The following is a 113,809-nucleotide window of genomic DNA, read 5'->3' as shown; positions in this document are numbered from 1 at the left end:
CTGATCGCCTTGGGTCAGGCAGCCGGGTTCTCGCTCGATGAAGTGGCGAGCATGCTGGTCGATTTGCAGGTGAATCGCGAAATGTTGGTGGCCAAGGCTGACGATATCGATGCACGGATCACGCGCTTGCAGGCCATGAGCAAGGGGCTGCGCCATGCGGCGGCGTGTCCAGAGCAGGACCATCTGGCGTGTCCGAAATTTCAGCGACTGATGAAACTGTCGGCTACTGGCGTGCTGGCTGTTGAGCGCAGTCGGATGCGGACCTAGACGTTAGGGATGCCGTCGTTTGAACCGGCCACCTCGCAGGCAAACTTGCGAAAAGTCAGACACGATCAGCCACCTACCACGCAGGCAAGTGATGACAATTCTTCGCAAGGAGGCGGCGAAAACACTATCAGGGCAAGGAGGCGGAGCGTTTTCCGACCCCTGAAATGGAGGCGGCCCCACCAGCCACACCCCGGCACTCGATGTCCCCGCCTTGGCTGCTCCCTTCCGGGCCTGACCAGGTACGCATGCAAGCATGCTCGGGAATCAATGCGGGCCTTATGGGGCAAGGGTTTCAGGCTGATGAGGTAGTTCGCCATTTGCTCGTGTAGATAGTCAGCACGGTCACTCAAAACTTGGGGTGTAGCCAGCACTGTCACACTTTGCTGTAACACTTTGGTGCCACACCCATGGCCTATCTGATCCGACGCAAAGCCGTCTACTACCTGAATTTTAAGCTGCCGAAACACCTCTTTCCGAAGTGTCACACTTTGCGTTTGAGCCTGAACATTAGGCACCGGCAGAGCGCACTGTTCCTCGCCGCATCAATCGTTCAAAGGCTACATGGCCACCTCAGCGAGCAACCGCTAACAGACCTTCAGACGCTTCGTGCGTTATGTTCGCAGTGGCGGAACTCAGCCCCCATACCAACCATCTCGATATCACCACGGGCGACCTCGACGGCTCCAGTGCAGGCCGGACACGATACCCCTACCCTCGCCGCCCTATCGAAGCTCTATATAGAAGAAGGGAAACGCGGCGGCACATGGCGGCAGGTCAGTGCGGATGAAGTCGAGCGTGCGTTGTCAGACCTGTTCGAGCTGATGGGTGACATGCCTGCCCTAGCCTTCGATGGCTATCAAGCACCCCTGCTTAAAGAACGGCTCAGCCGCTGCCCCCAGTATTTCGGCCTACGCTCCGAGTTCAGGGGCAAGACCTTAAAAAAGGTAGTGGAGTCGGGCTGCACCTACTGCCCAGTTGTCGTGCATCGAATCGACCGTCTCACACGCGACCATGCTCACTTCGTCACCTTGCAGAAGAAATACACCTTCATCGAGGCAGAAGACGTACATAGCAGCGGCCTGCTGCGGAACATCAAGTCATTACTCGCTGAAGAAGAGCTGATGAAAATCCGTTCCCGTACAAAAGCTGGCTTGGCCGAGCTGGAGAAGCTTGCCGCCAGTGGTGATGCTGAAGCTCAGGAAAAGATCGCCCGTCGTGACGCCAGCCGTGCGAAAGCGTGGGCAGTTGGCAACGGTGCCGCTGTAAGGGCTAAGCAGGTGAATGCAGACAGTCGGGCTGATGCTATCGCTCACCACATCAAGGCGTGCTTGTACGATGGTTGTATTTCCCTCTTTCAGCTATCGCTCAGTGTCTCAACTCAAAGGGTGTGACGACGGCTCGGGGCAGTGCATTTCAACCTATGACTGTATCCCGCCTGATGGCTCGCCTTGGACTGTCCTTCGCAACTAGCGGCTGAGAGTGCGCCCTACTAACCCACGGAAAGCGTTTATGGCAACGTTAGCGGGCAGGCCCAGCTGGCACGATATTCTGATTTCATATCTGCTAGGACTACTGCGTAAGCCCAACGCATTAAGCACCTTTCCACGCCCAGTCGCCCAGGCCGAGCTTGGCTAATCCCCCACAGGATATATCCGCCTCGGATCGATAACGATACCCGACTGCGCGTTAAGGCTGGTTTAGGAAGTGATGGGAAGGCGGAATTGATATGCACCCGCAGCAGTGACGTGTAAGCCTTTTAACTGATACAGGCCAGGTGCCACTTCCGTCGTCCTGCTCATCGATGTAACATAGGCAAATGCAAAATTCCGTCTTAAAAATTAACAACAAGCTTTATCATTCAGGAAGAATCCATGTTTGATGATTATGATTTCAAAGGCACTTCCACAAGAATCAGCCTTAAGTTTGTACAAATAAAAGACGAACCAATGTACCCTTGGGAAATCGCAAGCTTCCTGAACAAGCTCAATACAGCGTACTACAAATTCGAATTACTTAACTCTATTTGTTCAGCTCTCGCTCACGGAATTCTTCCAGAACACATCTTCATTTTCGATCACTCCCTCCCTCTTTACAAGCAATACTCTGAAATGAACTTACTTTCAGAGCCTAACGCAGCCAAAACTTTTTACCCTATCGGGATGCCAATCCCACTAATCCCGAGCAAGTATGTTTACGACTTAAATTGCTTCTACCAAGCATTTCAGCGGATAAATTCAACCCTAAAATCAAATCACGTCCAGCCATTCAGAAGAACAACTGTGGCCTCGGCCTTCGAAGTACTCCAATCGGATGGATTAGAGGCTGCTGAACAGCACATTATCGAGCTTGCAAAAGGCAGAGCTGCGCTCAGCTATGAAAATGCGATGAAAAGGGGAGAAAAAAGAAAAGAAGTTGACCCTGCTGCATTCGAAAATTCCCTAGAGAAGTACCGAAAAAGCAAAGCCACGCTTTTTTCTGATCTGGACATCATTACAAACCTGAGTGATGAAGAGAAGGAGGCTATTCTTTCTCCAGAGCACAAGAGCGATCGCAGGATCAAAAAACGACTTTCTGAATTCTTCACCACCTTTGACGCTACTACCCGCCCCTTAGTTTGTGCAAGAGTTGGAAACAACTACATTCGAGTTCTTGGCAGATCGCTAGTTAACAAACGAGAGCAAACCGGATTAGAGCTCAAAGAAGCAAAAAGAAACAGTCCCCTTGGCGCTTTCATCGAAGGTGGCCTTGCTTTGTATCAGACTATCAACCAAGAGCGTCGAGCCAAAGAACTTCACGAACTAGATTTAAAAAGAAAAGAGGAAGAAATCAAACTCGTACAAGCACAAATTCGCGGACAAGAATTAATCAATCTAGAAACAGAAATAAAAATCTCTGAATCCCTCAACGATGCCAAATCGAAAACAGATCTATCAGCAATTCAAAACATTCCAGACTCGCCAATGAGGCGACAAATCGCAAAAGCTTATAGCATCGAACACGCCAATGCCGGAAGGGTTATTACAGAACAAGGTATGTATTTGGACAGGGGGAGCGTAACAATTAGTACTAACGCTTGACCCCCAAAAAATGGAATTCAAGGAAAAAACGCGATGGACCATGAACCTGTTCATCACCTTGCAGCTCATGACTCGACTAACTGCAGAAGCTGACCAAGTCTGCATTCGATGTGGATTAGATCTTCAGTGCTGCCGGTGAGCTGAAGTATGTGAGGCAGATCAAGAAAGAGGTGGCCTGGTAGTTCAGTCAGCTGAGAGACGACTTCGTAAGTTTTTCGCTACGCGTGTGTACGACTGGCAAGTGCAAATCACCAAGAGAGAATGGGGAAAACGCCACATGAGCGGACTGCAGGGCGGCGAAGATTCGCGTAACCGGAGAGAGGTATTGGAGAGGCGAGATGACGAAGCTAGAATGCCAACACAGTGCACCACCTAGGTGTACCTAAACGCTGTCACACTTCGAGATTTTTGAGCGAAAAATCCTTGTATAATCAAGGACTCATAGGATGGAGGCGGCCCCACCAGCCACACCCCGGCACTCGATGTCCCCGCCTTGGCTGCTCCCTTCCGGGCCTGACCAGGTAAACGGGTAATCAATGCGGGGGGACCGATGGGGCCACCACTACGCTGCTCGCCGTGTGACGAGCCGCGCCATTGTACCGGTCTGAGGCGAAGTTACAACCTCTGCCTCAAGAAAAAACCATCATTTCTCAATGACTTGTCCCGTCGGGCGATTAGACGGCGATGCCCTGCTCGGCCAAGAAGGCGATAAACGTGTCTTCATCCAGCACCTTGACCCCCAGTTCGCTGGCCTTGGCCAGCTTGGAGCCGGCACCTGGGCCTGCGACAACGCAGTGGGTCTTGCCGGAGACCGAACCGGCGACCTTGGCCCCGAGGCTTTCCAGCTTGTCCTTGGCGATGTCGCGACTCATGCGCTCCAGGCTGCCGGTGAGCACCCAGGTCTGGCCGGCCAGGGGCAGCCCTTCGACCACTTTCTTCTCGCTGGCCCAGTGCATGCCAAATGCCTGCAACTGCGCTTCGATAGCACGCGCCAACTGTTGATTGGCCTCGCTCTTGAAGAACTCGCGCACGGCATCGGCCTGCTTGCTATTGAGGGCTTGGCGCAGATCGATGCCATCGGCTTCGATGATCTGGTCCAGGCTACCGAGCTTGGCCACCAGCTTTTCAGCGCCGGTCGGGCCAACCGAGGCGATATCGAGCTTGGCGATCATCCCGGCCAAGGTGGTGCTGGCGGCGAACTCCGCGGCCAGCTCGCCCTCTTCCTGCAACTGCATGCCACTGGCGAGCAACTGCTGGATGACGTCGCGGTTGTGCTGGTCTTCGAAGAAGTTGTGGATCTCGTGGGCGACTTCCAGGCCGATGTCGGGCAGATAGGTCAGCACCTGCGGCAACGCCTGCTGTACGCGCGCCAGACTACCCAGTGAGCGCGCCAGGACCTTGGCAGTCTCCTCGCCGACATCAGGAATGCCAAGGGCGTAGATGAAGCGCGCCAGGCTCGGCCGTTTACTGTTCTCAATCGCTTCGAGCAGTTTGTTGCTGGACACCTCGGCAAACCCTTCAAGCTCGACAATTTGCTCGAACTTGAGGCTGTACAGGTCGGCTGGCGAGCGGATCAGGCCTTCGTCGACCAGTTGCTCGACGCTCTTCTCGCCCAAGCCATCGATATCCATGGCGCGGCGCGAAACATAGTGAATGATCGCCTGCTTGAGCTGCGCAGCACAGGCCAGGCGGCCGACGCAGCGATACACCGCGCCTTCGCTGGTGGTTTCCTTGCCCTTGCTGCGCTTGATCAGCTGGGTGCGCTCGACCTGCGAGCCACACACCGGGCATTGGCTGGGCACCTGCACCGGGCGAGTATCCTTGGGGCGGCGCTCGAGCACCACCTGCATCACCTGGGGGATCACGTCGCCGGCCCGGCGAATGATCACCGTGTCACCGATGCGCAGGCCCAGGCGGGCGATTTCGTCCATGTTGTGCAAGGTCGCGTTGGACACCGTCACGCCGGCCACCTTCACCGGCTTCAAGCGCGCGACGGGCGTGACCGCACCGGTACGGCCGACCTGGAACTCGACATCGAGCACTTCGGTAAGCTCTTCCATGGCCGGGAACTTGTGGGCGATCGCCCAACGCGGCTCGCGGGCGCGAAAGCCCAGCTCACGCTGGGAGGCCAGGTTGTTGACCTTGAACACCACGCCATCGATCTCATAGGGCAGATCATTGCGCCGAGCGCCGATGTCGCGGTAGTAGGCCAGGCACTCTTCGATGCCTGCGGCGTGCTTGAGCTCGCGACTGATCGGCAGGCCCCAGGCCTTGAGCTGTTCAAGAATGCCGATATGGCTGTCGCCGATAGTTTCCGACACTTGGCCCAGGCCATAGCAGCAGAACTCCAGCGGGCGGCTGGCGGTAATTTTCGAATCCAGCTGACGCAGGCTGCCAGCGGCAGCATTGCGTGGGTTGGCGAAGGTCTTGCCGCCGCTTTCGGCTTGCGCGGCATTGAGCCGGTCGAAGCCGGCCTTGCTCATGAACACTTCACCACGCACCTCCAGCACCGCCGGCCAACCACTGCCCTGCAGCTTGAGCGGGATGTTGCGCACAGTCCGCACGTTGGCACTGATGTCTTCACCGGTGCTGCCATCGCCACGGGTAGCGCCCTGCACCAACTGGCCATCGCGGTACAGCAGGCTGACCGCCAGGCCATCGAGCTTGGGCTCGCAGCTGTAGTCGACCGCGCCTGGCTGATCGAGACCTTCCACGACCCGCCGATCGAATTCGCGCAGGTCGCTTTCCTCGAAGGCGTTACCCAGGCTGAGCATGGGGATCTCATGACGCACCTGGCTGAATGCCGCCAGCGCCGCACCGCCGACACGCTGGGTTGGCGAGTCGGGGGTTACCAGGTGCGGGTGCTCGGCTTCCAGCGCCTTGAGCTCATTGAACAAGCGGTCGTATTCGGCGTCCGGAACGCTGGGTTCATCGAGCACGTAATAGCGGTAGTTGTGCTGATCGAGCTCGGCACGCAGTTCATGGATTCGGGATTCGGCGTTCATGGTCATCTTCTCTTGCAAAGCAAAAGAGCAGCCCCGGGGCTGCTCTTGCGCTTGAATCATTCGCGGGCGGGATCGAGGCAGGATCCGCCCGCTCGGGTGTTACAGCTTTGAGCGATCAGCGCTTCTGGGTCAGCGCGCGGCGCTCGAACTCGACGATGCGCTGGCGGTAGTGCTCGATGGTCTGCGCGGTCAGCACGCTGCGCTGATCGTCCTTGAGCTCGCCATTGAGCTCATGGGCCAGCTTGCGCGCTGCGGCAACCATCACATCGAAGGCTTGCTTGGGATGACGTGGGCCTGGCAGACCGAGGAAGAAGCTCACCGCCCGGGTGCTGAAATGGTCGATGTCATCCAGGTCGAAGATACCCGGCTTGACCGCGTTGGCCATCGAGAAGAGTACTTCGCCGTGGCCAGCCATGCTTTCGTGGCGGTGGAAAATGTCCATCTCGCCGAAGCGCAGACCGCTCTCGAGAATGTTCTGCAGCAGGGCTGGGCCCTTGAAGCCGCCTTCATCACGGGAGATGACGCTGATCACCAGCACTTCTTCAGCCGGCGGCAACTCTTTGACCGAGCTGGTGCTGGACGAAGAGCCACTGCTGCGGCTGTTCTCGGCGGCGTAGTCATCGTCGGCCTCGGCGAACAGGTCGGGTTCACGCGAGTCGGCCGCCAGGTTCAGGTCGCCCTGCTGTGGCTCGCTATGGGCACGTTTGCCGCGCTTGGCCGCCTTGGCCGGTTTGGCTTCGCGCTCACGCTCGCGTTCGCGCACCGGGGCGCTCATCGAAGGCAGGTCGGTTTCGTCCAGCTCGGGCTCTTTGTGCTGGCCTTCGAGCACGCGTGCAGGGCCGAGCACCTCGGCGCCGCCCTCTTCATCGGGCAGGTTGGAGTAGCTGCGATCCAGACGGAATTTCAACTTGCCCTTGCCGCCACGCATGCGTCGCCAGCCGTCGAAAAGAATACCGGCGATGACAATGATGCCGATGACGATCAGCCACTCGCGCAGACCGATTTCCATGTAATCCCGTGCCTCTATAAAAAATATGCTTGAAAACAAAGGGTTCAAAGCCCTTTAACACGTGGCGCCAACTCTATGTTCTGACAGGCGTTTTACCCACGCAAAATACACGTGACATTAAGCTAGCACGACCAAAGGCAACTTTACACCGTCTGTCGCACATGACAGGGGGTTTTCCCTACAGAAAACGCCCTATCTTCGCTCATCAGGTATCAACCATGGCCATTGCTTCCTCCACATCAACTGCAACAAGACGTGAACAGCCCGGTTCGTGCATGGTCACCCCCATCAGTTGATCGGCCATTTCCATGGCAATCTTGTTATGGGTGATGTAGATGAACTGCACGGTCTCGCTCATTTCCTTGACCAGCCGGGCGTACCGCCCGACGTTGGCGTCGTCCAGCGGCGCATCGACTTCATCGAGCATGCAGAACGGTGCCGGGTTGAGTTTGAAGATGGCAAATACCAGCGCCAGGGCGGTCAGGGCTTTTTCGCCGCCGGACAGCAAGTGGATCGTGCTGTTTTTCTTGCCCGGCGGGCGCGCCATGATCGTCACCCCAGTATCGAGTAAATCTTCGCCCGTCAGTTCCAAGTAAGCACTGCCGCCACCGAAAACTTTTGGAAAAAGTGCCTGTAAACCGGCATTTATCTGATCAAAGGTATCCTTGAAGCGATTGCGGGTTTCCTTGTCGATCTTGCGAATGACGTTTTCCAGGGTGTCCAACGCCTCGACCAGATCGGCGTCCTGAGCGTCCAGGTAACGCTTGCGCTCGGACTGCTGCTGGTACTCTTCGATGGCCGCCAGGTTGATCGCCCCCAAGCGCTGGATACGTGCCTCGACCTGCTCGAGCTCCTGCTCGGTGCCCTGCTCGCTGGCGTCGGCTTCGAGGGTGGCGAGCACCCCTTGCAGGTCGAAGCCATCGGCGAGCAACTGCTCCTGCAGGGTGGTGCGGCGCAGTACCAGGCCTTGGGATTCCAGGCGCGACTGCTCAAGCTGGCCGCGCAGCAACTGGGCCTGTTGCTCGGCCTGGGTGCGGCGCTTCTCAGCGTCGCGCAATTGCCGGTCGGCTTCGTCCATGTGCAGGCGCGCCAGACGCATTTCTTCATCGACGCTCATGCGCCGTTCGAGCAGCTCTTCGAGCTTAAGGCGCAATTCCTCTTGCGGCGCCTCGCCCTCCTCCAGGTTCAGGCTCAGTTGCTCTTGGCGCTCACTCAGGCGCGCGGCTTGCTGCTCGAGGCGCTCCAGGGCCTGGTGGGTGGAGTCATGCTGGGCGCGCAACGAGCCCAGGCGCACCGCCAGTTGATGGGCGTGATCCTTGTGCTGGCGCGCTTCCTGGCGGACCCGATCGAGGCCTTCGCGCAAGGTATCGCGACGGGCCATCAACTGCTCGCGCTGCTCGGTGTCCTGGGCCATCAGGTCCAGGGCCTCTTGCAGAATCAGCCGCGCCTCACCCAGCTGCTCATGCTCGATGGCGCGTTGTTCGTTTAGCTCGGTGAGCTCTTCTTCGAGACGGCGGCGGCGCAGTTCCAACTGTTCGGCACGTGCGCGGCCAGCGGACAGGCGGGCCTTGAGCTCACCCTGCTGGCGGTTCTCATCCTGGCTGCGGCGGCGCAATTGCTCGCGCTGCTCTTCCAGCTCGCGCTGTTGCTCGCGCTGCGCCTGGAGCTGCTGCTCCAGCTGTTCGAGCTGGGCCTGCTGCTCCAGCTGCTCCTGGGCCAGGCGCTCGATTTCCTGCCCGCGCGCCAGCACGCCACCTTCGGCCTCGCCGGCGCGGCTGACTCGCAAGAAATGCCGCCCCACCCAGTAGCCATCGCGACTGACCAGGCTCCGCCCTTCGCTTAACCCGGCACGCTGAGCCAGTGCCTGCTCCAGGTTTTCTACCGGACGCACCTGCCCCAGCCATGGGCTCAGGTCAGTGCGCCCCTCGACCTTGTCCAGCAGGCTGCCCGGCAGCCGCGCCGCCTCGCCTTCAGCCAGCAGCAGGCGCAGATCGCCCTGCTCGAGCGCGGCGAAATCAAGCTGGGTGAAGTCATCCACCAGCACCGCTTGCAGGTCGGCGCCCAGCACGGTTTCCACCGCCAGCTCCCAACCCGACTCGACGCGCAGCCCCTCGGCCAGCCGCGGGCGCTGCTCCAGGCCTTGGCCGCGCAGCCAGTCGGCGGCGCCAGCGGCAGGCTCCAGGGCCGCTTGCTGCAAGGCTTCGAGGGACGCCAGGCGACCACCCAGGCGCTGCTGATCGCCCTGCAACTGCTGATGTGCCTGAGTGGTTTGCTGGAGCTGTTCACGCACCCCTTCCAGCCGCTCGATCACCTCCTGCTCGGCCATCTGCAGCTCTTCGAGCAGCAGCTCGCTGCTGGCAACCTGCTCGGTCAGCTCAAGCGTGGCGGCGTCCTGTGGGTCGGCGCCAAGCTGGTCGCGTTCCTCGCCTAACTTGCGCTGGCGCTCAGAGAGTCGCTCCAGGCTGGACTCGAGTTGCTGCAAGCGCGACTGCTGGACCTCGGCCTGCCGCCGCGGTTCGGCCGAGCGGGTATTGAAGCTGTCCCACTGCTCCTGCCAGCCGTGCATGCCCAGCTCGGCTTCTTCCAGGGTGGCGGCGGCCTCCTCGGCGGCGGCCAGGGTCATTTCCTGCTCCGGCTCGAGCATCGCCAGCTCTTCACCGAGGGTGGCCAGCAAGGTGCGGTCGTGGCCCAGGTGCGACTCGGTTTCCAGGCGGGTGCGCTCGGCCTCTTTCAGATCATCCTGCAACTGACGCAGGCGCTGTTGGCCGTGCTGGATGCTCTGCTCGACGCGGGCAATATCACCGGCCACCGAATAAAAACGCCCCTGCACCTGGTTGAAGCGCTCGGACAGCTCATGATGGCCATCACGCAGGCGCTCGATGCTCGCATCGGCATTGCGTTGTTCGGCCACCAGGGCCTCGAAGGCCACTTCCTGATCGCCGATGATGGTTTCACGCTGGCCCACCCGCTGGTCTAGATCGCGCCAGCGCAGGGCCGACAGGCGCGCTTTGAGCTGACGCTCGCTGGCCTTGTACTCGCGGTACTTCTCGGCAGCCTGGGCCTGGCGGTGCAGGCGTTCGAGCTGGCGTTCCAGCTCATCGCGCAGGTCGGTCAGGCGCGCCAGGTTCTCTTGGGTGCGGCGAATGCGCGTCTCGGTCTCGCGGCGGCGCTCCTTGTACTTGGAGATGCCCGCTGCTTCCTCGATGAAGTTGCGCAGTTCTTCAGGCTTGGCCTCGATCAGCTTGGAGATCATGCCCTGCTCGATGATCGAATAGCTGCGCGGGCCCAGGCCGGTGCCAAGGAAAATATCGGTGATGTCACGCCGACGGCACTTGGTGCCGTTGAGGTAGTAGGTATTCTGCGCATCGCGCGTCACTTTGCGCCGGATCGAGATCTCGGCGTAGGCGGCGTATTCGCCGACCAGGGTGTTGTCGCTGTTATCGAACACCAGCTCGATGCTGGCCTGGCTGACCGGCTTGCGGCTGGTCGAGCCATTGAAGATGACGTCGGTCATCGACTCGCCACGCAGGTTTTTCGCCGAGCTTTCGCCCATCACCCAGCGCACTGCATCGATGATGTTGGATTTGCCGCAGCCATTGGGCCCAACCACAGCGGCCATATTGCTGGGGAAATTGACCGTGGTCGGGTCGACGAACGACTTGAACCCGGCCAGGCGAATGCACTTGAGGCGCATCGATCAGGTCCGCGCCAACGCCGCCAGCACCAGCTCGCAGCTGCGCTGGCAGTAGGCGACCAGCACCTCGCGGATGCGCGGCAGATCGCGCGCGACCACAGCCTCGAGCAGGCGCGAGAACAGGTCGAGGTAGTCGAGCATGTTCGCCTGGCGCTGATCCAGGGCCAGGTAATAGGCGCGGCTCATGGCCGGCTGCAGGTTTTCTACGGTTTCTTGCAGGTACGGATTGTCGGCGAACGGATAAGCGGCGCGCATCACGGCAAAGCTTTCGGCGACGAAGGTCTTGATGTCGGTACTGCTGTAGGCCTGCTGCAGGCGCTGCTGAATCGCCAGGAACGGCAGCAGGTCGCTGTCAGTCCGCCATTTCTGCGCGACGGCGTTGCCCAGCAGGATATAGAACTCGCCCATCAGCGCGCACAGGCTGCGCACACTGCGCTCGTCGAGCTTGGTCACATGAGCGCCACGACGCGGCAAGATCGCGACCAGATGGCGACGTTCGAGGATCAATAGCGCTTCGCGCACCGAGCCACGGCTGACGTTCAGGGCCTGGGTGACCTTTTGCTCCTGGATGCGTTCGCCCGGCGCCAGCTCGCCGCGGATGATCCGCTCGGCCAGGTAATGGGCGATCTGCTCGGAGAGGCTGTCCGGCGCCTTGAACGTCATGGTTTTCCTTCAAAATCATTGAACTGGGTACAAGGGGCGGATTGTAGCGCACTTGCCTGGAGGGCGAGCAGAGGGGCGTGGCGGTTTATTCGAGCGGTTATTGCCGATGATGGCACGGTAAGCGCATGAACCAGCCAAGCCAAGCGCCTACCCGCCTCAGTGGTCAGATGAATACTGTACCGCGCAGATACAACGCGCCCTTGCCACTGATGATCACCCGGCCATTACCAGGCACCTGGCAGTGCAATTGGCCCTTGCGCGCGCCACCCTGCTCGCAGCTCAGGCTGCTCTGATCCAGGCGCTCGGCCCAGTATGGCGCCAGCGATGTGTGGGCAGAACCGGTCACCGGGTCTTCATTGACCCCTACGCGCGGCCCGAACCAGCGGGTGACGAAATCAAACCCACGACCCGGCGCAGTCACCGCGATCCCGCGCACGTCAAACCCGGCCAACGCGACGAAGTCCGGCGCCAGGGTCTCGATCAGCGAGGCATCGTCAATCACCACCAGGTAATCGTCTGTGCGATAGACCCCGCGGGCGCGGCTCAAGCCGAGCGCTTCGAGCAAGCCCGATGGCGTCTCGACCGCCACCGGCTGTTTGGCCGGGAAGTCCATCGCCAGCAAGCCATCAGCGCCACGGCTGACGCGCAACTCGCCGCTGCGGGTATTGAACCGCAACACCTCCGCCTGCTCCCCCAGCTGCTCGAACAGCACCCAGGCTGCCGCCAAGGTCGCATGCCCACACAGGTCGACCTCCACCGTCGGGGTGAACCAGCGCAAGTCATAGCCCGCCTGGTTTTTCACGAAATAGGCGGTCTCGGACAGATTGTTCTCTTCGGCAATGCGTTGCAGCAGCTCATCGGGCAGCCAGTTTTCAAGGGGGATCACCGCTGCCGGGTTGCCACCAAAGGGCTGGGCGGAAAACGCATCTACCTGGAAGATCTCAAGTTGCATGCAAAAAGCTCCACGGTCGAAAAACCAAAATGCTCAAGGACGAACCGGGGTCAATACCGGCTCGCCAGCGAAGAATGCCTGCAGGTTACGCAGCACCAGGGCCACGGTATCGCGTGCAGCCTCCGGCGATTGCCCGGCAACGTGAGGCGTCAGCACGGTATTGCCCAGCGCCTTGAGCGCATCGGGCACTGACGGCTCGTCATCGAACACATCCAAGGCAGCGCCCGCGATCGTGCCTTGCTGCAAGGCTTCGACCAGCGCCTGGGTGTCGACCACGCTGGCGCGGGCGATATTGACCAGATAGCCCTCGGCACCCAGCGCCTGAAGCACCTGCGCGTCCACCAGATGGTGGGTGTTGGCACCGCCCGGGGTGGCGACCACCAGAATATCGACCGCCTCGGCCAGGTGTTGCGGGCTGTCGTACCAGCTGTATGCAACGTCTTCACGCGGGGTACGACTGTGGTAGCTGATGGGCATGTCAAAACCCAGCGATGCACGCTTGGCAATCGCCAGCCCCACCGCACCCAAGCCGAGAATCCCTAAGCGCTTGCCCGACACCGAAGGGCTGATGACCCGGTTCCACTCAGCGCGGCGGGTACTGGCATCGGCGCGGGGGATATCGCGCAGCAGTGCCAGCAGCAGGGCCAGGGTGTGGTCGGCGACGGCTGGCGCATTGGCGCCAGCGCCATTGGTCACGGTAATGCCGCGCGCCGCTGCGGCAGGCAAGTCGACCTGCTCGTAGCCCGCGCCGATCACGCAGATGATCTGCAACTTGGGCAGGGCGTCTATTTCAGCGGCGGTCAGGCCCAGTGGCCCGCGGGTAAGGACTGCATCGATCTCGCCGGCATGGCGCACGATGGCGTCGGCGCGCAGTTGTAGCGATGGCGCGCGAATCAGGCGGTAGCCGGCCTGTTCGAGCAATGGCAGGTAATCGTCGACGGTTTCAACCAGTACCAGGACTGTCTTGCTCATGCACCCCTCCGGCTCAATGCGAGGGGGGATTATGCGCGGTTAGTGGTCAGTACAGTCAATTGGAGAATTAGGCGCTGACTGTACTGTATTGGTTAGCAAATTCTAGCAGGCCAATCCCGGCCTCATCGCTGCGACATGCCCCGCGATGAGACCGGGATTGACACCCTATTGGGCGAAGGCGCGCCCCAGGCCTCCGGGCACGCCACTGCTATCGGTCTCCTGCCACGGCCCGTCCGGGCTCAGCGACCAGCTCCAGCCGCCGTCATAGCGGTAGTAGGTGCGCTGACGGTAGAAGGTGTTGGTTTTTTTCTCCAGCACATACACGCCCAGCTTCGGATCCCAGTGGCTGGCGCCGCCCGGTGGCGGTGCGAAGCTGGCCGAGGTGCGCGGCATCGGCTTGGGAATCGCCGCTGGCTTGCTCGGCTGGGTACCCGGCTGACTGCCCGGTAGCGGCTTGACTGCCGGACCTGGACGCGGCGGTACGCTTTCGATCGGTGGCAATGGCTGCTCGACCGGCTCGCGCACCGTACACGCAGACAGACCCAGGGCCAGGGTGATCAGGGTCAAGCGGACGGTGCTGTTCATGGAGGGGTTCTCTTAGCGGTCGGGGCTGTCGATGGTCAGGTGCTGAGTGCCGGCAGTGCGGTTGCTCAGCGGTGCGCTCTGGCCAACCCATTCACCTTGGGTCGGCTGGCCTGCGCGCGAGACGCGTGCAACCAGTTGGACTTCGTTGAAATCGGACAGTTTCATCTGCGGCATCATCGCGTCGGCATCGGACAACTCGACGTCGATTGGCAACTGCGCAATGGTCACCCGCTTGGCCGCGACCGGCATGGGCGGACCATTGCTGGCGCGGGCAAAAATGAACACGGTGTCGCCTGGCTGGACTTTGTCCTTGAGCGCCGCAGCCAGTTCCACCCGCACTTTCAAACGCGCCGCAGGCGCCGCTTGCGCAGGCTTGCCAGCACTAGTGGAAAGTTTCTCGGCGGCGCGATCGATCCCCCCCTGCAACGCCGCTCGTGAGGCATCACCCTCGGGCAATTGCGCCAGCAAGCGCTGCCAATAATCGATAGCCTCCTGATAACGCTCGCCCTCGAACGCAGCGATGCCACGCAGCCCCAGGCTGGTCACTTCTTTTGGATCAGCCTTGAGGGCTTCGTCAGTCAGCGCCTGCACCTGCGCGCTCCACTGCTTATCAGCCGCGAAATACAAGGCTTGCGCCCACTGTCCCAGCAATTCGGGCTGACGGCCTGCCAAGGCTACCGCACGCTCGAAGGTTCGCGCAGCGTCCGCCGGGCGCTGGTCGGCCATATAGGCGCGACCGAGGAAATACAGGCCCTCGGCAGAATCAGGCTGCGCCTGAACCGCGCGCTCCAGACGGCTGGTCATCTCCTGCATGGACTTGGGCGCCTCGGCGAATTCGCGGGTCAGCTCGACCTGCTCGGCAGCGCCAAAATGCAGATACAGCCCCAACCCCATCACCGGCACCAGTACCGCCGCCAGCAGCGGCAGCGCCTTGCCCAGATGGCCCTGGCGCGGCGCTTGGGCCTCTTCGGTATCGGCCAGCAGCTCGCGGGCCGCTTCATCGCGGCCGCTCGCCAGTTGCTCGGCATCGAGCACGCCGGCAGCCTGTTGGGCGGCCAGTTCGGCAACCCGTTCCTGGTACAGGGCCACGTTGAGGGCGGTGCGGTCTTCTTCCTGCTGGCGACGACGGCCACGCAGGATCGGGATCAGTAAAAAACCGAGGGCAGCGAGCAACAGCAGGCCCGCGCTAAGCCAGAATTCAGTCATGGGTATGTTCTTTTTCCAGCAGTTTGGCGAGACGTTCGCGTTGTTCGGCAGACAGCACCTGGGAGCCAGCCGGCACTGGTCGCCGACGCCGACGGACGATCACCGCCAGCACCACGAAGCCACCGACCAGGAGGATCCCCGGGCCGAACCAGAGCAGCCAAGTGCGCCCGTTCAGCGCCGGTTTGTAGCGCACGAAGTCGCCGTAGCGGTCGACCATGAACTCGACGATCTGCTGATTGCTCTTGCCTTCGCCGAGCATGCGGAAGATCTCCCGCCGCAGGTCGGCGGCGATCGGTGCGTTGGAGTCGGCAATGTCCTGGTTCTGGCACTTGGGGCAGCGCAGTTCCTTGGTCAGTTGCTGATAGCGCTCGCGCTCGGCGTCGTCACGAAACTGATAGGTATCGATGGCCGCCCTGGCCACCCCGGCCAGGCCCAAGCCGAGAAAGAGCCCCAGCACAGCGGCTGCCAGCCCCCGCTTCATGGCTTGGCCTCATCGACCAGACCCTGGTACAGCGGTGCCAACTGCTCGCGCCACACCGTGGCATCGACGACGCCGACATGCTTGTAGCGAATGATGCCCTTGGCATCGATCAGGAAGGTCTCCGGCGCGCCATACACGCCCAGGTCCAGCCCGAGGCTGCCCTGCTCATCGCGGATGTCCAGCTGATAGGGGTTGTGGAATTCGGCCAGCCATTTCAGCGCGGCGGCGTTGTCGTCCTTGTAGTTGACGCCATGAATCACCACGCCCTGCTCGGCCAACTGGTTCAGGTACGGGTGCTCGACCTTGCACGATGGGCACCACGTGCCCCACACGTTGACCAGCGCCGGGCGGCCCAGCAGATCAGCCTGGGTCAGGGTTCGCTCACCCTGCACCGAGGCCAGGGAGAACGCCGGGAACGGCTTGCCGATCATTGCCGAAGGCAGTTCATCGGGCTTGAGGAACAGCCCCTTGTAGAGAAACACCGCCATCAGCAGGAACACCGCCAATGGCACGACCATGATCCAACGCTTCATGCAGTTGCTCCAGACACGCCCAGGACATCACGGACCCGGGTCTTGACCTTAACGCGGTAGCGCCGGTCGAAGGCCGCCAGCACGCCGCCCAGGCCGGTCAACAGACCGCCCAGCCAGATCCAGCGAACGTAAGGCTTGATGTGCACCCGCACCGCCCAGGCGCCGTTTTCCAACGGCTCGCCGAGGGCGACATACAGGTCGCGGGTGAAGCCGGCATCGATGCCAGCCTCGGTCATCATCGACTGCTGCACGGTGTACAGGCGCTTCTCGGGATGCAGCACCGAGATCTCCCGGCCATCACGCGAGACCCGCACGGTGCCCTTGTCGGAGATGAAGTTGGGCCCCTCGAAGTGCTTGGCGCCTTCGAACAGGAAGTGATAGCCGCCCAGCTCGACACTCTCGCCCGGCGCCATGCGCAGGTCGCGCTCGGCGCTGTTGTTGCTCGACAGCACCACGCCCAGGGCGCACACCGCCAGGCCCAGGTGCGCCAGGTGCATGCCCCAGTAGCTGCGCGACAGGCCGCGCAGGCCCTTGCCCAGGCCTTTGTGGCGGGTCTTGTCGAGGATGTCGCGCAGCCCGGCCAGAACCACCCAGGCCGCGAGGGCGAAGGTCGCCAGCGCCGGCCAGTCGAAATCGTCGGCGATAAAGCCTGCGAGCGGCGCGAGGATCGCGCTGCCAATCAGTACCGGGGTCAGCATGCTTGCCAGCCACTTGCCGGGAGTGTCTTTCCAGCGCACCAGTACGCCGACGCCAAGCACCACCATCAGCAGCGCCATCAACGGCAGGAACAAGGCATCGAAATACGGCGGGCCGACCGACAGCTTGGCGCCGGTCAGGGCATCGAGCACCAGTGGGTAGAGGGTGCCGAGCAAGATCATCGACGCCGCCACCACCAGCACCAGGTTGTTGGCCAGCAGCAGCGTCTCACGCGACCACAGGGCGAAACCTACGTGGCTCTTGACCACTGGCGCGCGCAGGGCGAACAAGGTCAGCGAGCCGCCGACCACGAACAGCAGGAAGATCAGGATGAACACGCCGCGTGAAGGGTCGGCGGCAAACGCGTGCACTGAGGTCAACACCCCGGAGCGAACCAGGAAGGTGCCCAGCAGGCTCAGCGAGAAGGCGGCAATCGCCAGCAGCACCGTCCAGCTTTTGAACACTCCGCGTTTTTCCGTGACGGCCAGCGAGTGGATCAGCGCCGTGCCGACCAGCCAGGGCATGAACGAGGCGTTTTCGACCGGGTCCCAGAACCACCAACCGCCCCAGCCCAACTCGTAGTAGGCCCACCACGAGCCCAGCGTGATGCCGACGCCGAGAAAGGCCCAGGCGACGATGGTCCACGGCCGCGACCAGCGCGCCCAGGCCGCATCCAGACGGCCGCCGAGCAAGGCGGCGATGGCGAAGGCGAAGGCCACCGAAAACCCGACGTAGCCCATGTAGAGCATCGGCGGATGGACGATCAGACCGAAGTCCTGCAACAAGGGGTTAAGATCGCGACCATCGGTTGGCACCTGCGGCAGCAGGCGCTGGAACGGGTTGGAGGTGATGATCAGGAACGACAGGAAACCGACGCTGATCATGCCCATCACCGCCAGCACCCGGGCCAGCATCACCTGCGGCAACTGGCGCGAGAACACCGATACGGCAAAGGTCCAGCCGCCAAGGATCAACGCCCACAGCAGCAGCGAGCCCTCGTGCGCGCCCCACACTGCGCTGAACTTGTAGTACCAGGGCAAGGCGCTGTTGGAGTTGCTGGCGACATAGGCGACCGAGAAGTTGTCGGTCATGAAGGCGTGGGTCAGGCAGGCGAAGGCAAAGCTGAGAAAGGCGAACTGGCCCCAGGCCGCCGGGCGCGCCAGGCTCATCCACAGGCTGTCGCCGCGCCAGGCGCCGAGCAGCGGCACACTGGCCTGCACTACGGCAAAGCAGATCGCCAGGATCATCGCCAACTGGCCCAATTCAGGGACTACCAAGGCTGCGTTCATGGTTTGCGCTCCACGCCATTTGCCGCCTGGCCGCTTTCCTTGAGGGCTTTGGTGACCTCTGGCGGCATGTATTTCTCATCGTGCTTGGCCAGTACTTCGTCGGCTACCACCTCGCCTTGGGCATTGAGTTTGCCCAGGGCGACGATGCCCTGCCCTTCGCGGAACAGGTCAGGCAGGATGCCGCGGTAGGTGATTGGCACGGACTTGTTGAAGTCGGTGACCACGAAGCGTACGTCCAGCGAGTCGGTCGAGCGCTGTACCGAGCCTTTCTCGACCATGCCGCCAGCGCGGATGCGGGTGTCCTGCGGCGCTTCGCCGTTGGCGATCTGGGTCGGTGTATAGAACAGGTTGATGTTCTGCTGCAGGGCACTCAGGGCGAAGCCAAGGGCGATGCCGACACCGACCAGCAGGCCGAGGATGAGCAACAGGCGTTTCTTGCGCTGCGGATTCACTGGTTGTTCTCCCGGCGCAGACGGCGCGCCTCTTCTTGCAGGTAGCGACGTCGGGCCAGCAGTGGCGCCGCGACATTGAGCGCCAGCACGGCCAGGCAGATGCCGTAGGCCGACCAGACGTACAGGCCATGGTGGCCCATGGCGAGAAAATCGCCGAACGAGGCAAAGCTCATCGCACCGCCCTCTGACCCAGACTGTTCAACACTTCCTCCCTGACCCAACTGGCGCGCGCCTCGCGCTTGAGCACTTCAAGGCGCATGCGCACGAGCAGCACCGCGCCGAAGAAGCAGTAGAAGCCCAGCACCGTCAACAGCAGCGGCAACCACATCTCGACCGGCATGGCGGGCTTTTCGGTGAGGGTGAAGGTCGCGCCCTGATGCAGGGTGTTCCACCACTCCACCGAGTACTTGATGATCGGAATATTGACCACACCGACGATCGCCAGCACCGCGCAGGCCTTGGCCGAGCTGTCACGATTGCTGATCGCCTGGCCCAGCGCAATGATGCCGAAGTACAGGAAAAGCAGAATGAGCATCGACGTAAGGCGGGCGTCCCAGACCCACCAGCTGCCCCAGGTCGGCTTGCCCCAGATCGCCCCGGTCAGCAATGCCACCGCAGTCATCCAGGCGCCAATGGGCGCCGCGCACTGCAGGGCGACATCGGCGATCTTCATCTTCCATACCAGGCCGACGATGCCGGCCACCGCCAGCAGCACGTAGCACGACTGCGCCAGCATGGCAGCAGGCACGTGGATATAGATGATGCGAAAGCTGTTGCCTTGTTGGTAATCCTGCGGGGCGAACGCCAGGCCCCAGGTGATGCCCACCGCCAGCAGCGCGATGGCAGCGATGGTCAGCCACGGCAGCATGCGGCCGCTGATGGCATAGAACCATTTGGGGGAACCGAGCTTATGGAACCACGTCCAGCTTATTTTCATCAGGGTACATCCGGTCTTGTCTGGGCTTTAGGCGTCAATCCGTAGGCCCAGATCTCGTTATTCGCCGACGCTGATCTTCAGGCCGGCCGCGATCGCAAAGGGTGCCAAGGTCACAGCCAGGGCAGTCAGGCTGGCCAGCCACAACAAATGGCCGGTCGCTGGCATATTCTGCAACGCCGCTTGCAAGGCGCCACTGCCCAGGATCAATACTGGGATATACAACGGCAAGATCAGCAACGCCAGCAGCAAACCGCCGCGCTTGAGACCGACCGTCAGCGCCGCGCCCACCGCACCGAGCAAACTCAGTATCGGCGTGCCCAGCAGCAGCGAGGCGAGCAGCACCGGCAGGCAACTCGCTGGCAGGCCAAGCATCAATGCCAGGAGCGGAGCCAACAATACCAGCGCCAGCCCGGAAAAGATCCAGTGCGCCAGCACCTTGGCCAGCACCAGCATCGGCAAGGGATGCGGCGACAGCACCCATTGCTCGAGCGAGCCGTCCTCGAAATCACTGCGAAACAGCCCGTCCAGCGAGAGCAATACCGCCAGCAATGCGGCGACCCAGACCAGCCCCGGCGACAAGGTTTGCAACAATTGTGTCTCAGGGCCGACCGCCAGTGGAAACAGGGCGACCACAATGGCGAAGAACACCAAGGGGTTGGCCAACTCCGCCGGGCGGCGGAACAACAGACGGGCCTCGCGCCGCAACAACAGGACGAATACGCTCATGCCGCCCACTGCCCCACATTCAGTTCACGATAACCGGACGGCTTGCGCTCGAGGCTGTGATGGGTGGTCAACACGACCGTGCCACCGGCCTCGCAGTGCGCGGCCAGATGCGCCTCAAGCTGAGCCACACCCTGTTTATCCAGGGCAGTGAACGGTTCGTCGAGGATCCACAGCGGTGGGCTGTGCAGATACAACCGAGCCAGCGCCACGCGGCGCTGCTGGCCGGCCGACAAGGTGTGACACGGCACATCCTCGAAGCCGCGCAGGCCCACCGCTGCCAGCGCCTGCCAGATCGCCTCGGGGGTGGCGGGCTGGTGCAAGGCGCACAACCAGGCGAGGTTCTCTTCGGCAGTGAGCAGGTCCTTGATGCCAGCGGCATGGCCGATCCACAAGAGGATGCTGGCCAGGGCATGGCGCTGTTCGGTCAACGGCTGGCCATTGAGCAGGATCTGTCCGGCAGTCGGCTGCATCAACCCCGCCAACAGACGCAGCAGACTGGTCTTGCCGCTGCCGTTAGGGCCGCTGACCTGGAGCATGTCGCCAGGGCGCAGCTGAAAATCCAGGTGCTCGAACAGCAGGCGCCAGTCGCGCTCGCAGGCCAGGCCAGTGGCTTGAAGGTCCAGGGTCACGGTTTCGCCTTATTCTGTGTCGGGTCTCGGCCAATATCTCAAGTCACCCCCTGCCCTGCCGTTATAGTGGGCAGTGGCGGGCGGCGCGGGCGGCATTATTACATGCGACGACTCGCTGCCAAGAGGGCTGGCTCCACAGGTTGTATACAATCATGACCGAAATCAATAGTCTCGGCGCACAAACCGCGCTAGGCCCGCAAGCGGCCAAGGCCGCCATGACCGGCGAACTGCTGCGCCTGCTGCAGCCGCAGCCCGGTATCGTGCCGCCTGGGGAAACGGCCAAGGCCGAGGTGATGTCCTTGCGCCAGCTCGGCGTCGACTTCCAGTTGCTGCTGCGCCTGACCCTGGCCAACGGTACCCAGAGCCAAGTTCAGACCACTGCCAGCCAGCCACTGCCACCCGGCACTCAGTTGATGGTCAGCCAGGCTGACGGCAACCGCCTGGCGGTCATGGTGCAGCAGGCCAACGCCAGCAACGTCGCCACCCTCACCCGCCTGGACACCGCACAAATACCGGTGGGCACCCTGCTGCAAGGCAAAGTGCTGACTAACCAGGCGCTGCCGGTCAATGCGGGCGAGGCGGCCAGTTTCCGTTCACTGGTCAGCCTGCTCAACAGCAGCCAGGCCGGCGCCACCTTGAGCATCGAAAGCCCCCGACCACTGGCGGTCGGCAGCCTGCTCAGCGCCTTGGTGCAGAGTGATCAATCTTTGCGTTTCGTACCGCTGAGCGGTCGTCAGGATCAATTGCTGATCTCCCAGCAGCTGGCCTCCCAACAGAGCCGACAGGCATCGCTGCCAGGGCTGTTGAGCGCGCTGCAACAGTTGACCAGCAGCGCTGGTGGCAATGGCGAACTGCGTGCCAGCGCCGAGCGCCTGTTGGCCAGCCTGCCGCAAGCCAGTCAACTGGGCGATGCCAAGGCGGTGGCGCAAGCGCTGAACAACAGCGGCGCATTTCTCGAGGCGAAACTGCTGGGCGGCTTGAGCGCAGGCATCGTGCCCGACCTCAAGGCGCAGTTGGTCAGGCTGGTGGCGCAAGCCTTGCCCGGCGTGCCGGGCAACCCACTACTCAACCCAGCCATTGCCGCCAACACCCTAGCCCAGGTGCTGCCTGGCATGGCACGCAGTGCCTTGGGGATGCTCGACAAGGTCAGCCCGCGACCACAACCGGGTAGTTTTCCGCTGCCCTCGCGCCTGCTGCAAAGCCTTGAGCAGGAGGCCGACCTGCAACAGCTGCTGCGCCTGGCCGCCGCCGCCATCTCGCGCCTGCAAAGCCATGCCCTGTCCAGCTTGCAGCAGACCGGCACGCTGGAAAACGGCAACCTGCAGACCACCTGGCAAACCGAGATCCCCGTGCGTCATGGCCAGGACTTCATCCCCTTGCAGGTCAAACTGCAACGCGAGGAGACGCCGCAGCAGCAAGCCGACCCGCAGCGTGAGCAACGTGATCCACAGCAATCGCTGTGGCGCATCGAGCTGGCATTCGACCTGGCCCCGCTTGGCCCGTTGCAAGTGCAGGCGCAACTGAGCCAAGGCCGGCTGTCCGGCCAGTTGTGGGCGGAGCTACCGCGTACCGCCGAGCTGATCGACAGCCAGCTGGGCCACCTGCGTGAGCGTCTGCTGCAGCGTGGCCTGGATGTAGGGGATCTGGAGTGCCGCCCCGGCATCCCGCCGCAAGGCCCTCGGACCCGACTGGAGCAACGCTGGGTGGACGAAACCGCATGAGCAAGCAACCGCCACGTCAGGCCATCGCCCTGAGCTACGACGGCCAACAAGCGCCCACGCTCAGCGCCAAGGGCGATGACGCCCTGGCCGAAGCGATCCTGGCGATCGCCCGCGAACATGAAGTGCCGATTTATGAGAACGCAGAATTGGTGCGCCTGCTGGCACGCCTGGAGTTGGGCGAGCAGATCCCCGAGGCGCTGTATCTGACCATCGCCGAGATCATTGCCTTTGCTTGGCAGTTGCGCGGCAAGGTGCCGGCAGGGTTCAACGACGAGGCTGTAAACGAACGCGATATCACCGCGCCCCCACTTGGCCTGCCGATGGGACCTTGCAAGCTCTAGCCCCCTCCAGATTGCGCCCGCCCTGAATCAATGGCTCTTGCGGCTCAGCCCCCAGCATGCAGTGCTCAACCTCAGTGAGTGGGTACAGCGTGCTCAAGCCCGGCGCCCCTTGGGCCAGAGCGCCTCGATAGGCCATGGGCAAAGTGGCGACGCAGCGGGTGCACTGCGCCACGCCCGGCGGCTCTATCGCAGCACTATGTACCGCACCGCTTAAAGAGCCTTGGGTGAACCTAACTGCTCCTATTAAGCTGGGTGACCGACATGACCCCATCCCTCATCAACGCTGCCGGCGTACAGTACGTGCGCGCCCATCTGGCAAATTTTCCGCGCCCTGACCGTGAGGCCGCTCAGGCCATACGCGACTGGGCATCGAGCAACGGCCTGGCCTTGGATCCAGACCGGATCGATGTGGTCACCTTGCACTATCGCCCTGATGGCCCACAGGGCTATCAGGCGCTGATCAGGCAGCGCCTGAGCCTGACTCAGGCGGTACTGGGCAACTGGCAAGGCGAATCCAACAACGACGCCATCGGCGCCCTGTTTTCGGCCTCCTGGGCGGGCACCTTGCCCAATGGCCCAATCAAGATCGTCGAGCACCTGCCGCCACTCGGGCCGTTCGATAACAGCGCCGCGTTTGAAGTGTTCAATGGGTTGTTCCGCCGCACCGACCCGATGCGCTACGAGCCCGCCACACAGGTACACATACCCGCGGAAAAATTCCAGCGCTTTATCGAAAAGCTCGATTTCCACTCCCACTACCGCGCGCAGCTCGACCGTTATTGGCAACAACATCTGGACAGTCATCGCCTGTCCAGCAAGCTCAACTGCATTGCTGCCTGCAATAAGCAAGTCAGCGAAGGCAGTCTCAGTGACGCGGCACGAAAGCTGGTCTGGCGTGCCGCGAGGCTGATACCACGAGGACGCAAACTGCGCTTGAGCACATTGTCCGTTTACGGGTATGCCGCAACAGACCTTCTGTTCATCAACGACGGCGAGACCGACCTGAGCCTGCTGTACCTACCCGGCAACAGTTCGCCGTTTCTGGAGTTTGCCAACCAAAACCTGCTCAAGGACTGGTTCGGCGAACAGTGTCAGTCCTCCGCCAAACGTCAAGCGCTCAAACAGTATTTCAACCTCGCCGATGGCCCGGATGGCCTCGACTTCAGTGGCCTTGACACAGCGCTGGCGGGCATGGGCGATTACCCTGCCGTCCATCGACTGTCTTCTGATCGACCAGGTTTTACGACTGACGGACGCTGGTCGCCACGCGACTATGTCAACTACCGACCGGTAAAGTACAACCCACGGCTAACCGGCGATCTGTTCATGGCTGTGACGCTGCGACAACAGCAGCGCAGTTATGCCGATGCCGACTTCATCATCACCAGCAACAGCGAGGTCACCAAGGCCAGATGGCGTAGCTATCTCACCTCTGCGCTCAATCTGCTAATGCCAATGACCTTCGTAATACCTGGCCTGGCCCCGCTGCTCGCGCTCGGTGGCATAGCCCAGCTAGGCCTGGGGTTGGATCAGGCGATCAATGGCAAGACGCAGGAGGCGAAGGCTGATGGCGTCAGCAACATTGCTTACGGTTTGTTCAATGCCACGCCCTTGGCAGTGGCGGGCCTGACCAAAAGTGCCGAGGTATTCCGGCTCAAAACCGATGGCTTTGTCTTGCCGAGCCGAGTCAACGACCAGATAGGCTACCCGCTGAGCCCGAGCGACCCGCCGCGGCTGCCCGAACTGGATGTCGCGCCCTACTTCCACAGCCCCGATCCCACTGCCCCACTGGATGACCTGCCCTCTGGAGCAAGCCCGGTTTCACGCATTCCTCAGTACACAGGCATGGCCGACCGGCTCAGCGCTCTGACGATCATTGAAGGTAACGTCCTAGTCGAGCTGGAGCTGGTCTATGACATGGAGTTCGATCTGTTCATTGAGCAAAGCCGCCTCAATGAGGTCAACGCATCCTACTACCAAGCTACTCCAGGTGAATTCGCCGTCGAGCGCGCTGACCCGCATGCTCGAGCCGTCACAAATCCGATGCGGGTCACCACCCTGCGCAGTCTGGGGATAGACCTACCTATACCGGTAGAGCTGCCTGTGCCACTACGTGGCGAGGCGATTCCCAAGACAATCACCTCGCTCTGGGTCGGAGACAAGGTCATCGGCGCAGAGCTGTTGGAAAACGTTGCCAAGAACGCCAAGCGGCTCAAGGGCGGCGCCTATCAGTACCGGTTGTACCTGTCCCACGCAGACGCTGTCGCGCACACGGAAAACCTGCGTCTACTCAAGAGCAAGGCCCCTGACCTGCAAGTTCATACACTGGAGGAGCAACCTTTCTTCATCTCATTCAAGCAAAGCAAGTATTTCGCTCAGTACCAGGACGCTTTGGATGGCAATGCAGGAGTCGCCACCAACTACCCGTCGGCCTGCGATGTACTGCGCTACCCAATGCTGCACCATGAGGGCGGTTTGTACATGGACCTGGACGACGAGTTACTGGCCGCCAGCAGCAGTCGCTTGGGCTGTATTGGCGCCGGAGCGTGCGTGGCAGAGGCGATCGATGAGGTGGAGCTGGCGACCAGCAAAAACGGCTTGCTGCTTCATCCGGCGATGTCCAATGAAAAACTAGGGATGCACTTTCAGTACAATACCAGCATGATCGGCAGCCACCCAGGCAACCCGACCTTGGTGGCCATTTCTGATGAAATGCACGCACGCTATCAGAGCGAACCGGATTTCTATCGTAGCAAGCCAAGCCTGGCTGAAGACCCAACAGGATTTTATGAGTACGCCAGTCGCTTGAATCGCCTCACCGGGCCGGCCCTGTTCACCGATGTGGTCGACCGATTGCTCCCCGATCTGTACCGACTGCGCCAGCTCAGAAAGCTGTATGGTCTGCCCCGCACCAAAAGCTGGTTGTACGTGAATCTGCAGGCTTGGATGCTCGTTGAAAAAGAGCTATTGCCCCTCAGCCGCTTTGCCAAAGTCGGTGGCCAGCATGCGTGGATCACTACCTGAATGAAAACAGGCGACCCTGGTCGCCTGTTCTGCTCACTCGCCACGGTGCAACTTACTCATCAGTTGCGCCTCGGCTTGGGTCAAGCCGCAGGTTTGAGTCAGCTCCTCGATGCTGGCGCCCATCCCCACCAGCTTGGCCGCCTGGGTAAAGGTCACGTCATTAGGATCGCGCTGCTCCAGCTGCTGCAGCTTGTCTGGCAACGGCGCCACCACCGCACGCAGCTCATGGATCGCCTCCCCCATGCGCACGGTGCCATTCTGGTAGTCGTCCAGGCGCTTGGCCAGGTCCTTGATGCGCTGGTCGCGCAGCGCATCACCTTGAGCCTGCTGGGCGGCCAGCTCGCGCTGGCGCTTGCTGTAGTTGAGAAAAAACCACAGGCTCAGCGCCCACAACAGCGCCAGGAAGATGACAGCAACCTCGAAAATCAACTCAGATGTTCTCCAGCTCGGACCATTCTTCCTCGGTCATCATCTTGTCCAGCTCGACCAGGATCAGCAGCTCGCCATTCTTGTTGCACACGCCCTGGATGAACTTGGCCGACTCTTCGTTACCCACGTTTGGCGCGGTCTCGATCTCCGACTGACGCAGGTACACAACTTCGGCGACGCTATCGACCAGGATGCCGACCACCTGCTTGTCGGCCTCGATGATGACAATACGGGTGTTGTCGGTCACTTCGGTCGGCACCAGGCCAAAGCGCTGGCGAGTGTCGATCACGGTGACCACGTTACCGCGCAGGTTGATGATGCCCAGCACGTAGCTCGGCGCACCCGGAACCGGAGCGATCTCGGTGTAACGCAGGACTTCCTGCACCTGCATGACATTGATGCCATAGGACTCGTTGTCCAGGCGGAAGGTTACCCACTGCAGGATCGGATCTTCGGAACCTTGTGCGGACGACTTTTTCATTCCCCTACCCCTCAAAATCCGCCATCGGCGGTGTGCTCGGTGTGGCCGCGGCAGCAGCGGCCGTCATTTATTAGTGTTTGGCGTGCAGCTGCTTGACGGCGCCGCTGGCGATCAACTCGGCCAGTTCAGCGACATCGAGCAAGGCACACATGTGCTCGATCACCGTGCCGGCCAACCACGGGCGTTGCCCGCGCTGGCTGCGCCACTTGATCTCGTTCGGGTCCAGGCGCAACGAACGGCTGACCTGATGCACCGCCAGCCCCCACTCATAGCCCTGGACAGAAATCACGTACTGCAAGCCCTGGCGAAAGTCATCGCGGTAGCGGTCAGGCATCACCCAGCGCGCGGTATCCAGAACCTTGAGATTGCCCGCCTGGCAGCTGAGGATGCCGAGGAACCAGTCCGGCTGGCCAAACAGTGGCGTCAGCTCCTGGCCGGCCAGGCTATAAATCGACCCCAGGCATACCAGGGGTACCGCCAGGGTCAGCCCGGCGACATCGAACAGCAAGCATTCGAAAGGCTCGGCGGCCCATTGCGGCCGGCCGTCAACCGTCGCTGGCGGCGCTGGAACGTTGGGCGCAGGCAGGTGCACCTCGACCAACGGCGCGACCGGCTCAGGCGCCTGAACTTCGGTCAGCACCGGAATACTGGCTTCGACCACCACCTGGGCCTCGACCACGGTGACCACCGGCTCTGCCACTGGCGCGGCAGGCGCCAGCACCGTGGCGAGCACCTTGGGTTGCGGCTCGGCAAAAGGCCGTGAGGCTGACGTTGGCGCAGGCTCGATCTGACGCTGGGCGTCGCGGGCCTGCTCTTCGCGTACCGCAGCCTCGAAGTCTTCGCTCGACGCCGGCTGTGCAGCGGGCGCCTCGAACGTCTCGGTAGCGTCCTGCAGCAAGCCGTCCAGATAAGACTGCAAGGCCAACTGCGGCTTGCTGGTAATGGGCCGGGCTGAGTTCATCAGGCCACCTGCAGTGCGGATTTGTAAGTGAGCAAGTGCTTGAGCAAGGCGCGATAGGCAACCACCCCGCGGCTCTTGCCGTCGAACTGCGAAGGCGTGACGCCCGCCCGGCTAGCATCGCGCAGACGCGTGTCGACCGGGATATAGCCCTGCCAGACGTTCTCGGCGTAGGTATCGCGCAGCACTTTGAGCGTGCCCAAGGAAGCCTGGGTACGGCGATCGAACAGGGTCGGCACGATCTGGTAGGGCAGCGCCTGCTTGCGCGAGCGGTTGATCATGGCCAGGGTGCCAACCATCCGCTCCAGGCCCTTGACCGCGAGAAACTCGGTCTGCACCGGAATCACCAGTTGCTGACTGGCGGCCAGGGCATTGACCATCAGCACGCCGAGCAAGGGCGGGCTGTCGATCAGGGCGAAGTCGAAATCCTGCCACAGCTGCGCCAGACTCTTGGCGATCACCAGGCCCAGGCCACTCTGTCCTGGCGATTGGCGTTCGAGCACGGCCAGCGCGGTACTCGAAGGCAGCAGGGAAATACGCTCATCACTGGTCGGCAGCAGCAACTGCCCCGGCAGCCCCTCAGGCACCGTGCCCTTGTGCAGGAACAGGTCATAGCAGCTGTGCTCCAGCGCATCGGGGTTGTGCCCGAAATAGCTGGTCATGGAGCCGTGCGGGTCAAGGTCGACCACGACCACGCGCTTGCCCGCCTCGGCCAGCAGCCCGGCCAGAGCGATGGTAGTGGTGGTCTTGCCGACGCCACCTTTTTGATTGGCTACTGCCCAGACTCTCATGGTGCCTTGCTTCCTCCCGGTATGGCCGCCTGCCCTGCCGGGAACGGTGTGAAAATGGGTGACGGGGATTTGACGGGGCTAGCCCCCTCCCGCCGCTGCAGGCGTTGCAGGTGCACTTTGTGTGCCAGCGCGGCGCAATGCCGAATCTGGCGTGGCATTGGCGCTGCCGGTAGCCGTGAGACTACGGCGCACTTCCAGATTGCGCGAAATCACCAGCACCACTCGGCGGTTACGCGCACGCCCTTCGGCGCTGTCATTACTTGCCACCGGCTGGTATTCGCCATAGCCCACCGAGGCCATCCGCCCAGGGTTTACACCATTCATCGCCAGCAGGCGGACGATGCTCGCCGCGCGCGAGGCCGACAGTTCCCAGTTGGTTGGGTACTGGGCAGTTCGGATCGGCATGTTGTCGGTAAAGCCTTCGACATGCACCGGGTTGGCGAACGGCTTGAGGATATTGGCCACCTTCTCGATGATCTCGAAGGCAACGTCGCTGGGCATGGCATCGCCACTGCCGAACAGCAGCGCCGAGTTGAGCTCGACCTCGACCCACAGCTCGTTGCCACGCACGGTCATCTGGTCAGATTTGATCAAGTCGCCAAACGCTTCGCGCACATCGTCGCTGATAGTCTGCAAAGGATCGTTGCTGGTCTGAGCCAGGCCCGCATCGGTCTGCTCGCTGTCCTTGATCAAGGGCTCGGCCGGCCTCACACTCAGCGGCTGCTCATCACCGATCGGGATCGGCTTCATGCTCCGCTCAGGGTCATTGAATACCCCGAGCAGGGCCTGGGAAATGACCTTGTACTTGCCCTCGTTGATCGAAGAGATCGAGTACATGACCACGAAGAAGGCGAACAGCAAGGTGATGAAGTCGGCATATGACACCAGCCAACGCTCGTGATTCTCGTGTTCCTCGGTGTGACGACGGCGACGCATGGCTTACTCCATGAAGCCTTGCAGCTTCAGCTCGATCGAGCGTGGGTTTTCGCCTTCGGCGATCGACAGCAGGCCTTCGAGGAGCATCTCGCGATAGCGCGACTGACGCATGACGATGGCTTTGAGCTTGTTGGCGATCGGCAGCAGGATCAAGTTGGCACTGGCCACGCCATAGATGGTGGCAACGAAGGCCACGGCAATGCCATTGCCCAACTGCGAAGGATCGGCCAGGTTGCCCATCACATGGATCAGGCCCATCACCGCACCGATGATGCCGATGGTCGGCGCGTAGCCGCCCATGCTTTCAAATACCTTGGCGGCCTGGATATCGCGGCCTTCCTGGGTCAGGAAATCGACCTCAAGGATACTGCGGATAGCCTCCGGCTCAGCGCCGTCGACCAGCAACTGCAAGCCCTTGCGCGCATACGGATCAGGTTCGCCATCGGCCACCCCTTCCAGCCCCAGCAAGCCTTCCTTGCGAGCGGTGAGGCTCCAGTTGACTACCCGATCGATACCGCCAGCCAGGTCTACCCGCGGCGGGAAGATGATCCAGCGGACAATCTGCAGGGCACGCTTGAACGACGACAACGGCGCCTGCAACAACGCCGCCGCCAGGGTGCCGCCCAGCACGATCAGCGCCGCCGGGCCATTGAGCAGCGCACCCACGTGGCCACCCTCGAGGAAGTTGCCACCGACGATGGCGACGAAGGCGAGGATCAGGCCAATCAGGCTCAAGACATCCATCAGACGCAGGCCTCGACCAGGTGCTTGCCGATCTCGTCCAGGCTGTACACCGCATCGGCCAGGTTGGCCTTGACGATGGCCATGGGCATGCCATAGATCACGCAGCTGGCTTCATCCTGGGCCCACACGGTGCTGCCGCCTTGCTTGAGCAAACGCGCGCCTTCGCGGCCGTCCGCGCCCATGCCGGTGAGTACCACCGAGAGCACTTTGTCGCCGTAGGACTTGGCAGCCGAGCCAAAGGTGATGTCCACGCAGGGCTTGTAGTTCAGGCGCTCGTCACCCGGCAGGATCTTCACCGTACCACGCCCGTCGACCATCATCTGCTTGCCGCCCGGGGCCAGCAGCGCCAGGCCTGGGCGCAGCACATCACCGTCTTCGGCTTCCTTGACGCTGATCTTGCACAGCTTGTCGAGGCGTTCGGCGAAGGCCTTGGTGAAGGCTGCCGGCATGTGCTGGATCAGCACGATCGGCGCCGGGAAGTTGGCCGGTAGTTGGGTCAGCACCCGCTGCAGGGCCACCGGGCCACCGGTCGAGGTCCCAATCGCCACCAGTTTGTAGGGCTTGCGCTTGGGTGCGGGCGAGTGCGTTGCGGCGGGAGCCGCAGCGCTACGTGCAGGTGCAGGCGCGCTAGCACGCACCGGAGCACTGCTGGCAAAGCTGCTGGAAGGCGCGTGGCTGCTCGAGGCCGGGCTTGCGGCTGGCGCAGGCGCGGCGTAGCTGCCCAAGCGGCGGTTGCTGCGCGAAATGGTGTGGACCTTTTCGCAGAGCATCTGCTTGACCTTGTCAGGGTTGCGCGAGATGTCTTCGAAGTTCTTCGGCAGATAGTCCACCGCCCCGGCATCCAGCGCATCGAGGGTCACCCGGGCGCCTTCATGGGTCAGCGAGGAGAACATCAACACCGGCGTCGGGCAGCGCTGCATAATGTGGCGCACGGCGGTGATGCCGTCCATCATGGGCATTTCATAGTCCATGGTGATCACATCGGGCTTGAGCGACAGCGCCTGGTCGATTGCTTCCTTGCCATTGGTCGCGGTCCCCACGACCTGAATGGTCGGGTCGGCCGAGAGAATTTCCGAGACACGGCGGCGGAAGAAACCGGAATCATCCACCACCAGGACCTTGACTGCCATAAACACTCCATTAGGCGGCGCAACCGCCAGGCTGCGCCACCGAAATCAATAACGCTTGGCGGCGTAACGCTTGAGCATGCTCGGGACGTCGAGGATCAACGCGATGCGGCCGTCGCCAGTGATGGTGGCGCCAGACATACCCGGCGTGCCCTGCAGCATCTTGCCCAACGGCTTGATCACCACCTCTTCCTGGCCGACCAGTTGGTCGACGACGAAGCCAATGCGCTGGGTACCGACCGAGAGGATCACCACATGGCCCTCGCGTTGCTCCTCGTGCACCTGGTCCTGGACCAGCCAGCGCTTGAGGTAGAACAGCGGCAACGCCTTGTCGCGCACGATCACCACTTCCTGACCGTCGACCACATTGGTGCGCGACAGGTCGAGGTGGAAGATCTCGTTGACGTTGACCAGCGGGAAGGCGAACGCCTGGTTGCCCAGCATCACCATCAGGGTCGGCATGATCGCCAAGGTCAGCGGCACCTTGATGACGATCTTCGAGCCCTGGCCCTTGGCCGAGTAGATGTTGATCGAGCCATTGAGCTGGGAAATCTTGGTTTTCACCACGTCCATGCCCACGCCACGGCCAGACACATCGGAGATCTCGGTCTTGGTCGAGAAGCCCGGGGCGAAGATCAGGTTGTAGCAGTCCGACTCGCTCAGGCGATCGGCTGCGTCCTTGTCCATCAAGCCCTTTTCCACCGCCTTGGCGCGCAGGATGTTGGGGTCCATGCCCTTGCCGTCATCGGAGATCGACAGCAGGATATGGTCGCCTTCCTGCTCGGCCGACAGCACCACCTTGCCGGTGCGCGCCTTGCCAGAGGCTTCGCGCTCGTCAGGCATTTCCACGCCATGGTCGACTGCGTTGCGCACCAAGTGCACCAGCGGATCGGCCAGGGCCTCGACCAGGTTCTTGTCGAGGTCGGTTTCTTCACCGACCAGCTCCAGGTTGATTTCTTTCTTGAGCTGGCGGGCCAGGTCACGGACCAAGCGCGGGAAGCGGCCGAAGACCTTCTTGATCGGCTGCATGCGGGTTTTCATCACCGCAGTCTGCAAGTCGGCGGTGACCACATCGAGGTTGGACACAGCCTTGGACATGGCCTCGTCGCCGCTATTGAGGCCCAGGCGCACCAGGCGGTTACGCACCAGCACCAGTTCGCCGACCATGTTCATGATCTCGTCCAGGCGCGCGGTATCGACCCGCACGGTGGTTTCCGCTTCGCTGACGTGCTTCTCGCCAGCCGGGGCCGGGGCACGGGCTGGGGCGGCCGGTTTGGCAGCAGCAGCTGCAGGCGCTGCGGCGGGCGTCGGGGCTGGTTTGGGCGCAGGCGTTGGTGCAGGCTGAGCTTGGGCCTTGGCCGCTACCGGTGCGGCAGCAACGGCAGCCGCTGGGGTTTCGGCAGTGGCCGTGTCGCCAGAGAACTTGCCCTTGCCATGCAACTGGTCGAGCAAGGCTTCGAACTCATGCTCACTGATCTCATCGCCCGACGCCGCAGGCGCGCCAGCAGCGGCAGGCGCCGCCGTGGCTGGCAATGCATCGGCGGCGAAGGTGCCCTTGCCATGCAACTGGTCGAGCAGCGCTTCGAATTCGTCGTCGGTGATTTCATCGCCAACCGGCGCCTCAGCAGCGGCTTCAGCAGCGCTGGCCACGACCTCAGGCGAGAACTGGCCCTTGCCATGCAGCTGATCGAGCAGCGATTCGAACTCGGCGTCGCTGATTTCGTCGCCTTCAGCGCTGGGTGCTTCGCCCTGCAGCTGTTCGGCAGCGGCCGCCTCAGCCTTGACCGCATCGAGCGAGTCGAGCAGTTGCTCGAATTCGGTGTCGGTGATGTCCGGTTCGGCGGCGGGAGCCTGGGCAACCGGCACCTCTTCGACGACCGCGGCAACCGGCTCAGCGGCGCCGGGCTCAGCCAGGCGCGACAAGGCCGCCAGCAGCTCAGGCGTGGCCGGGGTGACTTCGCTACGCTCGCGAACCTGGCCGAACATGCTGTTGACCGTGTCCAGCGCTTCGAGGACCACGTCCATCAGCTCGGCGTCGACCCGACGCTCACCTTTGCGCAGGATGTCGAAGACGTTCTCTGCGATATGGCAGCACTCCACCAGCTCATTGAGCTGAAGGAAGCCGGCGCCCCCTTTTACAGTGTGAAAACCGCGGAAAATTGCATTGAGCAGGTCGGCATCATCCGGTCGGCTTTCCAGCTCGACCAATTGCTCGGACAGTTGCTCAAGAATTTCGCCGGCTTCTACCAGGAAATCCTGAAGGATTTCTTCATCGGCGCCGAAGCTCATTAAACGTGCTCCCTAAAAACCCAGGCTGGACAGCAGATCATCGACATCGTCCTGACCGGACACGACGTCTTCACGCTTATCGGCATGAATCTGCGGACCTTCACCCCGAGTCGGATGTTTTTCTTGATCTTTTTCAGCGCGCAGCTGTTGGTGGTCATGTTCGATACCGGCAAAGCGGTCGACTTGACTGGCCATCAGCACGAGCTTGAGCAGATTGCTTTCTACTTCGGTGACCAAGGCGGTGACGCGCTTGATCACCTGCCCGGTCAGGTCTTGGTAGTCCTGAGCCAGGAGAATGTCGTTCAGATGCCCGGAGACCTTGCGGTTCCCTTCAGCGCTGTGCGTCAGGAAACTGTCGACCCGCTTGACCAACTCGCGAAATTCCGGCGCGGCCACTTCGCGGCGCATGAAGCGCTGCCAGTCAGCGCTCAGCGCCTGAGCTTCGCTGGCCAGATCATTGAGCACTGGGGTGCTCTCTTCGACCAGGTCCATGGTGCGGTTGGCGGCGCCCTCGGTCAGCTTGACCACGTAGGACAAGCGCTCGGTGGCATCGGTGATCTGCGAGACTTCCTCGGCCTGCGGCATGGCCGGGTCGATCTGGAAGCTGACGATCGCGCTGTGCAGCTCGCGGGTGAGTTTGCCGACTTCCTGATACAGGCCGCGGTCGCGCGTCTGGTTAAGCTGATGGATCAGCTGCACCGCGTCGCCAAACCGGCCGCGCTCAAGGCTCTCGACCAGTTCCTGGGCATGCTTCTTCAGGGTCGTTTCGAACTCACCCAGAGACGTGTTGTTTGACTCCATGGCGCCCCCTGGCGTGACTTAGCCGTTCACGCGTTCGAAGATCTTTTCGATCTTTTCTTTGAGCACCTGGGCTGTGAAAGGCTTGACCACATAGCCATTGACACCGGCCTGGGCCGCTTCAATGATCTGGTCGCGCTTGGCTTCGGCAGTGACCATCAACACCGGCATGCCCTTGAGGCGCTCGTCGGCCCGTACCTGGCGCAGCAGGTCGATCCCGCTCATGCCCGGCATGTTCCAGTCGGTCACCAGGAAGTCGAAGTGCTCGCTGTGCAGCATCGGCAGCGCGGTAACGCCGTCATCGGCTTCCTTGACGTTGGTGAAGCCCAGATCACGCAACAGATTCTTGATGATTCGCCGCATCGTCGAGAAGTCGTCAACGATGAGGATTTTCATGTTTTTGTTCAAGTAGACCTCCAAGCAGTCTTAAACGCGCTCGGCCCCCGAGCGCGCATTCAATCAATTCAGTACAACGTGAAAACGACTGCAGCGAACCCCGGTTACCGCGCCCGCCATTCACCCAAGCGACTGCGCAGACGCGCCGCGCACTGGCTGTGCAACTGGCTGACACGCGACTCGCTGACCCCCAGCACCTCACCAATTTCCTTGAGGTTCAGCTCTTCGTCGTAGTACAGCGCCAGCACCAGGCGCTCGCGCTCCGGCAGGTTGGCGATCGCATCGGTCAGCGCGGCCTGGAAGCGCTCGTCTTCAAGGTCACGCGACGGCTCGATCTGGCCGCTGGCTCCATCCTCGTGCAGGCCTTCATGTTCGCCGTCCTGCAACAGGTCGTCGAAACTGAACAGGCGGCTGCCCAGGGTATCGTTCAAAATCCCGTAGTAATCATCGAGACTCAATTGGAGTTCGGCAGCAACCTCGTGATCTTTAGCGTCGCGACCGGTTCTTGCTTCAACGGCGCGCATCGCGTCGCTGACCATGCGGGTGTTGCGGTGCACCGAACGCGGCGCCCAATCGCCCTTGCGCACCTCATCGAGCATGGCGCCACGGATACGGATGCCGGCGTAGGTTTCGAAGCTGGCGCCCTTGCTGGCATCGTATTTGTTGGCCACTTCCAACAGGCCAATCATGCCTGCCTGGATCAGGTCTTCGACCTGCACGTTGGCCGGCAGACGCGCCAGCAGGTGATAAGCGATGCGCTTGACCAGCGGCGCGTAGCGCTCGATCAACTCATACTGGGCATCTTTGGACGCCTTGCTGTACATCTTGAAACCGCTTGCACTCATAGGACGGGTCCCGCGCTGGTGGGCTGCACCAGTCGCTCGACGAAAAACTCCAGGTGCCCACGCGGGTTGGCAGGCAACGGCCAGCTGTCGACCTTCTGCGCAATGGCCTTGAATGCCAATGCACACTTGGACCGTGGGAAGGCCTCATAGACCGCGCGCTGCTTCTGCACCGCCTTGCGCACACACTCGTCGTACGGCACGGCGCCGACGTATTGTAGGGCGACGTCAAGGAAGCGATCCGTGACCTTGGTCAACTTGGCGAACAGGTTGCGCCCTTCCTGCGGGCTCTGCGCCATGTTGGCCAGCACGCGGAAACGATTCATGCCGTAGTCGCGATTGAGCAGCTTGATCAGCGCGTAGGCGTCGGTGATCGACGTAGGCTCATCGCACACCACCAGCAGCACTTCCTGGGCGGCGCGCACGAAGCTCACCACCGAATCGCCGATGCCGGCAGCGGTGTCGATCACCAGCACATCGAGGTTGTCGCCAATCTCGCTGAACGCCTGGATCAGACCGGCGTGCTGCGCGGGCTGCAGGTGGACCATGCTCTGGGTGCCGGAGGCGGCCGGGACGATGCGCACGCCCCCTGGCCCCTGCAGCAGCACATCGCGCAGCTCACAGCGGCCCTCGATAACGTCAGCCAGGGTGCGCTTGGGCGTCAGCCCCAGCAGCACGTCGACATTGGCCAGGCCCAGGTCGGCGTCCAGCAGCATGACGCGACGACCCAGCTCGGCCAACGCCAGGGACAGGTTCACTGAAACGTTAGTCTTGCCGACGCCACCTTTGCCACCGGTCACGGCGATCACCTGTACGGGATGCATGCTACCCATATTTGTTCTTTACCTTGTCTCGCTTGGACCGAGGCCACATGTGGGGCTGTTCTCGAAGCCCTTGATGTAGGTATTTTGCATTACGTTCTCCCTCAACCCGCGCGTTTGCCAGAGTTGTGGTAGAGATCAGCGAACATATCGGCCATGGCCTCTTCGCTGGGGTCTTCCTGCATTTGCACACTGACTGCGCGGCTGACCAACTGGTGCTTGCGCGGCAGGTGCAGGTCGTCAGGAATGCGCGGGCCATCGGTGAGATAGGCAACCGGCAGTTCATGACTGATGGCCAGGCTCAATACTTCGCCGAGGCAGGCCGTTTCATCGAGTTTGGTCAGGATACAACCGGCCAGGCCGCAGCGCTTGTAGCTGTGGTAGGCAGCGGTGAGCACCTGTTTCTGGCTGGTTGTGGCCAGCACCAGGTAATTCTTGGCGGCAATCCCGCGCCCTGCAAGTGTTTCAAGCTGCATGCGCAGTGCCGGGTCGCTGGCTTGCAGGCCAGCGGTATCGATCAGCACCACGCGCTTGCGCAGCAGCGGCTCCAGGGCCTGGGCCAGCGACTCGCCTGGGTCGACATAGGTCACCGACACATTGAGGATCCGCCCAAGGGTCTTGAGCTGCTCCTGGGCGCCGATACGGAAGCTGTCCATGCTCACCAGAGCCAAGTTGCTGGCGCCGTACTTGAGCACGTAACGTGCGGCCAGCTTGGCCAGGGTGGTGGTTTTGCCCATGCCGGCCGGGCCGACCATGGCGATCACCCCGCCCTCCTCGATCGGTTCGATCTCCGGCACATCGATCATCCGCGCCAGGTGCGCCAGGATCATCCGCCAGGCCTGGCGCGGCTCGTCGATCTCGGCCACCAGGTCGAGCAGCTCGCGGGCCAGTGCGCCCGACAAACCGACGCGTTGCAGGCGCCGCCAGAGGTTGGCCTGCATTGGCTTGCTGCCTTGCAACTGGCTCCAGGCCAGCGAGCCAAGCTGCACTTCGAGCAGCTCGCGCAGCCCGGAAAGCTCCGAGCGCATGGCATCGAACAGGCGCGGATCGACTGGCGCCGGCGCGGGTACGGCGGCAGCCGGCGGCACATCGACGTGTGGCTCGATCAACGGCTCGGATGCGGTCAGCGACAGACCCGCGAACAACTGGCGGTTGCCTTCATCGGTATCGTTGCGGCTGCTCAGCTCGGCCTGGGCGGTGGCGATGCGCGACTGGGTCTTGCGCAGCTCATCTTCAAGCTCGGCATTAGGCACGCGCGGGGCCAGCGCGGACAGTTTGTAGTCCAGCGCGGCCGTCAACTCGACACCGCCGGCAATGCGCCGGTTGCCGATGATGGCGGCATCGGCGCCCAGCTCATCACGGACCAGCTTCATGGCCTGACGCATATCGGCGGCGAAAAAACGCTTAACTTGCATAACCCACTACCTCAGCCGTTGGGGCCCACGGTGGCAACGATGGTGACTTGCTTGTTGTCAGGTATTTCCTGATACGCCAAAACATGCAAATTCGGTACAGCCAGCCGACCGAAACGCGACAGCATCGCGCGGATCGGGCCGGCCACCAGCAGGATAGCTGGCTGGCCTTGCATCTCCTGACGCTGGGCCGCTTCGATCAACGAACGTTGAAGCTTCTCGGCCATGCTCGGTTCAAGAAGAACACCATCTTCCTGACCTTGCCCGGCCCTTTGCAGACTATTGAGCAAAATCTGTTCCAACCTTGGCTCCAAGGTGATCACAGGCAGCTCGGACTCAACGCCGACAATGCTTTGCACGATGGCGCGACACAATCCGACGCGCACTGCGGCAACCAGCGCGGCGGTATCTTGACTCTTGCCGGCATTGTTGGCGATTGCCTCGGCGATGCTGCGGATGTCACGCACCGGCACTTGCTCGGAAAGCAGTGCTTGCAGGACCTTGAGCAGCCCCGACAAGGAAATGACGCCCGGCACCAGCTCCTCGGCAAGCTTGGGCGAAGCCTTGGACAGCACCTGCAGCAACTGCTGGACCTCTTCGTGGCCGATCAGCTCATGGCAGTGCTTCTGCAAGATCTGGTTCAAGTGGGTGGCGACCACAGTGCTGGCGTCGACCACGGTGTAGCCCAGCGACTGCGCCTGGGCGCGCTGGGCGATATCGATCCATACCGCTTCCAGGCCGAACGCCGGGTCGCGCGCAGCGATACCATTGAGGGTACCGAAGACCTGGCCAGGGTTGATCGCAAGCTCGCGATCCGGATAGATCTCCGCCTCGGCCAGGATCACCCCCATCAGGGTCAGGCGATAGGCGCTGGGTTGCAGGTCGAGGTTGTCACGGATGTGCACGGTAGGCATGAGGAAACCCAGATCCTGCGAGAGCTTCTTACGCACGCCCTTGATCCGTGCCAGCAACTGCCCGCCCTGGTTACGGTCGACCAGCGGGATCAGCCGGTAACCGACTTCCAGGCCGATCATGTCGATCGGGGTGACGTCGTCCCAGCCCAGCTCCTTGGTTTCCATGGCACGCTGTGGCGACGGCAGCAGGTCTTGCTGACGCTGTACTTCCTCCTGCGCCTTGACCTTGGCCGCCTGCTGCTTGCGCCACACCAGGTAGGCGCCACCGGCACACATCAGGCCAAGGCTGATGAAGGCGACATGCGGCATGCCCGGCACCACGCCCATTACCAGCATGATGCCAGCCGAGACCGCCAATGCCTTGGGCGAGTCGAACATTTGCCGATTGATCAGCTTGCCCATGTCCTCGGAACCCGAGGCACGCGTGACCATGATTGCCGCAGCAGTCGACAGCAACAGCGATGGCAATTGCGCCACCAAACCGTCACCGATGGTCAGCAGCGCGTAGACCTTGCCGGCTTCGCTAAAGCCCATGTTGTGCGAGAACATGCCGATCAGGATGCCACCGATCAGGTTGATGAACAGGATCAACAGGCCGGCGATGGCGTCACCGCGGACGAACTTGCTGGCACCGTCCATCGAGCCGTAGAACTCGGCCTCCTGGGCCACTTCGGCACGGCGCGACTTGGCCTGTGCCTGGTCGATCAGGCCGGCGTTGAGGTCGGCGTCGATGGCCATCTGCTTGCCGGGCATGGCGTCGAGGGTGAAGCGCGCGCTCACCTCGGAAATCCGCCCGGCACCTTTGGTCACGACCACGAAGTTGATGATCATGAGGATGGCGAACACTACCGCACCGACCACGTAGTTACCGCCGATCACCACTTCGCCGAAGGCCTGGATGACCTTACCTGCCGAGCCGTGGCCTTCGTGGCCATGCAACAGCACCACGCGGGTCGAGGCGACGTTCAGCGCCAGGCGCAGCAGCGTGGCCACCAGCAGGATAGTGGGGAAGGCGGCGAAGTCTAGTGGGCGCAAGGCGTACACGCAGACCAGCAGGACCACGATCGACAGGGCGATGTTGAAGGTGAAGAACACGTCGAGCAGGAACGGCGCTATCGGCAACATCATCATTGCCAACATCACCAGCAACAACAGCGGCACGCCCAGGTTGCCCCGGCCGAGTCCGGCCAGGTTGTTACGGGCGTTGCTGATTAACTGAGTGCGATCCACCGCGAGTCCTCTTCAAGCAAAACTTTGACGCCTTAAGGGCGCCTGGCGCTGCCTTTGCAAGAAGCTGTCCAACTTTTTCGTTGGTGGGAGATTGAATTGCGCGCATGAAGATCAAGAGCAGGCGAATAGCTACGCTCTCGCCAAAGCCAAATTTTGATTTTCTGTTTTGTGTTGTTTGTTCTGGCCTCTTCGCGGCGGTTCGGCGCCCCGACAAGCCCGCTCCCACAGGTACCGCGCAGATTTTCAGTTCAGCGTTGAGCCAGCACTGACACCACGCAGAGACTGCAAACCCCACGAACCCTGTGGGAGCGGGCTTGCCCGCGAAGAGGCCGGACTATCCACCACACCTGCCACTATCGAAAGATAACGCCAGCCCAGTCGCCGCCACTAACTTCGCGACTTCAGGAGGCCGCGCGGGCCCGGAAGGCACCGAAGCGAGGGGATCGCGCCACGGGCGGGACTGATGGTGGAGCGCAGACTTTTTGGTTACTTTCGGCTGGGCCGGCACACCGGGCGTTTGCCAAAAGTGACCCGCCGTAAGGGCGCAAAGGTGAATCAGCGTCTCCCTCGCAAATGGATCTGCTCACAAACCTAAAAACCTAAAAAACCTACAAATCAAGAATCACGCCGCAAATCCGGCGGAATCGGCAAATCCTTCTTCAACGGATCCGGCGCCTTCCCCTTCCCAGCCCGGTACTGCCGGATCTGGAACACATAAGCCAATACCTGCGCCACCGCCAAATACAACCCAGCCGGAATCTCCTGCTCAAGCTCGGTAGAGTAATAGATCGCCCGCGCCAACTCCGGCGATTCCAAAATCTGCACCTTATGCTCAGCAGCAATCTCACGCATTTTCAACGCGATGAAGTCGGTGCCTTTGGCCAGCAGCAGCGGCGCCGCCGAACCATTATCGGGATCATACTTCAGCGCCACTGCATAGTGCGTCGGGTTGGTGATGATCACGTCAGCCTCAGGCACCGCAGCCATCATGCGCCGCTGCGAAACCTCCCGCTGCAACTGACGGATCCGCTGCTTGACCTCAGGCTTGCCTTCACTGTCCTTGTACTCGTCGCGCACTTCCTGCTTGGTCATCTTCAGCTTGTTGTGGGTTTGCCACAGCTGGAACGGCACATCCAGCGCAGCAATCAGCAACAGCCCCGCCGCCATCCACAAGGCACTCCACCCGACCACCTGGACACTGTGAATGATCGCCTGCTCAAGCGGCTCATTGGCAATCGCCAACAACGCCTGGCGGTCGTTGGAAAGCACCACCAGCGCCACCACCAAGATCATGAAAAACTTCGCCAATGCCTTAAGCAGCTCGGTCAAGGCATTCAAGGAGAACATGCGCTTGATCCCCGCCAAGGGATTCATGCGACTGAATTTGGGCTGCAGCAAGCTGCCTGAGAACAGGAACCCACCCAGAGCAATCGGTGCAATGAAGGCGACCACGAACAACAGGACCAGGATCGGCTGCACAGCCCAGATGGCCATCTTGCCCGAGTTGAGCAGATAGGCGGCCATGGACCCTTCAGCCATCAGCACCTCACGCGGCAAGCTGAAGTTCAGGCGCATCAGCTCCATCAGGGTCTCGCCCAGGTAGCCACCAAAGGCCAACAGCGCACCCGCCCCGCCCAGGGTTACGGCAACGGTGTTCAGCTCCTTGGAGCGAGCCACCTCACCTTTCTCCCGCGCCTGCGTCTTGCGCTTGTCGGTGGGTTCTTCCGTCTTGTCCTGACCACTCTCGCTCTCGGCCATGCTCAGCGCGCCCGTGCCAATTCACGCAGCCATTGCAGCGCTTCGCTGGCCAATGCCTGGTAGTGGGAAAGAATGTCGGCCAGCCCTACCCAGAAGATGGCCATGCCCAACACCAGTGTCAGCGGGAAACCGATCGAGAAGATATTCAACTGCGGCGCTGCGCGGGTCATCACGCCGAAGGCAACGTTGATCACCAACAGCGCAGCGATCATGGGCAGTACCAGCAACAATCCGGCACCCAACACCCAACCCAAACGCCCGGCCAGCTCCCAGAAATGATTGACCAATAGCCCACTCCCGACCGGCAAGGTCGTAAAGCTCTCAGTCAAGACCTCGAACACCACCAGGTGGCCGTTCATCAGCAAAAATAGAATACTCACCAGCATGGTCATGAATTGGCTGACCACCGCGACGTTGACGCCATTAGCCGGATCGACCATCGAGGCAAACGCCATACCCATTTGCACCGCGATGATCTGCCCCGCCACCACAAACGCCTGAAACAGCATCTGCAATGAGAAACCAAACAGCGCACCGATGATCACCTGCTCGCCACACAGCAAAAAGCCCCGCAGGCTCAGCGGCTCGAACTCCGGCAATGGCGGCAGACCCGGCACGATCACCACAGTGATGGCCAGGGCCGCATACAGGCGAATGCGCGCCGGAAGCATCTTGGTGCCGAAGATCGGCATGGTCATCAGCACCGCTGTGACGCGAAACAGCGGCAGCATGAAGGTCGCAACCCAGGTCCCTATCTGCGCGTCGGTCAGCTCCAGCATGGCCGCCCTACCCGATCAGCTGCGGAATGCTGGTGTACAGACCAATGAAGTACTCCATGAACTTCTGGGTAAGCCACGGCCCGACGACAATCAAGGTCACCAGCATCACCAGCAAACGCGGCAGGAAGCTCAGGGTCTGTTCGTTGATCTGGGTGGCAGCCTGGAACATCGCCACCACCAGGCCGATCAACAGGCTCGGTACCACCAGCACGGCCACCATCAGGGTGGTTAGCCACAGAGCGTCGCGGAACAGGTCGACAGCAACTTCAGGTGTCATGCAAGGCTCTCCTTGATGGCGTCAGACGCCACCGAAACTGCCAGCCAGGGTGCCCATGATCAGCGCCCAGCCATCGACCAGCACGAACAGCATGATCTTGAACGGCAAGGAAATGATCAGCGGCGACAGCATCATCATACCCATCGCCATCAGCACACTGGCGACCACCATATCGATGATCAGGAACGGGATGAAGATCATGAAGCCGATCTGGAACGCGGTCTTGAGCTCGGAGGTCACGAACGCCGGCACCAGGATGGTCAGCGGCGCCTGGTCCGGGCTGGCGATATCGGTACGCTTGGACAAGCGCATGAACATGTCCAGATCGCTCTGCCGGGTTTGCGCGAGCATGAAGTCCTTGAGCGGAACCTGGGCCTTGTCGATGGCCTGCTGGGCGGTCATCTGCTCGTTCAGATAGGGCTGGATCGCCGTCTGGTTCACCCGGTCGAACACCGGCGCCATGATGAAGAAGGTCAGGAACAGCGCCATGCCAGTCAGCAACTGGTTCGATGGCGTCTGTTGCAGACCCAGCGCCTGACGCAGGATGGAGAAGACGATGATGATCCGGGTAAAGCTGGTCATCAGGATGACGAACGCTGGAATGAAACTCAGCGCCGTCATGATCATCAGGATCTGCAGGCTGACCGAATATTCCTGCTGCCCGTCCGCACCGCTGGACAGGGTGATGGCCGGAATCGACAGGGGGTCGGCGGCCAGCGCCTGCGGCGCCGCCAACCACAGCACGACTGGCAACAAGGTGCTCAACAGGATGCGCAGGGCGCCACTCATTACTTCTTGTCCTTCTGATCCTTGCCCATCAGCTCGAGCAGCCGCTGGGCGAATTCCGGCGTGGCCGGACGGGCACCCGCGGGCACCTCGACCGGTTCGGCCAGCACATGCAGGGCCTCGATGCTGCCCGGGCTATGCCCGATCAGGATCTGCTCCTTGCCCACCTGTACCAACAACAACCGATCACGCGGACCGATGGCGCGCGTACCGACGATTTCGATCACTTGCCCGCTACGCGGCGCGGCGCCTTGCATCCGGCGCACCAGCCAGGCGAGCAAGAAGATCAGCCCGACCACCAGCAACAGCCCGAAGACCATCTGCGCCAGTTGCCCACCGAGGCTACCTGGGGCTCCAGGGGCAGGCGTGGCAGGGATCGTCGCAGCGATCGCTACCTCACTGGCGAGCAGCGCCGCCAGGGCCGTCGCGGCCCGCATCAGCGCCTTCACTCAGCGCAGCTTCTTGATGCGTTCGCTTGGGCTGATCACGTCGGTCAGGCGAATGCCGAACTTCTCGTTGACCACCACGACCTCGCCATGGGCGATCAGCGTGCCGTTGACCAGCACGTCGAGCGGCTCGCCGGCCAGGCGGTCAAGCTCGATCACCGAGCCCTGGTTGAGCTGCAGCAGGTTGCGGATGTTGATTTCGGTGCTGCCCACTTCCATCGAGATGCTCACCGGAATATCCAGGATCACATCCAGGTTGGGGCCTTCGAGGCTGACGTTTTCGTTCGGCTTGGGCGAGCTGGCGAACTCTTCCATTGGCAGTCGGCCGGCACCGGAGTTGCCCGCGTCCGCCGCCAGCAGCGCATCGATGTCGGACTGGCCGGCATCGCCGGTCTCTTCCAGGGCTGCTGCCCACTCATCTGCCAAAGCCTGCTCCTCGGGGGAGCTGATCTCGTTTTCGTTAGCCATAATGTCCTCGACAAGCATTCAATTCGGGGGTTGCGAGCGGCACGCCTTCAGCGGCGCTCGATCGGATCGATGATCTGCAGCGACAGGGTGCCCTTGTGCGAACCCAGCCGCGCCTTGAACGACGGCACGCCGTTGGCGCGCAGTACCAGATGCTCGGGCAGCTCCACGGGAATCACATCGCCAGGCTGCATGTGCAGGATGTCGCGCAGCTTGAGCTGACGCCGCGCCACGGTGGCCGAGAGCGGCACGCTGACGTCCAGCACGTCCTCGCGCAGGGCCTTGACCCAACGCTCGTCCTGATCGTCCAGGTCGGACTGGAAGCCCGCGTCGAGCATTTCGCGCACCGGCTCGATCATCGAGTACGGCATGGTCACGTGCAGGTCGCCGCCACCGCCATCGAGTTCGATGTGGAAGGTCGACACCACCACTGCCTCGCTTGGGCCCACGATGTTGGCCATGGCCGGGTTGACCTCGGAGTTGATGTACTCGAAGTTGACCGGCATGATCGCCTGCCAGGCTTCCTTGAGATCAACGAAGCACTGGTCCAGGACCATGCGCACAACCCGCAACTCGGTCGGGGTGAACTCACGCCCTTCGATCTTGGCGTGACGCCCGTCGCCACCAAAGAAGTTGTCGACCAGCTTGAACACCAGCTTGGCATCGAGGATGAACAGCGAGGTGCCGCGCAGCGGCTTGATCTTGACCAAGTTGAGGCTGGTCGGCACGTACAGCGAGTGCACGTACTCACCGAACTTCATCACCTGCACGCCACCGACCGCGACATCGGCGGAGCGGCGCAGCAGGTTGAACATGCTGATCCGGGTGTAACGGGCAAAGCGCTCGTTGATCATCTCCAGAGTCGGCATGCGCCCACGCACGATTCGGTCCTGGCTGGTCAGGTCATAGCTTTTGACGCTACCGGGCTCGGCTGCGCTTTCAGTCTGTACCAGCCCATCATCGACGCCGTGCAACAGGGCATCGATCTCATCCTGGGACAGCAGGTCCTGTACGGCCATTGCGGACTCCTACTGCAATACGAAATTGGTGAACAGCAGCTGGTCGACGACCGGCTTGCCGACTTCCTTCTGCGCCACTTCCTGAACCACCGCAGTGGCCTTCTGGCGCAGCATTTCCTGGCCGACCGAGCTACTGGCCAAGGTGTCGAAACCTTGACCGGAGAACATCATCACCAGGTTGTTGCGAATGACCGGCATATGCACTTTCAGCGCATCCAGGTCAGCCTGGTTGCGGCCCTGCATGGTGATGCTCACCTGCATGTAGCGCTGGCGGCCGTTCTGGTTGAAGTTGACCACGAAGGCTGGGGCCAGGGGCTCGTAGATCGCTGCTGGCTTGATGTTGGCCAGGGCTGGGTCCGCTGCCGGAGCCGACTCGCTCTTGTGCATGATGAACCAGGTGGCGCCCACCGACAGGCCGACGGCCAGTAGCAGGGCTACTACCAGCAGCAGGATCAGCTTGAGTTTGCCTTTCGTGGCGGGGTCTTTCACTGCGTCGCTCTTCGCCATGCCAATAATCCGTCGTCCATCGGGGTTTCAAAGGAGGATGACGTGGCTTGAGCAAGTGTTATGCCAGAATCGCCGGGAGGGGCCATTGCCGGGCCAGGTGAACGATAAACCGCTGTGTGCATGGCCAGGGCTGCGCCCTGGTTCGCGGGTAAGCCCGTTCCTACAGCGTTAGCGTCGTCTTTCTAACGCGTGGCCGGCACGAACCCTTTAGGAGCGAGCTTGCCCGCGAACCAGGGCGAAGCCCCGATCAGGCGTAGTAGTCGACCGCACTATCGCCGATCACTACTTGCTGCTCGAGTGGCTGGGCAGCGGTATCCGCCAGCTCGCCTGGCTCGCCAGAGGCGGCTTGTGCACGCCGTGCGGCCACTCCAGAAAGCTGCGAGTTATCTTGTTGCGCCTGCTGTTGCTGACCGCGCGACTGATCGGCAACGTTGACATCAGGCTGGGCCAGGCCCTGCTGGGCAAACAGCTCGCGCAGGCGATGCAGCTGACTGTCGAGGCTGTCGCGCACGCCAGCATGGCCGCTGATGAAGGTGATTTGGGTCGCCTGATCCGCCGCTACATTGACGCGAATATCCAGACGCCCCAACTCAGCCGGCTCCAGTTGAATCTCGGCAGACTTGAGGTTCTGACTGGAAAGGTACATCACCCGGTTCACCAAGCCCTCGGTCCAGGCGTTCTGATTCATCGACAGCGGCTGATGCAATGGCGCCGGGTTGACCGGCAGCGCATTGGCAGTTTTCGCCGTAGCTGCCTGGGTCAGACTGGCCAGGCGATCGGCGAAGTCGTCGACCCGAGTGTCACTGCTGGCACTCTTGATGTCTTTCAGGCCATCTTCAAGCAAACTACCAAAGGCTTTATCGCCCGGCTCGGACTGCTCACCCTCGGTTTGCGATTTGCTGATCAGGTTCGCCAAGGTATTGACGGCTGGCTGGCCGTCGTCAGGCTGCGGCTGGGCGCTATCAGCACTAGTGGCGTGTGCCGAGGTGGTGCCTTTGGACTGAGCGCTCTGCTCGAGGGCCAAGCGCAGGGTGGGCAAGCCCGCCAGCGGGTCCGCCTCAGGATCGAATGCTTCATTGGCGGCTTCGTCGCCCACGGTTGGCGCCAACGGCGCTGCAGGCACGGGCTGTTGGACCACGGCCTGAAGCACTGGCGCCACTGCCTCGGCTTGCGCCTGGATCAATTGGGCGCCGGGCTGCGCATCGGTAACCTGCCCAGCAACCAGGCTGGCATCCAGTGAACTGGCAGCGTCATCCTTAGCGATTTCGCCTGCTGCAAGGGCTGCATCGGCAGCTGGCAAATTCTTGCCGTCATCGGCAACCGATGCCTTATCGCCAGCGTCTTTCTTGCCGCTAGCTGCAGCATCCGGTTTGTCTTTGGGCTTGGCCTGGGCAACCTTGTCGTCACGCACAGGGCTGTTATCCCGCCCCTGCTTGGCCATGACCTGATCGAACCCTTTACCCTGCTCGGCCACCGCCGACTGGGGCTTGTCGGCCGTGCGCGACTGCTTGGCGATAGCGCTGGCTTGCAACAAAGGATTGGGTGCGACAGGCATTGAAAAGTCTCCGCGCCAGATGGCGTAAAAATCGTCTGGGCAGAAACACGCAAAAGTCGCGCCAAGTTTTGATCAGCTGCTAGAAACGCGCGCGCATTCACCGCGGTAGAAGCACTGAACTTCACGGTACTCCTGGTCGATGCGGTTGATCAGATCCTCGATGCCATACAACCGCGACTGGCGGACTTGCTCTTCCAGCTGCTGACACAGCGCCGCCAAGCCAACAGCGCCCATGTTGCTACTGCTGCCCTTGAAGCTATGGGCAGCCAGGCCGAGCTCGGTCGCATTCTTGGCACCGTGCAGTTGGCTCAGGCGGCGTTCGGAGTCCTCCAAAAAGGTCTCCAGCAGCTGTTGATAGCCGCCCTCCATGACGTCTTGCAAGTCGCTCAGGACTTGGTGATCGATATGCATGTCCACCACTTGCTCACTCCTTGATCAAGTCCAGTATGACGTATTGGCGGCCAACCGGGGTCAGCCCTCACCAACGGATTTGTATCCGCGCGCAGCGCCCGCCTTCCAGCCATTGCGCCTGCTGGCTCAAGCGCCGCACCAGATTCACTCCACGACCACTGAAGCCTTGCTCATGCGCAGGTCGAGCTAAAACCTGTTCGACATCAAAGCCTGCGCCACTGTCTCGCACCTCAATGCTCAGATGCCCACCTTGGCCAAGCGGTTCAACCCGTAAATCAAAGCGCACATAGCCATCGACCTGTCGCACCAGGCGCTCTGCGCGCTGCCGATAGTAGTCGGCAAACCCACTGGCATCGCGCTTGAGGCCCGAATCCAAGCCCAGCACGCCATGCTCCAAGGCGTTGGAATACAGCTCACTGAGCACACTGTGCAAGACTCCGCTGCTTGGCCGCAGCCCATGGACCTCTTGCAGCAACTGCAACAGATAGGGCACGGGGTTGAAGCGCTTCAAGCTATCGCCCCGCAGCGTGAACCCCAGCGACCAATCCAGCGGGCTGGATCGACCACTGTCAGAGTAGAGCATTGCCGCAGGCGGCTCGAACCCTGGCGCAACCATGCGGATGTCACACAGACTGATATCGTCGCGAGCACGCCCGCCAAAACGCTCCAGCGCCTGCAACACGTCATCGAACAAACGCTCTGGTTCAAGGTTCTCGGCCATCACCGCCTGCAAGCGCTCGACACCAAACAAGCGCTCTTGATCATCGCTGGTATCGAGCACCCCGTCCGATAGCAACAACAGCCGTTCGCCCACGCCCAGCGGCATTACCTCGGTGCTGTCATCGAACCGCTCTGGCGCCAGGATGCCCAGCGGCAAATGCCTGGAGGCCAAGGTAGCCAGCAGTTCGCCACTGGCCGACAAACGATAGCCGTCGGGCATGCCACCATTCCAGACTTCCACGCTGGCTCGCTGGAAGCTCAGGTTCAGCAACAGCGCACAGCAGAACATGTCCACCGGCAGGATACGCTTGAGCTTGGCGTTCATCTCGCGCAGGGTTTCGGCCAGGCCATAGCCCTTGGCCGTCATGCCGTAGAACACTTCTGCCAGGGGCATGGCGCCGACCGCCGCTGGCAGGCCATGACCGGTGAAGTCTCCCAGCAGCACATGCATATCACCGCTAGGGGTAAAGGCCGCCAACAACAGATCGCCGTTGAACAGCGCATACGGCGACTGCAAGTAGCGGATATTCGGTGAGCGCAGGCAACCGCTGTGGGCCACCTTGTCGAACACAGCCTTGGCTACCCGCTGCTCGTTGAGCAAGTGATGGTGGTGACGGGCTATCTGGTCGCGCTGCTCCAGCACCGTTGCTTGCAACCTGCGCAAACGGTCCATGGCGTGGATCTTGGCGCCGAGAATCACCGCACTGTAGGGCTTGGCCACGAAGTCATCGCCGCCTGCTTCAAGGCAACGCACCAGGTCGTCGTCTTCGCTGAGCGAGGTGAGAAAGATGATCGGCACCAGCGCCTGGCCGGCCAGCGCTTTGATCTGGCGGGCAGCCTCGAAACCGTCCATCACCGGCATCAGCGCATCGAGCAGAACCAGCTGCGGGCGTTTTTCGGCGAACAGGGTAACGGCCTGTTCGCCGTTTTCGGCGGTGAACACTTCATGACCTTGGCGACGGACGATTTGCGCGAGCAATAGCCGGTCGGCCGCTCCGTCTTCGGCAATCAATACGCGCAGCGCTTGGTTGGCTGGCATCGGGCTGTCAGCTGATGTCGAAAAGCTTATCGAAATTGGAAATGGCCAGGATCTTGCGCACATCGGAGCTGGTGTTGATCACGCTGATGCACGAGTCATCACCGCCTTCGTGATCGCGCAACAACAACAGCATGCCGAGTGCGGAACTGTCCAGGTAGGTGGCCTCCTTGAGGTCGACTACGACAGTATCGGGGCGTTCAGGTTGGCGCTCATAGGCGCTTCGAAACTCCTGGTGCCTGCCGAAATCGAAGCGACCCTTGACCTTGATCGTCAGCTTTTTCTCGTCCCGTGAAAAATCAGTTTCGACTGCCATGCTAGCGATTCCTTCGATGATGGCGAATGCAACTTCAGAAGGTTTAGCAGGCCAGCGGCCATGCCGCAAGCGGAGGGTGCGGCAGGCAATCTGCGGCGCCCTTTTCGCGGGCAAGCCCGCTCCCACAAGGTTCAGCGTAGGCCTGGCATTAACGCGCCTGCCCGCAGTCACAATGTCACTGACGCAGCAAGACTAATGCTTAGACGCAACCCCCTGGGGGAGCGGGCTTGCCACAGGATTCAGTGCAGGCCTCGCATTGACGCGCCCGCCCGCAGACAAAATGGCACTGACACAACAAGACCACTGCTTCAGCGCAACCCCCTGGGGGAGCAGGCTTGCCACAGGGCTCAGTGTAGGCCTCGCACTAACGCGCCCGCCCGCAGACAAAATGGCACTGACACAACAAGACAACTGCTTCAGCGCAAAACCCTGTGGGAGCAGGCTTGCCACAGGGCTCAGTATAGGCCTCGCACTAACGCGCCCGCCCGCAGACAAAATGGCACTGACACAACAAGACAACTGCTTCAGCGCAAAACCCTGTGGGAGCAGGCTTTGCCACAGGATTCAGCGTAGGCCTCGCACTAACGCGCCCGCCCGCAGACAAAATGGCACTGACACAACAAGACCACTGCTTCAGCGCAAAACCCTGTGGGAGCGGGCTTGCCGCAGGGTTCAGTGTAGGCCTCGCATTAACACGCCAGCCCGCAGACAAAATGGCACTGACACAACAAGACCACTGCTTCAGCGCAAAACCCTGTGGGAGCGGGCTTGCCCGCGAAAAGGGCGCCGCGTACTACATGTAGTTCTGCCGAGGCAAGCGCTGCGACAACTCATCCAGCAGCTTCTGCTCGCGCTTGTCCTCAGCCCGGCGCGCCTCATCCAAGTAACGCTGAACCAGCTTGCGCAAGCCCTCGACCCGCGCATAGGCCTGCTGCCAGGTATTGCGCGCATTGTTCAGGTTGGTCTGGTGCCAGGTCAGGCTCTGGCGCTGCTGGGTCATGGCCGTTTCAAGTTGCGCAAGGAAGCGCTGGTAGTTGAGCAACCAGCTGCCGTTGACCCCCTGCCCACCGCGGTTGATCCACTGCGCTTGGTAGTCTTCGCGAAAGCGCTCAAGCTCAGCCAACTTGGCCTGCGCCTGAGCCACCTGCTGTTGAAAATGGCCAAGCCGTTGCACGGCCTTGCGCTCGGCCTCCTCGGCCATTTCCACCACCGGCGCCAGGCGCGCGGCTCGACTGGGCATGGCCATGGCCTATCAACCGCCCGCCGGCGCAGCGAACACCGCACCCAGCTGTTCGCGGCTCTGCGCCATGCTGACGTTTTCGTCCAGGCCTTGGCGTAGGAAGCCGACCAGCTTGGCCTGCAGCGCGATGGCCAGGTCCGTCTCCGGATCGCCACCGGCCACGTAGGCACCCACGCTGATCAGGTCGCGGCTTTGCGACAGGCGCGACCACAATTGCTTGAATTTCTGCGCCTGGCGCAAGTGATCGGCATCGACCACTTGGGGCATGACCCGGCTGATCGACGCTTCGATATCGATCGCCGGATAATGCCCTTCTTCAGCCAGGCGCCGCGACAACACGAAATGACCATCGAGCACACCCCGCGCCGAGTCGGCGATCGGATCCTGCTGGTCGTCACCTTCCGAGAGCACGGTGTAGAAGGCGGTGATCGAACCGCCCCCTGCCTCGCCATTACCGGCGCGCTCCACCAACTTGGGTAGCTTGGCGAACACTGACGGCGGATAGCCACGAGTCGCCGGCGGCTCGCCAATGGCCAGGGCGATTTCCCGCTGGGCCTGGGCGAAACGGGTGAGCGAATCCATCAACAGCAGGACATTCTTGCCTTTGTCGCGGAAATATTCGGCGATCCGCGTGCAGTACATGGCTGCGCGCAAGCGCATCAGCGGCGCATCGTCGGCGGGCGAAGCCACCACCACCGAACGCTTGAGGCCCTCTTCGCCAAGGATGTGCTCGATGAACTCCTTGACCTCACGACCCCGCTCGCCGATCAACCCAACCACGATGATTTCGGCTTCGGTGAAGCGGGTCATCATGCCCAGCAGCACCGACTTACCCACACCGGTACCGGCAAACAGGCCCAGGCGCTGGCCGCGACCCACCGTCAACAAACCGTTGATGCTGCGAATACCGACATCCAACGGCTGGCTGATCGGGTCGCGGTTGAGCGGGTTGATCACCGGGCCGTCCATCGGCACCCAATCTTCGGCCTTCATCCCGCCCTTGCCGTCCAGCGCACGGCCAGCGCCGTCGAGCACCCGCCCGAGCATGCTCATGCCCATTGGCAGGCGGCCGCTGTCATCCAGTGGCACCACGCGCGCGCCCGGGGCGATGCCGGCGATACTGCCGACTGGCATGAGGAACACTTTACTGCCGGAAAAGCCCATCACCTCGGCCTCCACCTGGACCGGGTGATAACTGTCGTCATTGATCACCATGCAGCGGCTACCGACGGCGCCGCGCAGGCCTTCGGCCTCCAGGGTCAGGCCGACCATGCGCAGCAGACGACCCTCCACCACGGGCTGCTCAGGCAACTTGATCGCCTCGGCGTAACCGCCCAGGCGCTTGCCGAAACTGGTGCGATCAAGGCGCATCAGCAGCTCCAGAAGGGGCATCCAGTTCGATCGACAGATCTGCCGCCGCCGGGTGCAGGGCCTGGTCATGCAACTGGTCGAACAGTTGCGCCACGGCCTTCTCCATACGGGTTTCCACAGTTGCGTCGATGCGGCTGTGGGCGGTCTCGATGCGGCAACCACCTGGCAGCAGCGCCTCGTCTTCAAGCAACTTCCAACGCTCCTCATGCCGTTCGCGCAGAGCCTTGGCCAGCTCGAAGTCTTGCGGGTTGAGATGGATGCGAATGTTGTCGGCGCCCATGGGCAGCAGCTTGAGCGCCTCGCGCAACACGTGGGTGATATGGCTGGAGTCGGTGCGCAGTTCGCGACCGATCACCTGACGGGTCACATGGGCGACCAGATGCACCAGGGATTTCTCGATCTGGGTATCCTGCTCGGCGATCGGCTCGAGCAAATGCCCCATCAGCTGTTCCAGGCTTTGCAGCTTGGCCGCCAGGGCCACTTCAGCCTCTTGGCGCACCTTCAACTGAGTGCTGTGAAAGCCCTCGCGCTCGCCAGTGGCGAAGCCTTCGTTGTAGGCCTCCTGGCGGATCGCTTCGAGCTCTTCGAGGGTCAGCGGCTGGACTTCCTCCAGCGGCACTTCCTCGACCTCTTCCTCGATGACTTCTGGCTCAGGTTCCGGCTCCGGCTCAGGTGCCGGATCGAAGCTAGGCAGCGCCCACACATCGACGCCCTCGAGGTCGCGGGCACGGATCAGGTCGCTGGGGTGTTCAGTAGTAGACATGCTTGATGTTCCCGAAACCAATTTCAACCAGAGCAGCATGGGTGCGGGCTTGCCCCGCGATAGCGATAGCAGTGACAACCTTGCTGCCTGTTCTGATGCTATCGCGGGGCAAGCCTGCGCCCACGCAACTATCCGGCGAATTCGTTAGATCATCTCTTCGGCGCCCTTGCCGCCAAGCACGATCTCGCCGGCATCGGCCATACGCCGGGCGATGGTGAGGATTTCCTTCTGCGCCGTTTCCACGTCGCTGACCCGCACCGGCCCCTTGGCTTCCAGATCGTCGCGCAGCAGCTCCGAAGCACGCTTGGACATGTTCTTGAAGATCTTGTCCTTGACCCGCTCGTCGGCACCCTTGAGCGACACCACCAGCACGTCCGAGGACACCTCGCGCAGCAGCGCCTGGATGCCGCGGTCGTCGACGTCGGCCAGGTTGTTGAAGACGAACATCAAGTCTTCGATCTGCTCCGACAGATCGTTGTCGATCTCGCGGATCGAATCCATCAACTGGCCTTCGACCGAGCTGTCGAGGAAGTTCATGATGTCGGCAGCGCGCTTGATACCACCCAAGGTGGTGCGCGCGGCGTTGGAGTTGCCGGAGAACTGCTTCTCGAGGATCTGGTTCAGCTCCTTGAGCGCCGCCGGTTGCACGGTGTTGAGCGAGGACACGCGCAAGATGATGTCCAGGCGCACCTTGTGGTCGAAGTTGCCCAGCACCTCACCGGCCTGGTCAGGGTCAAGGTAGGCCACCACGATCGCCTGGATCTGCGGGTGCTCGTAGCGGATGACGTCGGCCACGGCACGCGGCTCCATCCACTTCAGGCTGTCCAGGCCGCTGGTGTTACCACCCAGCAGGATGCGATCGATCAGGCCGTTGGCCTTGTCCTCACCCAGCGCCTGGTTGAGCATCTTGCGGATGTAGCCGTCGGAGCCTACGCCCAGGCTGGTCTGGTCGCCGACGATCTCGACGAACTCGCTCATCACCTGCTGAACCTGTTCGCGATGGACGTTGCCCATCTGCGCCATGGCCACACCGACCCGCTGCACTTCCTTGGGGCCCATGTGCCGCAGCACCTGGGCGGCATCGGTCTCGCCCAGCGAGAGCAGGAGGATCGCCGCTTTGTCGGTGCGGCTCAGCTTGGCGGTAACGGCTCGGTTATCACTCATCAGCGTTGATCCACTCTTTCACGACCTGGGCCACGCGACCCGGGTCTTCGGCCACCAGGCCTTTGATTGCGTTCAGCTGTGCCTCGTAACCCTCGCTTGGGCTCGGCAACAGAATGCTTTGCGGGCCACCGAGGCTGACGCGGTCGTTGGCCAGTTCGCCATCCAGACCGATCATCCCGCCCAGTTCCATGTCGCTGTCGCTGGCAGCCTGCTTGCCGCCACCGGTGATGTTGTTGAGCACAGGACGCAGCACACCGAACACCAGCACCAGGATGAACAGCACGCCGAGCACTTGCTTGACGATGTCCCAGAACCATGGCTGCGAGTAGAACGGAATGTCAGCGATTTCCGTGCCACGGTCGGCGGCGAACGGCACGTTGATCACCGTCACGCTGTCGCCACGGCTGGCATCGAAGCCAACGGCGTCCTGTACCAGGCGGGTGAAGCGCGCCAGATCTTCGGCGCCCCATGGCGCACGGGTCATTTCACCCGTGGCGGCATCGAGCTTGGCCTGGTCATCGACTACCACGGCCACCGACAGGCGGCTCAGACGCCCTTGCTGCTGACGGGTGTGGCTGATCGAGCGATCCAACTCGAAGTTCTTGGTCGACTGCTTGCGCTTGTCGGCCGGGTACGGCGCGAGCATCGGCTGGCCGGTGACCGGGTCCATGATCTGCGCGCCGTTGGCATCGAGCAGCGGCTGGCCAGGTTGGACTGCCCCGGCAGGCGGCGCGGCGGCAGTCGCGTTTTCCGGCGCGGCAGCGCCAGCCGGCGGCTGGTTGCTCAGGGCGCCAGGCACACCTTGCGGGCCTTGGCTGCTGGTGCGTTGCTCATCGACCGACTGCTCGCTGCGCAGCGCCGGCTGATCAGGGTTGAACTGCTCGGAGGTGGACTCGGTGGCACTGAAGTCGACGTCTGCCGAAACTTCTGCCTTGTAGCGGTCGTTGCCCAGTACCGGCTGCAGGATGTTGTGCACGCGCTGGGTGAGCATGCCTTCCATGCGGCGGCTGTAGTCGAACTGCTTGCCGGCCATGGTCAGGGCAGTGTCTTGCAACTGATCGGAGAGCAGGTTGCCCTTCTGGTCGACCACGGTGACCTGCGACTTGTCCAGCTCAGGCACACTGGTAGCGACCAGATTGACGATCGCCATCACTTGACCCGATTCCAGGGCACGGCCCGGATACAACTCGACCAGCACCGAGGCGCTCGGCTTGCGCTCGTCACGCACGAACACCGAGCTCTTCGGGATCGCCAGGTGCACGCGAGCGGCCTTGACGTTGTTCAAGCTGGAGACGGTGCGGGCCAGTTCGCCTTCGAGGCTGCGACGGTAGCGGGTCGCCTCCATGAATTGGCTGGTGCCCAGGCCCTGCTCTTTGTCGAGCAGCTCGAAGCCAACATTGCCATCGCTTGGCGCCACACCGGCGGCAGCCAGTTTCAGGCGCGCACGGGAGAGATCGTCGGCCTTGACCAGCAACGCGCCGGAGTTGGGTTCCACGTTATACGGAATGTCAGCCGCGCCGAGCACTTCCATGACTTGCTTGGTATCCATGCCCGCCAGGCTGCCGTACAGCGGCCGGTAGTCAGGCTGCTGCGACCAGAGCACCACGGCAAAGCCGATCGCCACGCTGGCAGACAGGCCGACCAACAGGCCAACCTGACGCAGCATGGGCATCTGCGAGATGTTTTCCAGGAACGCCATGCCAAACAGCGGCGGCTTTGCCGCTGGCGGGCCACTTTTGGCGGGGGCGTTATCGACGACTGCTTCGGCCATGACTCAATCTGTCCTCAAACCGGCATCTGCATGATGTCCTGGTACGACTGAACAACTTTGTTGCGTACCTGGGTCAGCGCCTGGAAGGACACGGTGGCTTTTTGCGAAGCGATCATCACATCGGTCAGGTCGACGCCGCTCTTGCCGATTTCGAAGGCATTGGCGATCTGCGACGAGGCCTGCTGGGTATTGTGCACAGCACCAATGGCACTGCCGAACAGATCGGCAAAGCTGCTCTGCCCCGGCGCCAGCTCAGGCGCGGCAGCGACCTTGGGCAGCGACATGGCATCGGCCTGCATGGCACGCATGTCCAACATCAGACGATTGAATTCAACACCTTGGCTCATGAACTTCTCTCTCCGGCGGCCGCATTTTTTTGACACTCATGCAGCGGATAGGCTGGAGCTAGCAACAAGAGTGCCAGCCCAATCCACAATCGTTTTAAAAATCCTCGATCAGCCGAACAGGCTGGCTTCCACATCCAGCCCGGCATCACGCATCTGCGCCAGCTTGTAGCGCAACGTGCGCGGGCTGATACCCAAGCGATCGGCCGCTTCTTTGCGGCGACCACGTTCGGCGCGCAGGGTGTCGATGATCATCTGGTATTCATGACGGCGCATGTCGTCGCCCAGGCCACTGGCTTGCCCAGCGGCTTCAGGCGATGCCGGCTCGCTACTGACCGCAACGGGTGCCGACAAGGCAATGGCGCCACTCAGACAGAAATCCGCCGCCTCGATCACGCCACCCTGCTGCAGGATCAATGCGCGCTGCAACGCATTGTCCAGCTCGCGCACGTTGCCCGGCCACTGGTGCCCCTGCAAGCAGGCACGGGCATCCGCAGACAGGCGCACCGGGGCGTGCTTCATCTTCGCCACGTGACGCGCCAGCAGACGCTCGGCCAACGGCAAGATGTCGGCACTGCGCTGGCGCAGCGGACTCCAGGCCAAGGGAAACACCGACAAACGGTAGTAGAGGTCTTCACGGAAGCGCCCTGCCGCCACCTCGCCCGCCAGATCACGGTTGGTCGTGGCCAGCACGCGAATATCCAGGGCGATCGGCTTGCGCCCACCCACCCGCTCCACCTCCCGCTCCTGCAGCACGCGCAGCAGCTTGGCCTGCAAGCCCAGCGGCATTTCAGAGATCTCGTCGAGCAACAAGGTGCCGCCGTCAGCCTGTTCGAACTTGCCCGGCTGGGCGGCGATGGCGCCGGTAAAGGCGCCCTTCTCATGGCCGAACAAAGTGGCCTCGAGCATGTTGTCGGGGATCGCCGCGCAGTTGATTGCGACAAACGCCTGGGTGGCGCGCGACGATTGCTGATGAATGTAACGCGCCAAGACTTCCTTGCCAGTGCCCGACTCACCAGAAATCAGCACGGTCGAATCGCTGCGCGCAACCCGCGCGGCCAGCTCCAGCAGCTGGCGACTGGCAGGCTCGCAGGCTACCGGCCCTTCTTCGTCGACGCCGCCCACCCGCCCACCGGCATGGCACTCGACCAGGCTGAGCAGCGCTTTGGGCTCGAAAGGCTTGACCAGATAATCGGCAGCGCCCTGGCGCATGGCCTCGACCGCACGCTCGACGGCAGCGTGAGCGGTCATCAACAGCACCGGCAACTGCGGATGATGACAGCGCAACTGGGCCAGCAACTGGTGGCCATCCATGCCGGGCATGTTGACATCACTGACCACCAGGCTGAACGCTTCGCCTGCCACGGCTTCGAGCGCTTCTTCAGCAGAACCTACGGCGTGATAGGCAAATCCACCCAGCTCAAGGGTGTCGGCCAGGGCTTGACGCAAGACTCGATCATCTTCGACCAGCAGCACCTTGATACCCATCACACGCTCCCCGCAGGCAGCTCGCCGATCAACGGCAGAACAACCTGCACACAGGTACCACGTCCCACTTTCGAGCGCACCTTCAGCACGCCTTGGTGGGCCCGCACCACTGCCTGGACTACCGCCAGCCCCAGACCGGTACCGGTAGCCTTGGTGGTCAAAAATGGCTCGCCCAGGCGCGCTAACAGCTGCGCATCAATGCCAGAACCTGCGTCACTCACGCACAGGTGCAATGACTGCCCACGGCGGAACAGGTGAACCTTGACCCGCGCCGGGCCCTGGCAGGCCTGCAACGCGTTCTCGATAAGATTGAGCAAGGCACCCACCAAGGTGTCGCGATTGCACAGCAACTCACCCAGGTGAATATCGCACTGCCAGCGCACCGCATGCCCCTGCACATGTGACTGCGCCGCTTGCTGCAGCGCCTGGAACAAGGCCTTTGGGCTGATCCGATCAGACACCGGCAGCTCGCCGCGGGCGAATACCAGCATGTCGCGAACCTGATGCTCAAGCTCATGCAGGCGCTCTTTCAAATTGCCGGCAAAGCGCTGGCGCGTGTCGCGCGGGAGTTCTTGCTCGGCATCGGCCAGGTGACTGGCATAGAGCATGGCCGCCGACAACGGCGTACGGATCTGATGGGCCAGTGAAGCGACCATCCGCCCCAACGACGACAGCCGTTCATGACGGGCCAATTGATCTTGCAGGCGACGAGTTTCAGTCAAATCATTGAGCAGCACCAACTGGCCCGGCTCGGCATCCAGCGAACGGGTGGCGATCGACAAGCGCCGACCATCACGCAGCGACACCTCATGCCCATCGTCCTTGCGCGGAGCAAAGCTGCGGGCGATGACCTGCCGCCACAGCTGACCAATCAGCGGCTCACCGAGCAGCTCGCATGCGGCTGGATTGGCCTCGCGCACAAAGCCCTGGGCATCGATCACGATGACCCCGCCTGGCAGCAGGTCGAGCAGGTTTTGCAAACGATTGGCCAGGCGTTCCTTCTCGTCCAGCTCCGCCATACGCTGGGCACTGACCACCGCCAGCTCGCCCTTGAGCTCGCTGACGCGCGCCTCAAGCATGCCGTACGACTCGCTGAGCTGGCTGGAGACCTGGCTGAACAGTGCAAAGGCCTGCTCAAGGCCCAGTCGACTTTCCTGCTCGACCGGGGTACGCCCCTGCGGATCGGGGGCTCGGGAAATCGTGGCGACTTGGGGCATCGTGCTCTCTCGCGTGACTGACCGTCAAAAACGGTGTGTTGCCTGCGATATAGCAATAGCCGTGCCGGAGATTCGAGAGGGCGTTGCGAAGAAAACCACAAGTGGGCGTGGAGCCCCTTGAATACGGGGCCTTGCGCCCCTGCAAATGGTGTGGACATTAGCTTCGGCGGGCCATCCCTTGCCCGGACCGAAGCGAACAGGCGTCAATCCTCCGCCTGCTCCTCGCCATCACGGCGGCTCATACCGTACTTGCGCATCTTCTCCACCAGCGTGGTGCGACGAATACGCAGGCGCTCGGCGGCCCGAGCAACAATGCCATTGGCGTCGTCCAGCGCCTGCTGGATCAAGCCTTGCTCAAGGCTACCCAGGTAGTCCTTCAAGTCGAGGCCTTCCGGCGGCAACATGGCGTGGCTGGAGAAGTCCGGCGCGTGGCCATTGATCGCCACCCGCTCTTCGAGGTCGCTGCGCAAGCTGTCGACCAACTGCTCGTCCTCGTCATCGACGTAGCGGAATTTCTTCGGCAGCTCCGACACCCCGATCACCCCATAGGGGTGCATGATCGCCATGCGCTCGACCAGGTTGGCCAGCTCACGCACGTTGCCCGGCCAGCCATGCCGGCACAGCGACATGATCGATGCCGAGTTGAAGCGGATCGAGCCGCGCTTTTCGTGCTCCATGCGCGAGATCAGCTCGTTCATCAGCAGCGGGATATCCTCGACGCGCTCGCGCAGCGGGGCCATCTCGATGGGGAAGACATTCAAACGGTAGTACAGGTCTTCGCGGAAGGTGCCGTCCTCGATCATGGTCTCGAGGTTCTTGTGCGTCGCGGCAATGATGCGCACATCGATGCTTTGGGTCTTGTTGCTGCCCACCCGCTCGAAGGTACGCTCCTGCAGCACGCGCAGCAGCTTGACCTGCATCGGCAGCGGCATGTCGCCGATCTCGTCAAGGAACAGGGTGCCGCCGTTGGCCAGCTCGAAACGCCCGGCACGGCTGGTGATCGCCCCGGTGAAGGCGCCCTTCTCGTGACCGAACAGTTCGCTTTCGAGCAACTCGGCCGGGATCGCGCCACAGTTGACCGGCACGAACGGCGCTTCGCGGCGCTTGGAGTGATAGTGCAGGTTGCGCGCCACCACTTCCTTGCCGGTACCTGACTCGCCCAGGATCAGCACGCTGGCATCGGTATCGGCGACCTGCTGCATCATCTGGCGCACATGCTGGATGGCGCGACTGGTCCCGACCAGGCTGCGGAACAGGTTCGGCTCGCGCTGACGACCGCGCTCACGGGCCTGGTCGTACATCTCGCGATAGACCTGGGCACGGTGCAGCGAGTCGAGCAGCTGGCTATAGCTGGGCGGCATTTCCAGGTTGGACAAGACGCGGCGGCGCAGATCTTCCGGGAACTCCGCAGAAGAAATTTCCCCCAAAAGCAGCACTGGAAGGAACTCATCCCAGGCAGCCACTGTCTTAAGGAGCCCCAACACACTGGCTGGCGCATTTACGGTTCCGATGAGTACGCAGAGCACTTCACGACTGGAAGACAACGACTCCACCGCTTGCTGCCAATCCTGGCTGGAGCACGGGAGGTTTTCTTCGCCGAGGAAGTTCAACACCACCGCCAGATCGCGGCGGCGGGCGCTGTCGTCATCGATCAGGAGAATCTTGGTTTCACGCCACATGCAATAGCAACTTCCCTAGTCATATCGGCGCCCGAGGGCGTGCTCGACATCATTCCGACTGAATGGTCAGTGTTCGGACGTCTGAAATTCGAAAACAGCCACTAGTAAAGTCAAAAAACAGCACATAGTCAAATTTATGGCGCGCAGCTTTTTGCATCTTTCAGTGTCAGCTGAACAGATGGTATACCTTCGCCGCATTTTTCGCCTGACGGATTTGCGCCATCTCGTCGACTATTGATTGACGCTCACCACTTGCAACCTCAATTAGATGCCGGTAAGTCTCCAGCAATTGCTCAAGACTTGCCCGCACCGCACCTTCGTTTTGCGATGCCTCTGCCAGCACGTCCTCGACGCACAAGCGGCATTCGAGGTCGAGCTCGCCCACCGCATCCCAGTCACGTCCGGCCAGGGCGGCCAACAACGCCTCACGGGTCTGTTCGATGCGCTCGATAACCTCGCTCATGACACTCTCCTTGAATCAGCCTTCAGGCTGCTGGTCGGCGATAGCATCCCAACCTTCCTTGACCGTGATCAGCAGGCGCGCGACTTCGTCGATGATCGCCGGATCACTGTTGACGTTGGCCTCGACCAGACGGCGGCTCATGTAGGTGTAGAGGTTGTCCAGGTCGGTCAAGCTGTCGGCGTGGTTTTCCAGGTCCAAGCCTTCGCGCAGACCGCCGATGATGTCGATGGCCTTGCCGATCAGAATGCCCTTCTGGGCCACATCCTTGCGCGCAATGGCGCCCTTTGCCTGAGCCAAGCGGTCCAGGCCACCCTGCATGAGCATCTGTACCAGACGGTGCGGGCTGGCCTCGGAGGTCTGCGCCACGCCATTGACTTTCTGGTATTGCCGAAGGGCCAACATCGGGTTCATGGATCTACCTCGTTGCAGCGAAAAAGGTTGCGTATACCCTGTGTATCGCCGTCACGTCAAAAAACTTTAGCGCCAAAGCGAAAAGCCCGGTGCGTCGATATGACGCTACCGGGCTTTGTGCCGCTGCCGCGAATCAGGATTTCTTGGCTTGCGCGTTGATCGCTTCGAAGATCGAGGTGATCTGGTCGGCCTGGGCTTTCATCTTGCCCAGGGCGGTGTCCAGCGCTACGTATTTCTTGGTCAGCGACTCGGTCAGCGACGCGGTGCGACGATCCAGGGCGGCCTGCTGGTCACTGAGGTTCTTGGCTACGATATCCAGGTTGTTCTTGCGGGTGACCAGGCTGCCGTCGGTGGCATTGTACGGATTAATGGCCTTGTTCATGCGCTCGAAGATACCATTGGTGCCGGTGAACAGCTCCTGAACCTCACCACCAAGTTTCTTGTCGTTCATGGCCGCGGTGAACTTGGTGCTATTGAACTCCAAGGTACCGTCTTTCTGGGTGTTGATACCCAGCTGGCTCAAACTGGTCAGGCGATCGCCCGCGCCGACCTCAGCCAGTACGCCACGCACATCCGACAACAACGAGCGAGTGGTCGGGTCGTTGGTCAGCGGGCCGAGCACCAGATTGTCATCGGCGTCACGGCTAGTGCTGGTCAGCGAGGTAATGGTTTTCTGCAGGGCATTGTAGGCGTCGACGAAAGCCTGGACGGAAGTCTTCAGGCCATCGTTGTTGGCCGCAACCGTGACTGCAGTCTTGGTGCCCGCCACGCTGGAACCGGTCAACTCCAGACTCAGGCCGCTGATGGCGTTACTGACCGTGTTCGACGCACTCTTGACCTCTAGACCGTCGATTTCCAGCACGGCATCTGCGGCGGGGGCGGTGATATATCCGGCGCCTTCGGTCTTCATCGACTTGGTACCGTCGATTTTCAGCTCATCTATGCCATCAACAGAAATATCAGTGAATTCACCGGTGGTGGTCGACCCCAAAACCAGGCGCGAGCCGTCCTCACCGCTAATGATGTTGGCGGAAATACCGCTGGCACCCAACTCCTTGTTGATCTGGTCGCGCACAGACTGCAACGTGGCGTTGTCACCCACCTTGACGGTGTAGGTCTTGTCACCCTGAGTGATGGTCAGGTCACCAGGCGAGATCGCCTTGCTAGGACTGTCGAACGCCTGGCTGGCCACCTTCGAACTGGTGGCCAGGTTCTTGACTTCGATGTTGTAGGTACCCGCCACAGCAGCATTGCTGGCAGTAGCCTTGACAATGTTTTCATTGCCAGATTTGGCCGCGAAGGCATTGAACGCCGGCGCGGTCTTATCGTTAAGCTTGTTCATGGCAGTGGTGAAGGTCGTGAGGGCACTGCGCAGCGAGCCGATACCGGAGATGAACGCCGTGTTGTTGGCGGTCTGCCGAGTGATCTGCGCCTGCTTGGCGGCAGTATCGGATTGGACCAGGGCCGTGACGATCTCGGTGATATTGAGACCGGACCCCAGGCCCAAGCTGGGCGTAATCGGACTTGCCATACTGTATTCCCTCTCGTAAATGCGCCAGGAACCACTCCTGTGGACCTAGCCTTCACCACATCATGATGTTCGCCGCAGATCAGACTTTGGCGTCGAACAGAAGACTATTGACATCGCTCAAGCTATTGGCGATCCGCAGAGCCTCTTCGGAGGGCAACTGGCGAATCAACTCACCGGTTTCGCTGGCGATGACCTTGACCACGATCTTGCCGGATTCTTCGTCCGTGGAGAATTCCAGGTTACGTCGGGTCGAACTGAGAAACTTTTCAATCTCCGAAACAGCGCTGCGCACCTTTTCGACGTCTGTAACCGCCGACGGCTCTTTGGCATCGCTGCCACGCTCGGCGTCCGTCGCCCGGGCAACTGACTTATCGGCGATCGATTTATCGGCGACCTGCTCAGCCGGACGTGCGGCCGGGTAAGACAGGTTCAGCTTGACGCTCATGTCCATGCCCACCACCTCCCAATGAAAAGGCGGAGAAGCGCCTTCAGAGCACTTCCCCGCCAGGTACTGTCAGGCAGATTAGCCCAGCAGCTTCAGGACTGCCGATGGCAGCTGGTTGGCCTGGGCCAGAACCGAGGTCGAAGCTTGCTGCAGGGTCTGCTGCTTGGTCAGCTGGGCAGTTTCAGCAGCGAAGTCGGTGTCCTGTACACGGCCACGAGCGGCTTCAGCGTTCTCGTTGATGTTCTGCAGGTTGTTGATGGTGCTGGTCAGACGGTTCTGGGCAGCACCCAGGTCAGCACGAGTCGAGTTGATGGTCTGCAGAGCGTTGTCGATCGCGCTCAGGGCGGAGCTGAAGTTGGCGTTGATGTCAGCGTCAGCACCGGAAATGGCGATTGCGCCGCTGTCCACGCCCAGGGTGGCAGCAGTCATGTCGGCCAGAGTGATGGAGATCTGGTTGTTGCCGCCGCTGTCGGAACCGACCTGGAAGGTCATGGTGATGCCGGAGTTCAGCAGGTTCTTACCGTTGAGCTGGGTGCTGTTGGCGATACGCGACAGCTCTTCGGACATTTGGGTGAACTCTTTGTTCAGAGCTTCACGGTCTTTTTCGCTGTTCGAGTCGTTTCGCGACTGAACTGCCAGTTCACGCATACGCTGCAGGATGTTGGTCTGCTCTTGCATCGCGCCTTCAGCGGTCTGGGCGATGGAGATACCGTCGTTGGCGTTCTTGATCGCCATGGTCTGACCACGGATCTGCGAGGTCATGCGAGTAGCGATCTGCAGGCCGGCGGCGTCGTCTTTGGCGCTGTTGATTTTCAGGCCGGAGGACAGACGGGTCATCGAGGTGCTCAGCGCGTCGGAAGCACGGTTCAGGTTTTTCTGAACGCCCAGAGAGGTGGTGTTGGTGTTAACGGTCAAAGCCATGACGAATTCCTCGTTGGATTGGGTACTACGGCTTCCGGCCTTGGCAATTCGCCGGGTGTGGCACAGAGAACCTTCGTAATAGTTATCGTCGTCAGGGCGGGTTGCTTTAGCGGATTTTCGAAAAAAATTACTGGCATCCTGCCAGCCCAATGAAATCAAGGAGTTGACGCCAAAATACAGACAGCCTGATGCGCACAAAAGGGCAAGCGCATACTCGTTCAAAGCCCGCATACAAAAACGCCGCCCGGGAAACGGCGGCGTTGGTTATCAGGAGCAGCTGTCAGTCACGTCGTTCGATGATCGCCGAGCCCCACGACAGCCCCACACCGAAACCGCTCAGCGCAACGCGCTTGTGCTGCGAGCCAAGCACGTGCTTTTCCAGCAGCAACGGAATGCTCGACGACACGGTATTGCCAGTCTCTACCATATCCTTGACGAACTTGGTCTTGTGCTCCCCCTCATCAAAACGCGCCGAAACCGCATCAACGATCGCCGCGCTGCCTTGATGCAGACAGTACAAATCGATGTCATCGGCCCGAAGCCCGCTGGCCTCAAGCAGCTGCTGCAAATGCGCTGGCACTTTGACCAAAGCAAAATTGTAAACCTGACGACCGTTCATGAAGAACTTGCCATCGGTCGTACGCAGATGTTCAGCGCCGGAGCCATCGCTTCCGAACAGCGACTTGCCAAGCTGCCAAGCGGCGCCCTCGCCCATCCAGGTCGCTGTAGCGGCGTCACCAAACAGCATGGTGGTGTTGCGATCCTCAGGGTCGACGATCTTCGAGTACGGGTCGGCGGTGAGCAGCAAACCATTCTTCAGACCTGCCGCCTCCATGAAGCCTTTCATGGCATAGATGCCATAGACATAGCCGGAGCAACCCAAGGAAATATCAAAGGCAGCGATCGCGGTCGGCAGGCCCAACTTGTGCTGGACGATGGCTGCGGTGTGCGGCAGGCCTTCGGCATCGCCATTCTGGGTAACGACGATGACGATATCGATGGATGCCGGGTCAAATGAAGGATTAGCAGCGAACAGATTCCTCGCGGCTTCGACACACAAGTCGGAGGTTTCCTGCTCATCATCCTTGCGCGGCAAGAAGGTCGAACCAATCTTGCCGAAAATGAAATCCTGATCCTTGCCGAATTTCGCACCTTGGGCGTAGTTGTCGACACCCTCGACAGGTACGTAACTGGCGATACTTTTGATGCCAATCATTGTGGCTTCCCGATAGATATGGCGGAATTTCGCGGACCGTGGCCCATGATACTGGCCTGACGCACAGTGGTGACGGTATTGCCCGCTGACTCAATAGATTAAAGATGCGCGTTTCGACTGCCAAGTCACGTCGCACCCCCAAAGTCACTTCACCCCACCCCTGCTTTCAGATCCTAGCACTCCGTTAGCTACTGCATCGGTGATTGGCAGACCTTTTGCTTACCCTGCCCCAACGCCGGAAGACTGACGCTCGCCTAGCCGCGCCCAGCCAACTGCCACCCCATCACATCAGCACGAGAGAGACTATGACCAGCCGAGGCCGATCAAAAGGTGAGCGGATTGACATCGACTACAGCTCGACCCAGGCCTTTTTCGACAAGCGTGGCAAGGCCGATTACGCCAATGTGCTTAGCGCTACCATGTACCAGGACAGCAATCCGGAACTGGTCGAGCAGCGCGACGCCACTGAGAAGCAGGTACTTTCACCTCAGTTGCGCCTAGGCACTGGCAGCCGCGTCCTCGATATCGGTTGTGGCATCGGACGCTGGGGGTGGTTCGTGCATGACCAGGCGCCGAGCGCTCAGTATCTGGGCATCGACTTCTCCCCCTCACTCGTGGAAAAAGCCCAGGCCGAGGCAGGCTTGCGCGGCAAGCCCGAGCTCCGCTTCCAGGTGATGTCGGCCACCGACATCACCCCAGACACGCTGGTGCTCGCGCCGCCCTACGACCTGATAATCGTTTCCGGACTGCTGATCTACCTCAACGACCAGGACTGTTTGAAGCTGCTCACTCAGGCCGGCAAGCTGTGCGCCCCCGGCGGCCAGATCTACTTACGCGAACCGGTTGGCGTCAGCGAGCGCTTTACCCTCGATCGTTTCTATTCCAATGAACTGCAACACGAGTATTCGGCCATCTACCGCACCATCGCCGAACTTGAGCAACTGCTGGAGCAGGCTCTGACACCCGGAGCCTTCAGCGTTCGGGCGTCGGACTTTCTGTTCGCCCAGGACCTGGAAAAGCGTGCAGAGACTCGCCAGTACTACCGCATTCTGCAAAAGGCAGCGCAGCCATGAGCACCGCTTACTGCTTCGACCTCGACGGAACCCTGACGCGACAGGAACTACTGCCGCTGATCGCGTCTTCCGTGGGTCTTGAAGATGAAATCTCTGTCCTGACCCAAGCCACCATCAATGGCGTGCTGCCATTTGATAAATCTTTCAAGCTGCGGGTGCGCCTGCTTCGTGACGCACGGCTTGACTGGATTCACGCTGCCCTGGCCGAACAGGTCGAGTTCGACCAGCACATGCTCGAGTTCATCCGCCAACGGCCCGAGCAGTGCTTCGTTGTGACCGGCAACCTGGATGTCTGGGTGCGGCCGATTCTCGATCGTCTGGGCATTCAGAGCTTCACGTCCACCGCACAGCTGGAAAACGGCAGCCTTACCGGTATCGCCCACGTGCTGCACAAAGGTGATGCCATCGCCAGCCTTAGAGATCGCTTTGACCGGGTCATCGCCGTGGGCGACGGCATGAATGATGTGCCTATGTTCGAGGCGGCCAACTGGCGCATTGCCTTCGGCGGCACCCACACGCCAAACCCCTTGCTGGTCAAACTGAGTGATTTCGTCATCAACGACGGTAAAACCCTATGTCGCCTATTAAGCATGTTGTGATTTGCGCTGCCGGGATCGGCTCCCGGCTAGGCCTAAACAAACCCAAATGCCTGGTCGAAGTCTGTGGCCGTTCGCTGCTCGACTATCACCTGGAACGTCTGGCATGGGCGGAAAACGTCTGGCTGGTGGTCGGCTTCGAGGAAGAAGATGTCATTGCACACGCCATGGCCCTGCGCCGTGACCTGATCGTGGTGCGCAATCCCGACTACTTGCGGACCAATACCCTGCAAAGTTTGCATCTGGTTTCCCGGCACCTGGGCGAACGGTTCCTGATGATCGATGCCGATACCCTGGTGGAAGACACTTCTTTCCAACAGTTCATCGCGGCCGCCAACGAGCACCGGCAGTTGATCGGCGTATCGCGCTACACCACCAGCGACGGCGTGCGCGTGACACTCGACGCCGCCGGTGAATGCGTCACCGGCTTCACTCGCGAGCCGCACCCCCCACACGAATGGACCGGCATTGCCGTCATCGAACCGAACCTGGTCGTGGACAAACCGCTGTACGTCTACCAGGCGATAGAGCCGTTCCTGCCGATACGCGCCATGGAACTCAAAGCCTTCGACATCGATACCACCGCTGACCTGGACATGGCCGGCCAGGTACTTGCCAGTGGCTGGAAAGCCAGGACCGAACATGCATAAGGACAATTCCGTGAAGGGCAAGCGCCGCCTGGCCATTCTTTATCAACTGCCCGAATCCTGGGGCAACGTGCGCACTCTCTGGGAAGCAGCCCGCGACGACGCCGATACCGAGGTGGTCGTGGTGCTGCTGCCGTTCATCCACAACGACTACCAATGGAAGCGCGAAGTCGCGCAAGCGCACCTGGATGAAATGGGCGTCCCCTTCGTGGCCTGGGATGCGTTCGACCTGCACGCAGCCGGTTTCGATGCTGTGATTTATACCTCGCCCTATGATGAAACCCGCCCACCGGCCTACCGCTTCGCCAACCTGCGCCAGCAGGTGCGTTATACGGCATATATTCCTTACGGCCTTGAGGTTGGTGGTGGCGCACACAACTATGTGTATCAGTACGGGCAGCCGGTGATCACAGGGGCGAGCGCTGTGTTCGTGCGCTCCGAGGGAGTGCGCGAAATGTTCGAGCGGCATTGCCCTACTGGCGCCAAGCATGTCCATGTCACCGGACACCCGCGCATGGATGGGCTGGCAAATCTCGAGCAATTCCCGGTCGACCCGACACTTCGCCAAGCTATCGGTGATCGCCGAGCAGTGCTGTGGAACGCGCACTTCTCCATCGACGGCGACCTGTGGTCCACCTTTGACCTGCTCGCCGCGCCAATCTTCGATGCCTTCGCCCGCCGCCCGGACCTGGCGCTGATCTTCCGCCCACATCCGTTGCTGTGGAAGAAGCTGATCAACCTGAACATTCTCGATGAAGCGGGTATCGCCGCCCTCAAGCAGGCCCTGCAAGCGCGAGGCGTGATCATCGACGAACACACCGACCACCGTCATGCCTTCGCTGCCAGCGACGCGCTGCTCAGCGACGTCGGCTCGTTCCTGATGGAGTACCTGGCAACTGGCAAGCCGGTACTGTACTTGCACAATCCCGATGGATTGGGGCTCAACGAAGAGGGCAGCAGCGTGGTCCGCCATTACCAGGTCGCCAGCGGCGCCGCCCAGATCGAGCAGTTTCTCGATCAGTTGCGCGACGGCCAGGACCAGTTGGGCGAGACCCGTCGCGCCGCCATCGAACAGTTCTTCCACGGTTTCGATGGCCGGGCCGGGCAGCGCGCCCTGGACGTGCTCAAGGAACTGATGGCATGACTACCCAACACCCTTTGGCCGATGTCCAAAGCAGTGCAATCGGCGACGGCACACGTGTTTGGCAATTCGTGGTGATCCTGCCAGGTGCTCGCATAGGCCGTGACTGCAATATTGCCGCGCACTGCTTCATCGAGAACGATGTACAGGTGGGCGACCGGGTCACGGTCAAGTGCGGCGTACACCTGTGGGATGGCCTGCGCGTGGCCGACGATGTGTTCATCGGTCCCAACGCCACCTTCACCAATGACCGTTTTCCTCGCTCCCGGCAATGGCCAGAGCGCTTCCCCGAAACCCGCATCGAACGCGGCGCATCCATTGGCGCAGGGGCGGTGATCCTGCCCGGCCTGACCATCGGCGAGCACGCCATGGTCGGCGCCGGCGCCGTGGTAACGCGAGACGTACCGGCACGGGCACTGGTGGTCGGCAACCCGGCCCGTGTCGTTCGCTATCTGGATGAAGACCATGCATCGCTTTCTTGACCTGCAACAGCTCACCGCACGTGATGAGGCGCAACTGACCGAGGCCTTCGTGCGGGTACTGCGCTCGGGCTGGTACGTGCTCGGCCAGGAAGTGCAAGCATTCGAACGCGAATTCGCAGCGCTGTGCGGCGTTGAGCACTGCATAGGCGTGGGCAATGGCCTGGACGCGCTAACCCTGATTCTCAAAGGCTACCGTCAACTGGGCAAGCTCGCGCCAGGCGCCCAGGTGATCGTGCCTGACAACAGCTTCGTCGCCACCGCCCTTGCGGTGAACGCAGCCGAGTGCGTACCGGTACCAGTGGACCCAGTGCAGGACGGTTTCCTGATCGACCCCGCGCAAGTGCAAGCAGCCATCACCCCGCATACCGGGGCGATCATCGCCGTTCACCTATATGGCCAGTTGGCCGATATGGCCAGGCTGCGGGCCATAGCCGACGCCCATGGTCTGCTGCTGATCGAGGATGCCGCGCAGGCGCACGGCGCCCTGGATGCCCAGGGTGTTTCGGCGGGCGCACTCGGGGATGCGGCAGGCTTTAGTTTCTTCCCAGTCAAGAACGTCGGCGCGCTGGGCGACGCCGGCGCGGTGACCACCCAGGACCTGGCATTGGCCAATGAGGTGCGTCGGCTCGGGAACTACGGCTCCAGCGAGAAGTACGTGCATGCGGTAAAGGGCACCAACTCACGTCTGGACGAGCTGCAGGCTGCATTCCTGCGCGTGAAATTGGCCCGAATGCACGATGATGCCCGGCATCGCGAAGCACTGGCCCAGCGCTACCTGGACACCATCGACAACCCGCTGATCTTGCTGCCGCAACCCAGCGAACCGCGCCAGTCCCACGTCTGGCACCTGTTCGTGGTGCGCTGTGCCCAGCGCGACGCACTACAGGCGCACCTGCACGCCTGCGGTATCCCGACCCTGATCCACTACCCGATCCCGATCCATCGGCAAGGCGCCTATGCCGAGCTCGACAGCGCGCACTTGCCTGTGGCCGACCGGCTCGCCGAACAGGTCCTCAGCCTGCCCTTGTACCCCGGCATGCCCGAAACATTGGTCGAGGCTGTGATCGATGCATGCAATAGCTTCGCACCCGCCGCTGCCCCCAATTCGCCCAAGGATCCGTCATGTCTCTGAAAGACTGCAAAATCATCGATCTGCCAAAGATTGAAGACCCGCGCGGCAACCTGACATTCGTCGAGTCCGACCGGCACATTCCCTTCTCCATAGAGCGAGTCTACTACCTGTACGACGTGCCTGGCGGCTCCCATCGCGGCGGCCACGCGCACAAAGGCTTGCATCAGTTGCTCATTGCCATGTCCGGCAGCTTCGACATTCTGCTCGATGACGGCCGTACACGCTTCAAGTACCACCTCAATCGCTCCTACTACGGCCTATACATACCGCCAATGATCTGGCGCGAAATCGACAATTTCTCCAGTGGTTCGGTGTGTATGGTGCTGGCCTCCGAGCGCTACGACGAAGACGACTACTTCCGCGACTATGACACCTTCCGCGCAGCGGTACAGAAGGAGCAGGCATGACCCAGGTGAACATTCAGGACGCAGCCCTGGCGCGTTTGTTCAACGGGCTGGAACAGCTTCGTGAAATCAAGGCCCGCCAGCGCAAGCCCAAGACCCCTGTGGTAGATGTCACCGTTGCGGTGATGTCCTACAACAATGCCAGCTTCGTCGGGCAGACTGTCGAGTCTGTCCTGGCTCAGGAAGGCGTGAACCTCGAACTGCTGGTATTCGACGATTGCTCGCCCGACGACAGCCTGCAAGTGCTCGAGCGCTACCAGCAGGATCCGCGCTTCACCTACAAGGTCAATGAACGCAACCTGGGGATGATCGGCAACTACAACCAATGCTTACGCTCCGGCAGCGGGCGCTATGTTGTGGTATTGGGCTCCGATGACATAATTTACCCAGGCCACCTGCGCAGCTTGGTCGCGGCCATGGACCAGCACCCGCAGGTCGCCTTGGGTTATACCCAGTGCCTGTGGATCGACCAACACGGCCAGGTGCTCAAGCACGCCGTACACCCGGGGCACCGCGCCAATAATTACGTGGGCGGGCGCGACGAGCTGGTTGACCTGCTGACCCATGACAGCTACATCACCCCCTCGGCGGCGATCTTCAGACGCAGCGCCCTGCCTGGTTTCACCCTCGAAGACGGCTGCATCCACCGTGAGCAAATGCTGGCCGGTGACTGGGAGCTGTGGACCCGCATCGCCCAGGTCGCCCCTGACTTCCTGTTCCTGAACCAAGCGAGCGTCGGCTACCGCATCCATGGCGGACAGATTTCGCAGAAGTTCTATGCCTCTGACAAACCCTTGGCTGAACATACCCGCATCCTGGAGCTGAACCTCGCTGTCCCAGCTGCCCGCCAGCGCATGCAGCAAGGCGCGGGCGGCATTTGGCAGCTGTACCTACGGCGCCTGGCGGGCTACCCGGCGCAGGTCCAGGCACGCTTCGCCGAACGGAAGGAGGCGATTCGCCAGATGCTGTTCGAAGTGCAGCACACGGCGATCGAATCCGACACGCTGTTCAGCGTGATCGTCACCACCTTCAACCGCCCGCGTTTGTTGGTCGATGCCTTGGATAGCCTGACCCGGCAAAGCTGCCAGGACTTCGAGGTGATCCTGGTCAACGACAAGGGGGCTGGGGTCGAGTCATTGCTCGACGGCTACGACTTCCCCATCACCTACCTGCGCCAGGGCCGCAACCAAGGTCCGGCGGCGGCGCGCAATGCGGCCCACCGTCTGGCGCGCGGCCGCTACGTGGTGTACCTGGACGATGACGACCTGTACCTGCCGCACCACCTGCAGACGCTGGCCCATGCCATCGAGAGCCACCCAGGAGAGGTGGTCTACACCGATGCGGTGCTCATCACCGAGACGCTGGAGGGCGATCGTCGGGTGGAGATGCGTCGTGAGCAGCGCTACCGGCAAGCGGAATACTCCCGTGAGCGGCTGTTCTACAACAATTATATTCCGGTCAACACCTTCGCCTGCCCGCGCGCCCTGATCGCTGCAGTGGGCGGTTTCGACGAGGCCTTGCCGGCGTTCGAGGATTGGGACTTCCTCATGCGCCTGGCGCTGCGCGCCAACTTCCGGCATGTGCACTGCGAATCCGTCGAAGCGCGCATGCGCGCCAGCGCAGTCGATCCAACGCGGCGCTCGCAACAAGCGCTCAAGGACTACCCGGCGCTGTACCAGCAGCTCTACGCCCGCCATTGGGACCTGGACAGCGAAACCGTTCGCACGGGCCGGCGCAAAATGCTGGTGCGTCTGGGCCTGATCGAAGAGGATCAAGCCGAGGCGCCGGGTGTGCAGGATTGGCTCGCACAGCGCAACCTTACACCGTTGCAGCGCGGCCTGGTCGAACAGCGCCTGGAACAGCATGGCCAGGGAGCGCGCTTCGCCGTGCTGGTACTTGACCTGCACGGTGACCCTGCCAAGGTCGCCGCGACCCAGCAGTCACTGGCCGCCACCCACCAGATCTATCGGAACATCCACCCCGTGCTGCTAAGCGTCGCCGACGCGCCTGAATTCACTGGCCAGGTCATCCCGGTAACGACACAGCACTGGATCGAGGCGCTCAACCGCCTGCTCAGCGAACCTGCGTTCGACTGGTTCTGCCTGATCGATGCTGGCGACGAGCTGACCGCCAGCGGTCTGCTGGTGGCGGGCCTGGAACTGCTCAATGCGCCTGATTGCCGGGCACTCTACTGCGATGCTCTGTACCGCCAGGGCGACGACAGCCTGGGCGCGGTACTCAAGCCGGACTTTAACCTCGACTACCTGTTGAGCCTACCTGCCTCAATGGGACGCAACTGGCTGCTGCGCCGGGATGCGGTAGTAGCGGCCGGAGGCTTCGACAGCCATTACCGGCAACGACCGGAGTTCGAGTTGATCCTGCGCCTTATCAACCTCGGTGGCCTGGATGGCCTTGGCCATATCGCTGAGCCTTTGCTGATCAGCGATGCACCACAACTGGCTGATCTGACGGAAGAGAAGAACGCCATCACCCAGCATTTGCGCGCACGTGGCTACGAGGCGCCCGAGGTACTTTGCGAAAAGGCCGGCCAGTACCGCATACGCTATGGCCATCGACAGCAGCCTCTGGTCTCGATCCTGATCGTGGCTGGCAGCGACCTGAACTACCTACAGCGCTGTATTGAAAGCGTGCTCGAGCAGACACGCTACCGCAACCATGAGCTGTTGTTGATCGAAAGCGACCCGGAGGCGACAGAGGTCCGCGGCTGGCTCGGCGCCCTCGCTGGGCTGGGCGATCCGCGGCTGCGGCCTCTGCTTCATGACGCCGCCCATGCCAGTGGGGCAAGCGCGATCAACAACGCCGCCGAACAGGCGCGGGGCGACTACCTGCTGCTGCTCTCACCACGCGTCGCTGCCTACGATGACGAATGGCTTGATGAACTGCTCAATCATGCTCAGCGCCCGGAAGTCGGCGCGGTGGGCGCCAAGTTGCTGTCTGCCGACGGCAAGGTCAGCCATGCCGGCCTGATTCTCGGTCTACAGGGTCCAGTCGGGCGCCCCTTCGTCGGCCTGGCTGCAGACGCACCGGGCTACATGCAACGGCTACAGGTCGACCAGAACTACAGCGCCGTCAGCGGCGATTGCCTGATGATTGCGCGCGAGCTGTTCCAGACATTGGGCGGTCTGAGCGATGACGTGTCGCCGCGCTATCAGGATGTCGACCTCTGCCTACGTGCCCGGCAGGCGGGCTACCTGAATGTCTGGGCCGCCAACGCACAGTTGCTGCTCAGCAGCCAGACCACCGAGCCCGCTTCACAGCAAGAGGACGACGCGCTGTACGCGAAGTGGTTGCCGTTGCTCGCCAGAGACACAGCCTACAATCCGAGCTTATCGCTCGTGCACAAAGGCGGCTTCCAGCTCGCTAATACGGCCTTGTCATGGCGCCCTCTGTCATCGTGGAAACCCTTGCCAACCGTACTGGCCCACCCTGCCGATCTATCCATGAGCGGGCATTGCCGCATCGTGCAGCCGTTCACTGCACTGCAGCAGGCTGGCAGCCTCGACGGAGCGTTATCGCTGGGCTTGATGCACCTGCCTGACCTTGAGCGTTATGAGCCAGACAGCATCATCCTGCAGCTGAAGCTCGACGAGGAACGCTTGGTCGCCATGCAGCGGATGAAAGCCTTTAACCGGGCGTTCAAGGTCTTGGAACTGGATAGCTGCCTGCCGGAGTTGCCTGGCGAACTGCGTGATGCCCTCAATGTATCGGGCGACGTGTGCGGCGCATTGCAACGAAGCCTGGCTTGCGTCGATCGCCTGGTAGTTCCCACCGCCTCGTTGGCGGAAGCGTTGGCTGGGTTGCACGAAGATATCCGCGTCGTTGAAAACCGGCTGTATCTACCCGCATGGGCAACCGTTCAGGGGCAGCGCCGCGTCGGCCGCAAGCCGCGCGTCGGCCTGACCGGCCAGGCCCAGGACAGCCGCGACTTGCTAATGTTGCTGGAGGTAGTCAAGGAACTGGCCGCCGAGGTCGAGTGGGTGTTCCTTGGCCACTGCCCCGAGCCATTGTGCGCATTCATGCATGAACTACATGGCGCGGTCCCGCCGGAGCGCTATCCGCAAGCGCTGGCGGGGTTGAATCTGGACCTGGTTCTGGCTCCACGGGAGCAAACTCGTTTCAACGAGTATCAAGGCAATGTGCAATTGCTGGAATATGGCGCTTGCGGCTTTCCGGTAATCTGCAGTGACGTACTGGGTGACCGCAGCGAGGAACTTCCCGTAACGCGGGTAGACAACCGCGACCAGGACTGGCTGCAAGCGATTCGTATGCACCTGAGCGATCTGGACGAGACTGCACGTCTGGGCGACAAACTGCAAACGAGAGTGCGCAGGGACTGGATGCTAGACGAGCGATCCCTGCAAGCCTGGCGCAACGCCTGGTTGGCTGGTTAAGCGAAGTGCCTGTGGGAAGGGGCAAGCCCTTCTCACAGGTCCAACGTCGTTATTGCAAGACGCAGTGAAGAAACCCGCTCAGCACTTCAATCGTCCAGCCAACCTCTTTCCCAAGCCCGCAGTGCATCGCCGCGCAGCACATAATCGCGCATCACTCGCTCATGCAGTTCGTCGCCCATTTTGTAGCTGGCGACCGGGTCGCTCAGATGCATGCGGATAGCTTGCAACCAATCATCGGTACTGTTGCTGCGCACCCGGGTGCAGGGCAAGTCACCGCGATAGGCCTCAGTGTCGGAGCACACCACAGGGTATCGGCAAGCCCCGTATTCGAGCAGGCGCAGGTTGCTCTTGCAGTCATTGAAAATATGCTGCTCCAACGGTGCCAGCGCCAGATCCAGGTTCAAGCTGGCCAACTTGCGCGGGTAATCGTGCAAGCCAATCGCCGGGTGGAACTCATGCACATAGGGCAGCAGGTTATCCGGGCACATACCGAAGAATACCCATTCGACGTGAGCGGCTAATTCCCGCACAACCTCTGCGATCACCTCCAGGTCTCCGCCATGGCTGGTTCCCCCGCCCCAACCGATGCGCGGCTTGGACGAGGTCGCGCGCAGGCTCTGCAAGCCTGTCCATAGGTGCGGAGCCAGCGTGTTAGGGACTACGCGAATGTCGCGATGCATACTCGACAAAGCGTTCGCCAGTGCCTGAGTGGTCACGACCACCCGATCGCATAAGCTGATACTCCTGCGCAGATGCTGTTCGATGTCCGCCGGCTTGTTGCGTGCATGACTGTTCTTCGACGGGGCAGCCAGCACATAGTCATCGATTTCGAATACCCTTCGAGCCGATGAGATTCGCGCGATGCGCTCGATATCCTGCGCCGTCCCTGCGGTGTGCCGAAGCTGCAGGACCACCACGTCCGGATTCATCCGTGCCAACTGCACGGTGTTGGGGGACTCATGGGCAACGTGGCCGATCACCCTTCCCGCGCCCTCAAGCTCAATGAACGGCTGGATGACCCGGTAGTGACCGACCGCCGAGGCATTGATAGGCAGGCAAAGCACCGATGGCACTATTCTCGCGCACAGCGGGTTCCAGCTGCCACGAATGGTTGGCTCGACCGCAAAGTTAGCGACGGTCAGGTTGAGGTTGGGGTTGTATGCCGGGTCCTGGATCAAACGCGGCAGCCATTGATCAACGAAAGCCTGTATCTGGTTATCGGGCCGTGCCAGACCTTTTGCCGATCCTCCACTGGGTAACGCGCGCATGTGCACGTAAGGTGTCCACACCACCAGGTAGCCTTCGCCAGTGACCCTCAGGCACAGGTCAAGCTCACACAAGCCTACGGAGAACTGTTGCGAACGCAAGCCGCCCAGGTCCTGCCACAACGATTTGCGAATGAGCAGGCAGTCGCCGCTGACTGCGCTCCAGTTCTGCACTGACTGCAAGCGCTGCAGATAGCCCCGGGCGTGGGCATCCTCCCCGGCGAACGCCGGGCCTGCGGCCTGACCGACACCCAGCACCCTGCCCGCCTCAAGCACTTGGTCGAAGCGGTCGATGATCTTGGCGCCTACCACACCCACTTCGGGGCGTTGCGCATGTTGGAGCATTTCATCCAGCCAGTCAGGCTGGGTCACACGCAATTGCGCCGATAGCCTGAGCAAGTACTCACCGCCAACTTGCCGGGCTGCACGGTCGAACAGCGCGCACTCGTCACCGCGCATGGGTAAGCGCAGCACCCGTAGGATACCGCCGCCGATATCGGCCATCGCTGCCAGCCAGGCCGTTGTGGCGGGGTCGACTTCGCCCCCGGCAACTACGACCACCTCGTACCGCGGATAGGTGGTTTGCTCAATGATGCTCTGCACACACTGCTGCAGACTTCCAAGGTCGTCCGCGCAAGCCACGACAATCGACACCAAAGGTTTTTCGGCATGCAGATACTGCACGCGGTTGAGCAGCGCCAAGGCGCCTTGGTGGAGCTGATGCTCGATGCCAAGACGTGTCAGATGGGCCTGCACGACCGGGCCGTTGTGCTCCAGCACCACCGCCGACGACATCCATTGCGCGTAGCCGAACGCGGACTGCACCTGCACTTCGGCAATGTGGCCGATCACCTGGGGACCGCGAGCCTCCATCAAGCGCCAGAGCAGATCATGAGGGGCCAGCTCGGCGAATGCCGGGTTGAATCCGTCCAACGCTTTAAGTGCCGAACAAGAAAATGCCAAGGTGCGCCCCACATAGGGGTAGCTGCGGAACAGGTCGATGTTGAAGTCCGGCTTGAACACCGGCTCTTGCGATTGGCCGTCGTGCCAGGTGGCCTCGTCACTGTAGAGGCAAGCCAAGCCAGGGAATAGCGCGATGCGTTCGGCCAACACCAGTAGCGCCGATTCACTGACGCGGTCGCCCGCACGCAGCAGGTAGACCCAGTCGTCCTCGGCCAGCGTTGCCACCTCGTGGTTGAGCTGGGCAACCCAATCTTGTTCAAGCGTCAAGAAGCTTGTCGCAGCGCCGCCGCTGCTGACAGGCAACGCAGAGAATACCCGGCAGGCATGACGCTCATAGATCTGCCCGGCAAGGCTGTCCAAGGTCGCCTGCAACTCAGCGCGATCGCCCTCCAGGTCCAGGACCAGCACAACGATCCGCGGCTGCCGTGGCCATGCCGCCAACACTTGTGGCAACTGCCGGCGCTGGGCATCGCTGAAGCGGCGCGCCTGCAGCCACTGCTGGTAGAACTCAGCATAGCTTTCACAATCGCTACCCACGCGACCCTGCATGCAGGTTTGCCAGTTGCTCAGCATCAGTTGCAGATTGGTTTCCTGCCATTGCCTCGGCATCTCCCCGGCCTGGCTCAGTGGCAACTGTCGAACCCAGCCCTTCGCCGGGGCGGCTTCGCCACCTCGGGCCTGCAGCATCTGCTGCAGCCATCCCCACTCGACGCTGGCTGCCTGCACAACCTCGGGACGCCTGCTCACCCGCTCGGGATGCAGGCGCTCGACTGCCAGGACGTCAGCGATCACCGCCACATCCCCTCGGCGCATCAGGCAAGTGAACAGCGCCTGGTCCAGCAGCGCGACGAAACCCTGGCCATCCTGGGTCAAGGCCCGCAACAGGTCCAGGGCCGGTTGCCGGCGCATCAAGGCGGCGGAAAAGTTGCCCAGGAACTTGAACGCATGCCCGTCCTGGAAAGCCAGTATGTCGTCCCCTTTGAACACGGTGTCGAAGCTCACGAAACGCGCGTTCGACAACCGCATAGGCAGCATGCAGTTACCTGCGTCGGAGAACACGCGCTGGGCCAGCACCAAACTGATGTCGGCGTGGGCCTGGAGCAACGCCGCCTGGCGCTCGATACACAAGGGGAACAGCCGATCATCGTCACAGAGCACCTTGACCAGCTCGCTGCTAGCCAGCTCCACAGCCTTGACCAGGTTGCCCGCGAAGCCCAAGTGGGTCTCGTTACGCACGTAGCGCACAGCGGCGACGCCGACGCCGTCGAAGGAGCGAACGATCGCTTCGATCTCTTCGCCCTGGCTGTCATCGCATACCAGGATCTCCAGGCGTTCATAGGTTTGCGCCAGCGCGCTTTGCAGCGCCATTGCGAAAAAACGCGGATTGTAGGCAGGGATTACGATACTGACGGCGGGATGAGCGTTCACGATATAAGACCTTCGCGGGGCCGTGCATCAGGCCCCGCAAGGGCCTGATGCAGGTGGGATGAGGCAGCAGGAGGGATCAGATGTAGTTGACCAGCGACAACCCGGAGATTTTTACATAGGCCTGTAGCGAAGCTTGCAGCATGTTGGACTGCATCTGCAGACGCAGCATGACCTCGGCGGGATCGCTTTCGCGGATCGAACTCTGCGTCTTGGTGTTCTCAGTACCCAGCGCCTCATTGGTCTCGGCCTGGACATCAAGCGCCGCGCCACGTCCACCGATCGAGCTGATCGAGGCGCTCACCTGGTTCATGGCACTGCCCACGTTGCCAATGGCCGAGTCCAGCGCAGCCTTGAAATTCTGCCGGGCCACCGGATCGGAGTCCACAGGCGTGCTGAGCGCTTTACGCAGTTGGCCGATCGTATCGAGGACGTTCTGGGTCTGGTGCGTGTCGGCCTTGACGGCGAACGAGTCCCCAGCATCCGGCGCTGTGGAAAGCTCGAAAGTCACTCCCGCCGCTGTGGCTGTATACGGATCACCAGCGGTACCGGTGCCGGCCAATGTGCCGCTGCCGATCGGCCGACTGTCGGCGCTCATCGGCGCGGCATACAAATCGAACTGGGTCGGGTCGCTGTCGGAGATCTTGAGAATCGCCCCACCGCCCGGGAAAGCTGCGTCGTACAGTGCCTGATCGGTGATGCTGGCGCCGGTTACCTGGCTCGCCGAAGGACCGTTGCCAGGGCTACGAGTACCAGTGATGCTGTCTTGCTTGGCGCTTAGGGTGAAGACATGACCGGCGATGGCCGCATCACGGTCAGCGTCGTCACCGTCCTTGAAGGAGATATCCAGACGCAGATCGACACCGCGGAAGTTGATCGTAGTGTTTTCACCTTGCGGATCGAACTTGCCACCCTGGCTCGCTTCCAGGGTCACGTCGTTACCGTTGCTATCGGTAATCTTGAATTGAGTGCTGCTGGTGAACTCGATGCTGTACGGCTCGCCGCTGCGGAAGCGGTCGTTGTACAGCGAGCTGCCCGATACCTGGCCATTGGACAGACTGACACGGCCATCGTCGATGGCCGGGGTGGTCAGCTTGGTCTCGCTACGGCTGGTGTTCAAGGCCTGTTCGAAAGCGCTGTAGCCGGTCTCGTTGGCCGCCAGGCTGAGCATGTCGCCAACCTGCAACATCAAGTTGCTTTGGTCGCCCTGATAGCTGTAGGTGCCATCAGCATTGCGCACGTACGGCGGGGTATCACCCTTGGAGCCGGAGAACAGGTATTTGCCGTTTTCATCCCGGCTGTTCATCAGCGAGAACAACTGATCTTCCAGCGACGCCAGCTCATCGGCATTGGCTTTACGGTCGGCGTCTGTGAAACCAGCGTTGCCGGAGCTGATGGCCAGCTCGTTGACCCGCTGCAAGATAGTACCGATCGAGTTCAGTGTGCTTTCGGCAGTACCCAGCGCGTTACGCACGTTGGTGATGTTGCCGGAGTATTGCTTGAGCATGTTTTGCTGTTGCTCAAGCTGCAGCAGACGCGCCGCGCCCACCGGATCGTCGGCCGCTGTGCGGATTCGCAGGCCGTCGCTGGCATCCTGCTGGCTCTTCACCGCGTTAGCGAAGTTGCGCTGATAGTTGGCACTACTGGTGTTGTAGAACTGCGAAGTGGAAATGCGCACGGTCTACGGCTCCTTAAAGGCTGTTGATCAAGGTGGCGAAGGTTTCCTGGGCCGCCTTGATGATCTGCGACGACGCGGTGTAGTACTGCTGGAACTTGATCAGGTTGCCGGTTTCTTCGTCGATCGAGACGCCCGACAACGAGTTACGGCTGTCCAACGCAGAGGTGTGCAGGGCATTGGTAGCATCGCTGTCCATTTTCGCCTGGCCGGTCTTGCCGCCGACGTTGGAGACCAGCTTGGCGTAGGCGTCGGTAAAGCTGATGCCCTTGCCATTGGCGCCGACGTCGACGGTCGACTTGGTCTGCAGGTCGATCACCGACTGGGCATTACGGTTATCCGCCGAGCCCGCACCGGTCAGCGCCACGGTGTAGCTGTCACCGTTCTTCGGTGCGCCGTTGACGTTCATCTCGAAGGTGAAGTTTTCCCCGGTCGGATTGCCGCTGGCATCGACCACCGGCACCGATAACTGAAGCTTGTTGTCCTGCCCAGGGATGATCGTGCCGCTGCCGATCGGGTCGCCCTTGGCGTTGAACAGGGTGTAGGTCTGCGGCGAGCTCGCATCGTCGCCGAACACCAGTTTGACCGGGGTGGAATTCTTCAGACCGTTCTGCATGGCGCTGAGCTGGGCCGAATCGTAGATGTCCAGTTCAGTGGTCAGGGTCGGCTGGGTGATCACCCCGGTACCTTTGTTGCCCGAGCCACTGGTGGCGGTCAACGGCGAGGCCAAGGCCAGGCGCTTGGGATCGGTCAGCACCGATTCGATGCTCGCTGCAGCATTGCGGGTCGGGGTGATCTTGAAGCTGTCACCGGCCGCCAAGCCGCCGCCATTGAGCGACAGGGTGAAGCCGTCGATCACCGGTGGCGGCGTGGTGGTGAGGTCGAAGCTGCCCATCTCGGTGTTGTCCGGCAGGCGGCGCACGGTGTATTCGGTGGCGCTGGTGAAGGTGACCTGGTAGTCGTTGGTGGTCAGCTTGCCGGTGTCCTTGATGGTCACATCGAGGTTGCCGGAGCCTGTACTGTTGCCCAGCTTGGGCACGCTGCGTTCGCTGATGGCCTTGAGGCTGTTGATGTCGCCGAACAGGCTGGCGCCAAAGTTGCCGTTCTTGTCGATGCCCTGGGCCAGCTGGCTGTTGATCGCATCGGCGACGACCAGGGCCACTCGGCCGAGCTCGTTGAGCGCAGGGTCGAGGGTTTCCTTGCGGTAGCGAATCAGCCCGCCCAGCTCACCACCGGTGGTGCTGTTGGTGATGTCCATCTTGGTCGAGCCGCGATTGAGGATCAGGCTCATGCGGGTCGGATCGGTCGCGCTTGGCTCAACGCCAATGGTCTGGGTGGTACTGCCCAGCACCAGTGCCTGACCGTTCTTCAGGTAGATGTCGTAGTTGCCGTTTTTCTGCTCGACGACATCGGCACCGATCAGTGCGGTCAACTCACGCACTGCGCCGTCACGCTGGTCGAGCAAGTCATTGGGCTGGCCGGTAATGGCGCCGACCTTGGAGATCTGCTCGTTGAGATCGGCAATGGTCTTGGTCAGGTTGTTCACCTGAGTGGCGAGCGAGGCCATGTTGCTGTTGAGGTTGCTGTTCTGCTGGTTGAGCTGCGACGACAGGGTGTTGAAGCGCTTGGCCAGGGTCTGGGCACTGGTCAGCAGCAACTGGCGCGAAGCATCCTCGGTCGGCTTGGCCGAGGCATCCTGCATGGCGCTGAAAAAGCTCTGCAGGGCGGCGGTAATACCGGTGTCGGCGCTCGACAGGGCGGTATCGAGCGGCGTGATCTGGTTCAGGTAGGAAGTGGCGTCGCTGGACAGCGAAGTGGTGGTGCGCAGCTGGTTTTCCAGGTAGGCGTTGTACACCCGGCGCACGTCGGCCAGGGTTGTCCCGGTACCGATGAAGACCTGGCCGGTCTGCTGGCCGCCCTTGGTTTTCTGCACGTTCTGCTGGCGCGAGTAGCTCTCGACATCGGCGTTGGCGATGTTGTTACCCAGGGTATACATCCCGGACTGGGCAGCTCCCAGCCCGGACATGCCAATATTGATCAAACTCGCCATGGATCCCTACCCTTAAAGTTGCGTTGTGGTACCGAGCATTGCGTAGCTCTCGTACGACTTCATCTGTCTTGCGATCTGCGAGATCTTGCTGGCGTAGTTCGGGTCGGTGGCGTACCCGGCCTTTTGCAGCTCTCGCACGAACTGTTCTGGGTTATCGGCTGACTTCACCGCATCTTGATAGCGCGAATTGTTCTGCAGCAGGCTGACCAGGTCGTGGAAGCTGTCCTGGTAGGAGTCGTAGGAACGGAACGCTGCGGTCTCCTTGACGAACTGGCCGTCGCGGAACTCGCTGGTGATCGCCCGCGCCTCACCGCCCTGCCAACTACCGGTCGCCTTGATGCCAAACAGGTTGTGGCTGCTGCTGCCATCGGTGTTGCGCATGACCGACTTGCCCCAACCCGTTTCCAGCGCCGCCTGGGCCACCAGGTAGCGCGGATCGATACCGATTCGCTTGGCGGCCTGCTCGGCCATCGGCAGCATGGTGGCGACGAACTCGTCGCTGTTGCCAAAGGCTTTCTTCGGCGCCAGCGGTGGCTGGGCCATGGCCCGCCCGAGGATGCGCGTGCCGCCATCGGCAGCAGCGAAGGCTTGCGCCGGCTCCCAGTCGCCCTTGACCACACCATTGACCAATTGCCCATCGCGCGCAGGAATCGCCGCCGTATTGGTTGCAACCGCAGGATTGCCCGCCGACGGCACGATGCCCGCCAGCAACCGATCGGTCAGCTTGCCCGGCAACGACAGGCGCCGCGAATTGAGCGCCGCCACATCGTTGCGCGTGGCGCTGCCGGCATTGGCATGCACAGGCTCGGCCACCCTGTTACCCCACAGGGCCGGGCCAGCGCCCTCGCCACGAGGGAACGGGCTGGTACTGGCTACTGGGCTCTTCTGCTTGGACAGCTGGCGCACCAGCACGTCCTGCAAACCAATACCGCCACCTTCGCGGGACATGCTCACGGCCAGCTGCTGGTCGTACATGTCGCGGTACTGCTTGACCGTCTCGGTGTTCATCGGGTTGTCTTCGGCCAGCACATCGGTGGCCTTGCGCGAGGCTTTGAGCATCTCGCTGATGAACAGCGACTCGAACTCCTGAGCCACCTTGCGCACGTTGGCCTCGCTGTCGCGATCTCCGTGCTTGAGTGACGTCAGGCGATTGAGGTCGGTGTAGGCACCGCTGTCGGCTGGGCTGGAAACCAGGCTCTTGGAGTTCATGCTCGGTCCTCAGATCACGATCAGGTCAGCTTGCAACGCGCCAGCCTGCTTGAGCGCTTCAAGGATCGCCATCAAGTCGCTGGGTGCCGCGCCGACCTGGTTCACCGCGCGGACGATTTCATCCAGCGTGGTGCCCGGGCCGAACTTGAACATCGGCTTGGCTTCTTGCTCGGCATTGACCCGCGAACGCGGCACCACGGCAGTCTGGCCGTTGGAGAACGGACCTGGCTGGCTGACGATCGGATCTTCGGTAATGGTTACAGTCAGGCTGCCGTGGGTGACCGCCGCTGGTGAAACCTTGACGTTCTGACCGATAACGATGGTGCCGGTGCGCGAGTTGATGATGACCTTGGCCACCGCCTGGCCCGGATCGATCTCAAGGTTCTCCAGGATCGACAGGTAATCGACCCGCTGGCTTGGATCCATCGGCGCAGTCACGCGCACCGAACCACCATCGACCGCCTGGGCGACGCCTGGGCCGAGCAAATCATTGACCTTGTCGACGATGCGCTTGGCGGTGGTGAAGTCAGGGCGATTAAGGTTCAAGGTCAGGCTATTGCCCTGGTTGAAACCGCTCGGCACTGCGCGCTCGACACTGGCGCCACCCGGAATCCGACCGGCCGACGGTACGTTGACGGTAATCTTCGAGCCGTCGCGGCCTTCGGCGTCAAAGCCGCCGACCACCAGGTTGCCCTGGGCGATGGCGTAGACGTTGCCGTCGATACCCTTGAGCGGCGTCATCAACAGGCTGCCACCGCGCAAGCTCTTGGAGTTACCAATCGAGGAGACGGTGATATCGACCACCTGGCCCGGCTTGGCAAACGCTGGCAGGTCGGCATGCACCGACACCGCGGCGACGTTCTTGAGCTGCACGTTACCGGAGCCCGCCGGCACCTTGATGCCGAACTGCGAGAGCATGTTGTTGAACGTCTGCAGGGTGAACGGGGTTTGCGTGGTCTGGTCACCGGTGCCATTCAAGCCCACCACCAGGCCATAGCCAATCAGCTGGTTGGTACGTACTCCAGAAATGCTGGCGATGTCCTTCAGGCGCTCGGCATGAGCGCCGAACGCTGCGGATAAAAGAACGGTTGCGGCAATCAGCTGCCTGAAGTTGAACATGGGCATCCGCACTCAGAAAGGCCAAAGCGGGCTGATGAAGAAGCGATCCAACCATCCGGGCTGGCTGGCGTCGGCAAACGAACCCGTCCCCGAGTAGGTGATGCGCGCATCGGCGACACGGGTCGAGGGCACGGTGTTGTCAGTGGCGATGTCATCGGCGCGCACCAACCCTGCGATACGCACCAGCTCGTCACCGGTATTGAGCGTCATCCACTTCTCACCGCGCACCGCCACGATACCGTTGGGCAGCACTTCAGCCACGGTCACAGTGATGGAGCCGGTCAGGGTATTGCCCTGGGCTGCCTTGCTGTCACCCTTGGTCGCACGGCTCCCGCTGTAGCCGGCTTCGAGCGACAGGTCGCCGCTGCCGAACGGATTGTTGGTGTTGGGCACCGCGCCGAACAACGAGGTCAACCCCAGGTTGGCGGTGCTGTCCTTGTCGATCTGCGAGTTGGCACTCTTGCTCGCCGAGGTGCGCTCGTTGAGGGTGATGGTGATGATGTCACCGACCCGGAACGCCTTACGGTCGCTGTACAGGTTCTGCTCGAAACCGGCCTGGTAGATCGAACCGTTGTTGGCCGACGCCGGCAACGGGGTGCGCGGCAATACCGGCGCGTAGTACGGGTCGTTGGGCTTGGGCGTCGGCGCGACGCAACCGGCCAACAACACCGCCCCCCCCAGGGCGAATACGGACAACAGACGATTCATGACGCTTACCTCACGGTGGAACAGACGCTGCGACAGCGACCTTAGGGTTAGAGCTGCTGGGTAACGAACGACAGCATCTGGTCAGCGGTGGAAATGACCTTGGAGTTCATCTCGTAGGCACGCTGGGTGGTGATCATGTTGACCAGCTCTTCCACGGTGCTGACGTTGGAGTTCTCCAGGGTCTGCTGCAGGGTGGTGCCGAAGCCGTTCAGGCCTGGGGTACCGACCTGCGGCGCGCCACTGGCGGCGGTCTCCAGGAACAGGTTGTTACCAATCGCCTGCAAGCCGGCCGGGTTGATAAAGTCGGCGGTCTGCAGGTTGCCGATGATCTGCGCGGCCGGGTTGCCGGCGGTGGTGATCGAGACGGTGCCGTCCTGGCCGACGGTGAAGGTCTGGGCATCGTTGGGCACGACAATCGCAGGCTCCAGGGCGAAGCCATCGGCGTTGACGATCTGGCCGTCGGAGTTCAGGTGGAAGGTACCGTCACGGGTGTACGAAACAGTGCCGTCCGGCTGCAGGATCTGGAAGAAGCCGCGACCGTTGACGGCCATGTCCAGCGGGTTCTCGGTGGTTTGCAGGCTACCAGTCTGGAAATTCTTCTGGGTGCCGACGATGCGCACACCGGTACCGACCTGCAGACCCGACGGCAGCTCGCTGTCCTGGGTCGACTGGGCACCTGGCTGGCGCTTGGTCTGGTACAGCAGGTCCTGGAACTCGGCGCGATCACGCTTGAAGCCGGTGGTCGAGACGTTGGCCAGGTTGTTGGAGATGACCGTGAGGTTGGTGTCCTGGGCGGACAGGCCGGTTTTAGCGACCCAAAGAGCCGGAAGCATTTAGTGTTCTCCTCGTGCGCCTGTTTTACGGCACCCGTTCAAATGTGGTTAGCCGATTTGCAAAACACGCGCCATGGCTTCATCGCCTTCCTTGGCCGTGTTCATCATCTTGACGTGCAGCTCGAACTGACGGGACAGCGCCAGCACCGAGGTCATTTCCTCGACGGCGTTGACGTTGCTCGACTCCAGGAAGCCCGACACAACCTTGACGTTGTTGTCGACATCCGCTGGCTGGCCGTTGGTGGTGTGGATCATGCCGTCCAGACCCTTGGTCAGGCCCTTGGTGTCCGGGTTGACCAGTTTGATCCGGTCGACCTCGGCCATCACCCGCGGGTCTTCACCCATGGCACGGACGCTGATGGTGCCGTCTTCGCCGACCTCAACCTTCTGCTCCGGCGGAATGGCGATCGGGCCACCGTTGCCGATCACCGGCATGCCGTTGCCGGCACGCAGCACGCCAAGGGCGTCGATGTTCAGGCTGCCTGTGCGCACATAAGCTTCGCTGCCATCTGGCGCCTGGACCGCGATAAAACCGTCACCGCTGACAGCGACATCCAACTCACGGCCGGTTTCGACCATGGCACCGGCACTGAAGTCAGTGGCTGGACGTTCGCTCATGGCAAAGGCGCGCGCCGGAAAGCTGTCACCGAACACGGGCATCGAACGTGCCTGTTCCAGGTCACGCTGGAAGCCGTTGGTGGAAATGTTCGCCAGGTTGTTGGCATGGGCCTTCTGCGCCAGCGCGTTCTGGCTGGCGCCGGTCATGGCCACGTAAAGCATCTTGTCCACAGTCATCCTCCGCTGCACTGGCGATTGCTTGCCGCTCGCCGTTGCTGTGCAAGCAATAAAGCAAGTTCCGAACCAACTTTTCAAAAGCATGAAAAAGCCCGTGAATACGGGCCTTTGCGGTACATCAGGGAAAGGTCGACGCCGGATATCCGGCGCCTGCTTGCCGATGCCGGCAAACCGATTACATTTCGCGGCAACCGCCGTTGTTGAACGGGCCGGCAAATTTCTTCCACCCCTCCCCTGGCGACCACTGGGAGCAGACCAAACGACCATCGACCTGGCTTTCCCAGCGCCACCAGGGCGCGGTGGCCGCCTGGGCCTGGAGCAGGAAGAAGGCGGCGGCGCAGGTGATGATCAGTTTTTTCATGGGCTATTCCGTAGGCTTGAGTGTCTGGGGTCGCAGCGACCCCAAACACGCCGATCATCAGGTCATCTGAATGATGGTCTGCATGATGGTGCTTTCGGTGGAGATGGTCTTGGCGTTGGCCTGGTAGTTGCTCTGCGCCTTGATCAGCTCGACCAGCTCTTGGGTCAGGTTGACGTTGGAGGCTTCCAGCGAGTTGGACTCAACGCTACCCAGGGTGCCGGTCTTCGGCGCATCGATGCCCGGGATACCCGAGGAGAAGGTCTCGGTCCAGCGCGTACCACCTACCTGCTGCAGACCCTGCTCGTTGGCGAAGCTGGCAATCGCTACCTGGCCAATGGCGCGGGATTGCTGGTTGCTGAAGCTTGCGAACATCACGCCCGTGGAGTCGATGCTCAAGCTCGACAGGATACCGGTGGCATAACCATCCTGGGATTGCGACATACGCGCAGTCTCGGTGTTGTAGGAGGTGGTGCTGTTCATCGACAGACGCATGCCTGCGGCATTGCCTTCAGCGCCATTGGCCGCCCAATTACCCGAGGCATCTTTGGCCGCTGGCACCCAGCCGGTCATGGTGAAGACATTGTTGGTAACGCTGAACGAGGCGCCAGCCGGGTGACCGGTGTTATCTGCGGTCATGGAGCTTACCGAACCGTCGCTGTTGAAGCTGATGGTGCCAGTCAGTGGGGTCTCACTGCTTGGGTCGAACGGGTTGCGACCATCGACCAGGGTGTACATGGTCCACTCGTTGGTACCGGTCTTACGATAGAACTGCTCCATCGTGTGCTCGTTACCCTGGCTGTCGTAGACCTTGGTCGGGAACGACTTGGTATAGGTGGTTTCGTCCGACGGGTCGAAGACCTTGTTAGGCACCAGCACTGGCGGCGTGGAATTACTGCCGTCATCGACCATCAGCGGAATGGAATCAGCCGAGGAGTTGAGGTTGATGCCTTGGTCGATCAGGGTCGTGGACTTCGGCGCCAGCGCCGAGGTGTCGATCTTCAGGTCAGTCAACACGCCCTTCTGGATCTTGCCGCTGGAGTCGGCGGCATAGCCTTGCAGGCGCAAGCCGTCCGAGGTGACCACGAAGTTGTCCTTGTTGGTCTGGAACGCGCCGGCACGGGTATACACCCGCGAGCCGTTGTCAGAAAGAACGAAGAAGCCCTGACCCTGGATACCCATGTCCAACACGTTGCCGGTGTTGTTGATGTCGCCCTGGGAGAACTGCTGGGACACCGCGGCCAGACGCACGCCGTTACCGATCTGGTTCTTGCCCACGCCCAGGCGGTTGGCGCCAGCGTAGACATCGGCGAACTCGGCGCGCGAGGACTTGAAGCCGGTGGTGTTGACGTTGGCAATGTTGTTGCCGGTAACGTCCAGTTGCTTGTTGGCCGCGTACAGACCGCTAAGACCGATATTGAAAGACATATAGCTACTCCTTTTGCCGTTCTAGTCGGCCTTAAATCCCGATGGTTTGGACGTCGGACAGGGAAACTTTCCCCACCCCTGCGAGGTTGAGCACCATCTCGCCATTGGCACTGAAGCTGACGCTGGTGACCTTGGCCGGCAGCAGGGTGTTCATCTGCACCGACTGGCCTTCCACGGTGGTGGAGGCAGTGAAGGTATAGGTACCCGGATCGACCTTCTCGCCCTTGTCGTTGGTGCCATCCCAGATGAAGTCGGCATAACCGGCTTTCTGCTCGCCCAACTCGATGGTCTTGACGGTGTTGCCGTCCTTGTCCTTGATGGTGATTTTCGCTTCGCTGATTGCCTGCGGCACAACGAACTGGGCATTGAAGCTCTCAGCCGTGTCGACCACCGCCTTGTCGTTCTGCACGATCACCGAGCGACCAACCAGCGAAGAGGCCTGCAGGGCCTGGGACGAGCCCAGCGAGTTGGTGATGGTATTGACCGACTCGTTCAACGAAGTGATGCCTTCCAGGCTGCTGAATTGCGCCAGCTGGGCAACGAACTCGCCGTTTTCCTGTGGGTCCAGCGGGTTCTGGTGCTGCATCTGGGTAACCAGCAGCTGCAGGAACGCATCCTTGCCCAAGCTATCGGTACCGGTCTTGGACGCCGTATCGGTCGTGGTCTTTTTAGTGCCGGTGCTGACGCCCGATGCCGAGATCACATCGTTGAGGTTCACACCATTTGAAGTATCGATTGCCATGGTCCGGATTCCTTATCACTGACCCAGGGTCAGTACTTTCTGCATCATGGTCTTGGCAGTGTTCATCAGCTCGGCGTTGGTCTGGAACGAACGGTTGGCGGAGATCATGTCAGCCATCTCTTCAACCACGTTGACGTTCGGGTAGTAGACGTAGCCATCCTTGTTCGCCGCCGGATGATTCGGCTCGTAGCGCGCCTCAAGGTTGCTCTGATCTTCCACGATGCCCATGACCTGCACACCCTGACCGGCCTCACCCTGATCCTGGAACAGCGACTGGCCAACGCCACCCTGGGCCTGCTGGAAGGTGGTGGCGAACACGGGGTGACGCGCACGGTAGGTCTGGTCGATGCTCGAGGACACGGTCTCGGCGTTGGCGATGTTCGACGCCACGGTGTTGAGGCGGGTGTTCTGCGCACTCATGCCGCTACCGGCGATATTGAAAACGTTGGCAAGGGACATGGTCACTCTCCGCGCAGGGCCGATACCAGCCCTTTGAATTTACTGTTGAGCAAGGTGAAGCTGGCCTGGAAACCGATCGCGTTTTCGGCATAGTTGGCCTGCTCGATCTGGGCATCCACGGTGTTCTGGTCGATCGACGGCTGCATCGGCGTGCGGTACTGCAGGGTGTCGTCGGCCATGGCCAGGCCTTCGGCCTCGATATGCCGGGTGTTGGTCCGGTCCAGGGCAATACGCCCCTTCTGCTGCTTGTCGGCCTCGGCAGCCAACACCGAGGAGAAATCCAAGTCGCGCGCCTTGAAGTTGGGCGTGTCGGCGTTGGTAATGTTGTTGGCCAGCACTTCAGCGCGCTGGGCGCGGAAGCTCAGAGCCTTTTCGTGAATGCCAAGCGCCTTGTCGAAACTGATGCTCATGTCTGGAAACCTTCGACGGTTGACCGGAGTGTCGTTGGCCAAGCTATAGCAAGGCCTGTGCCAACCTTAAAAAAGCCCGAAAAGCCTGGGCTTGGGCCAACTCGGCCAACGCCGTCATGCCAGAAAAGCGGCAAAGTGCTTCCGCTCACGCAGCGGCAAGCGGCAATCGATCAGCGGCAAAAGCGGCAAAGCAAAAAATTGACGCCAGGCAAACCTATCAATTAGCCATCAATCCCAGTGCGAGCAACGCAAAAAAGAAAAAAGGCCGGTGTCTCGCGACACTGGCCTTTTTTACATGGGCCAATCACTTGGCCTGATAGATGATCCCCGGACTGCACTGAACCATCTGGTAGTGATCCGGCAAGCCGTTGAGCGCCTCCGAAGCGCCCAGGAACAAATACCCGCCAGGCTTGAGCGTGCTGTGAATACGCAGCAGGATGTCCTTCTTGACCTGGGCCGAGAAGTAGATCAGCACGTTGCGGCAGAACACCACGTCGAACTTGCCCAGGCTCGCGTAACTATCGAGCAGGTTGAACGAGCGGAATTCGACGCGGCTGCGGATTGGCGCCTTGACCGCCCAACGCCCCGGCCCTTTCGGGTCGAAATAACGCTGCAGACGCTCTTGCGAGAGGCCACGGGCAATCGCCAGGCTGTCGTACTCACCGCTTTTGCAGTTGGTCAGCATCGCCCCGGAAAGGTCGGTGGCGACAATCTGCGCGCCCATTTTCAACTGGCCCAGGTTGCTGCGCTCGAACTCGTCGATGGCCATCGACAGCGAGTACGGCTCCTGCCCGGAGGAGCAAGCCGCCGACCAGATACGCAGACGCTGCCCAGGGTTACCCTTGAGGAACTCAGGGATGACCTTGTTCTTGAGCACTTCGAATGGATAGGTATCGCGAAACCACAAGGTTTCGTTGGTGGTCATGGCGTCGACCACCTGCTCACGCAGGCCGCTTCGCGGTTGGCTCTGAATGCGCTGCACCAGCTCACCCAGAGACTTGATGCCCTGCTGCTCCATCAGCTTGTTGAGACGGCTGGAGACCAGGTACTGCTTATTCTCGCCCAGCAGGATGCCACAGGCTTTCTCCAGGAAGACCCGGAACTGTTCGAAATCCAAATTACCCGTAGACAATGCTGCCGCCTCTTTTCAATCGCTGGGGCCGGGGACGTGCCCCGGCCGTTTCAATGCGTCGCCTTGATCCGGTCGACCACCCGTTGGGCAAGGTCGTCCGGCTTGAACTTGGCCAGGAAGTCGTCGGCGCCGACTTTCTTGACCATGGCCTGGTTGAACACCCCAGACAGGGAAGTATGCAGGACGATGTGCAATTTTTGCATGCGCGGATCGCTGCGAATCTCTGCGGTAAGGGTGTAGCCATCCATTTCTGGCATTTCAATGTCCGAGATCATCATCAGGAACTCATCTTCCGGACGCTTACCCTCATCGACCAGCTTGCGCAGGTAATCCAGCGCCTGACGCCCATCATTAAGCGCCACCACCTCGACACCGACGGTTTGCAGGCAACGACTGACCTGCTTGCGCGCCACCGACGAATCGTCGACCGTCAGCACTCGCAGCAGTACCGCCTTGTCCTGCACCTCGGCATCAACCACACCGGCAGACACCGACTCCGACGACGGCGCCACTTCGGCCAGCACTTTCTCGACGTCGATGATTTCCACCATGCGGTTGTCGACCCGGGTAACCGCGGTCAGGTAATGGTCGCGGCCGGTACCCTTGGGTGGCGGATGAATCTCTTCCCAGTTCATGTTGACGATGCGCTCGACCGAATGCACCAGAAAGCCCTGGGTCTTGGTGTTGTACTCGGTGATGATCACGAAGCTGTTGCGGGTTTCTTCCTTCAGGCCCGGCAAGCCGGTGGCCATCGACAGGTCGAGAATTGGGATGGTCGCCCCACGTATGTTGGCAACGCCGCGTACCACCGGATGAGACTTGGGCAACACGGTCAGCTCCGGGCACTGCAGCACCTCCCGGACCTTGAACACGTTGATGCCATAAAGCTGATCGCCATTGAGGCGGAACAGCAAGAGTTCCAGGCGATTCTGCCCAACCAGCTGCGTGCGCTGGTTGACCGAATCCATAACACCAGCCATGCCAGACTCCTTTACATTTTTTGCCTGCCTATAAAGTCGGCACGGGCTTTGCTTTTTTGAGCGCTATGTACACGAAAACGACATTTTTCCGACGACTGACGCGCCTGCTGGCCGGCCACTTGGCCGTGTTGTGCCTGCTCGCCCCCAGCACTCGCACGCTGGCGGACGCAGTAACCTTGCCTGAACAGCTTATCGGTGTCACCCAAGGGTTTCTTGAATTCACCGTCGAAGATTACCTGGCCACCACCCAGACCCCGGGGCGTTACGAGATCCAGGTCAACACCCTCGACCCACGCCTGCGCATGCCGCTGTGCAGCCAGGCGCTGGACGCCTCGCTGGAAAGCCCCGCACAGCCGCTGGGTCGGGTCACGGTGCGGGTACGCTGTGACAGCAGCGCACCGTGGACGGTGTTCGTCCCGGCGCAGGTCAAGCTGTTCCGTGAGGTGGTGGTGATGGTCCGTCCGCTCAAGCGCGAGAGCGTGGTGGGCGAAGGCGATGTCGCCCTGCGTGAACGCGACGTCGGCACGCTCAACCAAGGTTTTCTCAGTGACCTGGACCAGGCGCTGGGCATGAAGCTGTTGCGCCCGGCCGTGCTTGATCAGGTCTTGACCCCGCAACACCTGGAACAGGCTGAGGTGATCCGCAAGGGCGATCACGTGGTGATCATCGCCCGCAGCGGCAGCCTGAGCGTGCGCATGCCCGGTGAAGCCCTGAGCAAGGGCGGCCTGAGCGAACAGATCCGGGTACGCAATCTGAACTCAAAACGCGTAGTAAAGGCGCGGGTCACCGGACCCGGGCAGGTCGAGGTGGCCATGTAGCAGGGCTGGCGGTAAGGAACCGCTTTACCTAAACTGTGTCAGAAAACGGGTTGCGCGAGCTTGCTGACAAGCGGCTATGCATTTGTGCCTAAAGTTTTTTTCGGGGTGGCCGAAAACAAGGCAAGCGTCCAAATACCCAGAGGTTTCTGATCATGGTCATCGACTTCAGTCGTTTGAATAACTCTCCGTCCGTTACGGGCGGCGTTCGCGGCACTGCCGCGACCGGCAACGCCGAAAAAACCGGCGAAACCAGTGAAGCGCCAGCGCGCTCCAGCGTCAGCGGAGAAGCGGTACACCTCAGCCAAGAGGCCCAGCAGTTGCAGAAGATCAGCGACAAGCTGCGCGATCAGCCGGTGGTCAACAGTGCCCGTGTGGCCGAGTTGAAGCAGGCAATCGCAGATGGCAGCTACCAGGTCGATGCCGGCCGGGTCGCCAGCAAACTGCTAGATTTCGAAGCTCAGCGCTGACCCTTCGTCGCGCTGACTTCTAGGACGCTTTAAGCCAAGAGCCAGCCATGCACGATACTACCCTGCTGCAATTGATCGAAGACGACATCGCCCCTACCCAGGAGCTGCTCGAGCTGCTACAGAGCGAAGCAGTGGCCCTGCATGGCCGGGAAATGGTCGCGCTGGAAGAAATCCTGGCGCGCAAACAGTCGTTGATCATTTTGCTCGAACAGCAGGGCCAGCGGCGCAACAACCTGCTCGCAAGCCTTGGCCTGAGTGCCAATCGTGCCGGCGTGCAGGCACTCGCGGCGCAGTCGCCGAATGGCGACTTGATCCTGCAGCAACTCGATGTGCTGACTCACCTGATGGACACCTGCCAGCAGGTCAACGAGACCAATGGCCGGATCATCCAGATGCAGCAGCAAGTCACGGCCAACCAGATCAGAATCCTCAACGGCGGCGATTCTCCGTCGCTGTACGATAGCCGTGGCGCGACCTCGCCATTGGCCAAGCCTCGGGCGCTCAGCCAAGTGTGATTATTTCTATCAAGGCACGGAACATACTGGCAAAATGCCGTTACTTGCGTGTGTTGTTTTTGCCTGGAGATTGATAACCCGTGTTCAATGAATCCGATGCTCCCCAGCCGCCCAAGGTGCTGAGCACTCCATTGGAGATCGCCGCCAACCTGCGCCAGCTGCTGGATAGCCACGATCCGCTGATCATCACCTTCCATGAGCGCAGCCAGCGATTCCAGAGCTACGTGGTGCATGTGGACCGTGACAGCAACACCCTGGCGCTGGACGAGATGATCCCGCGCGATGGCGAAAAATTCATCGAGAATGGCGAACCCTTCCGCGTCGAAGGCTTCCACGACGGTGTCCGTATAGCCTGGGAATGCAACACCCCGCTGACCATCACCGAAATCGACGGCCACCGCAGCTACCGTGGCCCACTGCCGGAAGAAGTCACCTATCACCAGCGGCGTAATGCCTTCCGCGCTGCGTTGAAGCTGTCGCAACTGGTCGATGTCACGCTCGATGGCACTCACCTCAAGGGCAATGGCGCGCTGCGTGGCAAGCTGCTGGATATTTCCGCCACCGGCTGCAAGATGCGCTTTGACGGCAACGTCGAAGAGCGCCTGCAATTGGGGCAGGTGTATGAACGCTTCAAGGCAGCCAGCCCGCTGGGGCTGAACGATGTGATGGTGGAGTTGCGTCACCTGCATTACGAAGAGCGGATCAACACGACGTTTGCCGGTGTGCGCTTCCATAACCTCAATGGTCAGGCGCAGCGCAAGATCGAGAGTTTTGTCTACCAGCTGCAGCGTGAGGCGCGGCGGTTCGACAAAGACGATTATTGATTTTGCTGCAGAAATAAAAAAGCCACCTGAGGGTTAATGCTGTTTACTTAAGATTTTGGGGCCGCTTTGCGCCCCTTCGCGGGCAAGCCCGCTCCCACAGGTACGGCGCCGCTCGGACAGTCGGCGCCGTACCTGTGGGAGCGGGCTTGCCCGCGAAGGGGCGCAAAGCGGCCCCAAACAGGCGACAAGGGCCTTAAGTGAACAGCATTAACCCGAGAGTGGCTTTTCTATTTGTGCGGGCAGGATTCAAGCCGGCTTGTCGCCTTGCGCCGCAGGCATGTCCTGCTCTTGCTGCTCATCCTCGGTATCTTCTGCCGCAATCGGCGCCTGCATCACGTCTTGCACCGTCTGCTCATCGACCCGTGGGTCGAGGGCTGCCGACAGCGGCGAGCCAGCGGCCGGCATCGCCACGTGGCCCAGCGGTGCGTCTTGCACCTGGTGCAAGCCAGTGACGGCTTTAGGCCGAATGCGCCATACCAGCACCAAGGCGAAGAACAAGAAGAACGCATAGAGCATCTGCGGCCCCAACAGCTTCATCAGCACCCCCGCCGCCAACGGCCCGATACAAGCGCCCACGCCATAGGTTACCAGCAGCATGGCGGTCAGCGAGACCCGCCGCTCACTCTCCACATGGTCGTTGGAAAACGCCACCGCCAAGGGATACAGGCAGAACTGCAGCAAGGAAATCACAAAGCCAATGGCGAACAGGACCTCCAGCGGCACACTGGGCAAGATCGCCAGCGGCGCCGCCGCCAGCGCCAGCCCCACCGCCGCACTGCGGATCAGCACCGCACGGTCGTAGCGATCAGACAGCCAGCCCAGCGGCCACTGCACCACCAGCCCGGCAAAGATGCAGCAGCCCATGAACAGACCGATCTGCTCGGTGCTCAAGCCTTGGCTGGAGGCATACAGCGGCGCCAGGCCATAGAACGAGCCGACGATCAGCCCCGAGCCGAGCACCGTACTCAACGACTGCGGGACCCGCTTGATGAAGAACTTCGGCTCCATCGGCGCCGGCCGCAGGGGCGCCGGGTGAATCCGCCGGGTCATGGCCACCGGCACCAGGCACAGGGCAAAGCACATGGCGACCAACATCAACAGCTCTGGGCCAAGCTCAGGGTGCACGACCAGGATCAACTGACCGAGCACCAGGCCCAGGTACGAGGCGATCATGTAGCCACTGAATACCGCACCGCGTTGCTTGGCGTCGGCCTGCTCGTTGAGCCAGCTCTCGATCACCATGTACTGGCACATCATCCCCAGGCCGACGATCATCCGCAGGCCCACCCATACCGGTAGCAAGTCGGTCAGGCCATGGCCCAGCACCGCTGCGCCGACGATGCCGGCGCAGGTGGCATAGGCGCGAATATGCCCCACCCGCCCAATCAGCCGGTGACCGATCTTGCCGCCCAGCGCCAGGCCGAAGTAGTTGGCCGCCATCAGCGCACCGACCCACAGGCTGTCGACATGGTCGGCAGCCAGGCGCAGGGCCAGGTAGGTACTCAATAGGCCCGAGCCGATCAGCATCATCAGGGCGGCGAAATACAGCGAACGAAAAGACTTCCAGATCTGTCGCATGCGTCCCGAAGGGCTCCCTGGTCAGGTGGAGGGGGTGCTGGCAAGCATAAGGGCAAATCCGTGGCGGCGCAGGCCCCCACCACGGAAAAAACTCATGCCGGACGTGTCCAGTGTCAGTTGTGTCGCGATCAGGCTTGTGCCGCCAGCACGCGGCGCTCCCACGGGGTGATCTCATCGAAGAAATCGCTCAGCTCCAGGGTCTTGGTCGCGACATAGCCTTCGATGAACTCCTTGCCGAACAGTTCCCGCGCCAGCGTGCTGCGCTTGAGCCGCTCCAGCGCCGCATGCAGGGTACAGGGTAGGCTCAGGTGCTCCGGCACTTCGAATTCACCTTGGATCACCGGCGTCGGCTGCAACTGCCGCTCGATGCCGTGCAAGCCGGCACCCAGGCTGGCGGCGATCGCCAGGTAGGGGTTGGCGTCGGCGCCGGGCAAGCGGTTTTCGACCCGACGCGCCAGCGGCGAACTGGCCGGAATGCGCAAGCCAGCGGCGCGGTTGTCTTGCGACCAGCAGGCGTTGTTGGGCGAGGCGTAGGGATGGCACAGGCGCTGATAGGAATTGACGTTGGGGGCGAACAACGCGGTGAAGTCCGCCATGCACGCCTGCAGGCCGCCGATGAAATGATGGAAGATCTCGGTGGGCTGCCCTGCCGCATCACTGAAGACATTGCGCCCACTGCCGATCTCGACCAGGCTCTGATGGATGTGCATCGAGCTGCCTGGCGTTTTCGCCAATGGCTTGGCCATGCACACCACGGTCAAGCCATGCTTGAGCGCGACTTCCTTGAGCAGGTGCTTGAACAGGAACGTCTGGTCAGCCAACAGCAGCGGGTCGCCGTGCAGCAGATTGATCTCGAACTGGCTGACGCCCATCTCGTGCATGAAGGTGTCGCGCGGCAGGCCGAGTGCGGCCATGCAGCGGTACACCTCATTGAAAAATGGGCGCAAGCCGTTGTTGGAGCTGACGCTGAACGCCGAATGGCCCAATTCGCGGCGACCGTCCTTGCCCAGCGGTGGCTGGAACGGCTGGCCAGGGTCGCCATTAGGGGCGAAGACAAAGAATTCGAGCTCGGTGGCCACGACTGGCGCCAGGCCCAGTGCAGCATAACGGGCAATGACTGCCTTCAACTGGCCCCGAGTCGACAACCCGGATGAGGCGCCATCGAGCTCGTTGGCATCGCAGATGGCCAGCGCCCGCGCCTCGTCGCTCCAAGGCAGGCGGTGGACCTGCGCGGGGTCGGCGACCAATGCCAGGTCGCCGTCGTCACCGCCGTAGAACGTGGCGGCGGGGTAACCGCCCATGATGCATTGCAGCAGCACCCCACGAGCCATTTGCAGGCGCCGGCCTTCGAGGAAACCTTCGGCTGTCATCACTTTGCCGCGCGGGACGCCATTGAGGTCAGGGGTTACGCACTCGATCTCAGCAACGCCCACGAGGTGCTCGGCGAAGGCGCGCAGGGCTTCGGTCGTCATGACTCTATCCTTGTCGTTTTTGTATGCCGGGGACGGCGACAAGCACAACATAGGCTGGGGGTGTTTAAAATATCAAGCAGCTGATTGCGGATACATGCGGGTTTAGTGAACAGTCGTGGGGGTCAGATCACTCACGCAAGGTCATGCCATTGGCCGGCAGCGGCAAGGCGGTCTTGTAGCGCACCTGCTTGAGGGCAAAGCTGGAGCGAATGTTGGCCACTCCCGGCAAGCGCGTCAGGTAATCGAGAAACCGCTCCAGCGCCTGGATGCTCGGCAATAGCACCCGCAGCAGATAATCCGGATCGCCCGTCATCAGATAGCACTCCATCACCTCAGGCCGCTCGGCGATCTCTTCCTCGAAGCGGTGCAGCGACTGTTCGACCTGTTTCTCCAGGCTGACATGGATGAACACATTCACATCCAGCCCCAGCGCCTCAGGCGAGAGCAAGGTCACCTGCTGGCGAATCACCCCCAACTCCTCCATTGCCTTGACCCGGTTGAAACACGGCGTCGGTGACAGGTTCACCGAGCGCGCCAGCTCCGCGTTGGTGATCCGGGCGTTTTCCTGCAGGCTGTTGAGAATGCCGATATCCGTGCGATCGAGTTTGCGCATGAGACAAAATCACCTGATTTTTGTGTTTATCCGGAATGTTTATCTTCCCCTCAGGACAAACGCAATGAACTTGAGAGAAAAATTCTCCTGAGCTCCCTCTAACATGTAATTAGCGCTGACCTACCAGTCACGAGCCAGTAGTCAGCGGCGACCGCTTCAAAGCTCACAAAAACAACATCCGAGCGAGCGTAAACAGCATGAACGAGTACGCCCCCCTGCGTTTGCATGTGCCCGAGCCCACCGGCCGGCCAGGCTGCCAGACCGATTTTTCCTACCTGCGTCTGAACGATGCAGGCCTGGTACGTAAACCCCCTATTGATGTCGAGCCTGCCGAAACCGCAGACCTGTCCAAGAGCCTGGTCCGGGTTTTGGACGAAAACGGTAAGGCCGTCGGCCCGTGGGCCGAGGACATTGACCCGCAGGTGCTGCGCCAAGGCATGCGCGCCATGCTCAAGACGCGCATCTTCGACAGCCGCATGGTGGTTGCCCAGCGCCAGAAGAAGATGTCCTTCTATATGCAGAGCCTGGGCGAGGAAGCCATTGGCAGCGGTCAGGCACTGGCCTTGAACCGCAGCGACATGTGCTTCCCGACCTACCGCCAACAGAGCATCCTGATGGCCCGCGACGTGTCGCTGGTGGACATGATCTGCCAGCTGCTGTCGAACACCCGCGACCCGCTCAAGGGCCGCCAGCTGCCGATCATGTATTCGGTCCGCGAAGCCGGCTTCTTCACCATCAGCGGCAACCTGGCCACCCAGTTCGTACAGGCGGTCGGCTGGGCCATGGCGTCGGCGATCAAGGGCGACACCAAGATCGCCTCGGCCTGGATCGGCGACGGCGCCACGGCGGAGTCGGACTTCCACACCGCCCTGACCTTCGCCCACGTCTACCGCGCGCCAGTGATTCTCAACGTGGTCAACAACCAGTGGGCGATTTCCACCTTCCAGGCCATTGCCGGTGGTGAGTCGACCACCTTCGCCGGACGTGGCGTAGGTTGTGGCATCGCTTCGCTGCGCGTCGATGGCAACGACTTCATCGCCGTCTACGCTGCCTCGCGCTGGGCCGCTGAACGTGCCCGTCGCGGCCTGGGTCCGACTTTGATCGAGTGGGTCACCTACCGCGCCGGCCCGCACTCGACTTCCGACGATCCGTCCAAGTACCGCCCCGCCGATGACTGGAGCCACTTCCCGCTGGGCGACCCGATCGCTCGCTTGAAGCAGCACCTGATCCAGATCGGCCAGTGGTCGGAGGAAGAACATCAAGCGGTGACTGCCGAGTTCGAAGCCGAGATTCTCAAGGCCCAGAAAGACGCCGAACAGTTCGGCACCTTGAGCGATGGACATATCCCAAGCGCCGCCTCGATGTTCGAGGACGTGTACAAGGAAATGCCCGAACACCTGCGCCGTCAGCGCCAAGAGCTGGGGGTCTGAGATGAACGATCACAACAACAGCATCGACCTGGAAACCGCCATGTCCACCACCACCATGACCATGATCCAGGCCCTGCGCTCGGCCATGGATGTCATGCTTGAGCGCGACGACAATGTGGTGATCTACGGCCAGGACGTCGGCTACTTCGGCGGCGTGTTCCGTTGCACCGAAGGCTTGCAGACCAAGTACGGCAAATCGCGGGTGTTCGATGCGCCGATTTCCGAAAGTGGCATCGTCGGTACCGCCGTGGGCATGGGCGCCTATGGCCTGCGGCCGGTGGTGGAAATCCAGTTTGCCGACTACTTCTACCCGGCCTCCGACCAGATCGTCTCGGAGATGGCCCGCCTGCGCTACCGTTCGGCCGGCGAGTTCATTTCGCCACTGACCCTGCGCATGCCCTGTGGCGGTGGCATTTATGGTGGCCAGACCCACAGCCAGAGCCCAGAGGCGATGTTCACCCAAGTGTGCGGCCTGCGCACCGTGATGCCCTCCAACCCATATGACGCCAAAGGGCTACTGATCGCCTCGATCGAATGCGACGATCCGGTGATCTTCCTTGAACCCAAACGCCTGTACAACGGCCCGTTCGACGGCCACCACGACCGCCCGGTTACGCCCTGGTCCAAGCACGCCCAGAGCGCGGTGCCGGATGGTTACTACACGGTGCCACTGGACAAGGCGGCGATCACTCGCCCGGGTAACGACGTTACCGTACTGACCTATGGCACCACCGTGTACGTGTCGCAAGTCGCCGCCGAGGAAACCGGCGTCGACGCGGAAGTCATCGACCTGCGTAGCCTGTGGCCGCTGGACCTGGACACCATCGTCGAGTCGGTGAAGAAGACCGGCCGCTGCGTGGTGGTCCACGAAGCCACCCGCACCTGCGGCTTTGGCGCCGAGTTGGTATCGCTGGTTCAAGAGCACTGCTTCCATCACCTCGAAGCGCCGATCGAGCGCGTCACCGGTTGGGACACCCCCTACCCTCACGCGCAGGAATGGGCTTACTTCCCAGGCCCTTCACGGGTAGGTGCGGCATTGAAACGGGTCATGGAGGTCTGAATGGGCACGCACGTCATCAAGATGCCGGACATCGGTGAAGGCATCGCGCAGGTCGAGTTGGTGGAATGGTTCGTCAAGGTCGGCGATGTGATCGCCGAGGATCAGGTAGTCGCCGATGTCATGACCGACAAGGCTACAGTGGAAATCCCCTCGCCGGTCAGCGGCAAGGTCTTGGCCCTTGGCGGCCAACCTGGCGAAGTCATGGCGGTGGGCAGCGAGCTGATCCGCATTGAAGTCGAGGGCAGCGGCAACCACGTCGACGCACCGCAGGCCAAGCCTGCGCAACAGCCAGCCCCGGCGCCCGCTGCGAGCACGCCTGAGCTGCGCCCCGAGCCAGCCGCCGTGGCCAGCCAGCCGGCCAGTAGCGCTGCTGCGGCGCCTATCGTGCCGCGCCAGGCCAATGAAAAACCGCTGGCCTCCCCGGCTGTGCGCAAGCGCGCACTGGATGCCGGTATCGAACTGCGTTATGTACATGGCAGCGGGCCTGCCGGACGCATCCTGCACGAAGACCTCGATGGCTTCATGAGCAAGCCACACAGCAGCGCAGGTCAAGCGCCCAGCGGTTACGCCAAACGCACCGACAGCGAGCAGGTGGCGGTGATCGGCCTGCGCCGCAAGATCGCCCAACGCATGCAGGACGCCAAGCGCCGGGTCGCGCATTTCAGCTATGTCGAGGAGATCGACGTCACCGCCCTGGAAGCGCTGCGCCAGCAGCTCAACCAAAAGTACGGCGATAGCCGCGGCAAGCTGACCCTGTTGCCGTTCTTGGTACGCGCCATGGTCGTGGCCCTGCGCGATTTCCCGCAGATCAACGCCACCTACGACGACGAAGCCCAGGTCATCACCCGCCATGGTGCGGTCCACGTCGGTATCGCCACCCAGGGCGATAACGGCCTGATGGTGCCAGTGCTGCGCCACGCCGAAGCGGGCAACCTGTGGGGCAACGCCAGCGAGATCACTCGCCTGGCCCATGCGGCGCGCAACAACAAGGCCAGTCGCGAAGAACTGTCCGGCTCGACCATCACCCTGACCAGCCTGGGCGCCCTGGGCGGCATCGTCAGCACGCCGGTGGTCAACACTCCGGAAGTGGCGATCGTCGGCGTCAACCGCATGGTCGAACGGCCGGTGGTGATCGACGGCCAGATCGTCGTGCGCAAGATGATGAACCTGTCCAGCTCGTTCGACCACCGGGTGGTCGATGGCATGGATGCCGCCCTGTTCATCCAGGCCGTGCGCGGCCTGCTGGAACAGCCCGCCTGCCTGTTCGTGGAGTGAGCATGCAACAGATTATCAACACGACCCTGCTGATCATCGGTGGCGGCCCGGGTGGTTACATCGCCGCCATCCGCGCCGGGCAACTGGGCATCCCTACCGTGCTGGTCGAAGGCCAGGCGTTGGGCGGAACCTGCCTGAACATCGGCTGCATTCCGTCCAAGGCGCTGATCCATGTGGCCGAGCAGTATCACCAGACCTGCCAGCACAGCGCGCAATCAGCGTTGGGCATCAGTGTTTCTGCGCCGCGCCTGGACATCACCCGCAGCGTGGCCTGGAAGGACGGCATTGTCGACCGCCTGACCAGCGGCGTCGCGGCCTTGCTGAAAAAGAATGGCGTTACGGTGATTCATGGCTGGGCGAAAATCCTCGACGGCAAGAGTGTCGAAGTCGATGGCCAGCGTATCCAGTGCGATCACCTGCTGCTGGCCACAGGATCGAGCAGCGTCGAATTGCCGATGCTGCCGCTCGGCGGGCCGATCATCTCCTCGACCGAGGCACTGGCACCCAAGGCGCTGCCCACGCACCTGGTGGTGGTCGGCGGTGGCTATATCGGCCTGGAACTGGGCATCGCCTACCGCAAGCTAGGCGTGCAGGTCAGCGTGGTGGAAGCGCGCGAGCGCATCTTGCCGACTTACGATGCTGAGCTGACTGCACCAGTGGCCGAATCGCTGAAGAAGCTGGGCGTTAGCCTGCACCTGGGCCATAGCGTCGAGGGCTACGAAAACGGTTGCCTGCTGGCCCGTGATAGCCAAGGGCAGCAACTGCGGGTCGAAGCTGACCAAGTCCTGGTGGCGGTGGGTCGCAGGCCGCGCACCCAGGGCTTCAACCTGGAAAGCCTGGGGTTGCAGATGAAGGGCGCTGCGGTGGCCGTGGATGAGCGCTGCCAAACCAGCATGCGCAACGTCTGGGCGATTGGCGACTTGGCCGGCGAACCCATGCTTGCCCATCGGGCCATGGCCCAGGGCGAGATGGTCGCTGAGTTGATCGCCGGCCACACGCGACGCTTCGAGCCCACCGCGATTGCCGCAGTATGCTTCACCGATCCGGAACTGGTGGTGGTCGGCAAGACGCCGGAGCAGGCCAGCGAGCAAGGGCTGGACTGCATCGTCGCGCAGTTCCCGTTCGCGGCCAACGGCCGAGCCATGACCCTGGAATCGAAAACGGGCTTCGTGCGCGTGGTGGCTCGGCGCGACAACCACTTGATCCTCGGCTGGCAAGCCGTGGGCGTAGCCGTTTCGGAGCTGTCGACTGCATTTGCCCAATCATTGGAAATGGGCGCTCGCCTGGAAGACATCGCCGGCACCATCCACGCCCACCCGACCCTGGGTGAAGCGGTCCAGGAAACCGCATTGAGGGCGCTGGGCCAGGCTCTGCACATCTGACACTGAAGCGGCGAAGGCCGATTTGACCCGCTGCGCTAGCTGCGCCGCGGGTCTTTTTTTATTCGCTGATGACGTTCTTACCTGCTGCCTTGGCGCGGTACAGGGCTTTATCGGCTCGCCCGAGCAGCCCAGCTGGGTCTTCGCCTTGCTGGCACTGCACCACACCGTAACTGAGGGTCAGGCGGCAATCGCCGACCGGCTCGATCTGCTCCAGTGCCCGGCGAATCTTCGCAGCGAGCTCAAGCGCTTCATTCAAGGACGTTTGCGCCAAGACCACGGCAAACTCATCACCGCCCCAACGGGCCAACAGGTCTTGCTCGCGCAAACACAGGCGAATGCGCTCGACCAATTCGATCAATGCCGCATCGCCACGGGCATGGCCATAGCGATCGTTGATCGGTTTGAAATCATCGACGTCCATGGCGAGCAGGGAAAACGGCTGACGAAAGCGTCGCGCCCGTTCACATTCTTGCTGCAAGGCCTTTTCCAGCCGATAGCGGTTGGCGATTCTGGTCAACGCATCGCGTTCAGCCAGTTCACGGTTTTCATCCAGCTGGCGTTGCAGCTGCTGGTTGACCCAGGACAGCTCGCGGGTGCGCTCGGCGACCTGGGCTTCCAGGCTATGGTTTTTCTGTTCGAGTTCGGCCACCAGGCGCTTGCCCGCATCGATGTTGTGATGGGCACCGAGCATGCGCGCCACCGAGCCGTCCGGGTTGTGGGCAATGATATGGCCGCTGTCTTCGATCCACAGGTAACTGCCATCCTGGCAGCGGCAGCGGTACTCGATCCGGTAATGTTCATTGCGCTGGTTGATGTAGGCCTCGAAGTGCGCCATCACCCGTGGATAATCTTCAGGGTGGATCACGCTTTCCCAGGTCAGCACGCTGTTATCCAGCGAATGGCTCTGGTAACCCAACATGGCGTACCAACCAGGATTTCGATAGACGTAGCCGCTATTGGCATCCCAATCCCAGATACCATCGCTGATCAGCTCGAACAGGGTGTGCAACTGCTGTTCACTGAAGCCGGCAGGCACCGGCCTTGATTCCTGACTCATGGACGCTCTCCGTAGTGTCCAGCAACTGCGCCCCTGTGCGGGGCTACTGAGCAACATTGCTTTTGCCGCTGGCGGCAATCCTGTTCCTGTGCGTGGCAAGCATATTCCTACCGGGGTGGCGGCTGGAATACTCCCGATGGGCTATTTAGCCGTATTCCCAGGCTGGCACAGCTTTTGCCCCTTCTGCCCTGCCTTTGATATTCCAAGGAGGAGTCACGATGATCAGCCTCAATGGGCTGGGCTGGCAGAATGCTGTACAGCCACAAAGCCGTATCGCTAACGAACAGGCCCTGGCCGAGGTCATGCCGGTACGCCAGACCGTCGCAACCAACACCACCGGCCAGCACAACAGCCAAGCCAACACCTCACAGCAAAACGCTGAAGATGCTCGCGAGGAAGCCTTCGCCAAGCTCAAGGTAGCGCTGCAAAATCCTGATATCAGCGCCCGCCAGCAGGCCAGTATCGGCACGCAGGACGGCAGTAACGCGCTGCAGGAGTTTCGCGACTACATGAGCAAGACCCCGGAGGAGAAAATCCAGGAGAAGATTCTTGCGCAGCTCGGCCTGACCCCTGAGGAGTTCGAGGCCCTGCCGCCAGAACAAAAGCAGAAGATCCTTGACCAGATCGCCCAGCGACTGAAAGAGGACATCGAGCTCAAGACCCAGGCCAAGCTTCAGCAACAGGCCCTGAATACGGCGGCAGCTGATCCGGGATCGAATCCGGCCGCGGCCCAGAGCGCAGAACAACACAAGGATCACCTGCACGTCATGGCCAGCTGATAGGCTGGCCGGGGCAGCGTAAACGGATACGCCCGCCCCTACCCGTTAGCACTCAGAATTTTTCTGCTACGCGCTTGAACTGATAATCCGACTCGCGATAGTTCCCGGGTTTCTGCCGCTTGGGCAACTTCACTTTCTCGCGTGGCACGTCCTTGTACGGGATTCGGCTGAGCAGATCGGCAATGATGTTGAGGCGGGCGCGGCGCTTGTCATTTGAGTCAGCGACAAACCAGGGGGCATGGCCGGTGTCAGACGCTCTGAACATCTCGTCCCGTGCGCGCGAATAGTCATACCAGCGGCTGTAGGACTTAAGGTCCATTGGCGACAGCTTCCATATTTTCCGCCCATCCTCGATGCGCGCCTCAAGGCGTCGGGTCTGCTCCTGCTCGCTGACTTCCAGCCAGTACTTGAGCAGTATCACCCCCGAATCAATGATCGCCCGCTCCACGCTTGGCACGGCATTGAGAAAGCTCTCGGCCTGCTCCTGGGTGCAAAAACCCATGACCCGCTCGACGCCGGCGCGGTTGTACCAACTGCGATCGAAGATCACTACCTCTCCTGCGGCAGGCAAATGCGGCAGATAGCGCTGCAGGTACATCTGGCTTTTTTCCCGGTCGTTCGGTGCTGGCAGGGCCACTACCCGAAACACGCGTGGGCTAACCCGCTCGGTCAGGGCCTTGATGGTCCCGCCCTTGCCCGCACCGTCACGGCCTTCGAAGATGATGCAGACCTTGATGCCCTTGGCTTTGACCCACTCCTGCAACTTGACCAACTCGACATGCAGATGACGCAGGTGTTCGAGGTAGTCCTTGTTCTTCAGTTTCTCGCCCTTCTGCGGTTTGCCTTTCTTGCTCTTGGACATGCCAATACCTCCTGGTGACACGTGGCTGGGTGCTGCGGGTCGCTGCACTCAAGGCGTGACCTGATAGCCCTTGCCTTGCAGGCAGCTGGTGTACGCGCTGGCATTGGTCGATTCAGCGTTATGGCGTTGCTGGCGACGTTCCTGGCGCTGCCTGGCGCCACCCACTACAGCACCGGCAGCCGCAGTCTCGCGTGCGCGGTTTTGTCGGTACTCCTGTTTCACGTCATCGTCGATACGGTCATAGACTTCTTCGTGTTGGTTGCCGCGAACCTGGGCGCCGACTGCCCCGGCCGTGGCGCCGACCGCCGCACCTCTGAGCCGACCACCCGAGGCAGGCGGGGTGCTGCTGGCGCTGTTGGCAATGGAGTGGCATTCACTGATGTCAGCTTGAGTCTGCTGTGAGTTCTGGCCGCGCAAGGGCACCACAGATTCGGCTACCCCTTGGGCACTAGCCAGCAGCAAGGCGATAAAAAGGCTGAGCGACGATGGCCTGAGCATGATGATTTTTGCAACCTGCGCCTGAAAGCGGGTGAGAGGAAACAGCCTGGTTCAGTGTAGGTCGCGCCACCTACCCTGCCTGCATCTACCGCCCAGCGGTGTGCAGAGGGTCGGCGTTGCCATCAATGGAACGGGAAGATGTAGTTCATCCAGGCCGACATGCGCAGAAGAATCTTACGCATGGTGCCGATGTGTTCGAAGTGCTTGCTGTAGATCGCCGCCTGGCCATAAGCGCCGCCCGGCATCTGCGCGCTGTACTGGGCAAACGCCGGATCGGTGATTTCGATGATCACCGGCACCCGCCCAGGCGGTGGCGAGCCGGTGTAGCTCACCAGCGTGCCAGAAGGCTGCACCTGGCCTTCGGCAATTACCGTGATGACACTCTTCACCCGGCCTTTGAACACCTTGCCCGGGATGCCATCGAACGCCACTTCCGCTTCATCGCCCGCGACCAGGCGCAGCAGGCTGTTCTGGCGCATCCACGCAGCGAAGTACTGGCCCTCCTGCGGGATGAACACCATCGACGGGCGAAGTGGCAAACGCGTCGCCATCATCCCGCGCCGCAGTGACACATGGGTGACAAAGCCCTTGCTCGGGGCGCGTACCACGGTGTTGTCCAGCTCGAACTGGGCATTGTCGATCTGCGCCTGCAGGTCGCCGACCCGGGCCAGCGCTGCTTCTTGCTCACGCCGGGTGCCGAAATTGCGCTTGATCAGCTCGTTAATGCGAAACAGATCGCCCCTTGCCGCCACCTGCTGGGCCTTGAGCGATTGCAGGCGGTACTGAAAAGGCGCGGGATCAATGCGAAACAGTACATCGCCCTCCTGCAAGAGCTCGTTGCCCTTGACCGGCACATCAATCACCTTGCCGCTGACCACTGGCACCACCGGCACTGAAACGAAATAAGAACGCGCCACCTCCGAATAAGGGTGGTTGTAGTTCATGGTGAAAATCAGTGCGCCGATCATCACCACACCGCCCAATACGGCGGTGGGCACAGTCCACTTGTTCAGCGGAATGTTGAACAGCTTGAAGATGGCAATGCAGATCGCGGCGTAGGTGAGGATCAGCAGCAGGTCCATGGTCTAGATCGCCCCGCCGGACTCGTACTCACTGTCTCGAGGGTTGGCCTGCCTCGCTTCCAGATGCGCCACACGCTGTTGCAGTTCAACGATCTGCTGCTGCAACTCAGCTGCTGGGCTATGGCGATCCAAGCCTGTGCTTGTACCAATGCCCCAGCCGCGATCCTCGCGGTAGAGCATTGCCCAGATCCACAGGAACGGCCATAACGCGTGCAGGGTGAACAAGCTGACCCAACCGGTGGCGTGGATAGCGTCTTGGTGCGGATGGTTGCGATGAACGGCAATTTCGTAAGGGATGTCGTGCAGCACGATGATGCCGTAGAACAACACCAGACCTGCGAAAATCAACACACCGAGTGCGAAGTAATCAAGCATGGCTGCTCCGTACATCCAAAAGAGAGATGTGGTGGAAGCAGTTTAGACAAGCTTGGCCTAACTATTAGGCTGAGTCGCTGGAACCAGCGTCAAAGGCAAAAAAGACGAGCGATAGAGATTATATGGTGTCCCAGGGCAGGTTCGAACTGCCAACCTTCCCCTTAGGAGGGGGATGCTCTATCCAATTGAGCTACTGAGACACAGTTGCCGTCAATGACTGACGAACGGGCGTGACGGCGAGCATGTTAACCAGCAGGCTGGCGTTTGTCATGCTTGATTCGGGCTTTTTGCAGGTAATCCCTTTCTCTGAGTTCTAACAGGCGTGGCCCTGCTCTACGGCCTCAAGCAAGCCCTGCTGATGCAACAAGTCAAATAATCCCATCACCGCCTTGTGCAACGTGCCCGAGTTATCCAGCACCTGCACACTCTGATCGTCCTGCTTGGCTAACTGGGCATTACGTTGCAGGCGGCGCTCGATCTCTTCGAGCGTTTCCCGACCGCGCGCCAGCAGCCGTTGCCGTAGCACCTGCGGAGCAACATCCAGGCGAATGGCCAGTAGATCAGGGTAGCGCCGACGGGCCTCAGCCAGGTAAGCACGCGAGCCATTGACCAAAACGTGATGCCCCGCCTCCAACCAACGATCAATCTGAGCAGGAATGCCGTATGCAAGGCCATTAGCACGCCAATGCATGGCAAACTGCCCCGCCTCGCGCATTGCTTCGAATTGCTCCTGGGTCACGCCGTGAGCTGATTCGCCCTTGGCCTCGGCCGAGCGGGTAATGACCCTACGGACAACTTCGACGCCGTGTGTAGTCAATTTCGCGCGAGCGGCGTCAATCAGGGAATCTTTTCCCGATCCAGAGGGTCCAATCAGGAATATCAGGCGCCCTGGCTTAGTCGGAACGCCGCTTGCGTCATATTGCATAGCCACTATGCTCTCTAGTAGGGAACCTGCGCATTCTAGGTGTTTTCCCCTGCCTTTGCCGACCGTTACCAGATTTTGCCGACAAAGGTCTGACGTCAAAGACCATCCGACTAAAGCAAAACTTTTCAAACCAGTGCTCATTTCTGATAATTGGTACTGGCAAAAAGCCTTTATCCGGATCACTATTTGTCACAGAATTGACGCCAAGGAAACGGCGACATTGAGGCAAGATGAGCACCCAAAATTACATCACGGTTGAACATTTTGTCGTCGCCACGGTCGTACTTCCACCGTGCGGCCAATTTGAGAACCGCTTCCCCTGAACCAGTAAACCGGTCAATTTATATGCGCCCAATGAAACAGGCTATCTATTCGAGCCGCACCGCTGACAAGTTTGTCGTCCGCCTGCCTGACGGGATGCGTGAGCGCATTGCCGAGGTAGCCCGCAACCATCACCGCAGCATGAACTCCGAGATCATCGCCCGCCTGGAACAGAGCCTTATCCAGGAAGGCGCACTGGGCGACGAGCTGAGCATGCGTTTGGATAGCCCCGAGCTGAGCCTGCACGAGCGCGAGCTGTTGCAGCGCTTCCGGCAGCTCTCTCACCGCCAGCAGAATGCCCTGGTGGCACTGATCGCCCACGACGTGGAGATGGCCGCTGACGCGTCCTGACCCCTTCCAGCGATCAAAAAAAGAGCCAGCTTATGCTGGCTTTTTTTCGTCTGGAGTTTGTTCACTCACATGAGGAACAAGGTGGCCAAGCCAAGGAAGATGAAGAAACCACCACTGTCGGTCACTGCAGTGATCATCACGCTCGCGCCCATTGCCGGGTCGCGCCCCAGACGTGCCAGGGTCATTGGAATCAATACGCCCATCAATGCTGCCAACAGCAGGTTCAAGGTCATCGCCCCGGTCATTACCAGCCCGAGTGACCAGCTACCGTAGAGCCAGTACGCCACCGCCCCGATCACCCCACCCCAGATCAGGCCGTTTATCAGAGAAACCGCCAGCTCTTTGCGCATTAGCCGCGCGGTGTTGCCAGGGCTGACTTGGTCCAGGGCCATGGCGCGGACGATCATGGTGATGGTCTGGTTGCCCGAGTTGCCGCCAATGCCCGCCACGATCGGCATCAATGCCGCGAGCGCCACCAGTTTCTCGATGGAACCTTCGAACAGTCCGATCACCCGCGAAGCGAGAAACGCAGTCACCAGATTGATCGCCAGCCACGCCCAACGGTTGCGCAGCGAACGCCAGACCGAGGCGAAGATGTCTTCCTCTTCGCGCAGACCGGCCATGTTGAGGACTTCGCTCTCGCTCTCCTCACGAATCAGGTCGACCATTTCGTCGATGGTCAGACGGCCGATCAGGCGGTCGCTCTTGTCTACCACCGGCGCAGAAACCAAGTCGTAACGCTCAAAGGCCTGGGCCGCATCGTAGGCATCTTCGTCCGGATGGAACGACACCGGATCGGTCGCCATTACTTCGGCCACCTGCTTGTCCGGGTCGTTGACCAGCAGGCGCTTGATCGGCAGCACGCCCTTGAGGATGCCGTCGTAGTCGACTACGAACAGTTTGTCGGTGTGGCCAGGCAGCTCTTTGAGACGGCGCAGGTAACGCAATACCACCTCAAGGCTGACGTCTTCGCGGATGGTGACCATCTCGAAGTCCATCAGCGCACCCACTTGCTCCTCATCGTAGCTCAGGGCCGAACGGACGCGTTCGCGCTGCTGGGCATCGAGGGTTTCCATCAGCTCATGAACGACATCACGCGGCAGCTCAGGAGCGAGGTCCGCCAGTTCGTCAGCGTCCATCTCCTTGGCGGCGGCGAGCAGCTCGTGATCGTCCATGTCGGCGATCAGGGTCTGACGGACCGCGTCGGATACCTCAAGGAGGATGTCGCCATCGCGCTCGGAGCGAACCAGCTGCCATACGGTCAGACGGTCGTCGAGCGGCAGGGCTTCGAGAATGTAGGCGATGTCGGCAGGGTGCAGATCGTCGAGCTTGCGCTGCAGCTCAACCAGATTCTGGCGGTGGACAAGATTTTCCACCAGGTCATGGTGATGACCTTCCTGACGATGAGTCAGGTCTTCAACTACCCGCTGGCGCTGCAATAGATCGATCACCTGAGCCAGGCGATCCTGCAGGCTCTCTTGGGCTTTCTTTACTTCTACTTCGGTCATAGGCGAACTCCACTCCCAGCAGCGGAGCACGCCGGGGGAATCAATCGGTCAGATCTAACTTGGCAAATCGTGTTAGGGAGTAACTACTGGGTAAGTCCATGGTGGTATTCCACAAGCCCCGGCGGGGCTGACGGGCGCAATCATACACTGCAAAAGCTGTCAGATCGCTTAAATTTTTGGCAAGAACAATCGTTTGCGCGATAAAGCTATGACAACGCTCGAAGCCATCAGTGCGACGGCGGCTGCCTATAAAAAAGCACAAGGACAATGCTCAAGCCGTGAGGTAATGATTGCCTGGCTAAGCGCTGCAGCCCTAGTGGGCTTATCTGAGAGTCTAGCTGGACATCACTGACAATTCAGTGAATAGCGGAAAACAAAAAGCCCGCTATAAAAGCGGGCTTTTTGCTGTATATGGTGGACTCAGCAGGATTCGAACCTGCGACCGCTCGGTTCGTAGCCGAGTACTCTATCCAGCTGAGCTATGAGTCCAAGTTGGTAGTTTTAGACCAGGTTACCACTGGTTGAAACAAGGCGACCGTGCAAGCACAATCGCCGTGCTATATGGTGGACTCAGCAGGATTCGAACCTGCGACCGCTCGGTTCGTAGCCGAGTACTCTATCCAGCTGAGCTATGAGTCCAAGTTGGTAGTTTT

General features: G+C 61.3%; 106 protein-coding genes, 3 tRNA genes, 1 other RNA gene and 1 pseudogene (1 of these 111 cut by a window edge). 25 read left to right on the top strand and 86 right to left on the bottom strand.

Annotation, left to right across the window (positions count from 1 at the left end; all coding sequences use genetic code 11):
• The 4 genes and pseudogenes from ACI2JX_RS09920 to ACI2JX_RS09905 form a co-directional block, all read left to right on the top strand.
• Positions 1-267: the 3' portion of a helix-turn-helix domain-containing protein gene (locus tag ACI2JX_RS09920; RefSeq protein WP_404689985.1), read on the top strand. It extends 141 nt beyond the left edge of the window; 267 of the gene's 408 nt are visible here — the last part of the coding sequence; its start codon lies off the left edge, out of view; its stop codon occupies positions 265-267.
• A 407-nt stretch (positions 268-674) separates the two neighbouring features.
• A pseudogene (locus tag ACI2JX_RS09915) lies at positions 675-1,236 on the top strand (integrase); the annotation flags it as partial.
• Positions 1,215-1,658: a recombinase family protein gene (locus ACI2JX_RS09910; RefSeq protein ID WP_404690013.1), complete on the top strand. Its 444-nt coding sequence runs from the start codon at positions 1,215-1,217 to the stop codon at positions 1,656-1,658. The pseudogene ACI2JX_RS09915 and the gene ACI2JX_RS09910, both read left to right, overlap by 22 nt.
• Positions 1,659-2,138: 480 nt before the next feature.
• Positions 2,139-3,344, top strand: a complete 1,206-nt coding sequence (locus tag ACI2JX_RS09905) for a hypothetical protein (RefSeq protein ID WP_404689984.1) — start codon at positions 2,139-2,141, stop codon at positions 3,342-3,344.
• A 456-nt stretch (positions 3,345-3,800) separates the two neighbouring features.
• Here ACI2JX_RS09905 and ffs read toward each other — a convergent pair.
• From ffs to ccmA, 17 genes are all read right to left on the bottom strand, one after another.
• An RNA gene (gene ffs / locus ACI2JX_RS09900) (signal recognition particle sRNA small type) lies at positions 3,801-3,897 on the bottom strand.
• Positions 3,898-4,018: 121 nt separating this feature from the next.
• Positions 4,019-6,349 (bottom strand): NAD-dependent DNA ligase LigA, encoded by a 2,331-nt coding sequence (ligA, locus tag ACI2JX_RS09895; protein ID WP_404689983.1) that lies wholly within the window; start codon positions 6,347-6,349, stop codon positions 4,019-4,021.
• Positions 6,350-6,464: 115 nt separating this feature from the next.
• Complete coding sequence (zipA, locus tag ACI2JX_RS09890) at positions 6,465-7,358, bottom strand: cell division protein ZipA (RefSeq protein WP_404689982.1); 894 nt, start codon at positions 7,356-7,358, stop codon at positions 6,465-6,467.
• A 205-nt stretch (positions 7,359-7,563) separates the two neighbouring features.
• On the bottom strand, positions 7,564-11,052 hold the full coding sequence (gene smc / locus ACI2JX_RS09885) for a chromosome segregation protein SMC (protein WP_404689981.1): 3,489 nt from the start codon (positions 11,050-11,052) through the stop codon (positions 7,564-7,566).
• A gap of 3 nt (positions 11,053-11,055) precedes the next feature.
• Positions 11,056-11,715, bottom strand: coding sequence for a GntR family transcriptional regulator (locus tag ACI2JX_RS09880; protein ID WP_264235019.1), 660 nt, complete (start codon positions 11,713-11,715; stop codon positions 11,056-11,058).
• Between the two features lie 163 nt (positions 11,716-11,878).
• Positions 11,879-12,667 carry a PhzF family phenazine biosynthesis protein gene (locus ACI2JX_RS09875; RefSeq protein WP_404689980.1) on the bottom strand — a complete coding sequence of 263 codons (789 nt, stop codon included), beginning with the start codon at positions 12,665-12,667 and terminating at the stop codon, positions 11,879-11,881.
• 33 nt (positions 12,668-12,700) lie between these two features.
• Complete coding sequence (locus ACI2JX_RS09870; protein ID WP_404689979.1) at positions 12,701-13,639, bottom strand: 2-hydroxyacid dehydrogenase; 939 nt, start codon at positions 13,637-13,639, stop codon at positions 12,701-12,703.
• A gap of 165 nt (positions 13,640-13,804) precedes the next feature.
• Positions 13,805-14,224 carry a hypothetical protein gene (locus ACI2JX_RS09865; protein ID WP_368972476.1) on the bottom strand — a complete coding sequence of 140 codons (420 nt, stop codon included), beginning with the start codon at positions 14,222-14,224 and terminating at the stop codon, positions 13,805-13,807.
• Between the two features lie 12 nt (positions 14,225-14,236).
• Complete coding sequence (gene ccmI / locus ACI2JX_RS09860) at positions 14,237-15,430, bottom strand: c-type cytochrome biogenesis protein CcmI (RefSeq protein WP_404689978.1); 1,194 nt, start codon at positions 15,428-15,430, stop codon at positions 14,237-14,239.
• Complete coding sequence (locus ACI2JX_RS09855) at positions 15,423-15,911, bottom strand: cytochrome c-type biogenesis protein (protein WP_404689977.1); 489 nt, start codon at positions 15,909-15,911, stop codon at positions 15,423-15,425. The genes ccmI and ACI2JX_RS09855 overlap by 8 nt, the downstream gene beginning before the upstream one ends.
• Positions 15,908-16,444: a DsbE family thiol:disulfide interchange protein gene (locus ACI2JX_RS09850; protein WP_186556010.1), complete on the bottom strand. Its 537-nt coding sequence runs from the start codon at positions 16,442-16,444 to the stop codon at positions 15,908-15,910. The genes ACI2JX_RS09855 and ACI2JX_RS09850 overlap by 4 nt, the downstream gene beginning before the upstream one ends.
• Entirely contained in the window at positions 16,441-18,429 is a 1,989-nt protein-coding gene (locus ACI2JX_RS09845; RefSeq protein WP_368972472.1) for a heme lyase CcmF/NrfE family subunit, read from the bottom strand. The genes ACI2JX_RS09850 and ACI2JX_RS09845 overlap by 4 nt, the downstream gene beginning before the upstream one ends.
• Positions 18,426-18,881 (bottom strand): cytochrome c maturation protein CcmE, encoded by a 456-nt coding sequence (gene ccmE / locus ACI2JX_RS09840; RefSeq protein ID WP_404689976.1) that lies wholly within the window; start codon positions 18,879-18,881, stop codon positions 18,426-18,428. Before ccmE ends, ACI2JX_RS09845 begins: the two co-directional genes overlap by 4 nt.
• Positions 18,878-19,054, bottom strand: coding sequence for a heme exporter protein CcmD (gene ccmD / locus ACI2JX_RS09835; RefSeq protein ID WP_084858204.1), 177 nt, complete (start codon positions 19,052-19,054; stop codon positions 18,878-18,880). Before ccmD ends, ccmE begins: the two co-directional genes overlap by 4 nt.
• Complete coding sequence (locus ACI2JX_RS09830; protein ID WP_264235029.1) at positions 19,051-19,818, bottom strand: heme ABC transporter permease; 768 nt, start codon at positions 19,816-19,818, stop codon at positions 19,051-19,053. The genes ccmD and ACI2JX_RS09830 overlap by 4 nt, the downstream gene beginning before the upstream one ends.
• Positions 19,819-19,875: 57 nt before the next feature.
• Positions 19,876-20,544, bottom strand: a complete 669-nt coding sequence (ccmB, locus tag ACI2JX_RS09825; RefSeq protein ID WP_264235030.1) for a heme exporter protein CcmB — start codon at positions 20,542-20,544, stop codon at positions 19,876-19,878.
• Positions 20,541-21,173 (bottom strand): cytochrome c biogenesis heme-transporting ATPase CcmA, encoded by a 633-nt coding sequence (gene ccmA, locus ACI2JX_RS09820; protein ID WP_264235031.1) that lies wholly within the window; start codon positions 21,171-21,173, stop codon positions 20,541-20,543. The genes ccmB and ccmA overlap by 4 nt, the downstream gene beginning before the upstream one ends.
• Before the next feature lie 152 nt (positions 21,174-21,325).
• Between ccmA and ACI2JX_RS09815 the strand changes: the two genes are divergently transcribed.
• The 3 genes from ACI2JX_RS09815 (at position 21,326) to ACI2JX_RS09805 (ending at position 26,259) form a co-directional block, all read left to right on the top strand.
• A complete protein-coding gene (locus tag ACI2JX_RS09815) occupies positions 21,326-22,894 on the top strand; it encodes a flagellar hook-length control protein FliK (RefSeq protein WP_404689975.1) in 1,569 nt (522 codons plus the stop codon).
• Positions 22,891-23,235, top strand: a complete 345-nt coding sequence (locus tag ACI2JX_RS09810; RefSeq protein WP_404689974.1) for an EscU/YscU/HrcU family type III secretion system export apparatus switch protein — start codon at positions 22,891-22,893, stop codon at positions 23,233-23,235. The genes ACI2JX_RS09815 and ACI2JX_RS09810 overlap by 4 nt, the downstream gene beginning before the upstream one ends.
• A 261-nt stretch (positions 23,236-23,496) precedes the next feature.
• Positions 23,497-26,259, top strand: coding sequence for a dermonecrotic toxin domain-containing protein (locus ACI2JX_RS09805; RefSeq protein ID WP_404689973.1), 2,763 nt, complete (start codon positions 23,497-23,499; stop codon positions 26,257-26,259).
• 33 nt (positions 26,260-26,292) lie between these two features.
• On the opposite strand, the gene ACI2JX_RS09800 is transcribed toward ACI2JX_RS09805, so the two are convergent.
• The 41 genes from ACI2JX_RS09800 to ACI2JX_RS09600 all read right to left on the bottom strand — a co-directional run bounded on the left by ACI2JX_RS09800 (position 26,293) and on the right by ACI2JX_RS09600 (position 66,526).
• A complete protein-coding gene (locus ACI2JX_RS09800; protein ID WP_264235034.1) occupies positions 26,293-26,688 on the bottom strand; it encodes a DUF2802 domain-containing protein in 396 nt (131 codons plus the stop codon).
• Position 26,689: 1 nt separating this feature from the next.
• Positions 26,690-27,169 carry a chemotaxis protein CheW gene (locus ACI2JX_RS09795; protein ID WP_119143286.1) on the bottom strand — a complete coding sequence of 160 codons (480 nt, stop codon included), beginning with the start codon at positions 27,167-27,169 and terminating at the stop codon, positions 26,690-26,692.
• Positions 27,170-27,239: 70 nt separating this feature from the next.
• Positions 27,240-28,130, bottom strand: a complete 891-nt coding sequence (locus ACI2JX_RS09790) for a CheW domain-containing protein (protein WP_404689972.1) — start codon at positions 28,128-28,130, stop codon at positions 27,240-27,242.
• Entirely contained in the window at positions 28,130-28,918 is a 789-nt protein-coding gene (locus tag ACI2JX_RS09785) for a ParA family protein (protein WP_264235036.1), read from the bottom strand. The genes ACI2JX_RS09790 and ACI2JX_RS09785 overlap by 1 nt, the downstream gene beginning before the upstream one ends.
• 78 nt (positions 28,919-28,996) lie before the next feature.
• A complete protein-coding gene (gene motD, locus ACI2JX_RS09780; RefSeq protein WP_264235037.1) occupies positions 28,997-29,854 on the bottom strand; it encodes a flagellar motor protein MotD in 858 nt (285 codons plus the stop codon).
• A 3-nt stretch (positions 29,855-29,857) separates the two neighbouring features.
• Positions 29,858-30,598 (bottom strand): flagellar motor protein, encoded by a 741-nt coding sequence (locus ACI2JX_RS09775; RefSeq protein ID WP_186555997.1) that lies wholly within the window; start codon positions 30,596-30,598, stop codon positions 29,858-29,860.
• Positions 30,598-31,728, bottom strand: coding sequence for a chemotaxis response regulator protein-glutamate methylesterase (locus ACI2JX_RS09770; protein ID WP_368973612.1), 1,131 nt, complete (start codon positions 31,726-31,728; stop codon positions 30,598-30,600). Before ACI2JX_RS09770 ends, ACI2JX_RS09775 begins: the two co-directional genes overlap by 1 nt.
• Before the next feature lie 45 nt (positions 31,729-31,773).
• Positions 31,774-34,014 carry a chemotaxis protein CheA gene (locus ACI2JX_RS09765; protein ID WP_404689971.1) on the bottom strand — a complete coding sequence of 747 codons (2,241 nt, stop codon included), beginning with the start codon at positions 34,012-34,014 and terminating at the stop codon, positions 31,774-31,776.
• A 12-nt stretch (positions 34,015-34,026) separates the two neighbouring features.
• Positions 34,027-34,815 (bottom strand): protein phosphatase CheZ, encoded by a 789-nt coding sequence (locus tag ACI2JX_RS09760; protein WP_368973614.1) that lies wholly within the window; start codon positions 34,813-34,815, stop codon positions 34,027-34,029.
• An 18-nt stretch (positions 34,816-34,833) separates the two neighbouring features.
• The gene (locus tag ACI2JX_RS09755; RefSeq protein ID WP_186555993.1) at positions 34,834-35,208 is read right to left on the bottom strand and encodes a chemotaxis response regulator CheY; all 375 of its coding nucleotides are present in this window, start codon (positions 35,206-35,208) and stop codon (positions 34,834-34,836) included.
• 104 nt (positions 35,209-35,312) lie between these two features.
• Complete coding sequence (gene fliA, locus ACI2JX_RS09750; RefSeq protein ID WP_186555992.1) at positions 35,313-36,053, bottom strand: RNA polymerase sigma factor FliA; 741 nt, start codon at positions 36,051-36,053, stop codon at positions 35,313-35,315.
• Positions 36,050-36,883 (bottom strand): flagellar synthesis regulator FleN, encoded by an 834-nt coding sequence (fleN, locus tag ACI2JX_RS09745; protein ID WP_186555991.1) that lies wholly within the window; start codon positions 36,881-36,883, stop codon positions 36,050-36,052. Before fleN ends, fliA begins: the two co-directional genes overlap by 4 nt.
• A gap of 92 nt (positions 36,884-36,975) precedes the next feature.
• Entirely contained in the window at positions 36,976-38,286 is a 1,311-nt protein-coding gene (gene flhF, locus ACI2JX_RS09740) for a flagellar biosynthesis protein FlhF (protein ID WP_368973617.1), read from the bottom strand.
• 11 nt (positions 38,287-38,297) lie between these two features.
• A complete protein-coding gene (flhA, locus tag ACI2JX_RS09735) occupies positions 38,298-40,427 on the bottom strand; it encodes a flagellar biosynthesis protein FlhA (RefSeq protein ID WP_264235041.1) in 2,130 nt (709 codons plus the stop codon).
• Positions 40,428-41,042: 615 nt separating this feature from the next.
• Entirely contained in the window at positions 41,043-42,185 is a 1,143-nt protein-coding gene (flhB, locus tag ACI2JX_RS09730; RefSeq protein WP_264235042.1) for a flagellar biosynthesis protein FlhB, read from the bottom strand.
• A 2-nt stretch (positions 42,186-42,187) separates the two neighbouring features.
• On the bottom strand, positions 42,188-42,964 hold the full coding sequence (fliR, locus tag ACI2JX_RS09725) for a flagellar biosynthetic protein FliR (RefSeq protein ID WP_264235043.1): 777 nt from the start codon (positions 42,962-42,964) through the stop codon (positions 42,188-42,190).
• A 7-nt stretch (positions 42,965-42,971) separates the two neighbouring features.
• Entirely contained in the window at positions 42,972-43,241 is a 270-nt protein-coding gene (gene fliQ / locus ACI2JX_RS09720; RefSeq protein ID WP_264235044.1) for a flagellar biosynthesis protein FliQ, read from the bottom strand.
• 21 nt (positions 43,242-43,262) lie between these two features.
• Positions 43,263-44,030, bottom strand: a complete 768-nt coding sequence (gene fliP, locus ACI2JX_RS09715; RefSeq protein WP_264235045.1) for a flagellar type III secretion system pore protein FliP — start codon at positions 44,028-44,030, stop codon at positions 43,263-43,265.
• Positions 44,030-44,464, bottom strand: a complete 435-nt coding sequence (gene fliO, locus ACI2JX_RS09710) for a flagellar biosynthetic protein FliO (protein WP_186555984.1) — start codon at positions 44,462-44,464, stop codon at positions 44,030-44,032. Before fliO ends, fliP begins: the two co-directional genes overlap by 1 nt.
• Before the next feature lie 12 nt (positions 44,465-44,476).
• The gene (gene fliN, locus ACI2JX_RS09705; protein WP_186555983.1) at positions 44,477-44,941 is read right to left on the bottom strand and encodes a flagellar motor switch protein FliN; all 465 of its coding nucleotides are present in this window, start codon (positions 44,939-44,941) and stop codon (positions 44,477-44,479) included.
• A gap of 47 nt (positions 44,942-44,988) precedes the next feature.
• Positions 44,989-45,957: a flagellar motor switch protein FliM gene (gene fliM / locus ACI2JX_RS09700; RefSeq protein ID WP_186555982.1), complete on the bottom strand. Its 969-nt coding sequence runs from the start codon at positions 45,955-45,957 to the stop codon at positions 44,989-44,991.
• Between the two features lie 9 nt (positions 45,958-45,966).
• On the bottom strand, positions 45,967-46,464 hold the full coding sequence (fliL, locus tag ACI2JX_RS09695) for a flagellar basal body-associated protein FliL (protein ID WP_186555981.1): 498 nt from the start codon (positions 46,462-46,464) through the stop codon (positions 45,967-45,969).
• Between the two features lie 247 nt (positions 46,465-46,711).
• Positions 46,712-48,019: a flagellar hook-length control protein FliK gene (locus ACI2JX_RS09690; RefSeq protein WP_368972161.1), complete on the bottom strand. Its 1,308-nt coding sequence runs from the start codon at positions 48,017-48,019 to the stop codon at positions 46,712-46,714.
• A 72-nt stretch (positions 48,020-48,091) separates the two neighbouring features.
• Positions 48,092-48,439, bottom strand: a complete 348-nt coding sequence (locus ACI2JX_RS09685) for an Hpt domain-containing protein (protein ID WP_404689970.1) — start codon at positions 48,437-48,439, stop codon at positions 48,092-48,094.
• 58 nt (positions 48,440-48,497) lie between these two features.
• Complete coding sequence (locus ACI2JX_RS09680; RefSeq protein ID WP_264235048.1) at positions 48,498-50,189, bottom strand: fused response regulator/phosphatase; 1,692 nt, start codon at positions 50,187-50,189, stop codon at positions 48,498-48,500.
• A 7-nt stretch (positions 50,190-50,196) separates the two neighbouring features.
• Positions 50,197-50,502 carry an STAS domain-containing protein gene (locus ACI2JX_RS09675; protein WP_186555977.1) on the bottom strand — a complete coding sequence of 102 codons (306 nt, stop codon included), beginning with the start codon at positions 50,500-50,502 and terminating at the stop codon, positions 50,197-50,199.
• 793 nt (positions 50,503-51,295) lie between these two features.
• Positions 51,296-51,748, bottom strand: coding sequence for a flagellar export protein FliJ (fliJ, locus tag ACI2JX_RS09670; protein WP_264235049.1), 453 nt, complete (start codon positions 51,746-51,748; stop codon positions 51,296-51,298).
• 6 nt (positions 51,749-51,754) lie between these two features.
• Entirely contained in the window at positions 51,755-53,113 is a 1,359-nt protein-coding gene (gene fliI, locus ACI2JX_RS09665) for a flagellar protein export ATPase FliI (protein ID WP_186555975.1), read from the bottom strand.
• Entirely contained in the window at positions 53,103-53,876 is a 774-nt protein-coding gene (gene fliH / locus ACI2JX_RS09660) for a flagellar assembly protein FliH (protein ID WP_404689969.1), read from the bottom strand. The genes fliI and fliH overlap by 11 nt, the downstream gene beginning before the upstream one ends.
• A 144-nt stretch (positions 53,877-54,020) precedes the next feature.
• On the bottom strand, positions 54,021-55,040 hold the full coding sequence (fliG, locus tag ACI2JX_RS09655; RefSeq protein ID WP_186555973.1) for a flagellar motor switch protein FliG: 1,020 nt from the start codon (positions 55,038-55,040) through the stop codon (positions 54,021-54,023).
• Positions 55,033-56,811 carry a flagellar basal-body MS-ring/collar protein FliF gene (gene fliF, locus ACI2JX_RS09650; RefSeq protein ID WP_264235052.1) on the bottom strand — a complete coding sequence of 593 codons (1,779 nt, stop codon included), beginning with the start codon at positions 56,809-56,811 and terminating at the stop codon, positions 55,033-55,035. Before fliF ends, fliG begins: the two co-directional genes overlap by 8 nt.
• Before the next feature lie 14 nt (positions 56,812-56,825).
• Positions 56,826-57,158, bottom strand: a complete 333-nt coding sequence (gene fliE / locus ACI2JX_RS09645) for a flagellar hook-basal body complex protein FliE (RefSeq protein WP_264235053.1) — start codon at positions 57,156-57,158, stop codon at positions 56,826-56,828.
• Positions 57,159-57,266: 108 nt separating this feature from the next.
• A complete protein-coding gene (locus tag ACI2JX_RS09640; protein WP_404689968.1) occupies positions 57,267-58,643 on the bottom strand; it encodes a sigma-54-dependent transcriptional regulator in 1,377 nt (458 codons plus the stop codon).
• Positions 58,643-59,860, bottom strand: a complete 1,218-nt coding sequence (locus tag ACI2JX_RS09635) for a sensor histidine kinase (protein WP_404689967.1) — start codon at positions 59,858-59,860, stop codon at positions 58,643-58,645. Before ACI2JX_RS09635 ends, ACI2JX_RS09640 begins: the two co-directional genes overlap by 1 nt.
• Before the next feature lie 203 nt (positions 59,861-60,063).
• On the bottom strand, positions 60,064-61,539 hold the full coding sequence (gene fleQ / locus ACI2JX_RS09630) for a transcriptional regulator FleQ (RefSeq protein WP_264235056.1): 1,476 nt from the start codon (positions 61,537-61,539) through the stop codon (positions 60,064-60,066).
• 166 nt (positions 61,540-61,705) lie between these two features.
• Positions 61,706-62,002 (bottom strand): flagellar protein FliT, encoded by a 297-nt coding sequence (gene fliT, locus ACI2JX_RS09625; RefSeq protein ID WP_404689966.1) that lies wholly within the window; start codon positions 62,000-62,002, stop codon positions 61,706-61,708.
• A gap of 15 nt (positions 62,003-62,017) precedes the next feature.
• Entirely contained in the window at positions 62,018-62,413 is a 396-nt protein-coding gene (fliS, locus tag ACI2JX_RS09620; RefSeq protein ID WP_186555966.1) for a flagellar export chaperone FliS, read from the bottom strand.
• A 133-nt stretch (positions 62,414-62,546) separates the two neighbouring features.
• Positions 62,547-63,944: a flagellar filament capping protein FliD gene (fliD, locus tag ACI2JX_RS09615; protein WP_404689965.1), complete on the bottom strand. Its 1,398-nt coding sequence runs from the start codon at positions 63,942-63,944 to the stop codon at positions 62,547-62,549.
• Between the two features lie 79 nt (positions 63,945-64,023).
• Positions 64,024-64,395 carry a flagellar protein FlaG gene (locus ACI2JX_RS09610; RefSeq protein WP_404689964.1) on the bottom strand — a complete coding sequence of 124 codons (372 nt, stop codon included), beginning with the start codon at positions 64,393-64,395 and terminating at the stop codon, positions 64,024-64,026.
• Positions 64,396-64,467: 72 nt separating this feature from the next.
• Positions 64,468-65,310, bottom strand: coding sequence for a flagellin domain-containing protein (locus ACI2JX_RS09605; protein WP_264235060.1), 843 nt, complete (start codon positions 65,308-65,310; stop codon positions 64,468-64,470).
• A gap of 280 nt (positions 65,311-65,590) precedes the next feature.
• Entirely contained in the window at positions 65,591-66,526 is a 936-nt protein-coding gene (locus ACI2JX_RS09600) for a ketoacyl-ACP synthase III (RefSeq protein ID WP_368972166.1), read from the bottom strand.
• A 305-nt stretch (positions 66,527-66,831) separates the two neighbouring features.
• Here ACI2JX_RS09600 and ACI2JX_RS09595 point away from each other — a divergent pair, with 305 nt between their 5' ends.
• From ACI2JX_RS09595 to ACI2JX_RS09560, 8 genes are read left to right on the top strand one after another with little or no spacing between them, the layout of a single operon-like run.
• Positions 66,832-67,599, top strand: coding sequence for a class I SAM-dependent methyltransferase (locus tag ACI2JX_RS09595; RefSeq protein ID WP_264235062.1), 768 nt, complete (start codon positions 66,832-66,834; stop codon positions 67,597-67,599).
• Complete coding sequence (locus ACI2JX_RS09590) at positions 67,596-68,198, top strand: HAD family phosphatase (protein ID WP_264235063.1); 603 nt, start codon at positions 67,596-67,598, stop codon at positions 68,196-68,198. Before ACI2JX_RS09595 ends, ACI2JX_RS09590 begins: the two co-directional genes overlap by 4 nt.
• Positions 68,174-68,845, top strand: coding sequence for an NTP transferase domain-containing protein (locus tag ACI2JX_RS09585; protein WP_264235064.1), 672 nt, complete (start codon positions 68,174-68,176; stop codon positions 68,843-68,845). Before ACI2JX_RS09590 ends, ACI2JX_RS09585 begins: the two co-directional genes overlap by 25 nt.
• Complete coding sequence (locus tag ACI2JX_RS09580; protein WP_264235065.1) at positions 68,838-69,986, top strand: CDP-glycerol glycerophosphotransferase family protein; 1,149 nt, start codon at positions 68,838-68,840, stop codon at positions 69,984-69,986. The genes ACI2JX_RS09585 and ACI2JX_RS09580 overlap by 8 nt, the downstream gene beginning before the upstream one ends.
• On the top strand, positions 69,983-70,465 hold the full coding sequence (locus ACI2JX_RS09575; protein ID WP_264235066.1) for an acyltransferase: 483 nt from the start codon (positions 69,983-69,985) through the stop codon (positions 70,463-70,465). The genes ACI2JX_RS09580 and ACI2JX_RS09575 overlap by 4 nt, the downstream gene beginning before the upstream one ends.
• Entirely contained in the window at positions 70,449-71,597 is a 1,149-nt protein-coding gene (locus ACI2JX_RS09570) for a DegT/DnrJ/EryC1/StrS aminotransferase family protein (protein WP_264235067.1), read from the top strand. Before ACI2JX_RS09575 ends, ACI2JX_RS09570 begins: the two co-directional genes overlap by 17 nt.
• Complete coding sequence (locus tag ACI2JX_RS09565; RefSeq protein WP_264235068.1) at positions 71,588-72,004, top strand: FdtA/QdtA family cupin domain-containing protein; 417 nt, start codon at positions 71,588-71,590, stop codon at positions 72,002-72,004. Before ACI2JX_RS09570 ends, ACI2JX_RS09565 begins: the two co-directional genes overlap by 10 nt.
• Positions 72,001-76,413: a glycosyltransferase gene (locus ACI2JX_RS09560; RefSeq protein ID WP_404689963.1), complete on the top strand. Its 4,413-nt coding sequence runs from the start codon at positions 72,001-72,003 to the stop codon at positions 76,411-76,413. Before ACI2JX_RS09565 ends, ACI2JX_RS09560 begins: the two co-directional genes overlap by 4 nt.
• Before the next feature lie 86 nt (positions 76,414-76,499).
• On the opposite strand, the gene ACI2JX_RS09555 is transcribed toward ACI2JX_RS09560, so the two are convergent.
• From ACI2JX_RS09555 to ACI2JX_RS09485, 15 genes are all read right to left on the bottom strand, one after another.
• On the bottom strand, positions 76,500-80,069 hold the full coding sequence (locus ACI2JX_RS09555; protein WP_404689962.1) for a glycosyltransferase: 3,570 nt from the start codon (positions 80,067-80,069) through the stop codon (positions 76,500-76,502).
• 76 nt (positions 80,070-80,145) lie between these two features.
• Entirely contained in the window at positions 80,146-81,744 is a 1,599-nt protein-coding gene (locus tag ACI2JX_RS09550) for a flagellar hook-associated protein 3 (RefSeq protein WP_404689961.1), read from the bottom strand.
• A gap of 13 nt (positions 81,745-81,757) precedes the next feature.
• A complete protein-coding gene (gene flgK / locus ACI2JX_RS09545) occupies positions 81,758-83,791 on the bottom strand; it encodes a flagellar hook-associated protein FlgK (protein ID WP_404689960.1) in 2,034 nt (677 codons plus the stop codon).
• 12 nt (positions 83,792-83,803) lie between these two features.
• Positions 83,804-85,000: a flagellar assembly peptidoglycan hydrolase FlgJ gene (flgJ, locus tag ACI2JX_RS09540; RefSeq protein ID WP_264235073.1), complete on the bottom strand. Its 1,197-nt coding sequence runs from the start codon at positions 84,998-85,000 to the stop codon at positions 83,804-83,806.
• A 9-nt stretch (positions 85,001-85,009) separates the two neighbouring features.
• The gene (locus tag ACI2JX_RS09535; RefSeq protein WP_186555949.1) at positions 85,010-86,119 is read right to left on the bottom strand and encodes a flagellar basal body P-ring protein FlgI; all 1,110 of its coding nucleotides are present in this window, start codon (positions 86,117-86,119) and stop codon (positions 85,010-85,012) included.
• A 12-nt stretch (positions 86,120-86,131) separates the two neighbouring features.
• The gene (gene flgH / locus ACI2JX_RS09530) at positions 86,132-86,827 is read right to left on the bottom strand and encodes a flagellar basal body L-ring protein FlgH (protein WP_186555948.1); all 696 of its coding nucleotides are present in this window, start codon (positions 86,825-86,827) and stop codon (positions 86,132-86,134) included.
• A gap of 47 nt (positions 86,828-86,874) precedes the next feature.
• Positions 86,875-87,660 (bottom strand): flagellar basal-body rod protein FlgG, encoded by a 786-nt coding sequence (flgG, locus tag ACI2JX_RS09525; protein WP_186555947.1) that lies wholly within the window; start codon positions 87,658-87,660, stop codon positions 86,875-86,877.
• Between the two features lie 48 nt (positions 87,661-87,708).
• The gene (locus tag ACI2JX_RS09520; RefSeq protein ID WP_186555946.1) at positions 87,709-88,449 is read right to left on the bottom strand and encodes a flagellar basal body rod protein FlgF; all 741 of its coding nucleotides are present in this window, start codon (positions 88,447-88,449) and stop codon (positions 87,709-87,711) included.
• Between the two features lie 181 nt (positions 88,450-88,630).
• The gene (locus ACI2JX_RS09515; protein WP_264235074.1) at positions 88,631-88,816 is read right to left on the bottom strand and encodes a hypothetical protein; all 186 of its coding nucleotides are present in this window, start codon (positions 88,814-88,816) and stop codon (positions 88,631-88,633) included.
• Between the two features lie 57 nt (positions 88,817-88,873).
• The gene (gene flgE / locus ACI2JX_RS09510) at positions 88,874-90,241 is read right to left on the bottom strand and encodes a flagellar hook protein FlgE (RefSeq protein WP_264235075.1); all 1,368 of its coding nucleotides are present in this window, start codon (positions 90,239-90,241) and stop codon (positions 88,874-88,876) included.
• Between the two features lie 31 nt (positions 90,242-90,272).
• A complete protein-coding gene (gene flgD / locus ACI2JX_RS09505; protein WP_186555943.1) occupies positions 90,273-90,983 on the bottom strand; it encodes a flagellar hook assembly protein FlgD in 711 nt (236 codons plus the stop codon).
• Positions 90,984-90,998: 15 nt separating this feature from the next.
• A complete protein-coding gene (flgC, locus tag ACI2JX_RS09500) occupies positions 90,999-91,442 on the bottom strand; it encodes a flagellar basal body rod protein FlgC (protein ID WP_186555942.1) in 444 nt (147 codons plus the stop codon).
• Positions 91,443-91,444: 2 nt separating this feature from the next.
• Positions 91,445-91,852 (bottom strand): flagellar basal body rod protein FlgB, encoded by a 408-nt coding sequence (gene flgB / locus ACI2JX_RS09495; protein WP_264235076.1) that lies wholly within the window; start codon positions 91,850-91,852, stop codon positions 91,445-91,447.
• A 304-nt stretch (positions 91,853-92,156) separates the two neighbouring features.
• Positions 92,157-92,984, bottom strand: a complete 828-nt coding sequence (cheR, locus tag ACI2JX_RS09490; RefSeq protein WP_186555939.1) for a protein-glutamate O-methyltransferase CheR — start codon at positions 92,982-92,984, stop codon at positions 92,157-92,159.
• A gap of 50 nt (positions 92,985-93,034) precedes the next feature.
• Positions 93,035-93,964, bottom strand: a complete 930-nt coding sequence (locus ACI2JX_RS09485; protein WP_404689959.1) for a chemotaxis protein CheV — start codon at positions 93,962-93,964, stop codon at positions 93,035-93,037.
• A 65-nt stretch (positions 93,965-94,029) separates the two neighbouring features.
• On the opposite strand from ACI2JX_RS09485, the gene flgA reads away from it, so the two are divergent.
• From flgA to ACI2JX_RS09465, 4 genes are all read left to right on the top strand, one after another.
• Positions 94,030-94,782 carry a flagellar basal body P-ring formation chaperone FlgA gene (flgA, locus tag ACI2JX_RS09480; protein WP_404689958.1) on the top strand — a complete coding sequence of 251 codons (753 nt, stop codon included), beginning with the start codon at positions 94,030-94,032 and terminating at the stop codon, positions 94,780-94,782.
• A 152-nt stretch (positions 94,783-94,934) separates the two neighbouring features.
• Positions 94,935-95,249 (top strand): flagellar biosynthesis anti-sigma factor FlgM, encoded by a 315-nt coding sequence (gene flgM, locus ACI2JX_RS09475; RefSeq protein WP_264235079.1) that lies wholly within the window; start codon positions 94,935-94,937, stop codon positions 95,247-95,249.
• 47 nt (positions 95,250-95,296) lie between these two features.
• A complete protein-coding gene (locus ACI2JX_RS09470; RefSeq protein WP_264235080.1) occupies positions 95,297-95,764 on the top strand; it encodes a flagella synthesis protein FlgN in 468 nt (155 codons plus the stop codon).
• Between the two features lie 80 nt (positions 95,765-95,844).
• Positions 95,845-96,588: a flagellar brake protein gene (locus tag ACI2JX_RS09465; protein WP_264235081.1), complete on the top strand. Its 744-nt coding sequence runs from the start codon at positions 95,845-95,847 to the stop codon at positions 96,586-96,588.
• Between the two features lie 246 nt (positions 96,589-96,834).
• Here ACI2JX_RS09465 and ACI2JX_RS09460 read toward each other — a convergent pair whose 3' ends face one another.
• The 3 genes from ACI2JX_RS09460 to bkdR form a co-directional block, all read right to left on the bottom strand.
• Complete coding sequence (locus ACI2JX_RS09460) at positions 96,835-98,166, bottom strand: MFS transporter (protein ID WP_368972175.1); 1,332 nt, start codon at positions 98,164-98,166, stop codon at positions 96,835-96,837.
• Positions 98,167-98,294: 128 nt separating this feature from the next.
• Positions 98,295-99,536, bottom strand: a complete 1,242-nt coding sequence (locus tag ACI2JX_RS09455) for a glutamine synthetase family protein (RefSeq protein WP_264235137.1) — start codon at positions 99,534-99,536, stop codon at positions 98,295-98,297.
• Positions 99,537-99,765: 229 nt separating this feature from the next.
• Positions 99,766-100,251, bottom strand: coding sequence for a Bkd operon transcriptional regulator BkdR (gene bkdR / locus ACI2JX_RS09450; RefSeq protein WP_027593063.1), 486 nt, complete (start codon positions 100,249-100,251; stop codon positions 99,766-99,768).
• Between the two features lie 197 nt (positions 100,252-100,448).
• Between bkdR and ACI2JX_RS09445 the strand changes: the two genes are divergently transcribed.
• The 4 genes from ACI2JX_RS09445 to lpdA are packed head-to-tail and all read left to right on the top strand — an operon-like array spanning position 100,449 to position 105,398.
• Positions 100,449-101,681 (top strand): 3-methyl-2-oxobutanoate dehydrogenase (2-methylpropanoyl-transferring) subunit alpha, encoded by a 1,233-nt coding sequence (locus tag ACI2JX_RS09445; RefSeq protein ID WP_404689957.1) that lies wholly within the window; start codon positions 100,449-100,451, stop codon positions 101,679-101,681.
• Position 101,682: 1 nt separating this feature from the next.
• The gene (locus tag ACI2JX_RS09440; RefSeq protein ID WP_186555931.1) at positions 101,683-102,741 is read left to right on the top strand and encodes an alpha-ketoacid dehydrogenase subunit beta; all 1,059 of its coding nucleotides are present in this window, start codon (positions 101,683-101,685) and stop codon (positions 102,739-102,741) included.
• Positions 102,742-104,016 (top strand): dihydrolipoamide acetyltransferase family protein, encoded by a 1,275-nt coding sequence (locus ACI2JX_RS09435; protein WP_404689956.1) that lies wholly within the window; start codon positions 102,742-102,744, stop codon positions 104,014-104,016.
• 2 nt (positions 104,017-104,018) lie between these two features.
• On the top strand, positions 104,019-105,398 hold the full coding sequence (gene lpdA, locus ACI2JX_RS09430; protein WP_404689955.1) for a dihydrolipoyl dehydrogenase: 1,380 nt from the start codon (positions 104,019-104,021) through the stop codon (positions 105,396-105,398).
• Between the two features lie 58 nt (positions 105,399-105,456).
• On the opposite strand, the gene ACI2JX_RS09425 is transcribed toward lpdA, so the two are convergent.
• On the bottom strand, positions 105,457-106,455 hold the full coding sequence (locus ACI2JX_RS09425) for a diguanylate cyclase domain-containing protein (RefSeq protein WP_404689954.1): 999 nt from the start codon (positions 106,453-106,455) through the stop codon (positions 105,457-105,459).
• A 218-nt stretch (positions 106,456-106,673) separates the two neighbouring features.
• Here ACI2JX_RS09425 and ACI2JX_RS09420 point away from each other — a divergent pair, with 218 nt between their 5' ends.
• The gene (locus tag ACI2JX_RS09420) at positions 106,674-107,234 is read left to right on the top strand and encodes a hypothetical protein (protein WP_404689953.1); all 561 of its coding nucleotides are present in this window, start codon (positions 106,674-106,676) and stop codon (positions 107,232-107,234) included.
• A gap of 52 nt (positions 107,235-107,286) precedes the next feature.
• Here the strand turns inward: ACI2JX_RS09420 and ppk2 are convergent, their stop codons facing one another.
• From ppk2 to phnN, 6 genes are all read right to left on the bottom strand, one after another.
• Positions 107,287-108,096 carry a polyphosphate kinase 2 gene (ppk2, locus tag ACI2JX_RS09415; RefSeq protein WP_264235090.1) on the bottom strand — a complete coding sequence of 270 codons (810 nt, stop codon included), beginning with the start codon at positions 108,094-108,096 and terminating at the stop codon, positions 107,287-107,289.
• Positions 108,097-108,144: 48 nt separating this feature from the next.
• Positions 108,145-108,594: a YMGG-like glycine zipper-containing protein gene (locus ACI2JX_RS09410; RefSeq protein ID WP_186555926.1), complete on the bottom strand. Its 450-nt coding sequence runs from the start codon at positions 108,592-108,594 to the stop codon at positions 108,145-108,147.
• 122 nt (positions 108,595-108,716) lie between these two features.
• Positions 108,717-109,676 carry an HlyD family secretion protein gene (locus tag ACI2JX_RS09405; RefSeq protein WP_264235091.1) on the bottom strand — a complete coding sequence of 320 codons (960 nt, stop codon included), beginning with the start codon at positions 109,674-109,676 and terminating at the stop codon, positions 108,717-108,719.
• 3 nt (positions 109,677-109,679) lie between these two features.
• A complete protein-coding gene (locus tag ACI2JX_RS09400) occupies positions 109,680-110,051 on the bottom strand; it encodes a DUF3302 domain-containing protein (protein WP_404689952.1) in 372 nt (123 codons plus the stop codon).
• A gap of 123 nt (positions 110,052-110,174) precedes the next feature.
• Positions 110,175-110,251 (bottom strand) — tRNA-Arg (locus ACI2JX_RS09395).
• A 113-nt stretch (positions 110,252-110,364) separates the two neighbouring features.
• Positions 110,365-110,976 carry a phosphonate metabolism protein/1,5-bisphosphokinase (PRPP-forming) PhnN gene (gene phnN / locus ACI2JX_RS09390; protein ID WP_404689951.1) on the bottom strand — a complete coding sequence of 204 codons (612 nt, stop codon included), beginning with the start codon at positions 110,974-110,976 and terminating at the stop codon, positions 110,365-110,367.
• Positions 110,977-111,321: 345 nt separating this feature from the next.
• On the opposite strand from phnN, the gene ACI2JX_RS09385 reads away from it, so the two are divergent.
• A complete protein-coding gene (locus ACI2JX_RS09385; protein WP_003254499.1) occupies positions 111,322-111,648 on the top strand; it encodes an Arc family DNA-binding protein in 327 nt (108 codons plus the stop codon).
• 65 nt (positions 111,649-111,713) lie between these two features.
• Here the strand turns inward: ACI2JX_RS09385 and mgtE are convergent, their stop codons facing one another.
• The 3 genes from mgtE to ACI2JX_RS09370 all read right to left on the bottom strand — a co-directional run bounded on the left by mgtE (position 111,714) and on the right by ACI2JX_RS09370 (position 113,795).
• Positions 111,714-113,156: a magnesium transporter gene (gene mgtE / locus ACI2JX_RS09380; RefSeq protein WP_186555922.1), complete on the bottom strand. Its 1,443-nt coding sequence runs from the start codon at positions 113,154-113,156 to the stop codon at positions 111,714-111,716.
• A gap of 412 nt (positions 113,157-113,568) precedes the next feature.
• Positions 113,569-113,645: transfer RNA gene (locus ACI2JX_RS09375), tRNA-Arg, on the bottom strand.
• A 73-nt stretch (positions 113,646-113,718) separates the two neighbouring features.
• Positions 113,719-113,795 (bottom strand) — tRNA-Arg (locus tag ACI2JX_RS09370).
• Between the last annotated feature and the right edge of the window lie 14 nt (positions 113,796-113,809).

The sequence above is a fragment of the Pseudomonas sp. NPDC088890 genome (assembly GCF_044900155.1).
GTDB classification, from domain to species: Bacteria; Pseudomonadota; Gammaproteobacteria; order Pseudomonadales; family Pseudomonadaceae; genus Aquipseudomonas; species Aquipseudomonas urmiensis.
The sequence above is the reverse complement of the archived record's forward strand: the minus strand, read 5'-3'. Positions and strand labels throughout refer to the sequence as shown.

Excerpts from the sequence above, each read along its gene's own strand:
- ACI2JX_RS09905 (WP_404689984.1), top strand. The coding sequence starts at position 2,139 with ATGTTTGATGATTATGATTTCAAAGGCACTTCCACAAGAATCAGCCTT.
- ligA (WP_404689983.1), bottom strand. The coding sequence starts at position 6,349 with ATGAACGCCGAATCCCGAATCCATGAACTGCGTGCCGAGCTCGATCAG.
- zipA (WP_404689982.1), bottom strand. The coding sequence starts at position 7,358 with ATGGAAATCGGTCTGCGCGAGTGGCTGATCGTCATCGGCATCATTGTC.
- smc (WP_404689981.1), bottom strand. The coding sequence starts at position 11,052 with ATGCGCCTCAAGTGCATTCGCCTGGCCGGGTTCAAGTCGTTCGTCGAC.
- ACI2JX_RS09880 (WP_264235019.1), bottom strand. The coding sequence starts at position 11,715 with ATGACGTTCAAGGCGCCGGACAGCCTCTCCGAGCAGATCGCCCATTAC.
- ACI2JX_RS09875 (WP_404689980.1), bottom strand. The coding sequence starts at position 12,667 with ATGCAACTTGAGATCTTCCAGGTAGATGCGTTTTCCGCCCAGCCCTTT.
- ACI2JX_RS09870 (WP_404689979.1), bottom strand. The coding sequence starts at position 13,639 with ATGAGCAAGACAGTCCTGGTACTGGTTGAAACCGTCGACGATTACCTG.
- ACI2JX_RS09865 (WP_368972476.1), bottom strand. The coding sequence starts at position 14,224 with ATGAACAGCACCGTCCGCTTGACCCTGATCACCCTGGCCCTGGGTCTG.
- ccmI (WP_404689978.1), bottom strand. The coding sequence starts at position 15,430 with ATGACTGAATTCTGGCTTAGCGCGGGCCTGCTGTTGCTCGCTGCCCTC.
- ACI2JX_RS09855 (WP_404689977.1), bottom strand. The coding sequence starts at position 15,911 with ATGAAGCGGGGGCTGGCAGCCGCTGTGCTGGGGCTCTTTCTCGGCTTG.
- ACI2JX_RS09850 (WP_186556010.1), bottom strand. The coding sequence starts at position 16,444 with ATGAAGCGTTGGATCATGGTCGTGCCATTGGCGGTGTTCCTGCTGATG.
- ACI2JX_RS09845 (WP_368972472.1), bottom strand. The coding sequence starts at position 18,429 with ATGAACGCAGCCTTGGTAGTCCCTGAATTGGGCCAGTTGGCGATGATC.
- ccmD (WP_084858204.1), bottom strand. The coding sequence starts at position 19,054 with ATGAGCTTTGCCTCGTTCGGCGATTTTCTCGCCATGGGCCACCATGGC.
- ACI2JX_RS09830 (WP_264235029.1), bottom strand. The coding sequence starts at position 19,818 with ATGAAAATAAGCTGGACGTGGTTCCATAAGCTCGGTTCCCCCAAATGG.
- ccmB (WP_264235030.1), bottom strand. The coding sequence starts at position 20,544 with ATGAGCGTATTCGTCCTGTTGTTGCGGCGCGAGGCCCGTCTGTTGTTC.
- ACI2JX_RS09815 (WP_404689975.1), top strand. The coding sequence starts at position 21,326 with ATGACCGAAATCAATAGTCTCGGCGCACAAACCGCGCTAGGCCCGCAA.
- ACI2JX_RS09810 (WP_404689974.1), top strand. The coding sequence starts at position 22,891 with ATGAGCAAGCAACCGCCACGTCAGGCCATCGCCCTGAGCTACGACGGC.
- ACI2JX_RS09805 (WP_404689973.1), top strand. The coding sequence starts at position 23,497 with ATGACCCCATCCCTCATCAACGCTGCCGGCGTACAGTACGTGCGCGCC.
- ACI2JX_RS09795 (WP_119143286.1), bottom strand. The coding sequence starts at position 27,169 with ATGAAAAAGTCGTCCGCACAAGGTTCCGAAGATCCGATCCTGCAGTGG.
- ACI2JX_RS09790 (WP_404689972.1), bottom strand. The coding sequence starts at position 28,130 with ATGAACTCAGCCCGGCCCATTACCAGCAAGCCGCAGTTGGCCTTGCAG.
- ACI2JX_RS09785 (WP_264235036.1), bottom strand. The coding sequence starts at position 28,918 with ATGAGAGTCTGGGCAGTAGCCAATCAAAAAGGTGGCGTCGGCAAGACC.
- motD (WP_264235037.1), bottom strand. The coding sequence starts at position 29,854 with ATGCGTCGCCGTCGTCACACCGAGGAACACGAGAATCACGAGCGTTGG.
- ACI2JX_RS09775 (WP_186555997.1), bottom strand. The coding sequence starts at position 30,598 with ATGGATGTCTTGAGCCTGATTGGCCTGATCCTCGCCTTCGTCGCCATC.
- ACI2JX_RS09770 (WP_368973612.1), bottom strand. The coding sequence starts at position 31,728 with ATGGCAGTCAAGGTCCTGGTGGTGGATGATTCCGGTTTCTTCCGCCGC.
- ACI2JX_RS09765 (WP_404689971.1), bottom strand. The coding sequence starts at position 34,014 with ATGAGCTTCGGCGCCGATGAAGAAATCCTTCAGGATTTCCTGGTAGAA.
- ACI2JX_RS09760 (WP_368973614.1), bottom strand. The coding sequence starts at position 34,815 with ATGGAGTCAAACAACACGTCTCTGGGTGAGTTCGAAACGACCCTGAAG.
- ACI2JX_RS09755 (WP_186555993.1), bottom strand. The coding sequence starts at position 35,208 with ATGAAAATCCTCATCGTTGACGACTTCTCGACGATGCGGCGAATCATC.
- fliA (WP_186555992.1), bottom strand. The coding sequence starts at position 36,053 with ATGAGTGCAAGCGGTTTCAAGATGTACAGCAAGGCGTCCAAAGATGCC.
- fleN (WP_186555991.1), bottom strand. The coding sequence starts at position 36,883 with ATGGGTAGCATGCATCCCGTACAGGTGATCGCCGTGACCGGTGGCAAA.
- flhF (WP_368973617.1), bottom strand. The coding sequence starts at position 38,286 with ATGCAAGTTAAGCGTTTTTTCGCCGCCGATATGCGTCAGGCCATGAAG.
- flhB (WP_264235042.1), bottom strand. The coding sequence starts at position 42,185 with ATGGCCGAGAGCGAGAGTGGTCAGGACAAGACGGAAGAACCCACCGAC.
- fliR (WP_264235043.1), bottom strand. The coding sequence starts at position 42,964 with ATGCTGGAGCTGACCGACGCGCAGATAGGGACCTGGGTTGCGACCTTC.
- fliQ (WP_264235044.1), bottom strand. The coding sequence starts at position 43,241 with ATGACACCTGAAGTTGCTGTCGACCTGTTCCGCGACGCTCTGTGGCTA.
- fliP (WP_264235045.1), bottom strand. The coding sequence starts at position 44,030 with ATGAGTGGCGCCCTGCGCATCCTGTTGAGCACCTTGTTGCCAGTCGTG.
- fliO (WP_186555984.1), bottom strand. The coding sequence starts at position 44,464 with ATGCGGGCCGCGACGGCCCTGGCGGCGCTGCTCGCCAGTGAGGTAGCG.
- fliN (WP_186555983.1), bottom strand. The coding sequence starts at position 44,941 with ATGGCTAACGAAAACGAGATCAGCTCCCCCGAGGAGCAGGCTTTGGCA.
- fliM (WP_186555982.1), bottom strand. The coding sequence starts at position 45,957 with ATGGCCGTACAGGACCTGCTGTCCCAGGATGAGATCGATGCCCTGTTG.
- fliL (WP_186555981.1), bottom strand. The coding sequence starts at position 46,464 with ATGGCGAAGAGCGACGCAGTGAAAGACCCCGCCACGAAAGGCAAACTC.
- ACI2JX_RS09690 (WP_368972161.1), bottom strand. The coding sequence starts at position 48,019 with ATGCCTGTCGCACCCAATCCTTTGTTGCAAGCCAGCGCTATCGCCAAG.
- ACI2JX_RS09680 (WP_264235048.1), bottom strand. The coding sequence starts at position 50,189 with ATGCCAGCCAACCAAGCGCTGCGCGTATTGATTGCCGAAGACGGAGCG.
- ACI2JX_RS09675 (WP_186555977.1), bottom strand. The coding sequence starts at position 50,502 with ATGGCAGTCGAAACTGATTTTTCACGGGACGAGAAAAAGCTGACGATC.
- fliJ (WP_264235049.1), bottom strand. The coding sequence starts at position 51,748 with ATGGCCATGCCCAGTCGAGCCGCGCGCCTGGCGCCGGTGGTGGAAATG.
- fliI (WP_186555975.1), bottom strand. The coding sequence starts at position 53,113 with ATGCGCCTTGATCGCACCAGTTTCGGCAAGCGCCTGGGCGGTTACGCC.
- fliH (WP_404689969.1), bottom strand. The coding sequence starts at position 53,876 with ATGTCTACTACTGAACACCCCAGCGACCTGATCCGTGCCCGCGACCTC.
- fliG (WP_186555973.1), bottom strand. The coding sequence starts at position 55,040 with ATGAGTGATAACCGAGCCGTTACCGCCAAGCTGAGCCGCACCGACAAA.
- fliF (WP_264235052.1), bottom strand. The coding sequence starts at position 56,811 with ATGGCCGAAGCAGTCGTCGATAACGCCCCCGCCAAAAGTGGCCCGCCA.
- fliE (WP_264235053.1), bottom strand. The coding sequence starts at position 57,158 with ATGAGCCAAGGTGTTGAATTCAATCGTCTGATGTTGGACATGCGTGCC.
- ACI2JX_RS09640 (WP_404689968.1), bottom strand. The coding sequence starts at position 58,643 with ATGGGTATCAAGGTGCTGCTGGTCGAAGATGATCGAGTCTTGCGTCAA.
- ACI2JX_RS09635 (WP_404689967.1), bottom strand. The coding sequence starts at position 59,860 with ATGCCCCAAGTCGCCACGATTTCCCGAGCCCCCGATCCGCAGGGGCGT.
- fleQ (WP_264235056.1), bottom strand. The coding sequence starts at position 61,539 with ATGTGGCGTGAAACCAAGATTCTCCTGATCGATGACGACAGCGCCCGC.
- fliT (WP_404689966.1), bottom strand. The coding sequence starts at position 62,002 with ATGAGCGAGGTTATCGAGCGCATCGAACAGACCCGTGAGGCGTTGTTG.
- fliS (WP_186555966.1), bottom strand. The coding sequence starts at position 62,413 with ATGAACCCGATGTTGGCCCTTCGGCAATACCAGAAAGTCAATGGCGTG.
- fliD (WP_404689965.1), bottom strand. The coding sequence starts at position 63,944 with ATGGCAAGTCCGATTACGCCCAGCTTGGGCCTGGGGTCCGGTCTCAAT.
- ACI2JX_RS09610 (WP_404689964.1), bottom strand. The coding sequence starts at position 64,395 with ATGGACATGAGCGTCAAGCTGAACCTGTCTTACCCGGCCGCACGTCCG.
- ACI2JX_RS09605 (WP_264235060.1), bottom strand. The coding sequence starts at position 65,310 with ATGGCTTTGACCGTTAACACCAACACCACCTCTCTGGGCGTTCAGAAA.
- ACI2JX_RS09600 (WP_368972166.1), bottom strand. The coding sequence starts at position 66,526 with ATGATTGGCATCAAAAGTATCGCCAGTTACGTACCTGTCGAGGGTGTC.
- ACI2JX_RS09595 (WP_264235062.1), top strand. The coding sequence starts at position 66,832 with ATGACCAGCCGAGGCCGATCAAAAGGTGAGCGGATTGACATCGACTAC.
- ACI2JX_RS09590 (WP_264235063.1), top strand. The coding sequence starts at position 67,596 with ATGAGCACCGCTTACTGCTTCGACCTCGACGGAACCCTGACGCGACAG.
- ACI2JX_RS09585 (WP_264235064.1), top strand. The coding sequence starts at position 68,174 with ATGTCGCCTATTAAGCATGTTGTGATTTGCGCTGCCGGGATCGGCTCC.
- ACI2JX_RS09580 (WP_264235065.1), top strand. The coding sequence starts at position 68,838 with ATGCATAAGGACAATTCCGTGAAGGGCAAGCGCCGCCTGGCCATTCTT.
- ACI2JX_RS09575 (WP_264235066.1), top strand. The coding sequence starts at position 69,983 with ATGACTACCCAACACCCTTTGGCCGATGTCCAAAGCAGTGCAATCGGC.
- ACI2JX_RS09570 (WP_264235067.1), top strand. The coding sequence starts at position 70,449 with ATGCATCGCTTTCTTGACCTGCAACAGCTCACCGCACGTGATGAGGCG.
- ACI2JX_RS09565 (WP_264235068.1), top strand. The coding sequence starts at position 71,588 with ATGTCTCTGAAAGACTGCAAAATCATCGATCTGCCAAAGATTGAAGAC.
- ACI2JX_RS09560 (WP_404689963.1), top strand. The coding sequence starts at position 72,001 with ATGACCCAGGTGAACATTCAGGACGCAGCCCTGGCGCGTTTGTTCAAC.
- flgK (WP_404689960.1), bottom strand. The coding sequence starts at position 83,791 with ATGGCGAGTTTGATCAATATTGGCATGTCCGGGCTGGGAGCTGCCCAG.
- flgJ (WP_264235073.1), bottom strand. The coding sequence starts at position 85,000 with ATGAACTCCAAGAGCCTGGTTTCCAGCCCAGCCGACAGCGGTGCCTAC.
- ACI2JX_RS09535 (WP_186555949.1), bottom strand. The coding sequence starts at position 86,119 with ATGTTCAACTTCAGGCAGCTGATTGCCGCAACCGTTCTTTTATCCGCA.
- flgH (WP_186555948.1), bottom strand. The coding sequence starts at position 86,827 with ATGAATCGTCTGTTGTCCGTATTCGCCCTGGGGGGGGCGGTGTTGTTG.
- flgG (WP_186555947.1), bottom strand. The coding sequence starts at position 87,660 with ATGCTTCCGGCTCTTTGGGTCGCTAAAACCGGCCTGTCCGCCCAGGAC.
- ACI2JX_RS09515 (WP_264235074.1), bottom strand. The coding sequence starts at position 88,816 with ATGAAAAAACTGATCATCACCTGCGCCGCCGCCTTCTTCCTGCTCCAG.
- flgE (WP_264235075.1), bottom strand. The coding sequence starts at position 90,241 with ATGTCTTTCAATATCGGTCTTAGCGGTCTGTACGCGGCCAACAAGCAA.
- flgD (WP_186555943.1), bottom strand. The coding sequence starts at position 90,983 with ATGGCAATCGATACTTCAAATGGTGTGAACCTCAACGATGTGATCTCG.
- flgC (WP_186555942.1), bottom strand. The coding sequence starts at position 91,442 with ATGTCCCTTGCCAACGTTTTCAATATCGCCGGTAGCGGCATGAGTGCG.
- flgB (WP_264235076.1), bottom strand. The coding sequence starts at position 91,852 with ATGAGCATCAGTTTCGACAAGGCGCTTGGCATTCACGAAAAGGCTCTG.
- ACI2JX_RS09485 (WP_404689959.1), bottom strand. The coding sequence starts at position 93,964 with ATGGCTGGTGTTATGGATTCGGTCAACCAGCGCACGCAGCTGGTTGGG.
- flgA (WP_404689958.1), top strand. The coding sequence starts at position 94,030 with ATGTACACGAAAACGACATTTTTCCGACGACTGACGCGCCTGCTGGCC.
- flgM (WP_264235079.1), top strand. The coding sequence starts at position 94,935 with ATGGTCATCGACTTCAGTCGTTTGAATAACTCTCCGTCCGTTACGGGC.
- ACI2JX_RS09470 (WP_264235080.1), top strand. The coding sequence starts at position 95,297 with ATGCACGATACTACCCTGCTGCAATTGATCGAAGACGACATCGCCCCT.
- ACI2JX_RS09460 (WP_368972175.1), bottom strand. The coding sequence starts at position 98,166 with ATGCGACAGATCTGGAAGTCTTTTCGTTCGCTGTATTTCGCCGCCCTG.
- ACI2JX_RS09455 (WP_264235137.1), bottom strand. The coding sequence starts at position 99,536 with ATGACAGCCGAAGGTTTCCTCGAAGGCCGGCGCCTGCAAATGGCTCGT.
- bkdR (WP_027593063.1), bottom strand. The coding sequence starts at position 100,251 with ATGCGCAAACTCGATCGCACGGATATCGGCATTCTCAACAGCCTGCAG.
- ACI2JX_RS09445 (WP_404689957.1), top strand. The coding sequence starts at position 100,449 with ATGAACGAGTACGCCCCCCTGCGTTTGCATGTGCCCGAGCCCACCGGC.
- ACI2JX_RS09440 (WP_186555931.1), top strand. The coding sequence starts at position 101,683 with ATGAACGATCACAACAACAGCATCGACCTGGAAACCGCCATGTCCACC.
- ACI2JX_RS09435 (WP_404689956.1), top strand. The coding sequence starts at position 102,742 with ATGGGCACGCACGTCATCAAGATGCCGGACATCGGTGAAGGCATCGCG.
- lpdA (WP_404689955.1), top strand. The coding sequence starts at position 104,019 with ATGCAACAGATTATCAACACGACCCTGCTGATCATCGGTGGCGGCCCG.
- ACI2JX_RS09425 (WP_404689954.1), bottom strand. The coding sequence starts at position 106,455 with ATGAGTCAGGAATCAAGGCCGGTGCCTGCCGGCTTCAGTGAACAGCAG.
- ACI2JX_RS09420 (WP_404689953.1), top strand. The coding sequence starts at position 106,674 with ATGATCAGCCTCAATGGGCTGGGCTGGCAGAATGCTGTACAGCCACAA.
- ppk2 (WP_264235090.1), bottom strand. The coding sequence starts at position 108,096 with ATGTCCAAGAGCAAGAAAGGCAAACCGCAGAAGGGCGAGAAACTGAAG.
- ACI2JX_RS09410 (WP_186555926.1), bottom strand. The coding sequence starts at position 108,594 with ATGCTCAGGCCATCGTCGCTCAGCCTTTTTATCGCCTTGCTGCTGGCT.
- ACI2JX_RS09405 (WP_264235091.1), bottom strand. The coding sequence starts at position 109,676 with ATGGACCTGCTGCTGATCCTCACCTACGCCGCGATCTGCATTGCCATC.
- ACI2JX_RS09400 (WP_404689952.1), bottom strand. The coding sequence starts at position 110,051 with ATGCTTGATTACTTCGCACTCGGTGTGTTGATTTTCGCAGGTCTGGTG.
- phnN (WP_404689951.1), bottom strand. The coding sequence starts at position 110,976 with ATGCAATATGACGCAAGCGGCGTTCCGACTAAGCCAGGGCGCCTGATA.
- ACI2JX_RS09385 (WP_003254499.1), top strand. The coding sequence starts at position 111,322 with ATGCGCCCAATGAAACAGGCTATCTATTCGAGCCGCACCGCTGACAAG.
- mgtE (WP_186555922.1), bottom strand. The coding sequence starts at position 113,156 with ATGACCGAAGTAGAAGTAAAGAAAGCCCAAGAGAGCCTGCAGGATCGC.